106 protein-coding genes, 1 pseudogene and 1 riboswitch (1 of these 108 running past the window's edge) are annotated in these 112385 nt (G+C 62.8%); of the genes and pseudogenes, 57 read left to right on the plus strand and 50 right to left on the minus strand.

Annotated elements, in window-relative coordinates; all coding sequences use genetic code 11:
* The 9 genes and pseudogenes from AC1Z32_RS00005 to AC1Z32_RS00045 form a co-directional block, all read left to right on the plus strand.
* Window positions 1–4392: RHS repeat-associated core domain-containing protein (locus AC1Z32_RS00005; protein WP_483476669.1), on the plus strand; the 4392-nt coding region annotated here is incomplete at its 5' end.
* Window positions 4392–4697, plus strand: coding sequence for a hypothetical protein (locus tag AC1Z32_RS00010; protein ID WP_483476670.1), 306 nt, complete (start codon window positions 4392–4394; stop codon window positions 4695–4697). The genes AC1Z32_RS00005 and AC1Z32_RS00010, both read left to right, overlap by 1 nt.
* 66 nt (window positions 4698–4763) lie before the next feature.
* Window positions 4764–4927: pseudogene (locus AC1Z32_RS00015) on the plus strand (RHS repeat-associated core domain-containing protein); the annotation flags it as partial.
* Between the two features lie 9 nt (window positions 4928–4936).
* Window positions 4937–5377, plus strand: coding sequence for a hypothetical protein (locus AC1Z32_RS00020; RefSeq protein WP_483476671.1), 441 nt, complete (start codon window positions 4937–4939; stop codon window positions 5375–5377).
* A complete protein-coding gene (locus AC1Z32_RS00025) occupies window positions 5374–5985 on the plus strand; it encodes a DUF8184 family protein (RefSeq protein WP_483476672.1) in 612 nt (203 codons plus the stop codon). Before AC1Z32_RS00020 ends, AC1Z32_RS00025 begins: the two co-directional genes overlap by 4 nt.
* 44 nt (window positions 5986–6029) lie before the next feature.
* Window positions 6030–6383 (plus strand): polymorphic toxin type 8 domain-containing protein, encoded by a 354-nt coding sequence (locus tag AC1Z32_RS00030; RefSeq protein ID WP_483478163.1) that lies wholly within the window; start codon window positions 6030–6032, stop codon window positions 6381–6383.
* A 102-nt stretch (window positions 6384–6485) separates the two neighbouring features.
* Window positions 6486–6728 (plus strand): DUF2750 domain-containing protein, encoded by a 243-nt coding sequence (locus AC1Z32_RS00035; protein ID WP_483476673.1) that lies wholly within the window; start codon window positions 6486–6488, stop codon window positions 6726–6728.
* A gap of 352 nt (window positions 6729–7080) precedes the next feature.
* Window positions 7081–7338 (plus strand): hypothetical protein, encoded by a 258-nt coding sequence (locus AC1Z32_RS00040; RefSeq protein ID WP_483476674.1) that lies wholly within the window; start codon window positions 7081–7083, stop codon window positions 7336–7338.
* 261 nt (window positions 7339–7599) lie between these two features.
* Complete coding sequence (locus AC1Z32_RS00045; protein ID WP_483476675.1) at window positions 7600–7923, plus strand: hypothetical protein; 324 nt, start codon at window positions 7600–7602, stop codon at window positions 7921–7923.
* Between the two features lie 65 nt (window positions 7924–7988).
* Here AC1Z32_RS00045 and AC1Z32_RS00050 read toward each other — a convergent pair whose 3' ends face one another.
* The 3 genes from AC1Z32_RS00050 to AC1Z32_RS00060 are packed head-to-tail and all read right to left on the minus strand — an operon-like array spanning window position 7989 to window position 10689.
* Window positions 7989–8849, minus strand: coding sequence for an ABC transporter permease (locus AC1Z32_RS00050; protein WP_483476676.1), 861 nt, complete (start codon window positions 8847–8849; stop codon window positions 7989–7991).
* Between the two features lie 24 nt (window positions 8850–8873).
* A complete protein-coding gene (locus tag AC1Z32_RS00055; protein ID WP_062608324.1) occupies window positions 8874–9662 on the minus strand; it encodes an ABC transporter ATP-binding protein in 789 nt (262 codons plus the stop codon).
* Between the two features lie 10 nt (window positions 9663–9672).
* Window positions 9673–10689, minus strand: a complete 1017-nt coding sequence (locus AC1Z32_RS00060) for an ABC transporter substrate-binding protein (RefSeq protein WP_483476677.1) — start codon at window positions 10687–10689, stop codon at window positions 9673–9675.
* 170 nt (window positions 10690–10859) lie between these two features.
* On the opposite strand from AC1Z32_RS00060, the gene AC1Z32_RS00065 reads away from it, so the two are divergent.
* The 9 genes from AC1Z32_RS00065 to AC1Z32_RS00105 all read left to right on the plus strand — a co-directional run bounded on the left by AC1Z32_RS00065 (window position 10860) and on the right by AC1Z32_RS00105 (window position 21466).
* Entirely contained in the window at window positions 10860–11537 is a 678-nt protein-coding gene (locus tag AC1Z32_RS00065) for a response regulator (RefSeq protein WP_483476678.1), read from the plus strand.
* Window positions 11527–12909: a sensor histidine kinase gene (locus tag AC1Z32_RS00070; protein ID WP_483476679.1), complete on the plus strand. Its 1383-nt coding sequence runs from the start codon at window positions 11527–11529 to the stop codon at window positions 12907–12909. Before AC1Z32_RS00065 ends, AC1Z32_RS00070 begins: the two co-directional genes overlap by 11 nt.
* Before the next feature lie 205 nt (window positions 12910–13114).
* On the plus strand, window positions 13115–14803 hold the full coding sequence (locus AC1Z32_RS00075; protein ID WP_483476680.1) for an ATPase: 1689 nt from the start codon (window positions 13115–13117) through the stop codon (window positions 14801–14803).
* A gap of 185 nt (window positions 14804–14988) precedes the next feature.
* Window positions 14989–16299, plus strand: a complete 1311-nt coding sequence (locus tag AC1Z32_RS00080) for an MFS transporter (protein ID WP_483476681.1) — start codon at window positions 14989–14991, stop codon at window positions 16297–16299.
* Window positions 16296–17540 (plus strand): NAD(P)/FAD-dependent oxidoreductase, encoded by a 1245-nt coding sequence (locus tag AC1Z32_RS00085; protein ID WP_483476682.1) that lies wholly within the window; start codon window positions 16296–16298, stop codon window positions 17538–17540. Before AC1Z32_RS00080 ends, AC1Z32_RS00085 begins: the two co-directional genes overlap by 4 nt.
* 21 nt (window positions 17541–17561) lie before the next feature.
* Entirely contained in the window at window positions 17562–18464 is a 903-nt protein-coding gene (locus AC1Z32_RS00090; RefSeq protein WP_483476683.1) for a dihydrodipicolinate synthase family protein, read from the plus strand.
* On the plus strand, window positions 18461–19459 hold the full coding sequence (locus AC1Z32_RS00095; RefSeq protein ID WP_483476684.1) for a 4-hydroxyproline epimerase: 999 nt from the start codon (window positions 18461–18463) through the stop codon (window positions 19457–19459). The genes AC1Z32_RS00090 and AC1Z32_RS00095 overlap by 4 nt, the downstream gene beginning before the upstream one ends.
* A gap of 16 nt (window positions 19460–19475) precedes the next feature.
* A complete protein-coding gene (locus tag AC1Z32_RS00100; RefSeq protein WP_483476685.1) occupies window positions 19476–20711 on the plus strand; it encodes a metal-dependent hydrolase family protein in 1236 nt (411 codons plus the stop codon).
* Window positions 20712–20761: 50 nt separating this feature from the next.
* A complete protein-coding gene (locus AC1Z32_RS00105) occupies window positions 20762–21466 on the plus strand; it encodes a GntR family transcriptional regulator (RefSeq protein WP_483476686.1) in 705 nt (234 codons plus the stop codon).
* Here AC1Z32_RS00105 and AC1Z32_RS00110 read toward each other — a convergent pair.
* Entirely contained in the window at window positions 21453–21893 is a 441-nt protein-coding gene (locus AC1Z32_RS00110; RefSeq protein WP_483476687.1) for an aconitase X swivel domain-containing protein, read from the minus strand. The two genes, AC1Z32_RS00105 and AC1Z32_RS00110, sit on opposite strands and share 14 nt — an antisense overlap.
* Entirely contained in the window at window positions 21880–23133 is a 1254-nt protein-coding gene (locus AC1Z32_RS00115; protein ID WP_483476688.1) for an aconitase X, read from the minus strand. The genes AC1Z32_RS00110 and AC1Z32_RS00115 overlap by 14 nt, the downstream gene beginning before the upstream one ends.
* A gap of 145 nt (window positions 23134–23278) precedes the next feature.
* Here AC1Z32_RS00115 and AC1Z32_RS00120 point away from each other — a divergent pair, with 145 nt between their 5' ends.
* Window positions 23279–24433, plus strand: a complete 1155-nt coding sequence (locus AC1Z32_RS00120; protein ID WP_483476689.1) for a CaiB/BaiF CoA transferase family protein — start codon at window positions 23279–23281, stop codon at window positions 24431–24433.
* A gap of 555 nt (window positions 24434–24988) precedes the next feature.
* Here AC1Z32_RS00120 and AC1Z32_RS00125 read toward each other — a convergent pair.
* From AC1Z32_RS00125 to AC1Z32_RS00160, 8 genes are all read right to left on the minus strand, one after another.
* Complete coding sequence (locus AC1Z32_RS00125; RefSeq protein ID WP_483476690.1) at window positions 24989–25864, minus strand: LysR substrate-binding domain-containing protein; 876 nt, start codon at window positions 25862–25864, stop codon at window positions 24989–24991.
* 128 nt (window positions 25865–25992) lie between these two features.
* A complete protein-coding gene (locus AC1Z32_RS00130; RefSeq protein ID WP_483476691.1) occupies window positions 25993–26886 on the minus strand; it encodes a glycine betaine ABC transporter substrate-binding protein in 894 nt (297 codons plus the stop codon).
* Between the two features lie 133 nt (window positions 26887–27019).
* A complete protein-coding gene (locus tag AC1Z32_RS00135; RefSeq protein ID WP_483476692.1) occupies window positions 27020–27949 on the minus strand; it encodes an NAD(P)-dependent oxidoreductase in 930 nt (309 codons plus the stop codon).
* A 438-nt stretch (window positions 27950–28387) separates the two neighbouring features.
* Window positions 28388–28756, minus strand: a complete 369-nt coding sequence (locus AC1Z32_RS00140; RefSeq protein ID WP_483476693.1) for an Ldh family oxidoreductase — start codon at window positions 28754–28756, stop codon at window positions 28388–28390.
* A 94-nt stretch (window positions 28757–28850) separates the two neighbouring features.
* Window positions 28851–29939, minus strand: a complete 1089-nt coding sequence (locus AC1Z32_RS00145) for a branched-chain amino acid ABC transporter substrate-binding protein (protein ID WP_483478164.1) — start codon at window positions 29937–29939, stop codon at window positions 28851–28853.
* A gap of 323 nt (window positions 29940–30262) precedes the next feature.
* The gene (locus tag AC1Z32_RS00150; protein WP_483476694.1) at window positions 30263–31195 is read right to left on the minus strand and encodes an ornithine cyclodeaminase family protein; all 933 of its coding nucleotides are present in this window, start codon (window positions 31193–31195) and stop codon (window positions 30263–30265) included.
* 2 nt (window positions 31196–31197) lie between these two features.
* Window positions 31198–32265 (minus strand): proline racemase family protein, encoded by a 1068-nt coding sequence (locus AC1Z32_RS00155; RefSeq protein ID WP_483476695.1) that lies wholly within the window; start codon window positions 32263–32265, stop codon window positions 31198–31200.
* 170 nt (window positions 32266–32435) lie between these two features.
* The gene (locus AC1Z32_RS00160; RefSeq protein WP_483476696.1) at window positions 32436–33401 is read right to left on the minus strand and encodes a LysR substrate-binding domain-containing protein; all 966 of its coding nucleotides are present in this window, start codon (window positions 33399–33401) and stop codon (window positions 32436–32438) included.
* A 970-nt stretch (window positions 33402–34371) separates the two neighbouring features.
* Between AC1Z32_RS00160 and AC1Z32_RS00165 the strand changes: the two genes are divergently transcribed.
* The gene (locus AC1Z32_RS00165) at window positions 34372–35175 is read left to right on the plus strand and encodes a MipA/OmpV family protein (protein WP_483476697.1); all 804 of its coding nucleotides are present in this window, start codon (window positions 34372–34374) and stop codon (window positions 35173–35175) included.
* 205 nt (window positions 35176–35380) lie between these two features.
* Here the strand turns inward: AC1Z32_RS00165 and AC1Z32_RS00170 are convergent, their stop codons facing one another.
* Window positions 35381–35764, minus strand: a complete 384-nt coding sequence (locus AC1Z32_RS00170) for a hypothetical protein (RefSeq protein WP_483476698.1) — start codon at window positions 35762–35764, stop codon at window positions 35381–35383.
* On the opposite strand from AC1Z32_RS00170, the gene AC1Z32_RS00175 reads away from it, so the two are divergent.
* Window positions 35742–36839 carry a DUF3300 domain-containing protein gene (locus AC1Z32_RS00175; RefSeq protein WP_483476699.1) on the plus strand — a complete coding sequence of 366 codons (1098 nt, stop codon included), beginning with the start codon at window positions 35742–35744 and terminating at the stop codon, window positions 36837–36839. The genes AC1Z32_RS00170 and AC1Z32_RS00175 overlap by 23 nt on opposite strands.
* A gap of 10 nt (window positions 36840–36849) precedes the next feature.
* Window positions 36850–37764 carry a DUF2950 domain-containing protein gene (locus AC1Z32_RS00180; RefSeq protein ID WP_483476700.1) on the plus strand — a complete coding sequence of 305 codons (915 nt, stop codon included), beginning with the start codon at window positions 36850–36852 and terminating at the stop codon, window positions 37762–37764.
* A gap of 23 nt (window positions 37765–37787) precedes the next feature.
* On the opposite strand, the gene AC1Z32_RS00185 is transcribed toward AC1Z32_RS00180, so the two are convergent.
* A complete protein-coding gene (locus AC1Z32_RS00185; RefSeq protein ID WP_483476701.1) occupies window positions 37788–39230 on the minus strand; it encodes an anion permease in 1443 nt (480 codons plus the stop codon).
* A 106-nt stretch (window positions 39231–39336) separates the two neighbouring features.
* Between AC1Z32_RS00185 and AC1Z32_RS00190 the strand changes: the two genes are divergently transcribed.
* The 6 genes from AC1Z32_RS00190 (at window position 39337) to AC1Z32_RS00215 (ending at window position 46248) form a co-directional block, all read left to right on the plus strand.
* Window positions 39337–39975 (plus strand): 4Fe-4S dicluster domain-containing protein, encoded by a 639-nt coding sequence (locus AC1Z32_RS00190; RefSeq protein ID WP_483476702.1) that lies wholly within the window; start codon window positions 39337–39339, stop codon window positions 39973–39975.
* A gap of 15 nt (window positions 39976–39990) precedes the next feature.
* On the plus strand, window positions 39991–41640 hold the full coding sequence (locus AC1Z32_RS00195) for an FAD-binding protein (protein ID WP_483476703.1): 1650 nt from the start codon (window positions 39991–39993) through the stop codon (window positions 41638–41640).
* 21 nt (window positions 41641–41661) lie between these two features.
* Window positions 41662–42906: a complex I 51 kDa subunit family protein gene (locus AC1Z32_RS00200; RefSeq protein WP_483476704.1), complete on the plus strand. Its 1245-nt coding sequence runs from the start codon at window positions 41662–41664 to the stop codon at window positions 42904–42906.
* Window positions 42907–42962: 56 nt separating this feature from the next.
* Window positions 42963–43358, plus strand: a complete 396-nt coding sequence (locus AC1Z32_RS00205; RefSeq protein WP_483476705.1) for a tautomerase family protein — start codon at window positions 42963–42965, stop codon at window positions 43356–43358.
* A 215-nt stretch (window positions 43359–43573) separates the two neighbouring features.
* On the plus strand, window positions 43574–45322 hold the full coding sequence (locus AC1Z32_RS00210) for a DUF3300 domain-containing protein (protein WP_483476706.1): 1749 nt from the start codon (window positions 43574–43576) through the stop codon (window positions 45320–45322).
* A gap of 11 nt (window positions 45323–45333) precedes the next feature.
* Window positions 45334–46248 carry a DUF2950 domain-containing protein gene (locus AC1Z32_RS00215; RefSeq protein ID WP_483476707.1) on the plus strand — a complete coding sequence of 305 codons (915 nt, stop codon included), beginning with the start codon at window positions 45334–45336 and terminating at the stop codon, window positions 46246–46248.
* A 654-nt stretch (window positions 46249–46902) separates the two neighbouring features.
* On the opposite strand, the gene AC1Z32_RS00220 is transcribed toward AC1Z32_RS00215, so the two are convergent.
* The 3 genes from AC1Z32_RS00220 to AC1Z32_RS00230 form a co-directional block, all read right to left on the minus strand.
* Window positions 46903–48264 carry an MFS transporter gene (locus AC1Z32_RS00220; protein WP_483476708.1) on the minus strand — a complete coding sequence of 454 codons (1362 nt, stop codon included), beginning with the start codon at window positions 48262–48264 and terminating at the stop codon, window positions 46903–46905.
* Between the two features lie 84 nt (window positions 48265–48348).
* Window positions 48349–50550: an acetate--CoA ligase family protein gene (locus AC1Z32_RS00225; RefSeq protein ID WP_483476709.1), complete on the minus strand. Its 2202-nt coding sequence runs from the start codon at window positions 50548–50550 to the stop codon at window positions 48349–48351.
* A gap of 11 nt (window positions 50551–50561) precedes the next feature.
* Window positions 50562–51758, minus strand: coding sequence for an acyl-CoA dehydrogenase family protein (locus AC1Z32_RS00230; RefSeq protein WP_483476710.1), 1197 nt, complete (start codon window positions 51756–51758; stop codon window positions 50562–50564).
* A 149-nt stretch (window positions 51759–51907) separates the two neighbouring features.
* Between AC1Z32_RS00230 and AC1Z32_RS00235 the strand changes: the two genes are divergently transcribed.
* The 3 genes from AC1Z32_RS00235 to AC1Z32_RS00245 all read left to right on the plus strand — a co-directional run bounded on the left by AC1Z32_RS00235 (window position 51908) and on the right by AC1Z32_RS00245 (window position 55013).
* Window positions 51908–52753 carry an IclR family transcriptional regulator gene (locus AC1Z32_RS00235; protein WP_483476711.1) on the plus strand — a complete coding sequence of 282 codons (846 nt, stop codon included), beginning with the start codon at window positions 51908–51910 and terminating at the stop codon, window positions 52751–52753.
* 316 nt (window positions 52754–53069) lie between these two features.
* The gene (gene gloB, locus AC1Z32_RS00240; RefSeq protein ID WP_483478165.1) at window positions 53070–53918 is read left to right on the plus strand and encodes a hydroxyacylglutathione hydrolase; all 849 of its coding nucleotides are present in this window, start codon (window positions 53070–53072) and stop codon (window positions 53916–53918) included.
* Window positions 53919–54053: 135 nt separating this feature from the next.
* Window positions 54054–55013: a helix-turn-helix domain-containing protein gene (locus AC1Z32_RS00245; RefSeq protein ID WP_483476712.1), complete on the plus strand. Its 960-nt coding sequence runs from the start codon at window positions 54054–54056 to the stop codon at window positions 55011–55013.
* Window positions 55014–55103: 90 nt separating this feature from the next.
* On the opposite strand, the gene AC1Z32_RS00250 is transcribed toward AC1Z32_RS00245, so the two are convergent.
* From AC1Z32_RS00250 to AC1Z32_RS00270, 5 genes are all read right to left on the minus strand, one after another.
* A complete protein-coding gene (locus AC1Z32_RS00250; protein WP_483478166.1) occupies window positions 55104–55499 on the minus strand; it encodes a VOC family protein in 396 nt (131 codons plus the stop codon).
* 62 nt (window positions 55500–55561) lie between these two features.
* Window positions 55562–56359 carry an SDR family NAD(P)-dependent oxidoreductase gene (locus AC1Z32_RS00255; RefSeq protein ID WP_483476713.1) on the minus strand — a complete coding sequence of 266 codons (798 nt, stop codon included), beginning with the start codon at window positions 56357–56359 and terminating at the stop codon, window positions 55562–55564.
* Window positions 56360–56453: 94 nt separating this feature from the next.
* Complete coding sequence (locus AC1Z32_RS00260; protein WP_483476714.1) at window positions 56454–57269, minus strand: SDR family NAD(P)-dependent oxidoreductase; 816 nt, start codon at window positions 57267–57269, stop codon at window positions 56454–56456.
* A gap of 70 nt (window positions 57270–57339) precedes the next feature.
* Window positions 57340–57693 (minus strand): nuclear transport factor 2-like protein, encoded by a 354-nt coding sequence (locus AC1Z32_RS00265; RefSeq protein WP_483476715.1) that lies wholly within the window; start codon window positions 57691–57693, stop codon window positions 57340–57342.
* An 83-nt stretch (window positions 57694–57776) separates the two neighbouring features.
* Window positions 57777–58214 carry a cupin domain-containing protein gene (locus tag AC1Z32_RS00270; protein ID WP_483476716.1) on the minus strand — a complete coding sequence of 146 codons (438 nt, stop codon included), beginning with the start codon at window positions 58212–58214 and terminating at the stop codon, window positions 57777–57779.
* A gap of 523 nt (window positions 58215–58737) precedes the next feature.
* Here AC1Z32_RS00270 and AC1Z32_RS00275 point away from each other — a divergent pair.
* Entirely contained in the window at window positions 58738–59070 is a 333-nt protein-coding gene (locus AC1Z32_RS00275) for a hypothetical protein (RefSeq protein ID WP_483476717.1), read from the plus strand.
* A 210-nt stretch (window positions 59071–59280) separates the two neighbouring features.
* On the opposite strand, the gene AC1Z32_RS00280 is transcribed toward AC1Z32_RS00275, so the two are convergent.
* The 6 genes from AC1Z32_RS00280 to AC1Z32_RS00305 are packed head-to-tail and all read right to left on the minus strand — an operon-like array spanning window position 59281 to window position 65284.
* Complete coding sequence (locus tag AC1Z32_RS00280; protein ID WP_483476718.1) at window positions 59281–60102, minus strand: SDR family NAD(P)-dependent oxidoreductase; 822 nt, start codon at window positions 60100–60102, stop codon at window positions 59281–59283.
* A gap of 21 nt (window positions 60103–60123) precedes the next feature.
* The gene (locus AC1Z32_RS00285; RefSeq protein WP_483476719.1) at window positions 60124–60540 is read right to left on the minus strand and encodes a MaoC family dehydratase; all 417 of its coding nucleotides are present in this window, start codon (window positions 60538–60540) and stop codon (window positions 60124–60126) included.
* Window positions 60541–60555: 15 nt separating this feature from the next.
* On the minus strand, window positions 60556–60993 hold the full coding sequence (locus tag AC1Z32_RS00290; RefSeq protein ID WP_062608306.1) for a MaoC family dehydratase N-terminal domain-containing protein: 438 nt from the start codon (window positions 60991–60993) through the stop codon (window positions 60556–60558).
* Window positions 60993–62180, minus strand: coding sequence for a lipid-transfer protein (locus AC1Z32_RS00295; protein ID WP_483476720.1), 1188 nt, complete (start codon window positions 62178–62180; stop codon window positions 60993–60995). The genes AC1Z32_RS00290 and AC1Z32_RS00295 overlap by 1 nt, the downstream gene beginning before the upstream one ends.
* A 35-nt stretch (window positions 62181–62215) precedes the next feature.
* On the minus strand, window positions 62216–63355 hold the full coding sequence (locus tag AC1Z32_RS00300; RefSeq protein WP_062608304.1) for an acyl-CoA dehydrogenase family protein: 1140 nt from the start codon (window positions 63353–63355) through the stop codon (window positions 62216–62218).
* Window positions 63356–63379: 24 nt separating this feature from the next.
* Window positions 63380–65284, minus strand: a complete 1905-nt coding sequence (locus AC1Z32_RS00305) for a feruloyl-CoA synthase (RefSeq protein ID WP_483476721.1) — start codon at window positions 65282–65284, stop codon at window positions 63380–63382.
* 252 nt (window positions 65285–65536) lie between these two features.
* Between AC1Z32_RS00305 and AC1Z32_RS00310 the strand changes: the two genes are divergently transcribed.
* Together AC1Z32_RS00310 and AC1Z32_RS00315 are read left to right on the plus strand one after the other, a co-directional pair.
* Window positions 65537–66730 (plus strand): acyl-CoA dehydrogenase family protein, encoded by a 1194-nt coding sequence (locus AC1Z32_RS00310; protein ID WP_483476722.1) that lies wholly within the window; start codon window positions 65537–65539, stop codon window positions 66728–66730.
* A 17-nt stretch (window positions 66731–66747) separates the two neighbouring features.
* Window positions 66748–67899, plus strand: coding sequence for an acyl-CoA dehydrogenase family protein (locus AC1Z32_RS00315; RefSeq protein WP_483476723.1), 1152 nt, complete (start codon window positions 66748–66750; stop codon window positions 67897–67899).
* A gap of 21 nt (window positions 67900–67920) precedes the next feature.
* Here AC1Z32_RS00315 and AC1Z32_RS00320 read toward each other — a convergent pair whose 3' ends face one another.
* Entirely contained in the window at window positions 67921–70740 is a 2820-nt protein-coding gene (locus AC1Z32_RS00320; protein ID WP_483476724.1) for a winged helix-turn-helix domain-containing protein, read from the minus strand.
* A gap of 320 nt (window positions 70741–71060) precedes the next feature.
* Here AC1Z32_RS00320 and AC1Z32_RS00325 point away from each other — a divergent pair, with 320 nt between their 5' ends.
* Window positions 71061–72176: a porin gene (locus AC1Z32_RS00325; RefSeq protein WP_483476725.1), complete on the plus strand. Its 1116-nt coding sequence runs from the start codon at window positions 71061–71063 to the stop codon at window positions 72174–72176.
* Between the two features lie 106 nt (window positions 72177–72282).
* Window positions 72283–72672 (plus strand): BON domain-containing protein, encoded by a 390-nt coding sequence (locus tag AC1Z32_RS00330; RefSeq protein ID WP_483476726.1) that lies wholly within the window; start codon window positions 72283–72285, stop codon window positions 72670–72672.
* 67 nt (window positions 72673–72739) lie between these two features.
* Here the strand turns inward: AC1Z32_RS00330 and AC1Z32_RS00335 are convergent, their stop codons facing one another.
* Entirely contained in the window at window positions 72740–74167 is a 1428-nt protein-coding gene (locus AC1Z32_RS00335; protein ID WP_483476727.1) for an aldehyde dehydrogenase family protein, read from the minus strand.
* A 26-nt stretch (window positions 74168–74193) separates the two neighbouring features.
* Window positions 74194–75102 carry a TauD/TfdA dioxygenase family protein gene (locus tag AC1Z32_RS00340; RefSeq protein WP_483476728.1) on the minus strand — a complete coding sequence of 303 codons (909 nt, stop codon included), beginning with the start codon at window positions 75100–75102 and terminating at the stop codon, window positions 74194–74196.
* 170 nt (window positions 75103–75272) lie between these two features.
* Here AC1Z32_RS00340 and AC1Z32_RS00345 point away from each other — a divergent pair, with 170 nt between their 5' ends.
* A complete protein-coding gene (locus AC1Z32_RS00345) occupies window positions 75273–75983 on the plus strand; it encodes a GntR family transcriptional regulator (RefSeq protein WP_483476729.1) in 711 nt (236 codons plus the stop codon).
* 15 nt (window positions 75984–75998) lie between these two features.
* On the opposite strand, the gene AC1Z32_RS00350 is transcribed toward AC1Z32_RS00345, so the two are convergent.
* Entirely contained in the window at window positions 75999–77297 is a 1299-nt protein-coding gene (locus AC1Z32_RS00350) for an MFS transporter (protein ID WP_483476730.1), read from the minus strand.
* A 317-nt stretch (window positions 77298–77614) separates the two neighbouring features.
* Between AC1Z32_RS00350 and fae the strand changes: the two genes are divergently transcribed.
* Window positions 77615–78148, plus strand: coding sequence for a formaldehyde-activating enzyme (gene fae / locus AC1Z32_RS00355; protein ID WP_483476731.1), 534 nt, complete (start codon window positions 77615–77617; stop codon window positions 78146–78148).
* A 49-nt stretch (window positions 78149–78197) separates the two neighbouring features.
* Here the strand turns inward: fae and AC1Z32_RS00360 are convergent, their stop codons facing one another.
* Together AC1Z32_RS00360 and AC1Z32_RS00365 are read right to left on the minus strand one after the other, a co-directional pair.
* A complete protein-coding gene (locus AC1Z32_RS00360) occupies window positions 78198–78680 on the minus strand; it encodes an HVO_A0114 family putative DNA-binding protein (protein ID WP_483476732.1) in 483 nt (160 codons plus the stop codon).
* Window positions 78677–78979, minus strand: coding sequence for a toxin-antitoxin system TumE family protein (locus tag AC1Z32_RS00365; RefSeq protein ID WP_483476733.1), 303 nt, complete (start codon window positions 78977–78979; stop codon window positions 78677–78679). Before AC1Z32_RS00365 ends, AC1Z32_RS00360 begins: the two co-directional genes overlap by 4 nt.
* A 560-nt stretch (window positions 78980–79539) precedes the next feature.
* Here AC1Z32_RS00365 and katG point away from each other — a divergent pair.
* Window positions 79540–81804: a catalase/peroxidase HPI gene (gene katG / locus AC1Z32_RS00370; RefSeq protein ID WP_483476734.1), complete on the plus strand. Its 2265-nt coding sequence runs from the start codon at window positions 79540–79542 to the stop codon at window positions 81802–81804.
* A gap of 87 nt (window positions 81805–81891) precedes the next feature.
* Here katG and AC1Z32_RS00375 read toward each other — a convergent pair whose 3' ends face one another.
* Window positions 81892–82647, minus strand: a complete 756-nt coding sequence (locus AC1Z32_RS00375) for a COG4705 family protein (protein WP_483476735.1) — start codon at window positions 82645–82647, stop codon at window positions 81892–81894.
* A gap of 138 nt (window positions 82648–82785) precedes the next feature.
* Between AC1Z32_RS00375 and AC1Z32_RS00380 the strand changes: the two genes are divergently transcribed.
* Window positions 82786–83610, plus strand: coding sequence for an isocitrate lyase/PEP mutase family protein (locus tag AC1Z32_RS00380; protein ID WP_483476736.1), 825 nt, complete (start codon window positions 82786–82788; stop codon window positions 83608–83610).
* Between the two features lie 9 nt (window positions 83611–83619).
* On the opposite strand, the gene AC1Z32_RS00385 is transcribed toward AC1Z32_RS00380, so the two are convergent.
* Genes AC1Z32_RS00385 through AC1Z32_RS00405 form a run of 5 tightly spaced genes read right to left on the minus strand, consistent with a single transcriptional unit; the run spans window position 83620 to window position 89122 of the window.
* The gene (locus AC1Z32_RS00385; RefSeq protein ID WP_483476737.1) at window positions 83620–84435 is read right to left on the minus strand and encodes a c-type cytochrome; all 816 of its coding nucleotides are present in this window, start codon (window positions 84433–84435) and stop codon (window positions 83620–83622) included.
* A gap of 4 nt (window positions 84436–84439) precedes the next feature.
* Entirely contained in the window at window positions 84440–86047 is a 1608-nt protein-coding gene (locus AC1Z32_RS00390) for an acyl-CoA synthetase (RefSeq protein ID WP_483476738.1), read from the minus strand.
* A gap of 51 nt (window positions 86048–86098) precedes the next feature.
* On the minus strand, window positions 86099–87040 hold the full coding sequence (locus AC1Z32_RS00395) for a LysR family transcriptional regulator (RefSeq protein ID WP_483476739.1): 942 nt from the start codon (window positions 87038–87040) through the stop codon (window positions 86099–86101).
* A gap of 22 nt (window positions 87041–87062) precedes the next feature.
* A complete protein-coding gene (locus AC1Z32_RS00400; RefSeq protein WP_483476740.1) occupies window positions 87063–88619 on the minus strand; it encodes an MFS transporter in 1557 nt (518 codons plus the stop codon).
* Window positions 88616–89122, minus strand: a complete 507-nt coding sequence (locus tag AC1Z32_RS00405; RefSeq protein ID WP_483476741.1) for a MerR family transcriptional regulator — start codon at window positions 89120–89122, stop codon at window positions 88616–88618. Before AC1Z32_RS00405 ends, AC1Z32_RS00400 begins: the two co-directional genes overlap by 4 nt.
* 174 nt (window positions 89123–89296) lie before the next feature.
* On the opposite strand from AC1Z32_RS00405, the gene pssA reads away from it, so the two are divergent.
* Window positions 89297–89905: a CDP-diacylglycerol--serine O-phosphatidyltransferase gene (pssA, locus tag AC1Z32_RS00410; RefSeq protein WP_483476742.1), complete on the plus strand. Its 609-nt coding sequence runs from the start codon at window positions 89297–89299 to the stop codon at window positions 89903–89905.
* Here the strand turns inward: pssA and AC1Z32_RS00415 are convergent.
* A complete protein-coding gene (locus AC1Z32_RS00415; protein ID WP_483476743.1) occupies window positions 89877–90851 on the minus strand; it encodes a LysR family transcriptional regulator in 975 nt (324 codons plus the stop codon). The two genes, pssA and AC1Z32_RS00415, sit on opposite strands and share 29 nt — an antisense overlap.
* Before the next feature lie 323 nt (window positions 90852–91174).
* On the opposite strand from AC1Z32_RS00415, the gene AC1Z32_RS00420 reads away from it, so the two are divergent.
* The 3 genes from AC1Z32_RS00420 to AC1Z32_RS00430 all read left to right on the plus strand — a co-directional run bounded on the left by AC1Z32_RS00420 (window position 91175) and on the right by AC1Z32_RS00430 (window position 94177).
* On the plus strand, window positions 91175–91531 hold the full coding sequence (locus tag AC1Z32_RS00420) for a response regulator transcription factor (protein WP_483476744.1): 357 nt from the start codon (window positions 91175–91177) through the stop codon (window positions 91529–91531).
* Window positions 91532–91665: 134 nt separating this feature from the next.
* Window positions 91666–93516, plus strand: a complete 1851-nt coding sequence (locus tag AC1Z32_RS00425) for a PAS domain-containing sensor histidine kinase (RefSeq protein ID WP_483476745.1) — start codon at window positions 91666–91668, stop codon at window positions 93514–93516.
* Window positions 93506–94177, plus strand: a complete 672-nt coding sequence (locus tag AC1Z32_RS00430; RefSeq protein WP_483476746.1) for a response regulator transcription factor — start codon at window positions 93506–93508, stop codon at window positions 94175–94177. Before AC1Z32_RS00425 ends, AC1Z32_RS00430 begins: the two co-directional genes overlap by 11 nt.
* A gap of 10 nt (window positions 94178–94187) precedes the next feature.
* On the opposite strand, the gene AC1Z32_RS00435 is transcribed toward AC1Z32_RS00430, so the two are convergent.
* A complete protein-coding gene (locus tag AC1Z32_RS00435) occupies window positions 94188–94376 on the minus strand; it encodes a hypothetical protein (protein WP_483476747.1) in 189 nt (62 codons plus the stop codon).
* Window positions 94377–94502: 126 nt separating this feature from the next.
* Between AC1Z32_RS00435 and AC1Z32_RS00440 the strand changes: the two genes are divergently transcribed.
* Complete coding sequence (locus tag AC1Z32_RS00440; RefSeq protein ID WP_483476748.1) at window positions 94503–94820, plus strand: hypothetical protein; 318 nt, start codon at window positions 94503–94505, stop codon at window positions 94818–94820.
* Window positions 94821–94881: 61 nt separating this feature from the next.
* Here the strand turns inward: AC1Z32_RS00440 and AC1Z32_RS00445 are convergent, their stop codons facing one another.
* A complete protein-coding gene (locus AC1Z32_RS00445) occupies window positions 94882–96444 on the minus strand; it encodes a diguanylate cyclase domain-containing protein (protein WP_483476749.1) in 1563 nt (520 codons plus the stop codon).
* A 413-nt stretch (window positions 96445–96857) separates the two neighbouring features.
* Here AC1Z32_RS00445 and AC1Z32_RS00450 point away from each other — a divergent pair, with 413 nt between their 5' ends.
* The 3 genes from AC1Z32_RS00450 to aroQ all read left to right on the plus strand — a co-directional run bounded on the left by AC1Z32_RS00450 (window position 96858) and on the right by aroQ (window position 99905).
* Entirely contained in the window at window positions 96858–98273 is a 1416-nt protein-coding gene (locus AC1Z32_RS00450) for an MFS transporter (protein ID WP_483476750.1), read from the plus strand.
* Window positions 98274–98367: 94 nt separating this feature from the next.
* Window positions 98368–99426, plus strand: a complete 1059-nt coding sequence (locus AC1Z32_RS00455) for a Gfo/Idh/MocA family protein (RefSeq protein ID WP_483476751.1) — start codon at window positions 98368–98370, stop codon at window positions 99424–99426.
* A 23-nt stretch (window positions 99427–99449) separates the two neighbouring features.
* Window positions 99450–99905: a type II 3-dehydroquinate dehydratase gene (aroQ, locus tag AC1Z32_RS00460; protein WP_483476752.1), complete on the plus strand. Its 456-nt coding sequence runs from the start codon at window positions 99450–99452 to the stop codon at window positions 99903–99905.
* Between the two features lie 73 nt (window positions 99906–99978).
* Here the strand turns inward: aroQ and AC1Z32_RS00465 are convergent, their stop codons facing one another.
* Both AC1Z32_RS00465 and AC1Z32_RS00470 read right to left on the minus strand, forming a co-directional pair.
* The gene (locus AC1Z32_RS00465) at window positions 99979–100140 is read right to left on the minus strand and encodes a hypothetical protein (protein ID WP_483476753.1); all 162 of its coding nucleotides are present in this window, start codon (window positions 100138–100140) and stop codon (window positions 99979–99981) included.
* A gap of 66 nt (window positions 100141–100206) precedes the next feature.
* Entirely contained in the window at window positions 100207–100470 is a 264-nt protein-coding gene (locus AC1Z32_RS00470; RefSeq protein ID WP_483476754.1) for a hypothetical protein, read from the minus strand.
* A 343-nt stretch (window positions 100471–100813) separates the two neighbouring features.
* Here AC1Z32_RS00470 and AC1Z32_RS00475 point away from each other — a divergent pair, with 343 nt between their 5' ends.
* Both AC1Z32_RS00475 and AC1Z32_RS00480 read left to right on the plus strand, forming a co-directional pair.
* Window positions 100814–102214: an amino acid permease gene (locus tag AC1Z32_RS00475; RefSeq protein ID WP_483476755.1), complete on the plus strand. Its 1401-nt coding sequence runs from the start codon at window positions 100814–100816 to the stop codon at window positions 102212–102214.
* A gap of 23 nt (window positions 102215–102237) precedes the next feature.
* Entirely contained in the window at window positions 102238–103437 is a 1200-nt protein-coding gene (locus AC1Z32_RS00480) for an amino acid aminotransferase (RefSeq protein ID WP_483476756.1), read from the plus strand.
* A gap of 3 nt (window positions 103438–103440) precedes the next feature.
* Here AC1Z32_RS00480 and AC1Z32_RS00485 read toward each other — a convergent pair whose 3' ends face one another.
* The gene (locus AC1Z32_RS00485; protein ID WP_483476757.1) at window positions 103441–103812 is read right to left on the minus strand and encodes a hypothetical protein; all 372 of its coding nucleotides are present in this window, start codon (window positions 103810–103812) and stop codon (window positions 103441–103443) included.
* A 148-nt stretch (window positions 103813–103960) separates the two neighbouring features.
* Between AC1Z32_RS00485 and AC1Z32_RS00490 the strand changes: the two genes are divergently transcribed.
* The 3 genes from AC1Z32_RS00490 (at window position 103961) to AC1Z32_RS00500 (ending at window position 107274) form a co-directional block, all read left to right on the plus strand.
* Window positions 103961–104221 carry a hypothetical protein gene (locus AC1Z32_RS00490; protein ID WP_062608266.1) on the plus strand — a complete coding sequence of 87 codons (261 nt, stop codon included), beginning with the start codon at window positions 103961–103963 and terminating at the stop codon, window positions 104219–104221.
* 55 nt (window positions 104222–104276) lie between these two features.
* Window positions 104277–104600 carry a hypothetical protein gene (locus AC1Z32_RS00495; protein WP_483476758.1) on the plus strand — a complete coding sequence of 108 codons (324 nt, stop codon included), beginning with the start codon at window positions 104277–104279 and terminating at the stop codon, window positions 104598–104600.
* A gap of 172 nt (window positions 104601–104772) precedes the next feature.
* Window positions 104773–107274 (plus strand): glucose/quinate/shikimate family membrane-bound PQQ-dependent dehydrogenase, encoded by a 2502-nt coding sequence (locus tag AC1Z32_RS00500; protein WP_483476759.1) that lies wholly within the window; start codon window positions 104773–104775, stop codon window positions 107272–107274.
* Between the two features lie 46 nt (window positions 107275–107320).
* Here AC1Z32_RS00500 and AC1Z32_RS00505 read toward each other — a convergent pair whose 3' ends face one another.
* Window positions 107321–107455, minus strand: coding sequence for a hypothetical protein (locus tag AC1Z32_RS00505; RefSeq protein ID WP_269768948.1), 135 nt, complete (start codon window positions 107453–107455; stop codon window positions 107321–107323).
* Between the two features lie 142 nt (window positions 107456–107597).
* On the opposite strand from AC1Z32_RS00505, the gene AC1Z32_RS00510 reads away from it, so the two are divergent.
* Together AC1Z32_RS00510 and AC1Z32_RS00515 are read left to right on the plus strand one after the other, a co-directional pair.
* Complete coding sequence (locus AC1Z32_RS00510; protein WP_483476760.1) at window positions 107598–109271, plus strand: outer membrane protein assembly factor BamB family protein; 1674 nt, start codon at window positions 107598–107600, stop codon at window positions 109269–109271.
* A 72-nt stretch (window positions 109272–109343) separates the two neighbouring features.
* Complete coding sequence (locus AC1Z32_RS00515) at window positions 109344–109847, plus strand: hypothetical protein (RefSeq protein WP_483476761.1); 504 nt, start codon at window positions 109344–109346, stop codon at window positions 109845–109847.
* Here the strand turns inward: AC1Z32_RS00515 and AC1Z32_RS00520 are convergent.
* Complete coding sequence (locus AC1Z32_RS00520; protein ID WP_483476762.1) at window positions 109844–110290, minus strand: ester cyclase; 447 nt, start codon at window positions 110288–110290, stop codon at window positions 109844–109846. The genes AC1Z32_RS00515 and AC1Z32_RS00520 overlap by 4 nt on opposite strands.
* A gap of 95 nt (window positions 110291–110385) precedes the next feature.
* Window positions 110386–110557: riboswitch (yybP-ykoY riboswitch) on the plus strand.
* Between the two features lie 8 nt (window positions 110558–110565).
* Here AC1Z32_RS00520 and mntP point away from each other — a divergent pair.
* Window positions 110566–111135, plus strand: coding sequence for a manganese efflux pump MntP (gene mntP / locus AC1Z32_RS00525; protein ID WP_483476763.1), 570 nt, complete (start codon window positions 110566–110568; stop codon window positions 111133–111135).
* Here mntP and AC1Z32_RS00530 read toward each other — a convergent pair.
* Window positions 111101–111535, minus strand: a complete 435-nt coding sequence (locus tag AC1Z32_RS00530) for a DUF6632 domain-containing protein (protein WP_483476764.1) — start codon at window positions 111533–111535, stop codon at window positions 111101–111103. The two genes, mntP and AC1Z32_RS00530, sit on opposite strands and share 35 nt — an antisense overlap.
* Before the next feature lie 177 nt (window positions 111536–111712).
* Between AC1Z32_RS00530 and alr the strand changes: the two genes are divergently transcribed.
* Window positions 111713–112385: the 5' portion of an alanine racemase gene (alr, locus tag AC1Z32_RS00535; protein WP_483476765.1), read on the plus strand. It continues 431 nt past the right edge of the window; the window shows 673 of its 1104 coding nt (coding positions 1–673); its start codon is at window positions 111713–111715; its stop codon lies beyond the right edge, outside the window.

Raw genomic sequence — 112385 nt, forward strand, 5'->3', positions numbered from 1 at the left:
TTCATGTCGATGCTGGCAGTCAACCACCTGACGCCGGTGGTCGGAATCGACGTCCACATGGTGATCGTGCCGCCGGCGCCCAGCCCCATTCCGCTGCCGCATCCGCACGTGGGCGTGGTGCTCGATCTGCGCGAATACGTCAATGCGGCGATGGCGGTCATCGGCAGCATCGTGTTCAGCTTCGTCGAGGAACAGGCCGAGGCCTTCGTGCAGGCCCACGAGCAGCAGATCGAGCAGCTCATGCGCAGCGATCTCGTGCAATCGGGCATGGGCGCGGTGAACGCCGTCATGAGCAACGACGCCGTGCAGGCCGGCATGGGCGCGATGAACAAGCTCAACGCGCTGCAGAACAAGCTCAACGACGCGCTGGGCGGCAACGTCGGCCAGGGCGGGGGCGGCGCGCCGATCTTCATCAACGGGATGTTGCGCGCGACCGCCGGCACCCACACGTTTCACGTGCCGGGTCTGCATTTCCCACTGGGCGCGAGCTTCGCGGCATCCGATGCGAAGGGCCCGTCGCAGGATTCCGAATCCTTCATGGGCAGCCGCACGGTGCTGGCCAATGGCGATCCGATGTCGTTTCTCGCGCTGCCCGCGCTCAGTTGCTGGTGCGCGGGCATGCTGCCGATGTCGCACAACAGCGCGCACACCGACCGCAAGTACATGTCGCTGCCCACCTCGGTGATGCTGCCGATCCCGGCCGAGCGTCCGGTGCTCGTGGGCGGGCCGCCCGTGATGAACATGATGGCGGTGGCCGCTGCGCTCTTCAAGGCGTTTCGCGGCTCGAAGCTCGCGAAGAAGCTGTTCGCGAAGTTTCCGTCGGGCTTCATCAAGTGCGTGATCTTCGACGCGGAGCCGGTCAACTCGATCACCGGCGAAGTCGTGGTGCAGCAGAACGACTTCACGGTCGAGGGCCGATTGCCGCTGGTGTGGGACCGCTATTACGCCAGCCACGACGATTTCGCGGGCGCGCTCGGTCACGGCTGGCGCAGTCCGGCCGACATTCGTCTCGAGCTGGTGCGAGAAGGCGCGCAGTTTGGCGCGGCGGTGTATTTCGCGGATCACGCCACGGCGTTCGACGAACTGCCTGCGCAGTCGGGCTGGACGGAGCGTGTCTACGATCGCCAGCATGGGCATGCCCTCTTTATTGAGGATGACGAAATTCGTATCCGCACCCGCGCCGGAATCGAGTACGCGTTCGCCTTGCCTCGGCAGTGGCGCGAACGCGTGCCGAGCGTCGCGGAGGGCCGCACCTTCGGCCTGCCGCTCGCGCGCCTGTCGGATCTGAACGGCAACGCGTGGCACATCGAGCGGCGTGTCGAGCCGCGCGACGGCAGCCTGTCGATCCGCTTCATCGAGCATGGCGGCGAGCAGCCGACGGGTCGCGAAGTGCTCGCCGGCCCCGGCAGCGTGAGGGGCTGCATCGGCGCGGTGGTCTTGCGCGATGCGCAGGGCGGCACGCACCCACTGGCGACGTATCGTCAGGACGAGCAGGGCAACCTGGGCGCGGTGCGCGACGCGCACGACGTGCCCTACAGCTTCGAGTACGCAGGCCCGCACCAGATGGTGCGTCACACGGACCGCAACGGCCTGTCGTTCTACTACAACCACACGCGCCATGTGGACGGCATCTGGCGCGTCGATCACGCGTGGGGCGATGGCGGCCTGTACGACTATCGCTTCGAGTATGACCTGGCGCATCTGGAGACGCGCTTCACCGACTCGCTCGGGCATGTGACGGTGCTGCAGTACAACGACCAGCAGTGGCCGGTGGCGCGCATCGACGGATTGGGCGGCGTGCGCAGCTACCAGTACGACAGCCAGGGGCGAACCATCGCGGAAGTCGATCCCGGCGGCCACACCACGCAGTGGGAATACGACGCGTACGGCAATCTGCTGACGCATCGGCTGGCGGACCGCACGGTGGTGCGCACGGAGTACGACGCGGATCATCGTCCGGTGTCGATCACCGATCCCGAAGGCGGCGAGTGGCAGCAGTCATGGGATGCGCAGGGAAACCTGATCGCGCAGACGACGCCCTCGGGTATCGCAACGGCCTTCGCCTACGATGCGCGCGGCCAGCTCCGGCAGGTCACCGATGCCGCGCGGCGCACCACGACGCTCGACTACGACGGCTGCGGCCACCTGTCGAGCCTGAGCGATGCGTTGGGCCGCATCACGCGCTTCACGCACGATGCGCGTGGCAATCTGCTGCGCCGCGAATCGCCCGGCGAGGAGTCCACGCGTTATGTGTGGGACGCGAAGGACCGCCTGGTGGCGTGCGAACTTCCGGGCGGGCGGCAGGTGCGCTGCGAGTACGACCGTGAGGACAATCTGATCCGCTACACGGATGAAGCGGGGCAGATCACGCGCTTTGGCTACTACGGGCAAGGGCAGTTGCAGACGCGCACGGACCCGGACGGCAGCCTCACGCGGTATCACTACGATACGGAAGAGCAGCTCATCGGCGTGAGCAATCCGCTGGGCCAGACCTGGCAGCTCAGGCGCGACGCGGCGGGGCGGCTGATCGAGGAGATCGACTACTACGGGCAGTCGCGGCGCTATGCATATGATGCGTCGGGCCACCTGAGCCGCACGGTCGATCCGCTGGGCACGGTGCTGGCGATCGCGTGCGATCCGCTCGGGCGCATCACGCGTCGAAGCGCGGACAGCGGCGCGGTGGAGGAATATGCGTACAACCGTCGCGGGCAGTTGATCGAAGCGCGCAATGCGCATGGCGTGGTGGCACGCGCGTATGACGTCGATGGCCGGATCACCTGCGAGACGCAGCAGCAAGACGGGACGCTTGGCACGGTGGAATACGTGTACGACGCGGCCGGGGAACTGGTCACGCAGCGGCGTGAATTGCGTTCATCGGCGAGCGAGGCGGCGTATCGTCAAACGCTGACGTACGGTTACGACGCGTTGGGGCAGGTACAAACGCTGAAGATCGGCGCGCACGAGCCGATTCGCTTCACGCATGACATGGCGGGTCGGCTGAGCGGGCTGCGGCTGAGCGCGCAACTCGATCAGCTGTACGAGTACGACGGCGCGGGACGGCTTGCACGGCAGACGGCAAGGGCGGCGGGGCAGCGCGATGCGCAGGTGGCGTACGAGTACGACCCGAGCGGCAATCTGGTGACGCGCAGCGATAGCCGGCTCGGGGTGGATCGGTATCGCTACGATCCCTTGGGGCGGATTGTCGCGCATACGGATCCGGCCGAGCGCGTGCGTCACTTCGTGTACGACGCGCAGGGCGATCGTTTCCGCACGGTGCGCGAGGATCGGGACGGGCGCGAACTGCGTCAGGCCGATGGCGCGCATTGGTGGATGGATGCGGCGGGGCAACTGACCGAGCGTCACGATCGCGAGCTGGGCGTGCAGCGTTTCGAGTGGGATGAGTTTGGACGCTTGGCGCGGTTCGAGAACACGTCCAACGAGCGCTGGACGTATCGCTACGATGCGCTGGGGCGACGGATCGGCAAGCAGGCGGCGGAGGGGCGCATCGCGGGGAGGACGCATCGCGAGCAGGGTTCGCGCACGCACTTCCTGTGGGACGGCGATGTGATGGTGGGCGAGGTGCGCGAGGCGCCGGCCTGTGCTGGACAGGCTCGGTTCTATGCGTATCATGAAGGCGGCTTCGAGCCGCTGGCGATGCAGGGGTTGGAGCGGCAGGCGGATGGCGCGGGTAGTGGGCAGGTGGTTGAGACGGGGTTATTCTTTTACGAGAATGAACCCAATGGTGCGCCGAGCCGACTCCGAAACGAAGCAGGCGAGATCGTTTGGGAGGCGCATTATGGCGTTGCCGGTGGCGTTGACTACTTAGAGACCCAGCAGGTTGAGCAGTCGATTCGACTCATGGGTCAGTACTTCGATCAAGAGTCGGGGCTGCACTATAACCGGCACAGATATTTCGATCCGGATACCGGGATATTTATATCTCAGGATCCGATTGGACTGCTGGGTGGCCTGAATGTTTTCGAGTTCGCGCCAAACTTCTTCGGATGGATTGACCCTCTTGGTTTAAAGAAAAAGAAAAAATGCGCGTCGCCAAGATGGAAGAAAAGACGGAGATTCATTGCTGGTGATTCAGGGCTCAAGGATCACGCGCTCCGACATTCCAACTTGTCGCCGGAAGAATATCTGGAGCGCGGCAAAAAGAATATTTCTGATGGAATAAAGCTCAAGGGTGGAAAATATCCTGACGCAGGGTATCATGTTCGGAAGATTGGTGAGGATAGTTACAGCCTTACCATCACAGATAAGAGGGGTCAAATTCTTTCGATAGATACTTGGTCGAAAGAAAGTTCACCGATTACTCAAGAGAAACTTGGCGCAGGCTTTAGAAACAGCGGCATTACACCCCCGAAGAATTTCTGGGAGAGTTTGTGATGACCATGGCGAGGATGATCGAACTTAAGGATGCCCTGGAAAGATCAGGCTGGATCGTTTCCAGCAAAAGTGACGATTTGTTTTATGTTGATGACGAGAGAGTTTTTTGGAATATCCAAAAAGCTTGGTCGGAAAACGCGATTGAACTAATTTTTTATTTATTTGATGATTTTGGCGGAAGGACTCGAAAATTGGCGGATATTCTGTATGTGGAAGACAGAGATCAGCTAAAGAGACTTTATTTTAGTAAAATTTCGTCGAATAAATGGAGGGAAGATTTGAAGATCTTTGTTTGTAGTTTGTAGTTTTTTGTTATTGAGAGGGCCACGAAAGCGGCCCTTTGTCTTATTCGGCGGTAATCACAAGCCTACCAGGGGCAGTACTTCGATCGGGAGTCGAGCCTCTGCTACAACCGCTATCGGTACTTTGATCCGCAGACCGGCATATTCATTAGTCAAGATCCGATTGGACTGCTCGGTGAGAAAATTCTTATCAATTCGCTCCCAATGTCTTGAATTGGTTCGATCCTTTGGGATTGGGCAAAATGAACGGAGCACGTGCTAGCGAATATGCAAAAGGATCACGCAAGTCAAATAGAAAGATTTATTCCAGTGATTCAAAGACTGGCAGGTATGCCGAAATCGTAGGGTTGGACGATTTAGCTGGAAGGCGAGGAGGGATTGGGGGCGAGCACATCGTTATTGATGGCGTAGAAGGAAATTGTCGCCCTGGTGGTTGGTTTCCGGCGCCTATTTGTGGGCAATGCAGAAGCGACATTTTTGATCAATTGGAAGCGCATGGTGCCGCTAGTGTAACGCTTGAGTGTAATAGTGCAAAAGCGAAAAAGCGACGAATTACAATAGCTGCTTCTAACTTTGGTGAGGCGTCAAAGCGGATGAAAGAAATAATTGGGTCGGCTCCTACTTCGCCAGCTCGTAGAAATAAAATGTGGAAAGCTTTGAAAGATCTTGGAGCTTTCAGATGATGTCGCGAACCGAGATAGATAGTACGAGTGCTGCTTTTGAATATATCCCACAAGCGAAGATTTTAAAGATCTTTGTTGGGGTGAATCTCCGATTCAATTTTCAGTCGATGGAATTTGAGATAAACAGGAATCCATATGGAGATCATGTTTTGTACGGGATACGTAATCTCGCTATTTCGGATGATTTGACAAATATGTCTTTCGACTCTGAGGTCCGAGGGAAGATTGAAAGCTTTGATGTTCGAGGAAGTTATGATTTTACCAGATTACTGTTTTCTTTTTTGACTGAGAAAAAACTAAAAAAACAAGATTATTTGGTTGATATGGATCGAGTGACGATAGAGTTTAGAGATGATCATTTGAGTAAGGTTTTTATACTGAAGCGGGATATGAGTGGGAAGCTTATGGATTCTTTAAGTATTATCTCCGAGTCAGGGCAAGCATATTTCTTAAGAAAGAATCCGTGGGGAAAGCTGAAAATCAAGATGGTTGATATTTTTAGGAATGATCTTTTGATAAAAACAAAAGGGGCGGAATTTAGGTGTGGATTTGATCTGCAACCGTTGCTGCTAAAGATGGTAGGGGATTTATTGAGGTGTTCTAGCTGATTTATAACCGGCACCGATATTTCGATCCGCAGACCGGCATCTTCATCAGTCAGGATCCGATCGGACTAAACGGCGGTATCAATCAATATGGTTATGCGCCGAACGCGTTCGGATGGATAGATCCCCTCGGTCTAGCTAGATCGACTGCGGGAAGACAGGCGCGGCTACGAGACATCGCTAACGATCCCAAGCAACCTAGCTACGTTAGGGGCTGGATTCGTCAAGAGATTAATGCAATTGAAGGAAAGAGCAAAAATAAGCGAGGAAACGTAAAAAGCAGGATTCGCGTTCCTCCAGGATTTGATATGGCTCATTGGCGTGGTTATGAGTCTGCAAAGGGTTTCGACTATAGCTTCACTGACCTGAACTTGACAAAGCTGCATCAAACCCCAACATAGGTACGATGACCACGGCAAGAAAAATAAGAAGCGGTCTAGTAAAAAGGGATGTTTGATCGCGGCCGCACTCGAAGAAACGCTTGAAGGATAACGGTGAGAGATATGCTGAAACTGAATAAAGTGCAAATTGAGAAGCTACTTTCATCGAGCCGGAAGAGTCGGTACGAATTTTCCGTGAAGAAAATTGTTGATTGGGAAGAAGCTTGGGGCTTATACGAGGATGGTTGGACAATGTTAGCGGACGACGAGGGAAATCTGATTTTCCCTATCTGGCCTGCGAAGGACTTTGCGTTTCAAAAGAAAATTCGAGTCCTGTTCCGAAGGAAATATTTCTCGATGAGTTGATGGATGATCTTCTTCCGAGACTGGCCCATGATAATATTTGAATTGTCTTCAACGTCAATGGAAGATCGGATACACCAGTGGTCAAGGCTAATGATTTTTTGAGGGACCTTACTATCGAGTGCAGTAAATACTGATTTGTATTGAATCACTGATGATGTTTGGAAGGGCTGCTTAGCGGCCCTTTGTTCGTCTAGTTCGAAATCTGATATGGTGGCAGATTCCTTTTTGGTAGATATGAAGCACCCTGTTGGCTATGATCGCGATACGGGCTCGGTACTTACTAAAGTGAGAATATTTGTTCGTAGAGATACAAATAAATTAATCACGGGTTATCCAGAGGAATAAGGAATCGATGGTTGCTAAGTATTACTGGTGCGAGGTGTGTCCAAAATGCGGCGGCCAAGGGCGGCTTGTTATTAGAAAACGTCAGGATAGCCAGGGTCTATTTCTGCAATGTGATGAATGTGAGTCGGCATGGGTCAACAAGGACGAGGTTGGTGATAAAAGCAAGGTTTTTTTGGGCTTTGATTTGAAATCTTCTCGTGCGACTGATGTCGATATTGTTGAGTATGGATGGTCTGATTATATGAAGCATGAATATTTTGAGTAGGGGCTTTGCCAAATCTGTTTTCCGACACGAAGATGGATTTCGATTCCGCTCTTGAACGAAGGGCCGCTAAAAGCGGCCCTTTGCTTGTCTACTCAGCGGTAATCACAAGCCGCAGTGTTCAACAAGCGGTGTGAGCACGATGACGATTGCCGCCCCGTGCGATGTCCCTGTGCCGCGACCCCGCCTATCAAATTAAGACCAGGTTGATTGCACCACCCCTCCGTTGCCGATAGCTTCAAACCTTTTGCCCAGTCTGAAGCGATGCCCAAATTGAAAGTGTCTAGCGCGGTAACCCTGATCTGCGTGGTGATCGGCCTGAGCGGCTGTTCGAGCTTCGTCAAGGATCCCGATCCGCAGGAATACATGAGCCGCGTGAAGATCGGCATGACGCGGGCGGATGTCGAAGACAGTCTCGGTCCGCCCGACGGAAACTGGGGACCGTGGCACTCCCAGTGCACCGAATACGGCTTCGGCAAGCACGGCGCCGATCGTTACGCCATCTACTACAACAACAAGAGCCGCGTCGTGTACACGGAACACGCGGGATGCAGCGTCGCCAAGGCCAAGGAAGTCGGCCTGCGTTGAGCGCCAGAAACGACAAACCCCACGCCAGCGCGTGGGGTTTGTCTTCGAGCGCGCCGTTCAGCGCATCAGTTCACCGTGGGCCGCCACTTCAAAAGACGCTGCTCCACAGCCGTGAGCAGATAATCCGCCGCGAGCGCGACGACCGCAAGCACGATCATCGCGGCGAACACGCCGCTTGCATTGAACGCGCCCTGCGCTGTCGAGATCAGCAAGCCGATGCCTTGCTTCGAACCCAGAAACTCGCCGACCACCGCGCCGACCAGCGCGAAGCCGAAGCTCACGTGCAGGCTCGCGAGAATCCACGACAGCGCAGAAGGAATCACGACCGAAGTCGTCACCTGACGCCGCGACGCGCCGAGAATCTGCGCATTCGCGATCATATAGCGGTCCGCTTCGCGCACGCCCTGGAATGCATTCGCGAACACGACGAAGAACACCATGACGACCGCAAGCGCGACCTTCGACGCCATGCCGAGACCGAGCGCGATCACGAACACCGAGCCGAGCACCACGCGCGGAATCGAATTGGCGATCTTGATGTAGATGCTGAACACATCCGACAGCAGCTTGTTGCGCCCGAGCACGATGCCGCAGAACACGCCCGCCACCGAACCGATGATGAAGCCGAGCCCCGTCTCTTCGAGCGTGACCCAGACTTGCGTGAGGAGCGGCCCTTGCGAAGTGCCGTCGACGAACCATTCGACGATCTGATCGAAGATCGCGGACGGCATCGAGAAGAAGAACGGATCGATCCAGTGAAGACGAGCCGACAGTTCCCAGCCGCCGAGCACGAACACGAGCACCGCGATGCGCAGGCCGATCACGAGCGCATTGCGCTGCTTGATGCGCCTTTGCGCTTCGCGTTCGACTTGCGCGAGCGCGGTGGGGTCGATGCCCGAGGGCATCGCTTGTTGAGGCGTGGACATGTTTGATGTTCCTTTGGTGCAGGTTCAACCGATCTGCACTTCTTCGCGCAGGTCGTGCCAGATATCGCGCGATATCTCGATGAAGTGCGGGTGATAGCGAATCTCCGACGTGATGCGCGGACGCGGCAAGTCGATCTCGTAGACCTTCTTGAGCGTCGCGGGGCGCGCCGTCAGCACGAACACGCGATCCGCGAGCGCGATCGCTTCTTCCAGATCGTGCGTGACGAACACCACCGAACCCGCATTCGCCGACCACAGTTGCAGCAATTCGTCCTGCATCAGCGTGCGCGTCTGCATGTCGAGCGCGCTGAACGGCTCGTCCATCAGCAGGATTTCGGGCTTGTTGATGAACGTCTGCGCGAGCGCGACGCGCTTCCTCATGCCGCCCGACAACTGATGCGGATAGTGCTTGCCGAACTTGTCGAGCCCGACGCGACGCAGCCAGGACTGCGCTTCGTCATAGGCGGCGGATTTCGAGCGGCCGCGATAAAGCGGGCCGGCGGCGACGTTGTCGAGTACCGAGCGCCACGGGAATACCGCATCGGCCTGGAACACGAAGCCGATGCGCGGATCGATGCCATCGACCGGCTGGCCCATCACGCGCACTTCGCCGGTCGTCGGCTTGAGCAGGCCGGTGATCATGCTGAGCGTCGTGGACTTGCCGCAGCCTGTCGGGCCGACGATCGCAACGAACTCGCCCTTCGCCACCGACATGCTGAAGTCGCGCAGCGCGACGGTCGCCTTGCCGTCCGGCGAAATGAAGCGGCACGAAACGTTGCGCAGCTCGATCGCGGGTTGAGTGGATTGATTCATCGTGGAAGCCTCACTTCGACGCCGTCGCCGTGCCCGACAGATACTCGTTCGAATACGTGCGCGCCAGATCGATATGCTTGCCCTTCACCGAAGGATTGAACGCGGCGAGCACCTTCAGCACCGTCTCGGGTCCATCGGCGGGCATCTTGCCGTCCTTCGTGAACATCGGCTGCGAGGCCTTCAGCGCGGCCACGTAGAGGTCCTTGTTCTTCGCGTAATAGTCCTTCGGCATCTTCTCGGTGATCTCTTCGGCGCTATGCGTCGCGATGAAGTTGAGGGTTTTCGCGAACGCGTGCGAGAGCTTCGCCGCATCCGTCTTGTGCGATTCGGCCCACGCGCGCTGCACGTAGAAGCTCGATGCCGGATACGTGCCGCCGAGCGCGGCGCGCGTGCCGTCGAGCGTGCGCATGTCGACGAGCACCTTGGCTTCGCCGGTCTTCAGCAGTTGCGAAATGGTCGGCTCGGTTGTCATGCCCGCGTCGATGCGCTCCTGCTTGACCGCGGCGATGAAGCTCGCGTCCGCGCCCACCGGCAGCAGCGTGTATTCTTTCGAGGTCACGCCCGCGCGCTGGGCGAGGTATTGCGTGAGAAAGCTCGTCGATGAACCGAGGCCCGTCACGCCGAGCGTCTTGCCTTTGACATCGGCCATGCTCTTGATCTTGTCCGCCTGCTTCGTCGACACCATTTCGACTTCGCCCGGCACCTGGCCGAAGATCACGAGTGCCTGCACTTCCTTGCCCTTGCTCTGAAGGTCGATGGTGTGATCGTAGAAACCGACGACGCCCTGCACCGCACCGGCCAGCAGTTCATTCTCTGCATCGACGCCGGCGGGCTGCGAGAGGATTTCGACGTCGAGGCCTTCGTCCTTGAAGTAGCCGAGCTGTTCAGTGAGCTTAGCGGGCAGATAGATGATCTTGGTCGCCCCGCCGACCATGATGGAAATTTTTTCGGCATGAGCGGATACGGAAGCGGCCGCGAGTGCGAAAGCAATACCGGACACAGCAGCGATCTGGCGCAGAGTACGCATCAGGAGTCTCCTTGAGGTGGGCCGTGACGTGAGAAATGGCCCGCTTTTTTGAATGTGTGCGGCGATTATAGGAAGACGAAACCTTCTGCCAGCTTTCTGCGCCGATGGCAAAACATGGGTGTTAACCCGATGCTTCATACGCCGGGCCGACGCCCTACAATCGCGCCACCATGAAGCTGCTTCTCATCGAAGACAATCCGACGCTTTCTCTCTGGCTCGCCAAGACGCTGGAACAGGAGTCGTTCACGCTCGAAGCCGTGCAGGATGGCGAGTCCGCCGATCAACTGCTGCGCACGAATCAATACGACGTCGTGCTGCTCGACCTGAACCTGCCGCGCCTCTCGGGCAAGAACGTGTTGCGACGCATGCGCCAGCGTGGCGACGCGACGCCGGTGATGATCCTGACCGCGAGCGGTTCCATCGACGAGAAAGTGGAGTTGCTCGGCGCGGGCGCGGACGATTACCTCGTCAAACCTTTCGAAGTGCGCGAACTCGTTGCGCGCGTGAAGGTGATGATCCGGCGGCGCACGTCATCGACGGCGAATGAGCTCGCGTGCGGCGATCTCGTCTTCGATATCGACACGCATCAGTTCACGCTCAAGGGCGCGCCGCTCAACGTGACGCCGCGCGAGCGCAGCGTGCTCGAAGCGCTGATATTGCGGCTCGGCAAGACGGTGTCGAAGGCATCGCTGCTGGATACGATCTTCACGCACGAAGACCAGCCGAGCGAGGATGCGCTCGAGATATACATATCGCGGCTGCGCAAGAAGCTCGACGGCAGTTCGGCCGCGATCGTCACGCTGCGCGGGCTCGGCTATCTGCTGCGCAAGAAGGACGATGACCAATAGCCTGCGCGTCCGTCTTCTGTGGTGGCTGCTCGTGCCGCTCGCGATCTACGTGTTCGTGACCGGCAAGGCCGCGTACGACAATGCGCGCCATACGGCGGATCTCGTGCAGGAGAACACGCTGCTGGCATCGGCGCGGATGATCGCGGGCGAGGTCGAATGGTCCGATGGCCGCTTGCTCGTCGATATTCCGCCTGCCGCGCTCGAAGTGTTCGCGTCCCCTTACGGGGATCAGGTTTTCTACAACGTGAGCGTCGACGATGGCCGTCTGCTCGCGGGCGTGCCCGGCTTCCCCACGCGTGCGACGACGGCTCACGATTCGCCGAACTACTACGACGCCGATCTGGACGGCAAGCCGGTGCGCGCCGTGGGTTTCGTGCGGCAGATGTACGACAACGGCGCGATACGTCGCGTGCTGGTGTCAGTCGGCAAGACGCAGGCCTCGCGCGATGCGATGATCCGCGAACTGTGGCGTCCGCAGCTCGTGCGGCAGATCGAGATGGTGCTGCTCGCGGTGGCGCTCGCGTGCATCGGCCTCACGTTCGAATTGCGGCCGCTTCTGAAGGTGAAGGAAGACGTGATGGATCGCGATCCAATGCAGCTCGAGCCCTTGCGCGTCGAGCGCCTGCATACGGAGTTGCGGCCCATCGTCGAGGCGATCAACCAGTGCATCGCGCGGCTCGGGCTTCAGGTCGCGGCGCAACGGCGCTTCATCGCGGATGCCGCGCATCAGTTGCGCACGCCGCTCACGCTGCTGGAGACGCAGTTGCAGTTCGCGCGGCAGCATCGCGAGATGGAGCCAACGCTTTCCGAAGCGCTCGCGGCGATGCAGCGAAGCAACCGGTCGATGGTCGGTCTCACCAACAAGCTGTTGCTGCTCGCGCAGGCCGAAGCGGCCGACTATACGCAGCTTGCGAAGCAGAAGGTCGATCTGGCCGCGATCGCGCAGGATGTGATCGAAGATCTCGCGATGTTCGCGCAGAAGCGTGAGATCGATCTCGGCGCGGAGCTGGTCGAGTCGGCTTGGCTCATCGGGCATGAAGGATTGCTGTCGGCGCTGGTCTACAACATTGTCGAGAATGCGATCCGCTACACGCAGCCGGGCGGACACGTGACCGTCGCGGTCGCGCGCGATGCGCAGCGCGTGACGCTGGCCGTCACCGACGACGGCCCCGGCATTCCCGCCGAAGCGCGCAGCCGCGTGTTCGAGCCGTTCTATCGCGCTTCGGCCGATACCGAGGGAACCGGGCTCGGGCTCGCGATCGCGAAGGAGATCGTGCAGGCGCACCGGGGGGAGATCGGGCTTCGGGCGCGGGAGCAGTCGGGGCGCGGGCTGACCGTATCGGCCACGTTCTTGTCCTGTAGCGCTCTCTGATCCGACAATACGGAAAATTAATGATTGACGTCCCCATGCCGAAAGGCTGAAGCTTGCGGGGAAATACTCTGTAATGGACCTTCCAGTTTGATTACACGCTGAAACTTTACTTCCTTCCGCCATGCGCAGGATTGCATGGTCTCGATAAACGGAGAAGAAAATGCGAAGGATAAGCGCGCTGGTTCTGGCATTATCATCAGGAGTATTGATCAGTGGGTGCGGCGGCGATGCAGGCTCCGACACCCCTTCGAACGCAAAGGGCGCGACGGGCCAATCGGCGGCGCAGCAGGTAGCCACCACCAAGGGCTATGCGTTGTCGACGGTCATCTGGGACCGTGTTCCCATTGGCGTTTGCTGGGACATGAGCAACGCCGATTTCGCGCAATACGCCACGGAACGCAACTGGAGCCGCCTCGCGGTTCAGGAAACCTGGGAGCAGAATTCGGGTGCCCAGTTCACCGGCTGGCAGCAATGCACGAACGATCCGAACTACTACGGCATACGGATATCGGTCGAGGACATTGCGACGAACGGACCGCATACCTATGGCCTCGGCGCGATGCTGAACAACGCGAAGGGCGGCATGGCGCTCGATTTCACCTTCAAGAACTGGAGCCCGAGTTGCCAGGGGCGCGAGGAGTACTGCATTCGCCGGGTTGCCGCGCACGAATTCGGTCACGCGCTCGGCTTCGCGCACGAGCAGAACCGGCCCGACACGCCTTCGACATGCACCGAGCCAGCGCAAGGCACCTCGGGCGACACGATGATCGGTCCGTGGGATCTCGCATCGATCATGAACTACTGCAATCCGGAGTGGAACGGTGACGGCAAGCTGAGCGCCACCGACATCGAGATGGCGCAGAAGTACTACGGGCCTCCGCGAGTGAATCAGACCATCTATACGTTGACGCGCGCGCAGGCCCCGGCCCAGGTGACGGCGTACGATTTTGCCTCGCGCGCCGCGAAGGCTACGATCGATCTTTCGCTGACGGGCGACTACAAGCAAGTCGATCGGATGTTCGCCAGCGTGGATGGAAAGCGCCTGTACGTGCTTCTGGAAAGAAGCCCGACATCGACCGATCTCGCCACCATCGATACGGCCACGAACAAGGTTCTGCACGTCACGCCCATTGGTCCGTTACTGAGCACCGTCACCACCGGATATGACCTTCAACCCGCGCTGGACGGAAATCAGGTCTATCTGGCGAACCGGAACGTCGTCAGCGTTATCGACGGAGACTCCGGGAAGCTCCTCAGGCAGATCGTGCTGCCGGAAGCCTATAGCCTCGTCAGGATCGCAACGGCCAGCAACGATGGCGGAAACCTCTACGCGCTGTCGATCGAGCCGGGGGCGAAGCTCGAAGTGCTTCGCATCGACCTGGCGGCCTCGTTCATCGTCGGCGGCTACCCGGGAGGATCTGTTCCGGCCGCGGGCGGTGATCAATTCGCCGTGACCCCCGATGCAAAAAAGGCCTACTTTGTCAGTGCAGCGTCGGTCAATGGCGAAGGCCGGCTGACGGAAATGGATCTGGCGAGCGGCATCACGCGCGTGCTGAACGATCTGCCGGAAAAGAAGCCGAAATTCCTCGCGGCCATCGGCAACCAGCAAATCCTTTTTGCCGACGACAACGGCACGAGCCCCAGTCCGATCATCCTCTATGACGTGACGAGCAGAGCCAAGAAGACCTTGCAGGCTTCGTCGGCCTTGCTGGAGCATGTCCAGTACGACCCGAGGTCCCAGTCCATTCTTCTCGAGCGAAGCGGCAACTGGTCCGTCAATCAGTTGAAGCAAGGGACGAACGGCAGGTACCGGAATACGGATCTGGGGCTGCGGTCATTCACCAGCGGCTCGACGTACAGCGGGCCCGCACCGTTCGTGATCGTGGCGCGCTGAACGTCGATCGTCGCGCGGCAAGTAGCATCCAGACAGGCCCCGAAGCTTCGGGGCCTGCGTGCTTTTTAGCGCTGCCTGGCGTGATCGTTCGTACTTTTATTTTGGATCCAAAATCCTTGATTCAATTTTGAGAAGAGCGCACAATCGGTCCGACGCTGCATCCCACCGCCACCGAGGGAGCCACCATGACCGACCGCGCCAACGCCGTTGCGAACCCTTACGCCGCCGCCGACAGCCCACGAGTTTCGTCCGCCTCCAGCCGCGCCGTCACGGCGGCGGTCGTCGGCAATATTCTCGAATGGTTCGATTTCGGCACTTACGCGTTCCTCGCGACAGTCATCGCGAAAGTGATGTTCCCCGCCGGCGACGACTTCGCCGCCATGCTCGGCACCTTCGGCGCGTTCGGCCTCGGTTTCGCCGCGCGTCCGCTCGGCGCGATCATCTTCGGCTGGCTCGGCGACGTAAAGGGGCGCAAGTGGACGCTCACCTTCGTCATGCCATTGATGGCCGCCGCGACGCTCTTCATGGCGCTCTTGCCGTCGTATGCGTCGATCGGGATCATGGCGCCGATCCTGCTCGTCGCGGCGCGCATGCTGCAGGGCATTTCCGTTGGCGGCGAACTCGGCAACGCGGTTGCGTTTCTCGTCGAATGGGCGCCGCCGAACAAGCGCGGCTTCTACGGCAGCTTCCAGCAATGCAGCACGCTCGGCGGCATGCTGCTCGGCTCGGGCGCGGCCGCGCTCATGACGACGCTGCTCAGCCAGGAGGCGCTGCTCGACTGGGGCTGGCGTGTGCCGTTCATCGTCGGCGCGATCGTGATCGGGCCGATCGGCTGGATCATCCGCAAGCGCAGCGAGGAGACGCCCGTCTATCAGAGCGCGAGCGACGAAGCCCCCAAGGCGAAGGGCCGCGCGCCCGCGCTGCTCGGCCTTCAGGCATGCGGGCTCGTGATCGTGTGGACGGTCTCGCTCTATGTGCTGCTCAACTATCTGCCGTCGTTCACGACGAAGTACGTCGGCATTCATTCGTCGACGGCGCTCTGGCTCAACACGGCGGGCCTGATCGTGATGACCGCATCGATTCCGTTCTGGGGCGCGGCCTCCGACCGCTTCGGCCGCAAGCCGATCTACGCCATCGGCTGCATCGCGTTTCTCGTGCTGCCGTATCCGATCTTCCATCTGATGCTGGAATACAAATCGGCGGCGGTCGTCGGCGCGGTGCAGGTGCTGGGCGGCGTGATCATCGGCATCTTTTCGGGCGTCGGGCCCGCCGTGCTCTCCGAGTTGTTCCCGACGAAGATCCGCACGACATGGATGTCGATCGGCTACGGCATCGCCAACGCGGTGTTCGGCGGTTTCGCGCCGATGATCTCCATTGCGCTCATCAAGGCGACGGGCTCGCCGCTTTCGCCCGCGTACTTCGTGATGCTCGCCGCGCTCCTTTCCACCATCACCGTCATGACGATCCGCGAAACCGCGCACGATCCACTGCAATGAACGAAGAAATGAATGATGTCGTCATCATCGGCGCGGGCATCGTGGGGCTGGCATGCGCCTGGGCGGCGCTGCGCGAAGGCGCGCGCGTGACCGTGATCGATCGCGATTTCGAAGGCGACCGCGCATCGCATGGCAACGCGGGCGGCATCGCGGTGACGGAAAGCACGCCCATCGCCGTGCATGGCATGTTCACGAAGGCCGCGAAATGGCTGATGGATCCCCTCGGGCCTCTCGCGCTCGACTGGAAGCATGTGCCGAAGGCGCTGCCTTGGTTCATGGCGTTTCGCCGCGCGAGCGAACCGGAACGCTATCTGGCGATCACGCATGCGCTCGCGCTTTTGAACAATCGCGTCTACGACGACATTCTCCCGATGTTCGACGATATCGGCGCGAGCGCGATGCACTATCGCCGTGGCGCGCTCACGGTCTATGAAACCGACGAAGCCTTCGCCGCCGATCAGGCCGAATGGGCCGTCAAGCGCGAGCTCGGCGTGCGCTGGCGTGCGCTGGACGCGCAGCAGGTGCGCGAATGCGAGCCGTCGCTTGCGCCCGTGTTCCGGCATGGCGTGTTTCTCGATGACTGGTCGCATATCGGCGATCCGCGCCGCATCGTCACTTTGCTGCGTGAGCGCGTGCGAGCGCTCGGCGCGCGCTTCGTGACGGGCGTGGCGCGCGCGATCGAATCGCCCGATTCCGTGTTGCTCGAAGACGATACGAGCGTGAAGGCACGACGCATCGTGATCGCGGCGGGCGCGTGGTCGGCGGCGCTGGCGAAGTCGATTGGCGACAGCGTGTTGCTCGAAAGCGAGCGCGGCTATAACGCGACGCTGCCGAAGCACGGCGTCGAACTCACGCGCGAAGTGATCTTCGCGGAGCGCAAGTTTGTCGCGACGCCGCTCGATGTCGGCTTGCGTATCGGCGGCGCGGCGGAGTTCGCGGGCATCGATGCGCCGCCGAACTATCGGCGCAGCGATGCGTTGCTCGCGCTCGGCAAGCGCTTCATTCCCGGCATCGACGATACGGACGCGAAGAAGTGGATGGGCCATCGGCCCGCGACACCCGATTCGTTGCCGGTGATCGGGGCGTCGCCGCGCATGCCGTCCGTCGTCTATGCATTCGGCCACGGCCATCTCGGCCTGACGCAATCGGCGACGACCGCCGCGCTCGTCGCCGATGTGCTCGCGAGCCGCACGCCGCGCGTGCCGCTCACGCCCTATTCGATCGCACGCTTCAATCACTGAGATCCATCCGGAGGAAACAACATGCAAGTGAACTGGAAAGGCGTATTTCCCGCCGTCACGACGAAGCTGAAACAGGACGGCTCGCTCGATCACGACGCGATCGTCAACGGTCTGAACCGTCTGATCGACAACGGCGTGGGCGGCGTCGTGATGATGGGCATGGTCGGCGAGAACGCGCAGTTGACGCCCGAAGAAAAGCGCACGGTGCTGAAGATCGCCGTAGAAACGGTGAACGGGCGCGTGCCCGTCATCTCCGGTCTCGCGGAGCTGAACACGGCCAACGCGACGCAATTCGCGAAGGACGCGGAAGCCATCGGCGTGCAGGGCTTGATGGTGTTTCCGGGCCTTACGTATCGCTCGGACGATCGCGAGACGGTCGAATACTATCGGTCGATCGCGCGCTCGACGAAGCTCGGCCTCATGATCTACAACAACCCGCGCGGCTACGGCGTCGACATGCGGCCCGATCTGCTCGCGCAACTCGCCGATGAACCGAACGTCGTCGCGATCAAGGAAGAGACCTACGACACAACGCGCGTCACCGATCTTTATGCACGCTTCGGCGATCGCTTCGTCGTGTTCTGCGGCGTCGACGATCTGATCGTCGAATCGGTCGCGCTCGGCGTGAAGGGCTGGGTCTCGGGCATGGCGAACGCGATGCCGAAGGAATCCGTCGATCTGCTCAACTTCGCGGTGAATGGCGAATACGACAAGGCGCGTGCGCTGTATCGTGCGCTGATAGACCTGTTCCATCTCGACACGCACGTGAAGCTCGTGCAGTACATAAAACTTGCGGAGAACATCACGGCGGGTTATCCGGAATATGTGAAGGCGCCGCGCCTGATGCTCGAAGGTGAGGAACGGCGCCGGACCATCGAGATCGTCGAGAAGGCGATCGCCAACGTGAAGGCGCTTTCGCGATGAAGTCCACGTTCTTCTGCATCGACGGACACACATGCGGCAATCCGGTGCGCGTCGTCGCGGGCGGCGCGCCGCCGCTCGAAGGCGCGAGCATGATCGAGCGCCGCGCGCACTTCCTGCGCGCGTTCGACTGGATACGCACCGCGCTGATGTTCGAGCCGCGCGGCCATGAAGTCATGTCCGGCAGCATTCTCTATCCGCCGACGCGTCCCGATTGCGACCTGGCGATTCTCTTCATCGAAGTGAGCGGTTGTCTGCCGATGTGCGGGCACGGCACCATCGGCACCGTGACGACCGCCATCGAACATGGACTCGTGCGGCCGCGCGAGCCCGGCGTGTTGCGGCTCGATACACCAGCAGGTGTCGTCGTCGCGCGGTATCGGATGAATGGCGAGCATGTGGATTCGGTGCAGCTCGTGAACGTGCCTTCGTTTCTGCATTCGCGGGACTTGTCCGTTGACGTCGATGGCATCGGCGAGATTCATTTCGATGTCGCGTACGGCGGCAATTTCTATGCAATCGTCGAGCCGCAGCGCAATTACGAAGGCCTGCACGCGCTGAAGCCTTCCGACATTCAACGCCTGAGCCCCGTGCTGCGTGAGAAGGCCAACGAGAAGTACACGTTCGTGCATCCGGAAAACGATGCGATACACGGCCTGAGTCACGTGATGTGGACCGGCGAGCCGACAGTCGAAGGCGCGAGCGCGCGCAACGCGGTGTTCTACGGCGACAAGGCCATCGACCGATCGCCGTGCGGCACGGGCACGTCGGCGCGCATGGCGCAGCGCGTCGCGAAGGGACAGTTGATGATCGGCGAGCGCTTCGTGCATGAAAGCATTATCGGCACCTTGTTCGAAGGCGTTCCGATGGAAGCGGCGCGCGTCGGCGAATACGATGCGATCGTGCCGAGCATCGAAGGATGGGCGCGCGTGACGGGCCACAACACGATTTTCGTCGATGACCGCGATCCGCTCGCGCACGGATTCCTGCTGAAATAAACGGAGCAATCACGCCATGTTGATACTGAAGAACGCACGCGTGCTCGACGTCGCTCACGAGCGCGATGATGGCCGCTATTCGATCGTGATCGAAGGCGACACGATCCGCGAAGTCACGCGCGAGCCGGTGCAGACGAGCGGCGCGCAGGTGATCGATGTCGGCGGCAAGACGGTGATGCCCGGCATGATCGATTGCCATGTGCATGTGATCGCTTCGGTTGCGCATCTCGGCAACAACAGCCGCCTGCCGAATACGTTCGCCGTGTTGCGCGCGGTGCCGATTCTCTCGGGCATGCTGAACCGCGGCTTCACGACGGTGCGCGATGCGGGTGGCGCGGACTATGCGCTGTCGCGCGCTATCGAAGATGGCGTCATCGCGGGGCCGCGCCTGTTCGTCGCGGGCAAGGCGCTGTCGCAGACAGGCGGACATGGCGACTTCCGCGAGCGCTTCGACAACTCGGACCCTGACCCGTGCGGCTGCAATCGCAACATGGGCGCGATTGGCCGCGTGGTCGATGGCGTCGATGAAATGCGCAAGGCCGTGCGTGAGGAGATGCGTGCGGGCGCGCATCACATCAAGATCATGGCGTCGGGCGGCGTGGCTTCGCCGACCGATCCTATCGGCAACCTGCAATTCTCCGTCGATGAAGTGAAGGCCGCCGTCGAGGAAGCGGAGTCGCATCAGACGTATGTGATGGCGCATGCATACACTGCGAAGGCGATTGCGCGCGTGGTGAAGCTTGGCGTGCGCACGATCGAACACGGCAATTTGATCGATGATGAAACCGCGGGCGTGATGGCCGAGCACGGCGCATATGCGGTGCCGACGCTCGTCACGTATGACGCGATGTCGAAGGTCGGCGCGCAGATGGGGCTCGCGCAAGACACGCTCGACAAGAACGAATCCGTGCGCAAACGCGGACTCGAAGCGCTCGCGATGCTGCATAAGCGCGGCGTGAAGATGGGCCTCGGCACGGACTTGCTCGGCGACATGCATCAGTATCAGAACGATGAGCTATCGATACGCGCGGATATCGTCGGCGCATTCGAGGCGATTCGTCAGGCTACGGCTTATGGCGCGGAGATCGTCAACATGAAGGGCAAGCTCGGTGTCGTCGCGGCGGGCGCGTATGCGGATTTGCTCGTCGTCGATGGCGATCCGCTGAAGGACATTCGCGTGCTGACAGGGCAGGGCGAGCGCATCGCGGGCGTGATGAAGAACGGTGTGTGGGTGCGCGAGAAGTTGCTATGAACGTGCATGTTACGATGCCGCAATCCAACGAATAAGCGCTAAAGAAGCACATGCCTCCGGTCGCCACAAAGCCTCGCGCGGAAACGCCGAACGCGAGCGAATCCACGCACAAGATCGTGCGCACGACGACGGTCGAGCTCGTCACCACCGCGATCCGGCAACGCATTCTTTCCGGCGATCTCGCGCCCGGCGAAGTGCTGCGTCAGGAAGCGCTCGCCGATGAACTCGGCGTGAGCCGCGTGCCGATCCGCGAGGCGATCACGCGGCTGACCGGCGAAGGCCTGCTGACGAAGGAGCCGCACAAGGGCGCGTATGTCGCGGAGCTATCGATAGAGGAAGTGCAGGAGACATTCGAGATCCGCTTGCGGCTCGAGCCGTGGCTCTTTTCGCAGGCGATCCCGCATATCACCGCTGCCGAAATCGCGAAGGCCGAAAAGCTCGTCATGGAAATGGATCAGGCTGAATCGGGCCTCTGGGGGCAGCTGAACTGGCGTCTGCACGAGACGCTTTATCTGCCCGCGCGGCGCGATATCACTTTGCAGATGCTGCGCGTGCTGCACGACCGCAGCGACCGCTATTTCCGCTTTCAGGTCGTGCAGGTGCCGATCCGCGAGCAGTCGCACGAAGAACACATGAGTCTCATCGAGGCATGCAAGAAGCGCGATGCGAAGCTCGGCGCGAAGCTGCTCGAACAGCACGTGAAGACGGCAGCGCAGCAGATCATTTCGGTCGTCGAGACGATCATGGCGCGATGAGGCGCACGCTCGCGGCGCTCGATGCATCGCGCGCATCGATCTCGATGCGAGCAGCCGCATCGGCGGACGCGATCTGCGCGAACGTGGTTTCATCGACCATCACGACGGGCACGTTGGACGCATAGAGTTCGTTTGCGACGATTGCGCCTATCGACAGAATCAGATCGCGCTCCGTGAGCACGATGCCAAGAGGACCGGTGCCGTTGCGCAAAGCTTCGGCGAGCACGCTGCTGCTCGAACTCGATCCGCGCGCACGCGGCATCACGAGAATGCGCGACGCGAGACTTTGGCCGTGCCCCGCATGCGTCGCATCGACGATCACGCCGCGTTCGGCGTCGTAGCCGCCCCAGAAGCTGAGCGGCGGCAACGCGATGCCTGAAGCACGCGCATGGCCGGGAACGAGTGTGACGGCCTCAAACGTTTTCATCGATGCACACCTTTCCTTCGAACGCCGATCTCACGCATTCGCTCATGCTGCCGAACGCCACGGTCACGCCGATATTCGCCGGCGCGTAATGCGCCCATTTGCCCGAGTTGGTCATCACGAGGCCGCTCACCTGCTTCATCACCGGCGTGATGTACGTGCATGTGTCCACGACGATCTGCACGCCGCGCGCCGCAAGCTTCTGCGCAATGCCTTCCTCTTCGAGTTGCCAGAGCACGAAGCGGCTCGTGTTCACATAGACATCGCAGCGCGGCGCGCCTTCGTGGTTATCGAAGAGCGCGGCGAGCGTGTGGAATTCATCGACGGAAAAATGCGGCGTGCCGAGACTCACGGCGGCGAGCGCATCGCCGGGCTTCGCGTGACTCCAGCGCTTGCGCACGGCAAGCAGATCCGATGCGTTCACTGAGGTCGTGCGTTCGGGGGCGCCGCCTTGTAGAGCAACATCGAGCGTGGCGGCTTCCGGCGTGATGCCGACCGCGTGAAACAGCGCGACCGAACCGCTCGATGCCGCCGCCGCGCCGAGCGCCTTCAACTCGTCTTCGGTGGTGTCGTCGGGCAGGCCGGTGATGGCCGCGACCGTCGCGCCGACTTCGCTGCCGAGCAGAAAGCCGAGCGCGGCGAAATCCGCATCGCGATGCGGCGATGCGCGCAAGTCCGGCGCGGCGATCACAATGCGCGCCGCGCGATTCGCCGCGACGTGCAGGCCCGCGTTCGGCACGCGGCCGGTGATCGCGGCGGCGAGATCGAGGAAATCGCCGTAGCGGCTCGTGCGCGCGCCGAGCACGGAATTGGCGAAGACGATTGCATTCGATTCGGCCCACGCGATCTGATCGCCCAGCTGCGGACGATGCTTCAACTGATACGGCGCGCACGTGAAGCTCGCTTCGCAGCCGAGCTCGATATGCGCCTGCATGAGCCGTGTGCCTGCACTCGCGATGCCCGCGTCGCCATGAAAGAGTTCCGGATGAATGAGATCGAGCGAACCGACGTTGAGCGTGGTCGGCACGGAAACCTTCGCGCCGCTCGCGACGAAGCGCTCGACGAAATCGAGACTTGCCGCACCGTGATAGAGACAGCCGTCGATATGAGCGGACGAGATGTCGATGAGCGTGTCGGCGTCCATGACGCGAGCCGTCGCCGCGACGATACGCATGGCGAGCGCGAGGCCATCGCCGAGATCGCCGTTGAGCATCGCGGTGTCGCGTGGGGAGAGTGTGAGCATCGGATTCGATGACCGGGCGCTGGTGGATGTCGGCCCAGCATAACGGATCGGCTCGAAACGATCTACCCGATGCGGGTGGCGCGGCCCGTCTGCGTGTCTGGCTTACTGCGAGAACGCATATCTTTCGAAACGGAGACAGACAGTCATGGGCGTATTGAGCGGAGTTCGGGTTCTGGAGTTCGAGGCGATCGGTCCTGCGCCGTTCGGCGGCATGTTGCTCGCGGATATGGGCGCGGACGTGTTGCGTGTGGACCGGCCTGTCGCGGCCGGCGACCTCGGGCCGAAGATCAGCGGCAAGCACAAAAATCTGACGGGGCGTGGACGGCGTTCGATCACGCTCGATCTGAAGCAGCCCGGATCGGCCGAGGCGGCGCTCGAGCTGATGTCGAGGGCGGATATCGTCATCGAAGGATTTCGTCCGGGAACGATGGAGCGGCTCGGCATTGGTCCCGAGGCCGCGTTCGCGCGCAATCCGAGACTCGTGTATGGGCGCATGACGGGGTGGGGCCAGACGGGGCCGCTTGCCGATCGTGCGGGGCATGATCTGAACTACATCGCTTTGTCGGGCGTGTTGTCGGGGATAGGCCGCGCGGGCGAGGCGCCGGTGCCGCCGTTGAATCTCGTCGGCGATTATGGCGGCGGTGGGATGTTGCTTGCGCTCGGCGTGGTCGCGGCGTTGTTCAATGTGCAGCGCGGTGGCAAGGGGCAGGTTGTCGATGCCGCGATGATCGAAGGCGCCGCGCAGCTCGGCACGACGATGTGGGGGTTGATTGCTTCAGGGAACTGGCGGGAGGAGCGCGAGAGCAATCTGCTCGATGGCGGCACGCCCTGGTATGACAGTTATCGCACGCGCGACGGGCATTACATGGCTGTCGGCGCGGTGGAGGCGCGGTTCTATGCGGAGTTGCTGGAGAAGCTCGGCTTGGCCGATGCGGGATTGCCCAGGCAGCATGATCGCGAGGGGTGGCCGGTTTTGAGGGAGCGGTTTGCGGCGGTGTTTGCGGAGCGCACACGTGAGGAATGGTGTCGCGTGTTTGAAGGTAGCGATGCTTGTGTGGCGCCGGTGCTTGGGTTCTCGGAGGCGCCAGGGCATCCGCAGCATCGGGCGCGGGAGAGTTTCGTCGAGTTCGACGGGGTCGTGCAGCCGGCGCCGGCGCCGAGGTTTTCTCAGACGCCTTCGGTGATTGTGCGGCCTGCGCCGCAGCGGGGGGAAGGGGGATACGCTGCGCTTAGGGAGTGGGGGTTTGGGGAGGCGGGCGTGGAGGGGTTGCGGGGGAAGGGGGTGGGGTTTGGGGAGTGAGGGGGGAGTTGTTGGGAGCCGTCGGCGGGGCGTCGTGGTGAGGGCCGCCGCGCTGTGAGCGATTCAGCACCGAAATCCAGCATTCATCTGCTTGTCAAGCATCGGTAGCGTCGCGGTCGTCTGCCCGCTTATGGCCTACGACGGCAGATTAGAGTGCCGCTCGTATGGCTGTAATCGGCCTTAGTCGACATTCGGGCAGTGTCGCTTGTGCGTCAGCAGTCTGGCGGATGGCCGACGATGAAGGCATCGAAACTGAAACTCCAATATCACGTTCGGTCAGCTCACATCTTCGACCCGCTTCGGCGGCTCGCGCCCGTGTGATATCAACGACTGCTTTCGGAGTGCTTCGGATGTCCAGGTGGATCCGAAATCATAAATCGGTCCCCGCCTATGCTCGCAATCTGCTGTTCTATATGAAGACACGCGGACTAACCCGTCGGAGAAAAGTCAGTCACGGATTGGAACTCCGCGGCTTCGAGGCGAACACAGCGCAATATAGTCAGGCCGATACCTGCACGGGGTCACACGATCTCAACGATGAGACCGATACTTCTCTCAGTTGTTCGACTCTCCGCTTGAGTCGCAAACGGAAGCCTTCAGGTAGTTATGGAGGGCTTCCACTGCGGCTGGGAACTCGGTACGGCCCCTCAGAAGGACGAGGTCTGCCTTCGGCAATCTTGGAAGTCCCTCTTCTTCCGCTAGTATTCTCCAACCAGGAGGAACCATATTCTCGGCGACGACCGTGACCGCGAGCCCGGACGAGACTGCGATTTCCCCACCTGCGAAACTCGGCCCGCAATAGGCCACGCGCCACTGCTTGCCGATGTCCGAGAGCGCGCGGAGGGCGAGTTCGCGAAAGACACAACCAACCGGGAAGAGAGCAAGCGGTAACGGATCTTGCAGGTAGGCGAATCGATCCCGTGCGCAGACCCAGACCAATGGGATCGAGGCCACTATGTCTCCGGAATCCTGTTGTGGCTGCCTGGTCATCAGCGCAAGGTCCAGCTCGCCGCGCTCTGTCATTTCCAGCAGCGCGCCACTCAGTTCACCCACAATCTCGAGCGTGATGCCCGGATACAAGGATGCAAACTGACTCAGCACTCCCGGCAAGTAAACTTGTGCATAGTCGTCGGGCATGCCGACTCGAACGGTGCCTTCGACGGGGAGTGCTGCAAGCGAAGCGAGAGCTGCTCGATTCAGCCTCAACATTTCTCGTGCGTAGGAGAGTAAAACCTCGCCTTCTTCCGTGAGCCGAATGTCGCGTCCGGTTCGGTCGAGAAGACGCTTCCCAACAAGCGTCTCCAGGCGCTTGATCTGCATGCTTACGGCGGATTGGGTGCGGAAAAGGAAATGACCGGCGCTTGTAAAACTACGATTGTCCGCGACGGTCACGAAGGCATGAAGCAACGCGATTTCCAAGTGCTCAGACATGCTTTGACTGCTCCGGTGGGATCTGAATGACGACTTCTTTAGCAGCTTACCGCCGAAACTCCGGCGAGGTCATTCTCCAGCAGCGATGTCGCTTCGGAAACAGTCGGAGAGATTCGAAAGGTCTTTGGCTACTGGGCTTGCAGGGGCTTACCCTGAGCATCTTTGACCCAATCACTGATCTCCGCAGAATGATTCGTGACGTAATCCGCGACAGCGCCATCATAGTCCTTTGACGCTTCGGCCTTCGCCATCACTTTCTCCAGGTCTTCGTTCGAAATCTTGTATTGCCGGAAAAATGCAGCGGCGCGGGGAAACTCCTGACTAAAGCCCTTTCTGGTCAGAACGTGGACGCCTTCTGAACCGCCCATCACGCCTTTCGGGTCTTCCAGATACCGCAGCTTCCATTTTGCAAACATGGTGTGCGGGCTCCAGCCTGTCACGACGATCCAGTTCTTCTGGTTCTCGGCCCTCGACAACGCTGCAATCATTGCGACAGCGCTGGCCGGGCGAAGGTTGTATCCATTCAGGGAGTAGTCCTGGATGGCCTTTGTCGATGCGCGCATCAGCCCTGCACCTGGGTCGATCCCTTGTATGGTCCCGTTGAGCTTGTCCTTGACGCCGGGCTTGCTAAGGTCGCTGATGCTCCGGACCTCGCTCTCCGGAACGTAATCAGGAACGACCCATCCGATTTTTCCACTATAAATAGTGCCTAGATCGTCCAGTTTGGTGCTGTACTTTTGCCAGTAAGCCGCCTGAGTGCCGGGCAACCAAGCCATCATCATCGCGTCGCTCTTACCTTCCGCGAGGGCTTCATACTGTAGGCCAAGCGACGCCGAAGTCAGGGTGACTTTGTACCCGAGTCGCTGCTCAAGAACAGCACGTGCAATTTTGATTACGACTTCCGAATCAGGCTCTGCGAAATACGTCAGTTGTACGGGCCGCTCAGGAGCGGCTGCGTGTGCGAGCGCGCTAGATGCAGCCATCGTGCACGCGACGAGCCATCGAGACATGATCTTTGACATTCAGAGTCCCCTCAATCAAGGTTGACCGGCGCGAAGATGGACCGTTGCGCTCGTTGATCGCGCATCAGCGAGCGCTCGTTACGTTGCAGTGGAAAGCGCTATACAGCAGACGCTCGCCTTCCGATCTGGCCCACTACGCGTCCGCGGTGTGCTTGACTTGCCAAGGAGGGGTCCAGTCTCCCTTCACGCGCAGTTCGACACCCGCGTCATCTTCGATAACACGACAGACTGTCATCTCGCCGGCGCTTGCTCCGTACCTGCGCTCCGCCTCACGGAATCTGTCGTAGGTTGCCTGTGCGAGTTCGTTACGCACGCCGGTTTCCCGAAGCAATTGGTCGATAAGCCCAAGGTCCTTGAGACAGAGCGCCAGCGGGAACGAAGGGTCGTAGTGTCCTGCGAAGATCGAGGGAACGTCGTGAGTGAGCACGAAACTGTCGGCTGCACCTCCTTTCATGGCTTCCCACCAGACATCGGGTTCGAGTCCCGCTTTTTTCGCGGCGACCATCGCTTCACCGATTGCCGCGGCGTGGATCTTCCACAGAAGATTGTTGACGAGCTTCGCGACATACCCGTTGCCGTGCCGTCCAACCCGCCGGATCTCTCCCATCGCCTCTATTACGGGCCGAACCGCCTGGATGTCTTGGTCCTCTCCACCGACGAACATAATCATGTCGCCTCGAATTGCAGCATCGACAGAACCGGTCACCGGCGCATCGACAACGTGGCCGCCCCGGCTTGCGAATGCCTGTCCCAGTTCGCGCATCAGGGTCGGGTTGCTGGTAGTCAGGTCGATCCAGTATTTGCCCGAGCAGTTAGCAGCGAACAGCCCCTGTTCGCCCTGCGTCACTGCTTCGATTTGTACCGGCCCGAACACCATCGTCACGACCACGTCGACCTTCTCCATCAGCTCGCGCGGAGTGTTCGCCCATTCGGCGCCATTCTCGACAAACGGCTTTCCTGCCTCGCTCCGGATGTCGTGAACCACCAAAGGAAACCCGCGCCGTTGGATATTGCGTGCGGCCGGACCGCCCATCGTGCCCAAACCAATAAAACCAACCTTCATTTCGTCATCCTCCGGTGTTGTGTGACTGGGATGATTCAATGTACGTGGGCCGATTTGCCGACTCAAACGAATTCGGGTGATGGGGTATATCAAGACTGTTGATAGTAGACGCCGAAGATGCAATCGTCGGCCTGCAGTGCGTTCGTCCCGCCCACGATTTTCGGTGACGACTTAATTCTTACGGATCGAGAATGAGGAGGATCGGTAGGTCGATGTTGAAACGAAGGCGAACTCACACTCACGACCATTGCTGACGGTCATCCCAACCATCGTTTAACGGCCGCTTCCGACGCCATAGGAGACGACTGGCGCGGAACGCACTGGCGACTTTTGTCGGTCTCAGGGTCAGGGAGCTTTGCGACATTCAAGGGTAGTCATTTGCGCATTCGCGTTGGTCACGGCGAGCGCGACCAATCCTGCTTCCGCAAGGCGTCTCGTTTAGTACCCAAGCTCTCCGACAGTGAAGCTGTTCGTCTGCGAAAAGATTGCAACACCGAGCGTGCCAGCGCGATTGACTAGCTCGTTGCATGCACGGTCGAACCCAAGTTGAGCTATCCCGCCGTTAGCGTTCACGCAAAGGACGGCGGATGCGGGAGACTCAATCATCGGTTCCGCATCTCGGGCAATCCGCCCGAGCATGAAGCCATCGAGATAATCGGTCAAATGCGCAAAGCCGACTATCCGGCTGCCCGCCCACTCCGCCGAAACCACCGCGCTGGCAAGTGACGATGCGATGGCTTCGCTCGCGCCGGTGTCGCGCACCGCTCGATAGGCGATCTCGTATGCTTCGTGCGTTTCGAGTCTCATGAGGCTTCCTTTGGGTTGGAGTCGTCGCTTCGCCTCTTCCTGTAATGTCGGGTACCTTCGCTTGTCGCACGCGAGCCCCTGGTTTTCGCTTCGCTCACTTCGCGCCTATCGTCGTTACCGGGACCCACTTTCCGCCCTTGACTTGATACAGCGTTGAGGTCGGATTGGTCAAATCTCCGTTCTTGTCGAATGAAATATGACCCGTGATTCCGTCGTATTGACTTGAGCGCAGCGCGGGCATGAAGACTTCAGACTTCGTCGAATTTGCCCTTTTCATCGCTTCGATGGCTATCCATGCACAGTCGTAAGAGAACGGCGAGTAAGTGAGAAGATCCGTGCCAAACCGCTTTTTGTATTTCTCGGCGAATGCTCGACCCTCCGGAAGAGAGTCAATCGGGCGCCCGTACTCCCACGCCATTGATCCATCTGCGGCAACGCCGGCCGATTGGATGAACACGCTATCCGCAATGCCTCCACTGCCGACGAACTGGGTGTGCATACCAAGCTGCTTCATGCGCTTCACGATCAGACCAGCTTGAGCATTGCTGCCAGAGAAGAACAGTAGATCTGCATTTGCGGCTTTTATGTTCGTCAACAGCGCGTTGAATTCAACTGCCTTATCGTTCGTGTATTCCGATGTGACAATCGATCCGCCTGCGGCCTGAACCGCCTTCTTGAACTCTTCGACAGCGCCCGAACCAAAAGCAGTCCGATCGTCCATGGTCGCAATTCGCTTCGCCTTCGTTACGGTGACCGCGTAATGACCAGCATTGCCCGAATTCTGAACGTCAGTGGCAATGATCCGAAACACATTGGTCAGTCCAAGACGTGTGATCTGCGGATTGGTCGCGGCAGGATCAAGCATTGGAATACCGGCCTTCGCAAAGATTGGGGCCGCGGGCAGGGCAACGCCGGAATTATAGTAACCGATGGTCGCTACCACTCCGTCGTCGATCAGCTTTTGTGCTACCTGAACCCCGATTCTCGGATCACCCTGATCATCGACGGCATCGAGTTCGAACTTCACCTCTTGGCCCCCAATGTTCAAATGCCGCGCGTTCGCTTCTTCGATTGCAAGGCGGGCTCCGTTCTCCATGTCCTTGCCGTTGGAGGCACCGATGCCGGTTAGCGGAGCAGAGATGCCAATCTTGACAACTTGTTGTGCGAGAGCTTCGCCAGTCATCCCGGAAAGGATCGTCGTAGCAAGAATTGATAGAAGGGCTTTTCGCATGGTAGGTACCATTTTGATAAGTGTTCGCTTTGCCGTCTTTCAGACCGGGAAAGGCGACTCGACGAATTGCAAGGACGAACCGAAAGTATGAGCACGAGATCAGCAGACGCGGTCCGCTTTCGCAGCCGATTTCGTTACATCGTTTCCATCAGGCATTACAGATATGTAGTACTAACACTGTTTTACGGAATCAAAATGGCGGTTTGCTGATACGTGTTCAAAGGACGAAGCCTTCGAACGAACTGAGTGCATGGGCCGACACCGGCCCCCGAGATTTAGACGCCTTTCAGTCTTTCAACAACGTATCGGCTGATGATGAGATCCAGGTACGCGCTTCCGGCGTTTTTGTAGACCGTCCGGTCCTCAGCCGAACGATGGAACGCTGACATCCGACACAAATCGAACAGATCTCCTTCGATCTGATCGGGCCGGATCACCCCCGCCTGCATCGGGATCTGGATGTCACCTGAACGTGCCGCGTTCTCGCGATCGTCCACGAAAATCCGAGCACCCTTGAGCGCATTGCAATCGGCCTCCTGCATGTCTGGTCGGTAGCCTCCTACCAGATCGACGTGCGTTCCGGGACGAACAAACTCGCCCCGGATTCTGGGCGTCGCCGCGCTGGTGGCCGCGGTCACGATGTCTGCACGCGCTACCGCGGCATCCAGGTCTTCAACGATGCGTACCTGTATGTTTCTTGCCTCGAGCTCAGAACGCGCCGCATCCAGCCTTGACGGTGTGCGATTCCACAACAACACTTCACGGATGGAAGGCCGGATATGCAGATAAGCATCTGTCAATGACCGTGCGACGGGACCCGCTCCAAGCACGAGAAGGACCTCGCTGTTCTCGCGGCTCAGGCGTCTTGCGGCAAGTGCGGAATCGGCCGCTGTCTTCCAGCGTGTGATTTCCGGGCCGTCCAGCATGGCGACAAAGCCTTTGGTGCGCTCGTCCAAAACGAGAAACGCGGCCTGCTCGGTTGGCAGAGGTGGGCTGGCGAAGCCATTGGCTGGATGGATGGACGCGATTTTGAATCCAGCGCCTTGTCCGGGCAGAATCACCCCCCGGCTGAACAAGCCAAAGCTTGCATCCCCGATGAAATAGCCGTCGCCCACAGGCCGGGAGCCCGAATGCCCTGTTTTCAAGGCGTCGAGAACACCCTTCCAATCCAGAACCGACCTGATCTGCCGAGCTGAAATGATCTGCATGTTCAATCGTCCGACTGTTGCGGCCAGATGTCGCCCAGGGTGTAACCCTCGGGGAAGGGGTCGTCGTGGTCCAGCAGGATGGTATTGATGCCCTGGATCCAACTCGTGCCGGCCAGCGTAGGCACGACAGCTGCCTTGTCGCCGATGCGGGTTTCCTCTTCCAGTCGGCCTGTGAAAACGGTACCCAGAATCCCCTGGTGCCTAAAATCCTGGTGCAACGGCAATTCGCCCTTGGCGTGCAGCACGGCCATCTTGGCGCAGGTGCCGGTACCGCAAGGACAGCGGTCTATCGCGCCGGTCCACGTGGAGGGGTCATCCCAGGAGAGCGGTCCGGTGGGCATGGTGACCGCGTTCTTCCAGTCTGCCCGAGGGTCGTCCGTCGGGCCGGAGAGTTGTGAAATGGTGATGCCCACGCCTGGATAATCCGGGTGTGCGACGGGCAACTGCTCGATTGCCGCCTGCCGGATCAGGGCGGAGACCCGTGCGATCTCCTTCCCATGTTCGGGCTTGAGCTCGAGCCCTGGGAACTGGCGCACATCCGCGATAGCGTAGAACATGCCGCCCCAGCCCACATCCACCCGGACCTTTCCGAGGTGCGGCACGTCGATGACGGCATCCAGGTGCGCGGCAAAGGCCGGCACGTTCCTGAACTTCACCTTTTTTACCTTGCCGTCCTTGCACTCGGCGGTGATGCGGATCAGACCGGCCGGTGCTTCCAGAGTCAGTTCCGTCACTGGCTCCTGCATGGGCAGCATGCCCATTTCCAACAATACCGTTGCTACGGAGATGGTGTTGCCGCCCGACATCATCGGATATTCCACCTGCTCCAAGATGATGTAGCCCGCATCCGCCTCTGGGTGACAGGGCGGCACGATGATGTTGCAGCAGTGCGCCGGGTAACCGCGCGGCTCACGCAGCAGCAGCTTGCGCAAGCCGTCGTCGTTGGCCTCCAGCCACTTCATCTTGGCATGGACGGTGTCGCCGGGAATGTGGGGAATGCCGCCGGTGACCACGCGCATCGGAATACCCGAATGCGTTTCAACGGCGTGGATGGTTCTCTTAAATCCCATGGCTGATTTCCTTCTTGCGTCCCGCCGACCGCGTGCGGCGTGTGAGAGGAAATCTATGTCAGATTCGCGAATAAATTAAACGACATTTCCTCCGGCGGTCCTTCAACTTTTAGTTGAAGGTCGACGCAGCAGGCACTCGGCGTCCCGACTTCTTGAGGACCGCATCCGCTTCATCGCTGCGGCATCGCGAGTTGTTGCCTGATCCACTGGCAGAACTTCTTGCACACGCCGGCGTCCGCCCTGTCCTTACGGACGGAAAGATAGTGGCCACGATTCTTCATCACCGTCTTGTGCGGCAGCGGCCGGACGAGATCGCCGCTGTCGACCAGGTCCCCTACCAAATGGTGCCAGCCCAGGACGAGCCCCTGGTGCGCCAAGGCCATCTGCACGATGGCCGGGTAGTCATTGCTGGTGAATAGATGACGCGGAATGTCGGCGCCCCAACTTGTGTCCACATCATGCAAAGACAGCCAGACTTTCCAGTCGATATGCTCGGAAATCTGCGAACGGCCGTAGGCGCTGATATCCAGCAGAGACATGTTCAAAAGTCCCTCTGGTGTCTCGATCGGGCCATGGCTCTGCAAATATTGCGGCGTGCAGACAGGATAGACCTCGTCGTCGAACAGGTGTTCGCTGTCGTATCCGTCACGCAGGCTGGCGAGCTTCGCGATGAACACGTCCGGCCGCACACCCGCTTCCATTGAGATGAAATTCTGTGTCGCCAGCACGGTGAGTTCGATATCCGGATTCTCTTGAATAAATCCGGGCAGCCGTTTGTGTAGCCAAAGCGCCGAAAAAGCGGGTGAGCAGCAAACGATGAGCGTTTGCCGCGCAGGCATTTTCTTGCGTAGCCGCTCGGCCGCCTGATGGAGATTGATCAATGAAAGCTGCGCCGCATCCTTGAACATCTCGCCATCGGCAGTGAGTGTGACCGACCGGCCTGAACGGACGAAAAGCTCCGTACGCAGGTAGTCCTCCAATTCCCGCACTTGCTTGCTGACCGCCGCCGGAGTAATACACAATGCATTGGCGGCCCCTGTAAAACTTTTGAACTTCGCTGCAGCAAGAAATGATTTGATCGCTCGCAGGGATAGCGCGCCGATCAACGTTTCACTCATTTCGAATTGAGGCGCCATAGCGTTTTCTACCGACTCGAGGGGATTGGCGTAGGGTCTAAAGGGTAAGCCTTGCCTGATATTACTCGAGATAAGTCGCTACCTTCTAACGAGTGGCGGTTTGCCGAGAGGGAACGGCCGTCCCGGGGTCAGGGCGACGCGTCGAATGAAGGTCTCCTTTCTTATCGGAATGGCACATGTCGCGACCCAAACCAGAACTCGGAGAGGGCGCCTACAGGAGGGCTGCTGTTGCCTTGCGTGGGCCCGGTGATAGGCCTTGCTGATATGAGAACCGGTCGCGTTCGACGTCAGCAACTGGCGAGGCGGCAGCGTTCTTAGTGAGGCAGGGCTCGGCCAGTTTCCGCGGCTCGCCATCGCCTCCACCTGGTCACTCGAGCGGCTGCTCTACATAGCACAGCGAACCTTCATGCGCGGAGCAGTTGGCTACGCCTGGAACCCTCGGCGTTCCGATTCTTTGATCTTGAGAGGTATAGATCAGTAGGCGAGGGACATCGCTCGCTTTCCTTCCGTGCGCGGCGCCGACGCCTATCATCGTCGCGGCGCTCGCCGTTGGTGTGCCATGTCCCGGCCAGCTTGTGGTATCTACTACTGACGCGCGGCGCACCAAGCAGGACTGTCGCGCCGGCAAGCGGACATAAGCGGCGGACGAAGCTAGCGCTGCCGACGGTCGTCGCGGGCGCCACGGCGTTGTTCTGCCTGCTTCGTTGCCGAAGGCACATCGAGGCGGGAGCAAACGAGGAAAGCAGTGGCGGAAACGATGAACTCGAGTCTGCAAATGAGCATGAGGCGGACTCCGGTGGAAAGATCGCGTCATTCTGGATGTTTTGCTTCAAGATACCGGCCTCTCCGGCTGTTGTGGGCCAATTCTCGCAACGACCCGTTTAGGGGGGGCGAGGCGCGTCGATTCGATCAGTTGGAAAATCGAAATGCTGCTAAGAACATGTAGTTGCATGTACCGGAGGGAGAACCCGTGAAAGTCTTCAAAGTGATCACCGGAGCGTGCACCTCGTTTGTCTTGAGCAGTGCGTGCGCGAGCCCAGTCGATTTGTCAAATGCATTGCCCAATTTCTTTGGCGTGGGGATCGGCTCGACGACCGAGTATGCGGGTGGGAAGGACCGCATCGTAGGCGTGCTTCCGGGCATGCGCTACGTGACGAGCGGCGGCCATTTGTTCGAGTGGTACGGAACGTATGCGCAATACAACTTCGGGAGCCTGACCGGGTTCCAGTGGGGGCCGGCGTTGGCGCTGCGTCTGGGACGACGGAATGTCGACGACCCCGTAGTGTCGCAGGTCCACGACGTCTCCACCACGCTGGAAGGAGGCGGGTTCGCCGGCTACGAGTACAGCCACGCCGGCGACGTGCCGTACCGCCTGCGAGGCGAGATTACTGTGGTCACAAATGCTGGAGCCGTCTACACGGGCGCACGCGTGTCCGTCAATACGAGCGCGTGGTTTCCGCTGCATACGCGCGTGTTCATCGGAGGTGGAGCCGGGGCGACGTGGGTGAGCGGCGGCTTCAACGAGACCTACTATGGCGTGACGTCCGAGGACTCTCAGAAAAGCGGACTGCCGGTCTTCAATCCCGGAGGCGGCCTCAATCAGCTTACCGGCTGGATCGCCGGGATTTATCAACTAAGCCCGAAGTGGTACGCGGGCGCGATGATCTACTATCAGCGCCTGATGGGTGACTCGGCAGCAAGTCCTATCGTGACGCAGCGCGGCACGCGCAATCAACTGACATACGGCGTCGGCATTGCCTATGCCTTTCAATGATATGCGCGGAGACCGGTCCTTGATCGGAGCGAGTGATCCACAATCCCTCGGAGACTCGATTCGTCAATCTTTCGCGGCTCATGGCGTGGTTCGCCAACCGCGGGTCGGCGGGCCGAATCGCGTATCCGGTCGAAAGCGAGTGACCGGTTCGGGCAATGAGCGATATCTTGCGACGCGAACGCGTGGCCCGGCTCCCTTGAATTCACTAGAGCGTTCGCATACTGTGAGCGGAGCGGCGCGTGGTTTTAGTGCGCAATGACCGCTCAAGGTCGCAAGAGAGTTGCAGTCTGATGCTGTTCAGAACCGAGACGGCCTGGTAATGGCGCTTGACGTCGAGCGAGCCGCCGGGCTCCAGAATATGCGCGGTATGGCCAGTGTTGGTGGTGCTAGACATGCGTGAGTGCTTAAGCGGGCTTTTCATCGCAGTGGCGCTGTGTGCAGGCGGGTGCGCGGCTCCTCCGACGCTGCCGGAGAGCGGTGCGCCCACCGTCGCTCCGACGCCGGCGCCGATGCCGACGCCGACGCCGGCGCCGACACCGGCGGCAAGCGCTCCGCAAACCTTCGCGATGGATCCGGCGTCGCTGGACAAGCTCGTCGGTCCGATCGCACTCTATCCTGACGATCTCGTGTCGATCATTCTTCCGGCGTCCACGTATCCCGTCGAAGTCGTTCAGGCCGACCGGTTTCTCGATCGCAGAAAAACCGAGAAGGACTTGCCGATCAACGAAGCATGGCAGGACCCTGTCAAGGCGCTGCTGAACTATCCCGAAGTATTGAAGAGAATGAGCGCCGACCTCGACTGGACAGTAGCGCTCGGAGAAGCAGTGGTAGCGGACCAAAGCGCTGTATTGCAGGCTGTCCAGCGTTTCCGGCGCCAGACGCAATCGGCAGGGAATCTCAAGACCGATGACAAGCAGACGGTGGTCGTCGAGAAGGAAGTCATCAAGATCGTGCCGTCGAACCCCGAAGTCATTTACGTGCCGCAGTACAACCCGTCGACGGTCGTCATCGCCAGCCCGACGCCGGTATATACCTATTGGCCTGCGCCTTATCCCGTCTACTACTATCCATACGCGCCGGGCGCGGCTTTCGCGACGGGCCTGATCTGGGGTGCGGCGATCACGGCGGCGTGGAATGGCGGACACTATGTGTCGCACTACGAGGGCGGCAACAACACGATCAACATCAACCGCGAAGGCAATGTCAACCGTACCGAGGTCAGGAACGAACTGAGCAATCGCGCGGCGAACCGTTCGGCGAACGGGACGTCTGGCTCGCAGCGTTCGACGCAGTGGCGCTCAGAGAAGAAGCCCGGGCAGGTGTCGGGCACTAGCACGCGCGCAGCATCGCAGCGCGTCGGCGATGCGCCGTCGCGCGCCAATGCCGGCAACTTCGGCGCGTCCGGCGGCGGTGAGCGGGCTGGCGCGCGCGCGCCGTCCGCCGCGCAGACGCCACGCGGGCAGGGCGGCGGCCCCCAGGGACGCGGTGGCGACGCCTTCAGCGGTTACGGGTCCGCTCAGGGCGCACGGGCGGACAGCGCGCGCGGCGCAGCGAGCCGGCAGTCGATGTCGGGCGGGCAGGGCGGCCGCAATTTCCAGGGAGGCGGCTTTTCGGGCGGAGGCCGCGGTGGCTTCGGCGGAGGCGGCCGCGTGGGCCGTCGATAGGAGACGCTCCATGAGCATATCGTCTCGTCGGCTCGTCGCATGCTCAGTGATTGCGATGCTCGTCGTTTCGCTGCGCGTTCTCGCCGCCGATCAGCAGCAGACCTTCGCCACGCCGGACGAAGCCGTCAGCGCGCTGGAACAGGCGCTCAAGTCGAACAGCGACACCGCGCTCATCGCGATCTTCGGCAATGCGCACAAGGAACTCGTCGTGACGCCGGACGAAGCCGAGAACCGCGAACTGCGCGCCAATGCGCTGGCCGAGTTCAATGCGTATCACATGCTGGAGGAAACATCGCCGGACCGACGCGTCTTGCGTATCGGCGACGAAGCGTGGCCCATGCCGATTCCGCTCGTGCGCGAGCAAGGCACCTGGCGTTTCGCGACCGAAGAAGGTGAGCAGGAAGTGCTGGACAGGCGCATCGGCGCGAACGAACGCGAGGCGATCAAGGTGATGCGCGCGTATATCGATGCACAACGCGAATACGCGACGCGCGATCGTGTGGGAGACGGCGTGCTGCAGTACGCGAGCAGGCTCGGCAGCACGACGGGCAAGCGCGACGGGCTCTACTGGCCGGCGGACGAATCGAAGGGTGAAGAGCCGAGCCCGTTCGGTCCGCTGATCGCGGCGAGCGCGAATTATTTCAAGGATCGAAACCCGGGCGACCCTTATCACGGATATTGCTTTCGCATTCTCACGCGACAGGGGAAGCACGCGCCGGGTGGCGCTTTCAACTACATCATCAATGGGCGCATGCTGGCGGGTTTCGCGATGGCCGCCTACCCCGCGCAATATGGCGCCAGCGGAGTGATGACTTTCATTGTCAACAACAACGGCGTCGTGTATCAGAAGAATCGGGGCGCGTCGGCAAAGCCGCTGAACGAGTTCGATCCCGACGCATCCTGGACTCGCGTGCAGGGGCCTTGATCGTCGAGCTTCGTGGCGATGCATCAAAGAAGAATGGGTACGCTGATCAAAAGGAACACGGCAATGAACAGGACGCCGAAGATCGCACCCAGCCTCCAGTAATCCCCGGCGGGCAGATAGCCGCTGCCGAAATAGACGGGGCTCGGCCCGGTGCCATAAGGCGTGAGAATGCCCATGAGGCCGAGCGTCAGGGCGAGCATTAGCGCGAACGCCTCCATCGGCATGCCGGGAATGGTCGAACCCACCGTCAGCATGACCGGGAGCATCGCCGTCGTATGGGCGGTGACGCTCGCGAACATGTAGTGCGTGAAAAAGAAGATCAGTATGAGAACCACCACCGCCATGGTCGGCGCGACGCCGCTCATGTGTGCCGCCATCATGGAGGCGAACCACTTCACGAAGCCCGTTCTGCTGAGCCCGTCCGCTAGAGCGACCAGCGTGGCGAACCACGTGAACGTGTTCCACGCCTGTTTGTTCGCGAGCATGTCGTCCCACGTCACGACTTTGGTGACCAGCATGAACGCAATCACCATGAGTGCGGCGGTAGTGGGATTGACGAATTTCTCGCCGAAGATCCAGAGCCCGAGCGCAACCAGCACCAGTACGCCAAGCGTCAGTTCGCGACGCGAAAGCGGCCCCATCTCTTTCAACTGCTGTGCGGCCCACGCGGGCACTTCGGTGCCCTGCTTGACTTCGGGCGGATAGAGCACGTAGGTGAGCAGCGGCACCGCCAGCAGCAGGATGATGCCCGCCGGAGCGATCGCCAGGAACCATCGCGTCCAGCCCAGATCGACGTGGACCGTCTTCCGGATAAGCTCGGCGGCCAGCAGGTTGGGGGCCAGCGCGGTCAGAAACATCGAGCTCGTCACACAGGTCGTGGCGATGGCCGTCCACATGATGTACGAGCCGACCCGCCGCGCCGAGGGATCATTCGGCTTCGAATCGTAGAGAGGCGGCAGATTGCGGATCACCGGGAAGATGGTCCCGCCGCTGCGTGCCGTGTTGGAGGGCGTGAATGGCGCGAGCAGCGTGTCCGCAACCATCACCGCATAGCCCAGGGTGAGTGTCTTGCGGCCCATCGCCCTCACGAGCACGAGCGCGATACGCCGGCCGAGGCCTGTCTTCTCGTAGCCGAGCGCGAACATGAAGGCGCCGAAGATCAGCCACACCGTGCCATTCGAGAAACCGGAGAGCGCCCAGCCGAGGCTCGCGGTCGCCACATTGAAACCCGGTTTCGCGAGCTGCTCCGGACTGAAGAACACCCACTCGCAGAACACCGACACGAGCGTCACGGCAATAAGACCGATGGCCGCGCCTGGGATCGGCTCCAGCATCAGCCCGACGATTACACCCGCGAAGATCGCGAAGTAATACCACGCGTGCTGGGCCAGCCCCTCGGGGGCGGGAATGAGCGCAATCAGAACCACCACGATGAGAGGCGCGAGGGCCTTCCAGAACGTCTTCATGCGTCCTCCGCTTGGAAATAATCACCCGTGTGCTAAGGTTTATATGTCGATTTTTCCGAATTCGCCAGTGCGGGGGCAGCGCCGCACAAGAACCGAGTGCGCGAAGATGGTTTGCCTGAGCATTGAAGGGCGCGAGGTCGAAGCCCCCGCGAACTGCTCGATCCTGCAGGCCATCGTGCATGCGGGGCAGACGCTCGTCGAGGGCGTCGGCTGCATGGGACAGGGCGTATGCGGCTCGTGCCGCGTGATGGTCCGGCGAAGCGGCCAGCAAGAGGTGACCACTGCGCTCGCCTGCGAAACCCTGATCGAAGAAGACATGCAAGTGGCTTTCCTCGACTATTTCGCCATTGCGTCACGCCATGTGTATCGCATGGAAGATATCGGCGACAGCTGGCAGACGCTGCGCGCGATCTCTGAAGTCTTCCCGGAGGCATCACATTGCCGTCACTGCAGTGGCTGCGATCGCGCCTGTCCAAAAAATCTCGATGTCCAGCGCGGCGTGAACCTCGCCGTGGAGGGCAGGCTGTCCGAATCCGGCCAGGTCTTCGACGAATGCGTCATGTGCAATCTCTGCACGCTCGCGTGTCCCGAACACATCCAACCCAACCATCTCGGCCTGTTCGTGCGGCGCATGATCTCGGCGCTCTCGTTGCGTCCGGCCAATTTGATGCTGCGGCTGCAGCAGATCGAGAGCGGCGAGATGAAGATCGATTTCGATGCGCCGGGCGCGCAGCCGCCGCGCTGACTGGATCGAACGACCATGGTCGACGGCATACCCTACGAAGACGCGCGCCAGCACTATCGCCCCGGTGCGACACCAGCGGTACGCAAGGACGGCACGTCGATCGACGAGCTTCTCAAGGCCTATCACCCCGACCATGGTGCCCATGCACGGGTGGCGCTGAGCGTCGGGGTGAATCGCGGAGCGCCCTGTCAGCCTGATCTCGCCGGCTATCTTCAAGCCAATGCGCTGATCGACGATGTCGATCTGGCCGGCGCGCAGCTCACGAACACCGACGTGCTGGTGGTCGGCGGCGGTGGCGGCGGATGCGCCGCCGCGCTCACTGCTGCGAAACAGGGCGCCCGAGTGATTCTCGCGACCAAGCTGCGTCTGGGCGACAGCAACACCGTCATGGCCGAAGGCGGAATTCAGGCTGCCGTCGGCGATGACGACAGTCCTCAAATGCACTTCGAGGACACCTTGCGCGCCGGACACTTTTGCGGCGCCCCCGAGCTGGTCGCGCAGATGGTGATGGATGGCCCCGATGTCATTCGCTGGCTGATTCGTCTGGGCATGACGTTCGATCAGGAGGAGGACCGGCCTATCGGCGGGAACCTGCTGCGCAAGAAACCCGGCGGCGCGTCGGCGGCGCGCATCCTTTCCTATCGTGACTACACCGGGCTGGAGATGATGCGCGTGCTGCGCGAGGCGGTGGAGCTCGACTCCGGCATCGAGGTATGGAACCGCTGTCCCGTGGTGGAGCTGCTGTCCGATGAGCGCGGGCGTTGCGCCGGGGCGGTGATCTACAACCTCGAGTGGCGCACCTTCTCGCTGGTGCGCGCGCATGCGGTGATTCTTGCCACCGGTGGCGCGGGGCGGCTGCATCTCAACGCCTTTCCGACGTCCAATCACTACGGCGCCACCGCGGACGGGCTCGTGCTGGCCTATCGCCTGGGCGCGCATTTGCGCGAGCTCGACTCGTTCCAGTATCACCCCACCGGCATCGCGCATCCGCGACATCTCGCGGGCGGGCTCATCTCGGAAGCGGCGCGCTCCGCGGGCGCGAAGCTCATCAACGGCGAAGGCGAGCGTTTCGTGGATGAGCTCCAGCCGCGCGATGTCGTGGCTTCGGCGATCCTTCGCGAATGTCAGGAAGGGCGCGGAATCGTACGCGATGGTCAGGTCGGCGTGTTCCTCGATACGCCGACGCTCGAACGGGAGAACCCCGGCATTCTGGAGAAGCGCCTCGTGACGCTGCGCCATCTCGCGCACAAGTGCGGTCACGACGCGGCCGAGGAGCCGTTCCTCGTCTATCCGACGCTGCACTACCAGAACGGCGGCGTCGCCATCGACAAGGAGGGCGCGACCAGCGTGCCCGGCCTCTATTGCGTCGGCGAGGTCACGGGCGGCATACACGGACGCAACCGGCTGATGGGCAACGCGCTGCTCGACATTCTGAGCATGGGGCGCCGCGCCGGGGCCAGGTCGGCGCAGTTGCCGGGACGCTTCGAAGCGAGCCGCGCCGGAATCGGTCACGTCCACGCATGGCAGCGCGAACTCACCCTGGCGGGGCTACCGCTGGATGTGAAAGCGCCGCAGCTCTTCCCCGGCTACGCCCATTTCGATCTACGTGCCGACGCCGGCTTGCGCACGAACGCGCGCGGGAGCGTGCTCGGCGGCACCCGCTGACGCGATCCACGGAGCGCGACGATGGACAAGCTGAACCAGGTTCTTCTGAGGGACGATTTCCGCGTCGGCGCGGACCTCGATGCATGGCTCGCGCGCGGTGGCGGAACGGGCCTCGACAGGGCGTTGGAGAATCCGGAGGCGATCACGGCGGAGATCGCCGCAGCGGACTTGCGCGGGATGGGGGGCGCTGGTTTTGAGACCCATCGCAAATGGACGCCGGTCGCCGCCGCGCCCTTCGGCGACAAATACATCATCTGCAACGGCAACGAAGACGAGCCCGGCACCTTCAAGGATCGCTTCCTTCTGGAACACACGCCGCATCAGGTGATCGAGGGCGCGCTGATCGCCGCGCTGGCGACGCGCGCGAACCATGTCGTTCTGTACGTCAATCCTCATCAGCAACTGGCGCTCGCGGCGACTCGACAGGCGGTGCAGCAATGGCAGGCGCACGCGCTCTTTGCAGCGATCGAGCAAACAGTCGGCGGCACTGTTTCGCTTGGCGTTGTGCCGAGCTCGGGTCTTTACATCGGCGGAGAGGAAACCGCCGTGATTGCGAGCGTGCAGGGCGGCTTTCCGTTTCCGCGCCGCAAGCCGCCATTCCCCGCTGAAGAGGGCGTGCATGGCGCGCCGACCGTCGTGAACAACGCAGAAACGCTCGCTCATGTGCCGGGGATTCTTCGCCACGGTGCGCAGTGGTATCGGAGTCTCGGCGTTGGAGGCGCGGCCGGAACCAAGCTCTATTCGCTCTCGGGCGACGTGCTGCATCCGGGTCTCTACGAGCTGCCGATGGGCACGAGTCTCGAATCGCTGGTCTTCGAGCATGGCGGCGGCATGTTGCAGGGCAAGCAATTCAAGGCCGTCTTCACGGGCGGCCCCTCGAATACCTTGCTGACGAAGCGCGATCTCGACGTCCCGCTGGACTTCGACTCGGTGCGGCAGCGCCGTTCACGTCTCGGGACAGGTGCGATGATCGTCGTGTCGGAAGGAACCAGCATCGTGCGCAAGGTCGCCGAGTACGTGAGTTTCTTCGCTCAGGGTTCATGCGGCCAGTGTCCGCCGTGCAAGGGCGGCACCTTCCAGTTGATGCAGCTGCTCAACCGGATCGACACGGGCCGCGGCGTGCGCGCCGACATGGACGCTTTGGAGAACCTGTGTCGCATTCTTCCCGGTAGCGGACGCTGCGGCCTTATCGACGGTGCGGTGACGGTGGTGGAGAGCTCCGTCAACCAGTTCCGGGACGAGTACGAAGCGCTGCTGATGGCATAGGGGCGCATGTGCCATCGCGCATCGCACGGACAGCTCTTTCCCAGGAGCCGCACGCCATGCCTTACTTGCAACTCGATGTGAACGGCCACTTCTCGGCGGAGCAGAAAAAGCGGCTCGCCGCGAAGATGAGCGAGACCTACGCCAGCATGATGTCCGTCGATATCAGGAGAATCAGCGTGGCCATACGGGAACTCGGCGCGGGCGGCGTCTGGCGCATCGCGGAGCCCGACGGGGAGCCGCTGCCCGTGTCCGTGATGATGCTGGACATCAGGAAAGGACGGCCGCCTGAGCTGCGCATGGAGCTGGCGAAAGCGCTTTGTGCGCATTGCGCCGAGATCCTGGGTCTGCGCGAAGACCGGCTCAACGTCGAGTTCACCCAGCACTCGGGAGACGAGATGTATCACCCGTCGCTCGGAGGTTTCAGCCCCGAATGGAAGCCAGGCGAGCAGTGAGAGACCGGGAGCGGGCAGTCGACGCGATGTCCTCGCGTGATCCGGATTGCAGATGGATTCGCGTGCAGCCTTCGCGCGCATTCGGGCGTTGAACATCGAGCGATGCCGCCAGCAAGCTTTTCAGCGGCGAATCGAAGAACCGTTGCCTATCATTAGGATGAACAGGTCAATGCGTGCATCGTTACTCTGATTGCCCACCATGCATTCACAGGCGCATGGCTGAAGCCGACTGCTTGACGGTCAACGATTATTTCGCCGCCGGGCGGAACGAATGGGGAGTGGCCATGGCGATATGGATTGCACGACTGTTGAGCGCCGCCCTTGTCTTTGCGTTTTCGGCGGGCTGTCAAAAGCAACAGAGTCAGGAGGTTCCTACCCAGGCAGCCTCGGCGGCAAATCCGGCCTCCATTGCTTCCCCGGCGGTAGCCGCCGCGGCGATACCTCCGCTCCCCGCATCAGCCGAGGCTCCTGCGCCAGCGTCGGTCGCCCAGCCGCAGGTTCCGCCTCAGGTCCCGCAATATCCGCCCGAGGAGCTCGAAGCTCTGGTGGCACCTATCGCGCTGTATCCCGATTCGCTGCTGTCGCAGGTTCTGATGGCGTCGACCTATCCTCTGGAAGTGGTGCACGCCGCGCGCTGGGTGAAGGAGCACCGCGATCTGAAAGGCGACGCCGCGGTAAAGGCGGTACAGGACCAGCCGTGGGATGTCAGCGTCAAGTCTCTGGTTGCATTTCCCCAAGTGCTCCAGCCGATGAACGACAAGCTCGACTGGACTCAACGGCTCGGAGACGCGTTCCTCGCCCAGCCGAAGGACGTGCTCGCGGCTGTTCAGCGGCTAAGGGTGCGCGCGCAACAGGCGGGAAATCTGACGTCGAATCCGCAGCAGAAGGTGATCGTCGAAGCGCCTCCCGCTGGCGGCCAGGGCGGGCAGCCAGCGCCGGGCGGACAAGCGGTTCAGGCGCCTCAGACCATCGTGCGCATCGAACCGTCTGACCCGCAGGTCATCTACGTTCCGTCCTACAACCCGACTGTCGTCTATGGCGGCTGGAGCGCGCCGGCTTACCCGCCGACATACTGGCCACCCTATCCGGCGTACTACCCCGGAGCTGCCCTCGCGAGCGGATTCGCATGGGGCCTGGGAATCGCGGCGGCTGGCGCGATCTTCGGCGGTTGCAACTGGAATAGCGGCGACGTGAACATCAACGTCAACAAGGCCACCAACATCGACCGCAACTTCAATCGCGCCAACGTGCAGAGCGGGCGCTGGCAGCATGACGCGCAGCACCGTCAGGGCGTGGCCTATCGCGATAACGCGACTCGCGACAAGTACTCGCGAGGCGTGCAGGGCGCCGATGCGCGGCGCGACTATCGCGGCCGCACCGGCGGCGCGGCCGAGCGTGCCGGCGCGACCAATCGGGCGGCGGCAGGCAGTCCATCGGCTGCCAACCGTGCAGCGCGCGCGAACAACGCCAATGCCGGCAACCGGGCCGGGGCTGCGAACACAGCCGGCGCAGGCAATCGCGCCGCCACGGCCGATCGGCGGACAGCGGCGGGCGATCGCGCCCAGACGCCTAATCGACAGACTGAAGCCGGCAATCGCGCCCAGGCGTCCAATCGGAATGCTGAAGCCGGCAATCGCGCCCAGGCGTCCAATCGGAATGCTGAAGCCGGCAATCGCGCCCAGGCGTCCAATCGGAATGCTGAAGCCAGCAATCGCGCACAGACATCGAATCGCGCACAGACGGCCAATCGTGGCGGTGCACCGAGTGCTCAACCAGGCTACGGGGGAGGCGGCTACTCGGGCGGCGGTCGTGATACCGCGTTCCAGGGCGTGGGCGGAGGCGGCGCGGCGCAGCGCGACTACAACCGTGGGCGATCGAGCGTTCAGTCGTCGAGCTTCGGCCATGCGGGCGGTGGTGGCGGCGCCCGCGGTGGCGGGGGTGCCCGTGGTGGCGGCCGGCGATAAGGAGAACGACCATGAATGGACTTCCGCGTGTGAATTCCGCGCTAACCCGATTCCGGGCTGCGATGATCGTCGCGCTGGCGCTTGGCCTCGCACCGCTTCCGGCCATGAGCGCGCAGTCGTTCTTCCAGTCGCCCGAAGCAGCAATGGACGCCCTCGGATCGGCCGTCGCCAGCAATGACGAGACCGAGCTGAAGGCGTTGCTGGGCGATGACTTCCGCGAGCTGATCCCTCCGGTGGGTGCGGAGTTGCGCGACAAGTTCCTGAGCGAGTGGCAGACGTCGCATACGGTCCGCGCGACCGGCGGCGACCATGCCGAGATCGCCGTGGGCAAGGATGGATGGACGCTCCCCATTCCTCTCATGAAGACGGCGCAGGGCTGGCACTTCGACATGCGCGCCGGATCCGACGAAATGCGTCTGCGCCGTATCGGACGCAACGAGCTCGCCGTGATCCAGACGATGCTCGCGATCTACGATGCCCAGCGCGACTATGCATCGGCCTATCACGATGGCGGCAAGACTTACGTCTACGCGGACAGGTTCGCGAGCAGGCCGGGCAAGCATGACGGGCTCTACTGGCCGAGCGGACCCGAAGAGGATCCGAGTCCGCTTGGCGCCGCGTTCGAGACTGCGGGGGCAAGCAATGCGACGAAGGCCGGCTATTATGGCTATCACTACAAGCTGCTTCGCGCTCAAGGCCCCCATGCGCCTGGTGGCGCATACGGTTATATGGTCAACGGGCGCCTCTTCGGCGGCTTCGCCGTGGTCGCGTGGCCCGCTCAATACGGCGATACGGGCATCAAGACCTTCATGGTGAGCCACGAAGGCCAGGTCTACGAGCGTGACCTCGGCCCGGAGAGCGCGAAGAAGGCACAGGCGATGACCACCTTCGATCCGGGACCGGGATGGGAAAAGATCTCCCCTTGAGTCACGGCGACGAAAATCAGACGGAGGCAAACAAGCAGGCGTCTGCCGCCGCGCAGGCGCTCGCGCATCAAGCCGGCTCGATGCGGTTCTTTCGATCTGGTTCGCTTCGAATGTACTCGAGGGTTGAAGGTTTGCCGCTTGCCCGTGCTACGCCCCGGCCCGTTAAAAGCCAGGGCATACCCGGCGCAGATACGGTACGAAAGGATCCTTGAGAAAAGGTTTGCTCGTCACGATCTCGCCCGTGACGGCCGCGCTGTCACTCGCGCTGATTGCTGATATCCATCTCCAGCCTCGGAACCTCCCAAGGCTCCAGCAATCTTTATAAAAATGAACTACGGGGGTAAGGACGATCAGAACGGGCTGAGGGCTCGGCTGCGCCAAGAACAGCCGCTCACCGGCAGAACGGCGATCGTCCTTGGTAGTGAATCCGATCGTCGCGGTTGGGAGTCACCTTTAGATGGGCGCAGTGACATCTCCTCTACGATATCGGGCAAGCTCCAACCCTTGTCGAACCAAGGTTGCGACGGACCGTACGGTCGGAAGATCAGGAACCAGGCGCTGCCGGGAATCGCATGCAGGCCATTGCACTGGGTGCGATTTTCCTGCCACGCGCGATTCCGAAGATCTATTGACGGCATCCTTGGTTAATCTCCCTCATGCCGGTACTCGTCTGGACTGCTCAGACGCGTCCAGGGCTTTCCCGCGAGCAGGGAAGGCCACCAGCAGGAGGGCCGCGCCAGCCAGCAGAACGACCCCCAGCCCGATGAGCCCGTACTCGGCATCGCCCGTCTGGGTCTTCACCCAGCCGACGAAAGCCGGACTGGCAAACCCACCTGTTCCACCGAGGCTCGTGATCATCGCAATACCTCCGGCCGCTGAGGAACGCGGCAGGAAGGTCTGCGGGATGGTCCAGAACACGACGAAGCTGCCATACGATGCGGCGGCCGCCAGCGCGAGCAGGCCGATGCCCAGCGGCACGTTGTGAGCCGCGAGCGGCAACAGAGCAAAAGCGAGCGCGGTGACCGCCGCGCTCGCTGCGACATGCCAGCGCCGTTCCATGGTCCGGTCCGAGTGCGAACCAACGACGTATGTCCCGAGCGCAGCCGCCACGAACACGACGGACGAAAGCAGACCGACATCCACCAAGTTCGTCACGCCCAGATCGCGGATGACCGTGGGCGCCCAGAAGCCGATGGCGTTGAACGGCATCATCACCGCGAAGTACACGAGCGCTGCGAGATAGACGCGCGGGTTGGCAAGCGCGCCGCGCAGACCGTCGAGATGGCCGGTGTGCTTCGTCTTTTCTTCGGCGAGCAATTCGCCCCTGACGAGGGCCTTCTCGTCATCGGTGAGCCAGTGAACGTCGGAAGGCGCATCGCCGAGCGCAAAGTACACGATGAAGCCGAGCATCACCGCCGGAAGCCCTTCAATCAGGAAAAGCCATTGCCAGCCGGGAAGGCCAGCCAGGCCCGCGAGGCGCGTCATGATGAAGCCGGATATCGGGCCACCGATGATGCCCGCCACGGCAGTCGCCATCATGAAGAACGCGGTGACCCGCGCACGCCGCTCGCTGGGAAACCAGCATGCAAGATAGAAGATGATGCCCGGAAAGAAGCCCGCTTCCGTCACGCCGAGCACAAAGCGCATGACGTAGAACTGCGTCGGCGTGCGCACGAACATCATGAGACTGGACATCACGCCCCACGCGAACATGATGCGCAAGAGCGTGCGGCGCGCGCCGATGCGCTGCATCCAGAGATTGCTCGGCACCTCGAAGAGCACGTAGCCGATGAAAAAGAGCCCCGCACCCAAGCCATAAGTCGCCTCGGAAAAGCCGAGATCGTGCATGAACTGCAGTTTCGCGAAGCTGATGTTGACGCGGTCGATGTAGCTCACGACGTAGCAAAGAAACAGCAGCGGTATGAGCCGGAAGAAGATCTTGCGGTACGTGCGCTCGACTTCGCCGGGAGAAAGCTCACTCTCGGCCCGTGTGTCAGTGGAGGAAAGGTCATGCATGATCGGATCGTCTCGCGGAAATTGGCCGGAATCGAAGAGGCGCGTCATCGTCCGCGCCTGCGGAAACAGCGAGGCGTGGCCTCACTATCCATCCATGGCTGCGCTTGCGCAATGTTCGTCTTCACTCGCGTGTCCGGCGCGCGCATACGCCTGCTGCTTTGGACGTGCGAGCGCATCGCCGGCGCGCACGCCTTGTCCTTTTGGCAGCACGAAGAGCGGGTTGATGTCGAGTTCGCTCAGGCAGTCTTCCAGATCGAGCGCCATGTCCGACAGCGCGACGATCGTATCGGCGAGCGCATCGATGTCGGCGGCGGGCTTGCCGCGCGCACCCTTCAGGATCGCGTAGGCGCGCAGCTCGCGGATCATCGCATGTGCTTCATCGCGCGTGACGGGCGCGAGGCGAAAGGCCACGTCCTTGAGCACTTCGGCATAGATGCCGCCGAGGCCGCACATCACGGCCGGCCCGAACGACGGCTCGTTCTCGATGCCGACGATGATCTCCACCGCATCGCGAATCTCTTCCTGCAGCAACACGCCCTCGATGCGCGCGCCGGCCACGTGATGCCGCGCGTTGGCGAGAATCGCGTCATGGGCTTCGGCGAGCATCGCTTCGTCGCGAATGCCGATGCGCACGGCGCCCGCTTCGGTCTTATGCGGGATATCGGGTGACTGCACTTTGACGACGAGCGGAAAGCCGATCGAGCGGGCAGCAACGCGTGCTTCGTCGCGGTCGCGCGCGAGCGCGCTTTTCGGGGCATGGATGCCATACGCGCGAAGGAGGTCTTGCGCGGCGTGCTCGGTGAGATCGCTGCCGCCTTGCGAAAGAAGGGCGCGTGCCTGCGGCACGAAGCGGGGTGCATGGCGGAGCGCATGTCGCGGCGTGCCGTGCTCGCGTCTGGCCTGCGCATACGCGGACAACGCGGCGAGTGCGCGGGCGCAGCGCACGGGTGTCGGAAAGAGCGGCACGCCGGCGGCTTCGAGCACGCCGTACGCGTCGCTTGCCATGTCACGCCGCGCGTTCCATGAGACGATCAGCGGTTTGGTCGTCGCGCCACTTACGCGCGTGATCGCCTTGGCCATTGCGTGCGCGACGTCACCGCTTGCGGCGGCCGCCATGATCGCGATGGAATCGATGTTCGGATCGTCTGCGATGATCTGCAGCGTATCGGCGAAGATGCGCGGATCGGCGAGAATGCCCGCCGTCAGATCGATGGGGTTGTTGAGCGACGCGAACGCGGGCACGAGTGGACGCAGGCGTTCGAGCGTGTCGCGTGCGAGCGATGGCAGCGACATGCCGTTCTGCACGCACACGTCCGTTGCGAGAATACCCGCGCCGCCCGAGAGCGTCACGACGGCGACACGACCGCCACGCGGCAGACGCCGCATGCCGAACGCCTTCGCGTAGTCGCCGAGATCGGCCACGTCGCTCACTTCGATCACGCCCGCCTGACGAAACGCCGTGCGGTACAGGGCCGACGCGCCGCCGAGATTGGCCGTGTGCGAAGCCGCAGCTTTCGCGCCATCTGTTGTGTTGCCTACTTTCCATGCGAGGATCGGCTTGCCGGCGTCGAGTGCGCGTCGAGCCACGTCGACGAGACGCCGTGCGTCCTTGAGTCCCTCGATGTACGCGGCGATCAGCGAAGTGTGCGGATCGTCGATGCACGCGTCGACGAGATCGAGCAGGCTGACATCGGCTTCGTTGCCGGTCGTAATGAAATGACGCAGGCCAATGCCGAGTTCGTCGGCCATCAGGAGCAGCGCGCAGCCGAACCCGCCGCTCTGCGAGATCAGTGAGAGACCGCCACTGCGGTACGGCACGCCGAAGGGCGCACCAAATCCCGCATAGACAGGGCCGCTCGTGCTGACCAGTCCCTGGCAGTTCGGGCCGATCACGCGCATGCCGAAGCGCTTCGCGATCTCCGCGCATTCATGCTGGAGCGCCGCGCCCGCGTCGCCGGCTTCGGCAAATCCGGAGCTGTAGACGATCGCGTATGGAATTCCGCGCTCGCCGCATTCCCGAAGCATCTGCGGCACGCGTTTGGCCGCGGTGAGAATCAGCGCGAGATCGGGCGTGTCGGTCAGCGCGGCCACACTCGGGCTGCAGGCGACGCCGTCGATTTCCGTGTATTTCGGATTGACGGGATATAGCGCGCCGCTGTACCCGTGCTGCTTGAGAAAGCGCATCGGTTGGCCGCTGATCGAGCGGGCGTCGTTCGATGCACCGATGATCGCGATCGAGCGCGGATTCACGAGACGTTCGATTGAGAGTTTTGGACTGTGTTTCATGGCGGCTCCCTTCACGCGGCGCAGGCGGCGTTGTTTCCGACGCGCTCTTCCCGCGCCGACGCGGCGCGTTTAAGCGTGATTTTCGCGATATTCAACTGGTGTATCTGTGTCGTGCCTTCATAGATGCGAAATGCGCGCACATCCCGATAAAAACGCTCCACCGCATTGCCCGACAGATAACCGCGACCGCCCAGCATCTGCACCGCGCGGTCCGCCACGCGGCCGCACATCTCCGAGGCGAACATCTTGCACATCGAGGCTTCCAACGTGACGTCCTCGCCGGCGTCGCGCTTGCGGGCGGCGGAGAGAATCATCGAGCGGCACGCGAAGATTTCCGTCTGCGATTCGGCGATGAGCGCCTGAATGAGCTGGAACTCGGCGATGGGCCTGCCGAACTGCTCGCGCGTCATCGTGTAGGCAACGGCTTCCTCGAGCATGCGTATGGCTGGCCCCGTGCAGAGTGCCGCAAGATGAATCCGCTGCTTGTTGAGTACCTTCATGGCCGTGCGAAAACCTTGCCCTTCCACACCGCCGATGAGGTTCGTTGCAGGCACGCGGCACTCGCGCAGGTAGACATCACCGACCGGCGAGCCAGCCTGCCCCATTTTCTCGTAGGGCTCGCTCGTCGAAACACCAGGCATCGAACGCTCGACGATGAACGCCGAGATGCCCGCCGCGCCCGGCTTCGACGGGTCCGTGCGTGCCATTACCGTGAACATGTCCGCGATGGGGGCATTGGTGATGAAGCACTTGCTGCCGTTCAGGATGTAATGGTCGCCGTCCCGGCGGGCGCTCGTGGCAAGCGCCGTGGCGTCGGAGCCGGCCTCTGGCTCGGTGAGCGCGAACGCGCCCGTCATTGCGCCAGACGCGAGACGCGGCAGATAGCGGCGTTTCTGATCTGGCGTGCCGTCGGCGACGAGTGCTTCTGAGCCGATGCCCGTGTTCGTGCCGACGCGCGCGCGGAACGCGACCGAAGCCTGCGATAGCACCATCGCACCGCGCACGAGTTGTTCGGTCGTGAGGCCGGCACCGCCGAATTCGCGAGGAATGCTCCAGCCGAAATAGCCGAGCGCGCGCATCCGCTCGACCAGATCGGGCGGCACTTCATTCGTCTTTTCGACTTCGCTTTCGCGGGGCATCGCCTCGTTCCGCACGAAGCGTTCGACGCCTGCGAGCAGTGCGTCGAAAGTTGAATCGTTCTGCGTCATCTCTGTCTCCGCCATGTGGATCGATGTGTGAAGGCACTATCGGACAGAGCGCGCAGCGAAAGCGTGTTTGTTCGACTATGCTGAACAGAGTTTGGATATGCGGAACGGCTTGGGCAAAATGGCTCGAACGATTGAGGAGAAACCCGGTTATGTCCAGCCACGCGTCAGATACGCCCCCGCCGTTCGGCGATCATGCCGACTCGAAAGTGCGCTACGAACCCGACGATTTCGAAGGCGATCGTCAGTTCGCGACGACGCTCGCGCGCGGGCTCGATATCCTGCAGTGCTTCACGCCTCGCGAATCGCAGCTCGGCAATGCGGAGCTGGCCGCGCGCACAGGCATGACCAAGGCCACGATTTCGCGCTTCACCTACACGCTTACGCGGCTCGGCTATCTGCGTGTGAATCGCCTCAACAACAAGTTTCAGCTTGGCTCCGCCGTGCTCTCGCTCGGCTATCCGTTGCTCGCGAGTCTCACGGTCCGGCAGATCGCGCGGCCATCGATGCGGGAACTCGCCGATCAGGTGCGCGGCTCCGTGTCGCTCGGCATGCGGGATCGGCTGAACGTCGTGTATCTGGAAAGCAGCCGCAGCGCGACGCCGCTCGGCTTGCCCGCGGACATCGGTCTGAGCTATCCGATCGTGCGCACGGCGATGGGGCGGGCGCTGCTTGCGGCCATGCCCCGCGAGCGGCGCGACGCGGTGTGCAACGAGATTTCCGTAAAGACGCCCGGCGACTGGACGACGTTCCGCGAACGTGTCATGGCGAGCATCGAATCATTTCATCAGCGCGGGTTTTGTGCGTCATACGGTGACCTGCGGCGCGAAGTGCACGCGGTCGCGGTGCCGATGAAGCCTGCCGCCGATGGGGAGATACTCGTCTTCAATTGCGGCGTGCCGTCGTATCTGCTGAAAGAAGGGCAGTTGGAGGGCGATATCGGGCCACGTCTCGTGTCGATGGTTCGCGCGCTCGAGGGCGCGATGGGAATTTTCTAGGATGGGCGCTCCGTTGTGGGGAGCCTTGGTGCTTCACCCTCGAGCAATGATTCAATTGATGGAGTTCCCCTGACCCGTACGCAGTTTGCGGTGTTTGCAAGGACGGGACGGGCTCGCGGCAATCAGAAACCACCACGCAACGAAGTTTCCGTTGAGGCGTGTCTATTTTTTGACCCGAGGCGGCGTCTTGCACGGTAGTTCAATCGGGCGTGCGCGCAAAGGCAATCGGCACGAGTCGAGCACGGGTAAGGTGAACTGTCCCCACCATTACTACGGCATCGCCGGCTATTCAGCCGAGATGCCGCGCCCAATCAAAGTGAAAGCACTCGAGTACGTTCCGGTCCCATTTTACGAAGACAATTACGCGTGGGTGGTGACTGATGGCGAGCACGCGATTGTGGTCGATCCCGGGCACGCGGAGTCGGTCGAGCGATACTGTGGAAGCAGACAACTCGTCGTCACGGCCGTTCTACTCACGCATCACCATGCGGATCACGTCGGCGGCGTCCAATCTCTGCTCCGCGTTTGCGGTCGCGGCGATACAGCCGTTTTCGGCCCGACGCGAGAGCACATTGAAGGGATAACGTGCCGGGTCGGAGAGGGGTTCGAGATCCATCTTCCCGAACCAGCGTTCCACGCCCGAGTCCTTTCCACGCCCGGACACACCGTTGGTCACGTTTCCTACTTCCAGCCTGAGGCGAACGGTCAGCCTGGCCACCTCTTTTCGGGCGATACGCTCTTCGCAAGCGGCTGCGGTCGGCTTTTAGAAGGATCGGCGGCCGAAATGCTCGAATCACTCGATGAGTTGGCCGACCTGCCGCCATCGACCTTCGTGCATTGCGCTCACGAGTACACGCTTTCGAATCTGAAGTTCGCGAGCGTTTGCGAACCAAGTAATGTCGACATCAAACGCTGGGCGGAGCAGGCTGCAAACCTGCGACTGGCAGGCTTGCCGACTTTACCAACGACCATCGAGCATGAGTTGAAGGTCAATCCGTTTCTGCGCGTTCACGAAGATGAAATCCATGACATCCTGGTGCGACGCTTCGGCGTTCCGGTGCCTCACCGCCTTGCCGCCTTCATTCTGTTACGGGCCTGGAAGGACCTCTTTCAGGAGGAATTTCGCGAAATTACCGAGCGATGGGCACCGAGCTTGCTCAATTAAACAGACATATGAAATATGCGGTCCAGTCCTCGTGAGGGATGCGCCTATTGATTCGGTCAACTTGCGCGGAGTAGATTGAACGATCCATGAGTACGCCCGTCGACATGAATCACGGGCGACAGAAGGAGACACGAAGTGTTAAAGCAATCAACAAGCTGGTCCTCCACAGATTTTCCCATCGAAGACAGGACGGACGCATGGCAAGACGTTCTGAGTGGCAGCTATCGCGAATGGCAAGTTCCTCAACGTGTGCCGGCGACGTTCTACGCGACGCTCAACCGTCATGATTTCGCTGGCACGGAGATCGTGGAAACTATTTGTGATCCGTGCGTTGGCGAGCGGACACGTAAGCAAGTACGCCGGGATGACGAACTCTATGTCGGGGTGCAACTCACGACCAGCGGCCGCGAGCGTTTCAAGATTGGAGACAGTGGCGTTGAGGTGACGTCTGGTGATTTGGTTGTCTGGACCACCGATCAAGTTGTGCAATTCGAGGTCATGGAACGTCTGCACAAGGTCACGTTGATGATCCCTTGGACCCTCATGCGTGAACGACTTCCGGAGCGCAAGCAGCCTCCATCCGGAGGACGAATTGAAAGTCGGACAGGTGTCGGCTCTCTCCTCGCGGTGCATCTCCTGGCACTGTCCAATGAGATTGAGACGCTCGATTCAAGCGTCCAAGGTTCGGTCAGTCGCTCAACCCTCGAACTCCTTGGCATCGCCTTGTCGGGCCAGCAGCAAGGGGCAACCTTTGACGCCAGCGCCGCGATGCTGCGAAAGGTGCAGGACTATATCCTGCAGCACCTGAACGAGGACGACCTTTCGCCCGCCCGCATCGCGGAAGCAAACAGCATCTCGCTACGCTACCTGCACATGCTCTTCCAGCGTAGTGACATGACTGTCTCCGGGTATGTCATGCACAGCAGGCTCACCGCCTGTCGGCGTGCCCTTATGGACCCCTCTTACAACCGGTTTCAGGTTAGTGAGATTGCGTTCCGTTGGGGCTTCAACTCGACCAGCCATTTTTGCCGCGTCTTCAAGGAGAAGTTCGGTCAGTCGCCGACCGATGCGCGCCGCGCACCGACTACACCGTGAGTCGGCGTCACTGGATCGAATACGAAGTCCGGCTACGGCCGGACTTTTTGCATTAGAGAGCGCAAGCGCGGAACACAAACGCTGGGCGCGTCAAATGTAGTGTCCTGCTCGTTCGAGCACCTCGATCTTGTAGCCGTCCGGGTCTTGCAGGAAGAAAAAGCGTGCGAACATCTCGCCATCGCGCTTGAATTCTTTGATCGGCAGCGGGTTCAACCCGAGCATGGACATGCGCTCGTGTTCCTCTTCGAGGTCCGGCACGGCCACGGCAATGTGGCCGTAACCATCGCCATGCGTGTACTCGGCATCTCGACCACGATTCCACGTCAGCTCGATTTCGAAATCGTTCTCGGCGTTCTTCAAGTACACCAACGAGAAGTCCGGAAAGTCGAGTTGGTGACTCGTCTTCAGATCCATTGCGTCCTCGTAGAATTTCAAAGACTTGTCGAGGTCGTAGACACGGATCATGGAATGAATGATCTTCGGCAATTTCACACCTTTACGTCATCATGCAAAGAGCGGCCCGGACATGCCGGGCCGCCTGTTTTTGGCTAGACCGAGAAGCGGCACAGCGTTTCGCCGCCGTCGATACGGATCAGGTCGCCGTGGATGTAGCTCGACTCGTCCGAAGCGAGGAAGATGGCGAGATTGGCAATATCTTCGACTTCGCCCCAACGCTTCAGCGGAATGACGTCGGTGAAGGCTTTGTCAAAGTCCTTGTCGTCGAAGAGCGCGCGGGTCAACGAAGTCTTGGCGTAGGTCGGACAGATGCCGTTGACGCGGATCTTGTCCTTGCCATACTCGATCGCGAGGCATCGAGTGAGATTGGCGGCCGCGCCCTTCGAGATGTTATAGACCGACTGCTTCGGATGACCCTGAAGACCTGCCGTCGAGACGATGTTGACGATGTTGCCGCCGCGCCCTTGCTTGAGGAAGACTTTGATGGCTTCCTGACATCCGAACCACGTGCCGCGCACATTCACATCAAAGCATGCATCGAGGTCTTCGACTCCGAACTCATGCGCGAGTTTGCCCGCTCGATAGATGCCCGCGTTGTTGACGATCACGTCGAGGCCGCCGAATGCACGAACAGCCTCCTGTGCGAGATTGGCGACTTCATTCTGCTTGGTTACGTTGCACGAAACATAGGTCGCTTCGCCACCCGCTTCCTTGATGGCTGCAACCGTTGTCAACTTCGCGTTGCCTTCGAAACCACCCTGATTCGGCTCTTCATGAATGTCGCTGACGACAACCTTCGCGCCTTCCGCCGCATATGACAAAGCAATGCCGCGACCGAACCCGGAACTCGCACCAGTGACAATCGCGACTTTCCCTTTCAATCTCTCCATGTTTTCCTCTCCCGAAACCATTGCTGCGAACGTACGGTGCTCCGTTCACCGCCTTGAAACAGCGAGCAGAGCGTTGGACGGTGGGCGCTGGGGCTCAGCGGGCGGTGAACGCGCCGTCTACCGTCAACATCGAGCCGGTCATCCATTCGGCGTCGTCCGAAGCCAGGAACACTGCGGCTCGTGCAACGTCTTCCGGTGTTCCAACCCGCGGCCACGGCGTCAAGTCGTGCAACAACTTGTTGGTTTCATCCTTTTCCAGAAACGAGCGCACCATCGCCGTGGCGAGAAAGCCCGGGCAAATCGCGTTGACGTTGATGCGCTCAGGCGCGAAGTCGAGAGCCAGCTCTCGCGTCAGATTCACGACCGCTCCCTTCGACGCGCAATAGGCGGGCTCGAGCGCCAAACCCACGAGGCCGCCAATCGAAGCGATATTCACAATACGGCCGCGCAGTTGCGCGCCGGTCGACGTGGTGATCGGCTCCTGCTTCATGAATTGCGTGATCGCGTACTTGCACCCGAGCCATACGCCTTTGGCGTTGACGTTCATCGTGAAGTCATACTGCTCTTCGGTCTCGTCGATGATGTTGTGCAAGCCGGTGAACACGCCCGCGTTGTTCACGATGATGTCCACTCGACCAAAGGTCTCGACTGCATGCTCGATGATGTTTTGCACATCGGCGGCCTTGCTCGCGTCTGCCGATACGAACATGGACTTGCCACCCATCTGCGTGATGACAGCGTCGGTGTCGACCTCTATGTCTTTCTCGTAACCGCCTGCGAGCGCGCTCTTCTTCAGGTCCGAGCAGACCACATAAGCGCCTTCGTTGGCGAGCGCGATGGAAATTGCGCGGCCGTTGCCCGAACTGGAACCCGTTACCACCGCGACGCGACCTTCAAGCTTTCCTGCCATTTCTGTCTCCATTGATGTGTAGGTTTCGACCTAAGGTGCTCCGCACGTGCTCTCTAATGTTTCGTGAAATTCAGGCTGCGAAAGCCGTGAACGTTTGAACGACGATCTTTCCGTTGCGCACGAAAAGCGTGTCGGTTGCCATCGGTACGAACGGCTTGGCTTCCCAAGCGAGGTAGCCGATTTCACCTTCGGTACTTTTGCTGGTGACCTGGAAAGCGTCCCAGAAGGCCGGCTTTGCGCTGTCGAGGAATGACTTGAAGAATCCGCGAATCTCGTCCAGACCACGATACGAGCGAGCAGGCGTAACGATGACGGAGTTGTCGTCGTAGTCCTTCATGAGTTCATCGAGACCCTTCGCGAATGCGCCAAGGTGATGATCGAAAACCTGATCCGTGGCTTCGGCCAAAGTTGCAGTTGCTGACATATACACCCCTCTCAAGAAAGGACGCTGCCGCCGACACCAAAGTTGTGTCGGCTAGCGTTGTGTTCGTAGTCGCTCAGGGGGCCTTAGGCGGCATAGGCGCGTTGCGCCTCGTCCCAGCCCACGATGACGATAGGGGTGCCGTCTTCCTTGATGAACGAAAGCGGCCCGAGGAAGGTCATATAGAACTCGCTGTCCACGGGGAAGTACGTCTTGTCGTGCCGGGCATTTGCTGACTCGTAGCCGTATGCCGGGGCGACAACGGTATCGCCACCTTGCTCGACGCCGCCACGCACATCCATGCGGCCTTTCGTCAGCAGATACTCGCCTGGGCCGATGTGGAAATGCGCATTGAACGAGGAACCGGCGGGGCAATCGAAGATGGCTGCCCATGCGCCCATTTCGGGGGACGCGTGCAGCATCTTCCAGCGGATACCGCCTTGCGACAGCGCGTCGGGAAACGGCTTCCACGGAATGTCGTTGATCTGGACGGCTTCCTCTTGTACATGCGGCTTGATTTCCATTGCTGTCTCCTAAAGAGCCTGGCTCTTTTCCGCCCGGCAGGTGTGTGGGGTGAGTCAAGCATAGGCCTGCATCGCAGCCGACGATTGCCCGCCAGTGCAGGACGAATTGCACAAAAGCGCAGTCGGCGATGGACCAGAGGAGAAAGGTTGGGAAAACTCGGCTTGGCTTGGCAAGCGGCTAAGGGCTGCCTTAGCACCACGCGAACGGGTCCGGCACGTCGTTCTGCAGGTAAATGCGGAATTTGGAGCAGCCCTCGCTTTCCTATGAGCGAATGAGGCTGCGCGTAGAGGCAATGGCTCTTGCACTGTCAGTCAACCGCGCTGATGCAGCGCAGGTCTATCATCCGCCCAACATCCAAGGCGGCAAAACAAGCCCCGCATAAGAAGTCGGAGACGTTCCGGAGACATCTTCCGTTGACGCCGTTGCTCTCGCGCAGCGCGCCATTGCGCGTCCGTCGCGCAAGTTCATTGCATCGATGAACCCTTGGGTCGTGAACTTCAGTTCGACAACGGAGGAGAGGGCATGGCAATCGTCAACGAAACACCCAAAACTTCAGTGCTACCTTACGTCATCCGAGAGATCGTTATCGTCTACGGCCTGACGATTCTGTCCGGCATCGCCGTCACCGCTTACGTTCCGTTCGGCGTGTTGGCGAAACCGAGCGAAGTTGCAATGAGCGCAGTTAATCTCGCCTCGGATGAGAGCCGCTACGTGAACTCTCTGTCCCTTCGATTCACCAACGAGGTTGACGCGACGACGACGTTGCTCGTGCTGCTTCTGGTGGGGTGTGCGAGCGTTCGGCCGACACATTGCCAGGGAGATGCGTCGTTTTTTTGCCTCGCTATGTCTTTCTGAAAACTTCACGGTTATGTCGAAACAACCCGTCCTCACCAGCTCGATCTGGCAAGAAACCGTCTATCGTTTATCCGCCACGCGCACGCAGCAATATCGATCTGCCTACGAACATTGGAATTTCCCGACCCACCCCCCAAACGAAAAAAGCACGTCCGGCCAACCCCCGAACGTGCCAAAGCCATACCACAAGGAATCGAACCAAGAACCCCGTTACTGCAAATTCCCCGCCACAGCGACCGTCTGCCCGGTAATGTAATTCGACTCCGGCGAGCAGAACAGATAAACCCCGCCAGCCGCTTCATCCGGCGTACCCCCACGCCCCAACGGATTCCGCTGAGCATGCGATTTCAACATATCGGCATTCAAGCCAACCCGAATATCCCGCCCATCGATCTTGACCGAAGCCGACGCCTCCGTACTCACCGTCATCCGCGTATGAATCAGCCCGAACGCGACGCAATTCACATTGACATTGAACCGCCCCCACTCACGAGCCAACGCACGCGTCATCCCAATGACACCCGCCTTCGCCGATGAATAGTTCAACTGCCCGGCATTCCCATTCAACGCCGACACCGACGAGATATTCACGATCTTCCGATAATTCTCCCGCCCCGCTTCCTTATCCGCGGCATGCAATGCCTTGATATGCGGATAAGCCGCGCGCAAGATGCGAAACGGCGCCGTCATATGACAATCGATGATCGCGTACCACTGCTCATCCGTCATCTTCTGCACGACATCGTCCCACGTATAACCCGCGTTATTGACGATGATATCGATGCCCTTGAACGTATTCAACGCCGTACCGATGAAACGGTCCGCAAAATCCGGCGCGGATACATTGCCCGGACATGCCACCGCTTCCGTGCCTTGCTTGCGAAGCAGTTCCACGGTCTCCTGCGCGGGCTCCGCATCCAGATCGTTGATGACGAGCCGCGCGCCTTCGCTCGCGAGCTTGAGCGCGATCGCCTGACCGATGCCGCGTCCCGAGCCGGTTACCAATGCAACTTTGCCTTCGAGCTTTCCCATGATGTCTTCCTGATGAATGTTTCAGAGCGCGACCACCGCGTCGCCGAGCACGCGCGGTTCGCCATATTGGTTGACGGTCTGAATCTCGAGCCGTACGCGGCGTTCGCCGTCGACTTCGAACTTCTCGGTGACCTTGCCCGTGCACGTCACCACATGCCCGAGCTGCGTAATGCCGACAAAACGCACGCCGAACGCACGCAACTGGCGCTGCCCGACCCACGACGTGAGCAGACGGCCAAGCCACGCCATCGACAACATGCCGTGCGCGAACACGTCCGGCACGTTGGCGCGGCGCGCATAGTCGGTGTCAATATGAATCGCGTTGTGATCGCCGGATGCGCCCGCGAAGAGCGCGAGCGTCGTGCGGTTGACCGGGGGCAGGGTGAGCGGCGGCAAGGTGTCGCCGACCTGGATCGACTCGAAACTGATCGTGTTCATTCGCATGTCCCCCGCTTATCGCTGAACGATGACGCTGCGCAGATCGGCAACGTGCTCGCCGCGCTGGTTCGTCACACGCGTTTCGCGCACGATGAACCACAGCGCGCCGTTCTTCTTGTCGTAGATATCCGCAATACGGCTCTCGTAGCGCAACTGATCGCCCGCATACGCCATGCGGTGATACACGAACGACTGCTCGCCATGCAGAATGCGCGACGACACGATGCCCAGTTCCTCACGCCACGCCGTGGCCGTCTGCTCGAACTCGAGCGAGAACAGGAACGTGGGCGGCAGCGGCAGCGCGGGATAGCCGGCATCGTGCGCCGTAGCTTCGTCGAAGTAGACCGGATTAGTTTCGCCGATCGCCTTCGCGAAGAAGCGCAGTCGCCATGCATCCGCGCTTGCCGTGAACACCGGCAAGCGCATGCCGATATGCTTCCTATCGATGTTCATTACGCAGTCCGCTTGTAGATGGTGACCACGCCCGCGCCGCCGAGGCCGAGGTTGTGCTGCAACGCGAGCTTCGCGTCCTGCACCTGACGATCGCCCGCCGTGCCGCGCAATTGATGCGTGAGCTCGTAGCACTGCGCGAGACCCGTCGCGCCGAGCGGATGGCCCTTCGAAAGCAGGCCGCCCGACGGGTTCGTCACCCACTTGCCGCCATAGGTGTTGTCGCCATTCATGACGAGCCGCTCGCCTTCGCCTTCCTTGCATAGGCCGAGCCCTTCATAGGTCAGCAGTTCGTTTTGCGCGAAGCAGTCGTGCAGCTCGATCACGTCGATGTCCTCGGGGCCGACGCCCGCCTGCTCATAGGCCTGCTGCGCCGCGGTGCGCGTGATATCGAAGCCGACGACGCGGATCATGTCGTCCGACGCATACGTGCTCGGCAAATCGGTGGCGCACGACTGGCCGGCGATCATCACATCGGTGCGCAAGCCGTGCTTGCGCGCGAACGCTTCCGACACGATGATGGCCGCAGCGCCGCCGCACGTCGGCGGGCACGCCATCAGTCGCGTCAGCACGCCTTCCCACAGCACCGGCGCATTCATCACGTCTTCCGTCGAGACGACATTGCGGAACACCGCGAGCGGATTGCGCGCCGCGTGCTCGCTCGCTTTGGCGCGAATGCGGGCGAACGTCTCGAGCTTGGTGCCGTACTTGCGCATGTGCGTGAGGCCGGCGCCCGCGAACTGGCGGATCGCAGTCGGAATCTCGGTGTGTCCGACAAGCTTGTTAGTCAGATCGAGCGCGCGCTCGAGCGCGGGCGCGCGGTCATTCCATTTCGATGCCAGCGCGCCCGGCTGCATGTATTCGAAGCCGACCGCGAGCGCGCATTCCACCGCGCCCGATTCGACGGCCTGGCGCGCGAGGAAGAGCGCGGAAGAGCCCGTCGCGCAATTGTTATTGACGTTGATCACCGGCACGCCCGTCATGCCGACGCGATAGATCGCCTTTTGTCCGCACGTCGAGTCGCCGTAGACATAACCGGCGTACGCTTGCTGAATGGCCTTGAAGTCGAGACCGGCATCGGCGAGTGCATCGCGGATGGCGGTTTCGCCCATCACGTCATACGTTTCGCTCGCACCCGGCTTCTTGAACGGGATCATGCCAACACCAGCGACAAACACCTTGCGACTCATATGCTTCTCCTTCAGTGATTGAGGATTCGTTGGATTCACAGCTTGCGCGAGATGAGGTCGCGCATGACTTCGCTTGCGCCGCCATAGATGCGCGTCACGCGGGCATCGACAAACGCGCGGGCAACCGGGTACTCGAGCATGTAGCCGTAGCCGCCATGCAACTGCACCATGTCATCGAGCGCCTTGCCGAGCGTTTCGGTGGAGAAGAGTTTCGCGATGGCCGATTCCTCCAGCGTCAGACGGCGGCGCATGTGCACATCGAGGTAGTGATCGACCATCAGGCGCACCGCGATGGCTTGCGCCTTGATGTCGGCGAGCTTGAACTTGGTGTTCTGGAAATCCCACACGGTCTGATTGAACGCGCGGCGGTCCTTCACGTAATTCAGCGTGTGTTCGAGGCACGTTTCCAGCCGCGCCGCCGCGCCCACCGCGATATTGAGGCGTTCCTGCGGCAGTTCGGCCATCAGATAGGCGAAGCCCTTGCCTTCCTCGCCGAGGCGGTTCTCGACCGGCACGCGCACATCGTCGAAGAAGAGTTCCGCCGTGTCCTGCGCGTGCATGCCGATCTTGTCGAGCTTGCGGCCGCGCCGGAAACCTTCACGCGTCGTTTCGACGACGATCAGGCTCACGCCCTTCGCGCCCGCCGTCGGGTCCGTCGTGCAGACGACGATCACGAGGTCCGCGTTCAATCCGTTCGTGATGAACGTCTTGCTGCCGTTGATGACGTAGTGATCGCCGTCGCGGCGCGCGGTCGTGCGCACCGCTTTCAGGTCGCTGCCGGTGCCGGGTTCGGTCATCGCGATGGCGAGGATCTGCTCGCCCGCGCAAATGCCGGGCAGCCAGCGGCGCTTCTGTTCTTCACTGCCGATGCGCGCGATATACGGCGCGACGATGTCAGAATGCACCGCGAAGCCCGGGCCGCTCACGCCCGCGCGCGTCATTTCCTCGTTCACGACGACCACGTGCCCGAAATCACCGCCGCCGCCGCCGTATTCGCTCGGAATCGACACGCACAGCAAGCCCTGCTTGCCCGCCTTCAGCCATGTCTCACGATCCACGCGGCCGGCCTTGTCCCATTCCGCCTGATGCGGGACGCATTCACGCTCGAAAAAGCGCCGGGCAGTAGTACGAAGCATTTCATGATCGTCTCGAAAGACGGTGCGATCGATGTGCATTGCAGATTCCTGGGAGGTTGGGTCTTAGTTGTTCGCGTGGCGCGGCGAGTGCCCGTTACACGCGATATGCGCAGCCGGTTCGGCCTGATACAACGCGTCGATCAGGTGGGCGCGGCGCGCGCGCGTGATGGCCTGATTGACGTAGCCCTTGTCGGCAATTTCGTTGGCGTCGAGCGAGGGCGGCTCGGCCATCAGCATGAGCCGCTCGATCACGAGCGTCGCGCCGCCCGCTTTCTGTCGTTCGAGACGCCGGCTCAATTCGGCGACGACGAGCGGATGCGTGACGAGCGCAGCCGCGTCGAGCGAGGCGAGCTCGGGCGCGATGCGCTGGCACGCCGCGACGTTCGGCCACGCGAGCGCGGCGAGGTAGTCGTGGTCATGACCGCAGATCACGGCGTCGGACAGGAGCGGGGCGCAGCAGTCGAGCAGGCCGAGCCGCAGCGCGCCGGTGCGCACCCACGAGCCGTTCGCGAGCTTGAAATCCTCCACGGTGCGGCCCGCGAAGATCATGCCCTTCGACGGGTCCGCAGGATCGGCGAGACGCACGGCATCGCCGAAGCAGAAAAAACCTTCCTCGTCGAACGCGGCGGCGGTCAGTTCCGGCTGGCCGATATAGCCGCCGAACACATTCGGGCCGCGCAAGCGGATTTCATAGCGGCCATCTCCGCCTTCGAGCGGCAGGAGTTTCACTTCCGAGCCGATCGCGGGCGTGCCGATATTGCCGGGCGTATCCGTCGGCCAGCTGCAATACGTGCCCATGCCGGACGTTTCCGTCGATGCAAGGCCCGTGCAGAACGTGATGCGCTCGCCGATCGTTTTCTCCGCGACGTTCTGAATGCGCTTCCACACTTCCACCGGCATGCTCGCGCCGCCGTAGCCGAAGAAACTCGCTTTGGCAAAGAGGCTCTCGGCGAGTTGCTGATCGCGTTCGAGCTCGGTGGCGAGCACGGTCCATGCGGACGGCACGCTCGTGAAAATGGTCGGCGATACGTCGCGCAGATTGCGCACCGTGCGTTCGATCATGCCGGGCGCGGGCCGGCCGTCGTCGATGTAATGCGTCGCGCCGAACTGGATCGCGCGGCCGAGGTGCAGCACGCCGCCGAGGCCGTGATGCCAGGGCAGCCAGTCGAGAAACACGGGCTGAGCTTCGAGCAGCCACGCGAAACCATCGGAGTAATAGGCGGCGACCGCACCGAGATTGCGGTACGTGAGCCGCACGGCCTTCGGCAAGCCGGTGGAACCGGACGTGAAGAGCAGGCGGGCGGAGTCGTCGTCCCGAATGGATGCATGCGCGCGCTCGATGGCGCGCAGATTCGCTTCATCGAGCGGACGGCGCGTGAGCGCTTCCCACGCATGCTGTCCGTCCTGCGCGCCTTCCACCGCGATGACCGGCGCGTCCTTCAGATCGAGTGCCGCGAGTGCTCGCGCATACGGGGCGACGGACTGCACGAACACCGCGCCGGGCGGAACCATCTCGCGAATCGCCTTCAGGCGTGCGAAGTCCTTGCTCATGAGCGCGTAAGTGGGCGATACCGGCGCCGCCGGAACGCCCGCGTATTCCGCCGCCAGCAGCACCACGGCCTGCTCGATGGAATTGCCGGACAGCAGCATGAGCGGACGTTGCGCGTTCAGCCCCATGTCCAGCAGCGCGGCCGCGACGGTCCGCACCTGACGCCACAACTCGCTCCAGCTGAGCGAGCGCCACGCGCCGTTTTTATCGCGCTCGCAGAACGCCGCAGTGTTGCCGCGTTGCGCGGCCCAGAGCGGAACGAAATCCGCGAACGAGCGCTGTTCGATACGAGGCAGCGCGCGAGCGCTACGGAGAATCAACGTGCCGTCCGCGCGATGCTCGACGAGCGTTTGCCGCTCGGGAAACCGCACAGGACGATAAGACAGTGCCACCTTGCCGCTTGCTTCGAGCGTGCTCATTCCGTCTGTCTCCTGAGCCTGGATGTTTTTTGCCGGATGCGGCCGCGAAGCCGCGCGCCGTACTCCGGCCGCTGATTTGTCGATGACGCCTTGCGGCGAGATCGCTTTGCCCTTGATCGAAGAATAGGGAAGGCGCGCCGGCACGTGACCACCCGAGGTGGGTGGCGGTCCGGCTGGCCGCGCCGCGTATCGTGATTCCGTCTGGATGCGCATCGACGGGCATCGACGGGAACGTATCAACGAGGCCGTTCAATGAAACTCAGCTATTCGAAAGAGCATCTCGCGTTTCGTGAGGAAGTGCGCGCGTTCCTGCGCGACCATATTCCGCAGGATCTGCGCGACAAGGTGCTGAATCATCGTCATCTCGAACGGGACGATACGGTCCGGTGGCAGCGCATCCTGCATGCGCGCGGCTGGGGTGCGCCCGGCTGGCCTGCCGAGTTCGGCGGCACCGGCTGGAGTGCGCTGCAGCGCTTGCTGTTCGACATCGAATGCGGCCTGGCGGGCGCGCCGCGCCAGCTCCCGTTCGGCCTCAACATGATCGGCCCCGTGCTGATGAAGTTCGGCAGCGCCGCGCAGCAGGCGCGCTACCTGCCGCGCATTCTCGCGGCGGAGGACTGGTGGTGTCAGGGCTATTCCGAACCGGGCGCGGGCTCGGATCTCGCCTCGCTCAAGACGCGGGCGGTGCGCGAAGGAGACCATTACATCGTGACCGGGCAAAAGACCTGGACCACATACGCGCAGCACGCCGACTGGATGTTCTGCCTCGCGCGCACGGATCCCGAGGCGAAGCAGCAGAACGGCATTTCGCTGTTGCTCATCGATATGAAGACGCCGGGCATCACCGTGCGCCCGATCGATACGCTCGAAGGCGCCGCCGATGTCAACGAGGTCTGGCTCGACGACGTAAAAGTGCCCGCCGCGAATCTCGTCGGCGAGGAGAACCATGGCTGGACTTACGCGAAGTACCTGCTCGGCCACGAGCGCACGGGCATTGCGGGCATCGGGCATTGCCGGCGGGAATTGCGTTACGCGAAGGCGCTGGCGCAGCGCGAGCGCAGAAACGGCAAGCCGCTCGCGGACGACGTGCGCATCCGCGAAAAGATCGCACGCATCGAGGCCGAAGTCATCGCGCTGGAAATGCTGCTGATGCGCGTGGCGTCGGAGGCGAGCCAGCGCGGCGCGGGCGTCGAGTCGTCGATTCTCAAGATTCGCGGCTCGGAGTTGCAGCAGGCGTTGTCGGCGCTGCACGTCGATATCGCCGGGCCGAACGCGTTGCCGTTCTCGCCCGGCTGGCTCGCGGACGGCTTCGATGGCTGGACGCCCGAGCCCGGCTACGGCGCGAACGTCGGCAGTTTCTATCTCGACATGCGCAAGCCGACCATCTACGGCGGCACGAACGAAGTGCAGAAGGAAATCATCGCGAAAGCGATCCTCGACCTCTAAGACAGGCAGGCGGCAAGATGGACTTTTCATATAGCGAAGAGCAGCGCCAACTCGCGGATAGCCTGAGGCGCTTCACCGAAGAGCGCTATCCGATCGACGCGCGCCGCAAGGCCGTGCGCGAGCCGGAGGGTTTCAGCCGCGACGCGTGGCGCGTGTATGCGGAATTCGGCCTGCTGGGCCTGAACATCTCGTCCGATCACGGCGGCTTCGACGGCAACGCCACCGATACCTTTGCGGTGCAGTTCGAAGCGGGCCGTGCGCTGCTTCCCGAGCCGCTGATTCCTTGCGCGGTGATGGCGGCCGGTCTGATCCAGCGCTTCGGCACCGCGGCGCAGCGGCAAGCGTGCCTGCCCGCGATAGCCGAGGGCCGCGAGATCGTGACGCTCGCGTATCAGGAGGCGGGCGCGCGCTACGACTTCGCGCGCCCGTCGACGGTTGCGTGCCTCGAGAACGGCGGCTTCGTGCTCGATGGCCGCAAGGTGCATGTGTGGCACGGCGAGGCCGCGCAGTCGCTGATCGTATCGGCGTGGAATAGGTCGGCGCAGGCGATGTCGCTGTTCACCGTGCCGGTGTCGGCGCCGGGCGTGGCGATCCGCGCCTATCCGACGCTCGACGGCGAGCGCGCCGCCGAGGTCACGCTGCAGGCGGTGCATGTGCCGCACAGCGCATTGCTCGGCGACAACCCGCGCGGCGAAGCAATGCTCGAAGCGGCGCTCGAACTGGGCATCGCGGCGCTGTGCGCGTCGAACGCGGGCGCGATGGAGCGGCTGATCGACATGACCGCCGACTATCTGCGCACGCGCAAGCAGTTCGGGCAAGTGCTCGGGCGCTTCCAGGCGTTGCGTCACCGCATGGCGGACATGCTCGTGCAGAAGGAACTCGCGCTGTCGATGGCGCATCTGGCGGCATCGGCGATCGACGAAACGGATGCCGCCGAGCGGCGCCGCATGATCTCGTCGGCGAAGCTGATCGTGAGCCGCGCGGCGCGTTTCGTCGGCGAACAGGCCGTGCAGTTGCACGGCGGCATGGGCGTCACGGCGGAGCTGGGTGTCGGCGACTACTTCAAGTATCTGACGGCGTCGTCGCTGCGCCTGGGCGATGCGGACTTTCATGCCGACGTGCTCGCCAGCCTGCCGATCGACGCCAGCATGCGCGCGATCATCGCGTGATGCGCACGCACGCACACGGGATCACGCGCCGTCGCCCAGCGCGAGATCCCGCGAGCGCGCAACGGCTTCATCGCGGCTCGACACGCCGAGCTTGCTGTAGATGTTTTTCAGGTGCCATTTGACGGTCTCAGGCGAAATGCCCATCGTCCGGGCGATCTTCTTGTTCGGCAGCGCCTGCGCAAGCAGGCTCAGCACTTTCGATTCGCGCGCGCTCAGTACGTCGTGAGCCCTGGCGTCCGCCGAACGCGCGCCCGCCTTCCCCGATCCCGGCGGCGTTGCGGTGGCGCGGGCGTGTGCCTCGCGCAGGCGATCCGCGTAGAACTGGAGCACCGCGTCCTGCGGTTCGTCGCGCGCCACGCGGCTGATGAGGTCCGCAACGGCGGGATCGGCGTCGAGCAGCGTGCGCACGAGGCCCAGGCGATGCCCGCTGCGCATGGCCGACAGCATGAGCTTGCGGGCCGACACGGCATCGCCACGGCACCAGGCCACGACGGCCTTCTGTGCTTCGAAGAAGGCGAGACGCCGTTGCCAGCCGCGCTCGCGGCACAGCTCGATCAACGATGACAGCGCATGCGCCGCCGCCTCATAGTCCTCGTGGGCGAGGCGCCAGTCGACGTGCGCCTGCTGCGCCGCGACCTGAAAGTGCGGCGCGGCCTCGGCGAGCGATTCCGCGCGCGCGGCCAATGCATCGAGCCGCGCCATGTGTTCTTGAGCGGCATCGAACTGGCCGCGTTGCAGGTCGCGTCGAACGCGCTGCGCGAGGCAATGCGCGAGCACGTGGCGCAGATCGTGACGTGCCGCGTAGTCTTCGAGACGATCCAGGCACGCGATCGCATCGAGCCGATGACCCGCCAGCCAATGCGATGACGACAGCACGGTCAGCACACTCATCACCGAATCGGGAAACGACACGCGCTCGATCACGTCGAGACGTTCTTCGAGCAGCGTGCGCGCCTGCTCCGCATCGCCGGATTCATAGAGCACTTCGCCGAGCAGCGCGGCAGCGAGCGCCGACGCCTCGGCCGCCGCGCTGCCGCGCTGCTCGGCTTCGTAAAACACGTCGCGGCACACGCGCTCGGTTTGCAGCAGGTCGCCTTGGAGCAGATGGCTGAAGCCCGCGAGCGCGCGCCCGCTCAGCACGCCCGCCGACGTGCCCATGATCGGCGTGCCGTCGGGAAGCGCGGGCGCGCGGCCCGTCTGGATGCGGCGCGCTTCGTCGAAGTCGCTGCGCCGCGCGTGAACCCAGGAGAGCAGATTGTTATGCGCACCGACGATGACGCCTTGCGCGTCAGGAGGCAGCGCAAGCAGGCGGGGCAGCAGTGCGCAGGCGGCGTCGAGATCGTCGCGCTGAACCGCCAGCGCGCCTTCGAGCAGCGTCAGGCGGTAGCGTGAATGCACATCGTCCGGCGCGAGATCGGTCTGCAGGCGTTCTATCGCATCGGCGCATGCGTCGAACTCGCGGGCATACAGATGCAGATGGATCATCCACAGCCGCAGGCCGACGCGCGCCTGAATCTCCGCTTGCGGCAAGAGGCGCATCAGCGCGACGACCTTGCGCAGGTCACCGCGCAATTGCAGGCTTCGGGCGATGCGCGCGATGAGGTCCGCCGCTGCGGCAGGTTCGCCCGCGAGGACGGCATGACGCACGGCTTCATCGGCGTGGTCGTGCTGGCGAAACCACTGCCACGCCGCCTGATGCACCTGCCGCTGCTGCACTTCGCTGCGCGCGGCAAAGCGCCCGAGCAGGGTTTCGCGGAACAGCGGGTTCAGCCGATACCACGCGTGATGCGCATCGTGACCGGCGGGCGCGAGAAAGAGATTGTCGCTTTCGAGGCGCGCGAGCAGCTTGAGCACGCTCTCGAGCTGATCCGTGCCGCCGAGCAGCGCCACGCACAGCGGCGCGCAGAGCCGATCGCACACCGCCATGCGCACCAGCAGCTCGACTTCGCTCGCGGCGAGCCGTGACAGCACTTCGCGCTCGAAGAATTCGGCGAAGGTGTGGACATCGAGAAGCTGCGTGCCCGCAAAGGTCTCGTCCGGCGCGAGCCGGGAAGGCGCCGCTTTCCTGCGCTTCGCGCCGACCACCATCAGTTGCAGGCCGGCGACCCAGCCGTCGGTCATCTCGTGCATCTGGCGCGCGTCGCGCGAACCGATCTCGGGACATTGCGACTTCAGGAACGCCCTGGATTCGGCCATCGAAAAGCGCAGGTCGCGCATATCGAGCTCGAGCAGCAGACCGGCATCGCGAATGCGCCCCACCGACAACGGAATCGCGCCGCGCGACACCAGCACCACGTGCAGATTCGGCGGCGCGTAATCGAGGAGCCATTGCAGCGACCGATGGCAGCGCCGGTCGGTCAGGCAGTGCAGGTCGTCGAGAACGAGAACGAGATCGCCCTGACGGCTCGCGATGCCACGCACGAGCGCGATGATCGTGCGCTCGACCGCTTCGTCGTCCATGCCGCGGCCGCCGAGCAGCGCGGCGTCGCGCGAGATCGACGGATCGACTTGCGCGAGACTCGCGGCGAGGGCGTCGAGAAAGCGGGCGAGGTCGTCGATTTCGTCGGCGAGCGTGAGCCACGCCACCTGAAACGCGAGCGGATACAGCGCCTCGCGCCACGCGATGAGAGCGGTCGTCTTGCCATAGCCCGCCGGACCTTGCATGACAATGCAGCGCTTGCGGCGCGCTTCGATCAGCTGCGCGACGAGCCGTTCACGGCCCACGACGCGCGTCGATACGCGCGGCGACGCGCAGGCGGATTCGACTGGCTGGGACGCGGACAGCGGTGCCGAGTCGTGCCCGATATGATTCGGATTGCGAAGGAGGATGGTTTCAGTCATCAAACACCTGCGTCGTCAATGTGGTTTTTTTGCCGTTGATTCTACGCTCACGATGCGTGCCGCGCGTTAGGGAACACGCGTATGGCCGTCCGTGGATTTATCGGATCACGGCGCTTTTGCCCGCCGTCTGCACGGACGGTAGACGGTAGTTTGGGTAACGAACGAACTCGGGTATTCCCGTGCCCACTCGGTTCGGGTAGTGGTGCGCGCGTGCTCCCCTGCAACACTGCGTCGGAATGGGTCGGCATGGCGTCGGTGCGTGTTACGCGAATCGATTGCGCGCGCCGGACAGAGCAGAAACCCAAGACGAGGAGACACTCATGCGTTTCATCAGGAAGAGCGTTGCCGGTGCGGCGCTCGCGGTTGCGGCCAGCGGTGCGTCCGCGCAGTCCAGCGTCACGCTCTACGGCGTCGCCGATGCTTTCTTTCAATGGTTCAACAACGGCGGCACGCAATCCTGGTCGATGCGTAGCGGCGGCAACAGCAGTTCGATGTTCGGCCTCAAGGGCAGCGAAGATCTCGGCGGTGGTCTCAAGGCCGTCTTCACGCTCGAGAACGGATTCAACATCAATAACGGCACTTTCTTCGCGGATTCCAGCGCGCTGTTCTATCGTCAGGCGTGGGTTGGCCTGGCGCACGAAAAATACGGTTCGCTGACTTTGGGCAGGCAATATCAGCCGACTTTCTGGTCGCTTTATCCGACCGATCCGTTCCGCGCGAACGAGGTGCTCTCGCCGCTCGCGGCGGCGTCCACGTCGTTCGACCGCAACACGATCGCCACGCAAACCGGCGGCGGACGTTCGAGCAACGCGATCGTCTATAAGTCGCCCAATATCAGCGGATTCCAGCTCTGGAGCATGTATGCGCTCGCGGCTTCCGTTACACAGCCGTATCCGCAGACCACCGGCAACATGTTGGACATCGCCGGAACATATTCGGGCTACGGGCTTTACGCGGGCCTGTCCTATCAGTTCCAGCATGCTGGCTCGAAGAGCATTCCGGGGCTGCCGGCCACGGTCAACACGGTTTCGGTCGAGCATTTCACGGGTGCGCTCGCATACCGGGTCGGTATCGTGAATCTGCAGTTGAACTACACGTATCACAAGCCGCAAGACCCGGCCGCGGGCTCCGTCGCCGCGCGGCTGAATGCGGCGCATCCGTTCAGCGTCATGGAAGTTGGCGCGACGATTCAGGCCACGCCCGCCGACGCCATCGAAGTCGCCGGCTTCCAGCGCCTCGTGCGCGGCGTGCATGACAACACCTGGGGCGTGCAGGTCGGCGCGGACCACGCGCTCTCCAAGCGCACGTCCCTCTATGCGCGTGCGGGCTACATGAAGAACAACGGTCTCGCGACGACAACCTGGCCGGGCCTCACGGCCGTCGGACCAGGCGAGAAGCAGACGCTCGTCGGCGTCGGCATGTCGCATCGCTTCTGATTTGCTTCGTGCGCACTTTCGCCGGGCTTGCGGGCGCGGCGGAGTGCGCGTTTCGGATTTCATCGCATCTGACATCGTTACAACGACCATGGCAACAATCCACACCTTGAAATTCATCCGAGCCGCGCAAACGGTGATCTGCATCGCCGCTGTGAGCGCAGCGTTCCACGTACATGCGCAAAACACCGCGTCGGCGCCTTTGGCTGCGTCTGCTGCGGCATCGGCATCGGCATCGGCACCCGCACCGGCACCGGCGGCCAGCGCGAGCAAGTCGTCGAGAGCGGCTGACCGCGCGCTGCGCCGGCGTGTCCTCACCGCGCTCGGCAAGGCAAAAGGCCTGCGCCCGAGCGGCATCACGGTGCGCGCGACGGCTGGCGACGTGCTGCTGGAAGGCTGGGTGCCGGAGGAAGCGCAGATCGATCAGGCCACGCGGGCGGCGCAGAGCGTGCAAGGCGTGAAATCGGTGCGCAACACGCTGACCCTCTCGACCTTCTGACGCGGAACGAATCCAGTCCGATCAGCGCGACGGGGCAGCCCGCCGCGCTTTTTTACGTCATCGCGCGTCAGGCACAGCCCGCGATCGACTTCGTTTCGAGGAACTCGGAAAGACCGTGGTCGCCGAACTCGCGTCCATTGCCCGAGGTCTTGTAGCCGCCGAAAGGCGCGTTCAGATCGATCGAGGCGCTGTTGAGCATCACCGCGCCCGCGCGCAGGCGATCCGCCACGCGCCGCGCGCGCGCCGGGTCCGCCGACGACACATAGGCCGCGAGCCCGTAATCCGTATCGTTGGCGATGTCGATGGCTTCTTCCTCGCTCGCGTACGGGATCATCACCAGCACCGGCCCGAAAATCTCCTCACGCGCGATGCTCATGTCGTTATGCACGTTCGCGAACACCGTCGGACGCGTATAGAAGCCGCGCGTGAGCCCGGCAGGACGCCCGACGCCGCCGGCGGCGAGCGTCGCGCCCTCGTCGATGCCGCGCTGGATCATCTGCTGCACGCGCTCGTATTGGCGGCGGTTCGAGATCGGCCCGACCTTGGTATCGGGAAGGAGCGGGTCGCCGACCGTCAATGCGTTCGCGGTCGCCGCCGCAATGGCCACGGCCTGCTCGTGCAGCGTCTTCGGCACCAGCATGCGCGTCGGTGCGATGCAGGTCTGACCGGAGTTGATCATGCAGGAAATCACGCCATGCGATACCGCGCTCTTCAGATCGGCGTCGTCGAGGATCAGGTTCGGCGACTTGCCGCCGAGCTCCTGCGTGACGCGCTTCACGGTCGGCGCGGCCTTGATCGCGACATCCACACCCGCGCGCGTCGAACCGGTGATCGACACCATGTCGACGCCGCGATGACTCGCAAGTGCGCCGCCGATCTCGGCGCCATCGCCGTAAATCATGTTGAACACGCCCGCGGGGACGCCCGCATCGTGCAGGATCTGCGCGAAGACTTCGGCGTCGAGCGGGGTGATCTCCGATGGCTTCAGCACGATGGTGCAGCCCGCCGCGAGCGCGGGCGCGACCTTCGCGGCAATCTGGTTGAGCGGCCAGTTCCACGGCGTGATCAACGCCGCGACGCCGACCGCCTCGCGCACGATCTGCGTGGCGCCGCGCGCGGTGACGAACGGGAAGCTCTGCAGCGCGCTCAGCGTGCCGTGAAACTGGCCGAGCCCGGCGGGCGCCTGCCGCTCGCGGGCGAGCCATGCGGGCGCGCCCATTTCCGTGGTGATGGCATCGGCGAGCGCGCCGATGCGCTCCTTGTAGAGCGCCATGATCTTTCCGAGCAGCGCCGCGCGCGTTTCGACGCTCGTGCGCGACCACGCGGGAAACGCGGCGCGCGCCGCGGCGACGGCGGCATCGACATCCGCGCTCGTGCCCATCGCCACGCGGCCGACGACTTCTTCCGTCGCCGGATTGACGATGTCGGCGAACTTCGCGCCGGCGGCGGGCTCGACCCACCGTCCGCCGATATAAAACCTGTTCAACTCTTTCACGACTTCTCCATTGCGTGGTGATGCGATCAGACCGGGCGATCGCCGATGATCGTCGCGCGCATCATGCGGCGCACGGCGGGGTAGTAGTCCTGCACGGCGTAGTGCTGCGCCGCGCGGTTGTCCCAGAACGCGATCGTGTTGCGCTCCCATTTGAGGCGCACCTGATATTCCGGCGCGGCCGCCTGACGGAACAGGTACTGAAGCAGGTCCATTTCGGCGAGCTTGAGATCGAAGCCGAAGCGATAGCCGGCGATCTCCGAGTAGTTCGCGAAATGCGTGGTGAAGGCTTCGTTGACGAAAAGAATCTTCTCGCCGGATTCGGGATGCTTGCGAACGACCGGATGCGTCACGGCCGGGTTTTGCGCGCGCAGCGTGATGCGCTGCTCGGGCGGGAGCGCCGCGCCGAACAGCGGCATCATGTCGTGCACCGCGAGCAGGCCGTCGAGACGCGCTTTTACGTCGCCGGGCAGGTTCTCGTAGGCGAGCGCCATGTTCGCCCAGATGGTGTCGCCGCCGGTGGGCGGACATTCGACGCATCGGAGGATCGAGCCCATCGACGGGACTTCGCGCCATGAAACGTCGCTGTGATAGATGTTTTCGCGGCCGCGCTTCTTGTCGGACTTGTCGAAGAGGACGAGCTCCGGATGATCCGGATGATGAGCGAACACCGGATGAATCTCGAGCTTGCCGAAGCGCCGCGCCAGCGCCACGTGCGCAGCGGGCGTGATGTCCTGATCGCGGAAGAACAGCACCTTGTAGCGGATGAGCGCGCGGCGCAGCGCGAGATACGTCGGCTCGTCGAGCGGCTCGCGCAGGTCGATGCCGCCGATAAACGCGCCGATCGCGGGCGTGGCCTGCTCGACGGCGAAAGGCCAGCCTTCGTGCGCCGAAGCGCCCGCCCCGCGTGCTTCGATGGCCGATACGGCTTGCTGCATGGTTCCCCCTTTGTATCCGGCGCCGCCAAAGAGGCGCGCGAGCCTCGATGCTCGCCTCGCATAGTGTCACCACCTGTCATAACAGGTATACCGGTTAAAACCCGTAGCCTGTTATGACAGCTACAATCGTCGTCATCGTTTCCGTCCATCGCACAGGGAAAGAAGGCGCCATGACACAGCCTCGTTTCAAGCAGATCGAAGAAGCGCTGCGCCAGCAGATCGTCGCCAACGATCTCGCGCCGGGCGTCAAACTGCCTTCGGAAGCCGAGCTCGTCGCGCAATACGGCGTGAGCCGCATCACGATCCGGCAGGCGCTCGCGGGGCTGCACGCGGGCGGGCTGATCGAGAAGATCAACGGGAAGGGAAGTTTCGTCACGCGTCCGGCCGAGCGCTCGGATCTCGGGCAACTGACGGGCTTTTACGAAGCGGCGCGCAAGCGCGGCCAGACCGCGCATGGCGAACTATTGTCGGTGCGGCCGATCACGGCGCCGTCGTTCGCGGTGCGGGCGCTCGGCCTGGAAGAAGGGGACACGCTCGTATGCGCCACGACCTTGCGGCTCTGGGATGCCGTGCCGGTGGCGGTGTTCATGGTGATGGGCGACGAGCGGCTCATCGAGGCGCTCGTCGCCGAGGATCTGGAGACGAACGACGTGATGAGCCTCTTCGAGGAACGCCTCGGCTACCGGCTCAAGCATGTCGAGACCGAGAGCGCGGCGATTGCCGCCACGAAGGAGCATGCGCGGCGGCTGAAGGTGGAGCCGGGCACGCCGCTTCTGCGCGTCCGATGCACGCCCTTCGACATTCAGGGCAACGCGCTGTGCTGCGCCGAGTTGCTGTTTCGCGGCGATCGCTTTGCCTATAGGGCGAAGGTGTCGCGCTAGGCGCTCATGTTGTGCTCATGCGGCACTCGTTACGACGGGTTCGCCCGACGCGCGCGGCGAGCGCTCGGGATGCAGCCAGCGCAGCGCGAAGAGCGCGGCGGCGATCAACATGATCGCGCTCGTTGCGAAGCCCAGCTCGTACGCGTGCGCGCTGGCGCCGCCGCCGTTCGCCTGCACGATCCGCCCGACGAGCATCGGCGCGATCGCGGCGCCCGTGCTCGCGAGCGCCGTATGAATGCCGATGATCGCGCCGCGCTGGGAATCCGGCACGACTTCCGACAGCAACGCGGGCGCGAGCGCGAAACAGACGCTCGGCAGCCCGCCGGCCAGCGCGAACACGATGGCTTTCTGCACGGGCGCGAGGCCTGGCAGCATCAACACGAAGAACATGCACGCGCCGCTGACGAACGCCGCGCACAGCAAGCGCACGCGCGCACTGCGCGACGACGCGCCGCGCGCCAGCATGCGCTGCGACAGCCAGCTGAGCCCGAGGCTGAACGGCGCCGCCGTGGCGATCACGAGCGCGAACCAGCGTCCCGACACGATGCCGGAGAAGCCGAGCGCTTTTTCCAGATACGTGGGCAGCCAGGTCATGTTGGCGCCGAGCATCCAGTAGCCGGCGAAGCCGAGGAAGAACGTGCAGAGGATGGTCGGGTTGCTCAGCAGCTTGCGGTAAGGCACTTTCTGAGGCGGCGCGTCGGCGCCGGAGCTCGAAAGCCCCCGACGCTGAACGAGCTTGCCTTCGCGCCCGACGAGCAGCCACAACACGCTCCACACCGCGCCGATAACGCCGAGCACGACGAAGTTCATGCGCCAGCCCCAGTGATGCGTGATGACCGGAATCAGCAGGCCCGCGAGCAGTAGCCCGACGACCGCGCCCTGATTCACGAATGCGACCGGCATGTTGCGCTTTTCGTCGGGGAACCATTTATACAGGGCGTGCACGGAAACCGGATAGAACGGACCTTCCGCCGCTCCGAGCACGATGCGGCATACGAGAAACGCTGCCATGCTGCTGAAGAGCGCCTGGGGAATCTGCAAAACGGCCCACATCACGCCCATCGCGAGCAGCAGCCAGCGTGTCGGAATGCGGTTCGAGAGAAATCCGACCAGCACCGTCGATACGGCGAACAGCCAGAAGAAGCTTCCCGCGACGACGCCGAATTGCGCCGGCGACAGGTTCAGATCGCGCATGAGCGGCACGGCCACCATGCCGAGCACGATCTTGTCGAGAAAGTTGATGAGGGCAAGCGCCGTCAGCATCAGGGTCGTCATCCACGCCGCGCGTGGCCGGTAACCGTCGAGTGAGTTCATGGTTCGGATCGGCTCAAAGATGCGGCGCGCCGAGGCCCGCCGCAAGGTGCAAGGTAGGTTTGGCCGCGCTCGCTTGCGCGGAGTGCATGCCGCACGCTTGTCACGTTAAGTGCCGCTGCCGGGCAGTACCCCCACCCGAAACAGGGAGGACAGGGAAAACGCCGCTCCGCACAGTGTGTCACGCGGCGAGAACAGTGTGTCGCCGCGGGCTTGCCCGATGCGCCGTCCAGCCTGGCGGCCGAGGATGGCATCGTCCTTGCATGTGTGGGTCCCTTCGGTCTATCGAACCATCGTTCAGCCCTAAAAGGAGAGTGCTCATGAGTCTGGATCTGACGTTCCGCGCAGGCGAAGCAACCGTATTGGCCGCGGCGGGACAGGCGACCGACGCCATGCCTGAAATTCTTATCGGCCGGGTCGACGGGCCGGTCGGCCACGCGTTCGCCAACATGATGGCGCAGTCGAAAGGACACACGGCCATGTTCGCGATCCGCGCATGTAATCAGATGGTGCGCCCCGCGACGATGATCGTCCCGAAGGTGACGCTCAAGGACATGGCGAACATCGATTTGTTCGGCGGCGTGGTGCAGTCGGCGACGGCCGACGCGGTGGTCGACTGCCTGATAGAAGGCATCTTGCCGAAGGATCAGGCGAACGATCTGTGCATCATCAGTCTCGTGTGGATCGACCCGCGTTGCGCGACGGACGCGAACCTCGACAAGAAGGACATGTACCGCACGAACTACGAAGCGACGAAGCTCGCCATTCAGCGCGCGATGAACAACGAGCCGAGCGTGGATGAGCTCATCGCGAATCGTCACAGCATCAAGCACGATATGGACGACTGGAGCTGATGTACGCTCGACGCGCCAGGCGGCCGTTGCGCGGGCCGTTTCTGCGTGATCAGCGATTTCCGGCCGGACGCGGCTCGCGCTTTCGCGGAGCCGCTCGTCGACGCGGGCCGCGCGGCGTTTGCGCGGATGCTTCATCGCCGGGCGCTTCGCGTGCCTGACTTCGCGCGGCGGCGTTGGGCGCGAGATCCGCCGCCTTCAGCGTGAAATTGACGTGCACGGTGTCGTAAGGAAAAACGATGGCGCCGTGCTCGTCGTGCTCGAGCAGGCCGGCTTCGAGAAGCGCTTTCACATCGCGATGCACGCCTTTGATGTCGCGCTCGAGCCGCCTCGACAACTCGCGGATGGACATCGGGCCGGCGCCTGTCATCGCGCGGATGATCTGCCAGCGCGGCGTGGTGAAGGTGCGGAAGAGCAGTTCGGGCGTGGCGTAGGAAAAGAAATGACCCTGGAATTTGCCGCTTTTGACGGCCGACATGACCCGTTCGCCGACTTCCTCCAGCGAAGCGATGCCAATCGTCACGGTTTTCATCATCTCAACCTCCATCTGTTCCAAATCTTGATGTCGGTTAGGAAATCTGAATAAAGCTGCCCGACCGATGAAAATTCATAAGCTGTTTCGCCGTCGACAAAGTGACGATGATCGCCTTTTCCTTGCTCGTTGTCGTAGCGCAGGACGCACTCGTTCGATACCACGTACGCCAGCCTGTACTTGTATGAATGAGCGCAACCCCGAACCGGCTGCGGAACGTGCCATATGGTTACTTCAACGAACGCATTGGGCGAATACGCTTCGCGTACCTTCGCAATGAGACGAGCCTTCGTGTTGGACATTCTGACAACACCCTAGTATGTTGTCAAATGCTCCAACACCCGCTCGCGTTCCACCATTTGCCGAACGGACGACTTGACGCGCAGCGCGCTTGCCCATCGGCAAAACCGCGCCGGGACGCCCGTGCACTTCGCCTGCCAAGCCCGCGAGACGCTGCTAGACTGAAAGACTCTGCCGTACGCGCGCCGGAATGCGCTGGTCCGTCGAGTTTCATCCCTACACCTTCAGGGAGGCGCTTTCATGACGAATCGAAGTCAGGAAGGTCGGTCGACTACGCGATGAAAATCTTGTCCGCCATCCTGCACTGCAGCAAGCGCGGGCACGCCGACGCGCCTTCGTCCTATAGCCGCCACCTATCAGCGGCATTGCAAAAATCGCATTCTATTGAGCGTCGCTCTCACGTATTTTTTAAGTTGCAGAAGGCTGCCGGGACGATTCGCACGTCGCCCGATGCAGGCCGCGAACTCCCTTATCGGACCAGGTTCACGCGCGGCGCGGACCTGACGCCATGGTAGTTAGTCGTAGAACAACTAGTGGGTACGTCCTCGCAAGGAGATAACGCATGTCAAACGAATCGAAGTGTCCGTTTACTCATGCCGCCGGTACCGGCACGACGAACCGTGACTGGTGGCCGAAGCAACTACGAGTGGATCTGCTGAATCAGCATTCCAGCAAGTCGAACCCGCTGGACCCGGGCTTCGACTACGCCGCAGCGTTCAAGAGCCTCGACCTCGCCGCGGTCAAGAGCGATCTCGCGGCCCTGATGACCGATTCACAGGAATGGTGGCCTGCCGACTTCGGCCATTACGGACCGCTTTTCATCCGCATGGCGTGGCATAGCGCCGGCACGTATCGCATCGGCGACGGCCGGGGAGGCGGCGGGCGCGGCCAGCAGCGCTTCGCGCCCGTCAACAGCTGGCCGGACAATGTGAGCCTCGACAAGGCTCGCCGTCTGCTCTGGCCTATCAAGCAGAAGTACGGCCAGAACATTTCCTGGGCCGACTTGATGATCCTCGCTGGCAACGTCGCGCTGGAAACGATGGGCTTCAAGACCTTCGGCTTCGGCGGCGGCCGCGAGGACACGTGGGAGCCGGACCAGGACGTCTACTGGGGCAATGAAAAGACCTGGCTCGGCGGCGATGTCCGCTACGGCAAGGGCGCCGCCGGCAACGACGAAGACCAGGGCGTGATCACCGCCGACGAACAGAAGCACGGCGAGGAAGTCAGCCGCACCGAAGACGGCCGCAATCTGGAGAATCCGCTCGGTGCGGTGCAGATGGGTCTGATCTATGTCAATCCGGAAGGCCCCGAAGGCAATCCGGATCCGCTCGCCGCGGCGCACGACATCCGCGAGACCTTCGCGCGCATGGCGATGAACGACGAGGAAACCGTCGCGCTGATCGCGGGCGGCCACACGTTCGGCAAGACGCACGGCGCGGGTCCGGCCGACAACGTCGGTCCCGAACCGGAATCCGCCGATCTGGAAAACATGGGCCTCGGCTGGAAGAGCGGCTACGGCACGGGCAAGGGCGCGGATACGATCACGAGCGGCCTGGAAGTCACGTGGACCGACGCACCGACGAAGTGGGACAACGGCTTCTGGGAGATTCTCTTCGGCTACGAGTGGGAACTGACGAAGAGCCCGGCGGGCGCGAATCAATGGGTCGCGAAGGATTCGAGCGAAACCATCCCGCACGCGTACGATCCGTCGAAGAAGATCAAGCCGACGATGCTGACGACGGACCTGTCGCTACGCTTCGATCCCGACTACGCGAAGATTTCGAAGCGCTTCTGGGAGCACCCCGACGAGTTCGCCGACGCCTTCGCCCGCGCGTGGTTCAAGCTGACGCACCGCGACATGGGGCCGAAGGCACGCTATCTCGGACCGGAAGTGCCGGCGGAAGAACTGCTCTGGCAGGACCCGGTTCCCGAGGTCGACCATCCGCTGGTCGATGATCAGGATGTCGCGGCGCTCAAGCAGAAAGTGCTCGCGTCAGGGCTGTCGATATCGGAGCTGGTGGCGGCGGCGTGGGCAGCGGCATCGACGTTCCGCGGCTCCGACAAGCGCGGCGGCGCGAACGGCGCGCGCATCCGCCTCGCACCGCAGAAGGACTGGGAAGCGAACGACCCCGAGCAGCTCGGAAAGGTGCTGAAGACGCTCGAAGGCATCCAGAGCGAGTTCAACGGAGCGCAATCCGGCGGCAAGAAGATCTCGATAGCCGATCTCATCGTGCTGGCGGGCGGCGCGGCGGTCGAGCAGGCGGCGGAAAAGGCCGGCCAGAAGGTCACCGTGCCGTTCACGCCGGGCCGCACGGACGCCACGCAGGACAAAACCGATGTGCTTTCGGTCTCGGCGCTCGAACCGGTCGCCGACGGCTTCCGCAATTTCATCAAGGCCAACGTGCGGGTGCCGGCCGAGTCGCTTCTGATCGACAAGGCGCAATTGCTGACGCTGACCGCGCCGGAAATGACGGCGCTCATTGGCGGTTTGCGTGCGCTGAATGTGTCGGGCGGAAAGAATGCGCACGGCGTCTTCACAGACAAGCCCGAAACGCTGACGAACGACTTCTTCGTCAACCTGCTCGACATGAACACGGAATGGCAGCCGCTGTCGTCACGCCGCGATGTGTTCGAAGGGCGCGACCGGAAGACGGGGCAGCGGAAATGGACCGGCAGCCGCGTCGATCTGATCTTCGGCTCGCATTCGGTGCTGCGTGCGCTCGCTGAAGTCTACGCGAGCGGCGACGGGAAGGAGAAGTTCGTCAAGGACTTCGTCGCCGCCTGGACGAAGGTGATGAACCTCGACCGGTTCGATCTGAAGAAGTGAACGTCGGCGCGGGTTGCTGAAGTCAGTAAAGCGGTCGTGAGCAAAGCGGCGGTCTTTCGGGACCGCCGCTTCTTTTTGCGACGCACGTCAATGCGCGACGCGCGCGGGCCGTTGCCTGAAGAGAGACGCGCATACGACGATGAACATCAACAGCGCGATCGACGCACCGTAACGGCTCATCGCCAGCCCGCCATTGGCGACGGGCTTGTCGAGAAAATCGCCGACGACGGCGCCGAGCGGGCGCGTCAGAATGAACGCGCTCCAGAACAGCGCGGTGCGCGAGATGTCGGTGAACCGGTACGCGAGCACGATCAGCAACAGCAGGCCCCCGAAGATCAGCGCGGCGCCCGTGTAGCCGAAGCCCGCGCTGTCGGCGGTCCAGTCGCCGAGCGCGGTGCCGAGCGTCTGCGAGAACATGATCGTCATCCAGTAGAACGCCTCCGCTTTCGGCGACGCGATCGTGGATACGGACACCGAGCCCATCACGCGATACCACACGCCCAGCGATGCGAGCAGCAACGCGAGCAAGATGGCGCTGCCGCCCGCATAGCCGATGCCGAGCGAGCGGTCGGCGAAATCGGCGAGCGTGGTGCCGACTGTCGTCGTCGCGATGATCGTGACCCAGTAGAGCGCGGGATGAAACCGGTCCGCCTTGATCTGCGCCATCACCGCCACGATGAACACCACCGCGAAGATGAACGTGCTCATCAGATAGCCGAGGCCCATCGACATCGAGAGCGCGTCGCCGCCAGTTTCGCCGAGCGTCGTCGCCGCGATCTTGATGATCCAGAACGCCAGGGTCACTTCGGGAACCTTGGCGAGCGCTTTTTTTGCGTGCTCCATGCCGTCTCTCGTGCGAAAGGAAAGGCTCCAGATTAGTGGGCGTTCGCTTAAGAGAGACTTAGTGAGCGGCGATTCACGCGTTCACGGCGAATCGCGTATCGTCTGGGTTCCGACCCGTTCACCGACAGGAGACACGCCATGCCCCGCACCGTCGCCGAGAAACGCGCGGCTTTTCGCGCGCTGCACGAATCCGGTTGCTTCATGCTGCCCAATCCGTGGGACATCGGCTCCGCGCGCTATCTCGAGACGCTCGGCTTCAAGGCGATCGCGACGACGAGCTCGGGTTTCGCCTGGTCGCGAGGCCGCGCGGACAACCACGTGGCGCGCGATGCGGTGCTCGCTCATCTGCGCGAGATTGTCGAAGCGACCGATCTGCCGGTGAACGCGGACTTCGAAAGCGGCTTTGGCGCGACGCCGGATGAACTCGCGTACAGCGTGAAGCTGGCCGTGCAGACGGGCGTTGCCGGCTTGTCGATCGAGGATTCGACGGGCGATGCATCGGCGCCGCTCTTTCCGGTCGATGTCGCGGTGGAGCGCATGAAGGCGGCGCGGCGCGCGATCGATGAAAGCGGCGGCGACACCTTGCTCGTCGGCCGCGCGGAGAATTTCTTCGCGGGCAAGCCCGATATCGACGATGCGATCGCGCGTCTCAAGGCGTATTCCGATGCAGGCGCGGATTGCCTCTATGCGCCGGGCATCAAGACACGCGAACACATCGAGGCAGTCGTGAAGGCGGTCGGGCCGAAGCCGGTAAATCTGCTGATCGGCGGTGTGTCGGAGTTCACGTTGAGCGAAGTGGCCGCGTTCGGCGTGCGCCGCGTGAGCGTAGGCGGGGCGCTGGCGCGCGCCGCGTGGGGCGGGTTCATGCGCGCGGCGCAAGGGCTTGTCGATGGGCGTTTCGACGGGTTCAGGGATGCCGCGGCCGGGAACGAGCTCAACGGAGTTTTCGACGGGCGCGCGTAGTTCGTCACCCTATTTCTTCCGCTTCGCCATATAGCCGAGATACGCGATGACCGCATCGAGATCGCGGTCGCTGATCGCGTTCCTGTCGAAGCCGGGCATTTTCATGTCGGTCCACGCGCGGATGGATTTCGGATCGCGGATGAATGACTTCAGCGCCCACGGCTGAAAGTATTCGGTCGGGTTGCGCGGGCGATTGAGATCGGGGCCCATCGATGCATCGCCGGCGCCGTTCATCTTGTGGCAGACCATGCATTGCGTCGCGAACACGGTTTGCCCGCGCCGGATGGGCGAATCGGCGGGCACGCTCTTGTCGACCGCGATTTGCGGAAAGCGCGCGGCGAGCGTCGGCGCGATGCGGATCGCGTCGACCTTGAAAGGCCATTGCTCGCTCGATACGCGCGACGCAGCCGGGTCGATCCACACGAGATAGAACGGCCCGATATCGCCGTTGCCCGGCGCCTGCGGCCACGGCTCGTCCGGCGATTCGATCGCGAGCCACGGTTCGGCGCGCTTCTTGCCGTCGCCGAACAGCAGCTTCGCGGACAAGTGCGTGACGAAGCCATCCGTGGCGGTGATCTGCAGCTCCTCGCCGGCGGGCAATTGCGTGATGCCGAGCAGCGCGCGCAACGGCACCGCGCGATACGACATCGCGCGATGAAACGTGACGTCGTTCGGCACGCTGATGGTCGCGACATCGGGGCGCGCGAGCAACTGCTCGGTCGTGAGCGAACGCTCGCCGCCGACGTTGATCGCGAGCGTCGCGGCCATCGACGAGGCGCATGCCAGCATCAGGCTCGCAAGCGCGAATGCATGTTCCGGTTTCATCGTTTTAGCGCTTGTCCGCCGCGAACTGAGCCCGCAGCGACTTGCGAATCACCTTGCCCGTTGCCGTCATTGGCAATTCGGAGACGAAGCGCACTTCACGCGGATATTCATGCGCGGCGAGCCGCGTGCGCACGTGCTCCTGCAATTCGCGCACGAGAGCATCGCCGGGTTCGAAGCCATCGTTGAGCACGACGACCGCGCAGACTATCTCGGTGCGCTTCGCATCCGGCACGCCGACCGCCGCCGCGAAGCGCACCGCCGGATGCTTGATGAGGCAGTCCTCGATCGGCCCCGGTCCGATGCGATAGCCGGCGCTCGTGATCACATCGTCGTCGCGGCCGATGAAGCGGAAGAAGCCGTCGGCGTCGAGCGTGCCGAGATCGCCCGTCAACAGGAAGTCGCCGCGGAACTTCTGCGCGGTCGCGGCTTCGTCGCGCCAGTAGCCGAGGAACATGACCGGGTCGGGCCTTTGAATCGCGATATGTCCATGCGTGCCGTGGGGCAGCGGCACGCCGGCGTCATCGACGATCGCGACGCGATGCCCCGGCACCGCCTTGCCGATCGAGCCGTTGCGCGGCTCGAACCACGTCTCGCACGACGAGAGCACCATGTTGCATTCGGTTTGTCCGTAGAACTCGTTGATGGTGACGCCGAGCATCGCGCGGCCCCACGACAGCAATTCCTCCCCGAGCGATTCGCCGCCGCTCGCCACCGAGCGCAGCGCAAGACCTTCACGTTGCGCGCCGGGCGTCGCGCGCATCATCTTCAGCGCGGTCGGCGGCAGGAACGTATGACTCACCTTGTTGCGCGCGAGCAGATCGAACGCGGATACGCCGTCGAACTTGTCGAAGCGGCGCGCGAGAACCGGCACGCCGTGATGCCACGATGGCATCAGCACATCGAACAGCCCGCCGATCCATGCCCAGTCCGCGGGCGTCCAGAACAGCGTGGCATCGAGCGGAAAGCATTGCTGCGACATCTCCACGCCCGGCAGATGGCCGGGCAGAATGCGATGCCCGTGCAGCGCGCCCTTCGGCTTGCCCGTCGTGCCCGAGGTGTAGATGATGACGGCGGGATCGTCGGCGGCGGTGTCGACGAGCGTTGCGTCATCGGAGGCGGCTTCGATGGCGGGCCAGAAGTTCGCATCGGTGCAATAGACGTGATGCAGTTCGGGCAATGCGTCGCGGATCTGCGCGATCTTCGCCGCGCCTTCGGCATCGGTGACGACGGCCTTCGCGCCCGAATGCGCGAGCCGGAATTCGATCGCGTCCATGCCGAACAGCGCGAAGAGCGGCACGGCGACGCAGCCCATGCGATACGCGGCGAGATGCGCGATCGCCGCTTCGACCGACTGCCGCACGAAGATCGCGACGCGATCGCCACGCGCGACGCCTTGCGCTTTCATCGCATTGGCGAAGCGGTTGGACAGATGCTTCAGATCGTCGAAGGTATAACGCTTCTGCGATGTATCCGCCGCTTCGACGATGAGCGCGAGGCGGCCCGAGCCGTCCGCCCATTTGTCGCACACGTCCTGCGCAATGTTGTAGCGCGCGGGAATGCGCCACTCGAATCGGGATGCAACGGCTTCGTACGAGTTGCCTGGCGGGAGCATGGGCTGACTATGTGAGCGTTGATGGTGCGCTCATCATACTTCGTCGCGGCGTCAACCTTCATGTGCGTGAACGATATCGGCGGCGTCGCTTTCGAGAATGCGCGGCACGAAATCCTTGATGAACTCGACGAAAGTCTTGACCTTCGCATTGAGATACTGACGCGACGGATACAGCGCGTGAAGCGCGAGCGCCTGAAGCCGATAGTCGGGCAGCACGCGCACGAGCGCGCCGCTCTCGAGCATACGGCTTGCCGTCGACATCGGCAGCGCGCCGATGCCCATGCCTTCGCGCAACGCCACGGCCAGCGCGCCCGCGACATTCACGCCGAAGCTCGTCTTCGCGAGCGGGAACGTCTCCGTTCCGTTCGGGCCTTCGAAGATCCAGACATCGCGCGGAAAGAGGGTGGAAACGAGCTGATGGCACGGATGCCGCGACAACGCTTCGAGCGTGCGCGGCGCGCCATGCTCGCGCAGATAATCCGGCGACGCGCACAGCACGCTATGCACCGTGCCGAGCCGTTGCGCGACGAGGCTCGAATCGGGCAACTCGTCGATGCTCGCCTGCACGGTGAGGTCGTAGCCTTCGTCGATGATATCGGGCGTGCGCTGCGAAAGCGTCAGATCGACCGACACGGCGGGATGGCGCTGCTGATAGCGGGCGATCGCGGGCACGACATACGATTGCCCGACGCTCGTCGACGCATGGATGCGCAAATGCCCGGAAGGGCGCAATTGCGCATCGGCGGCTTCGGCTTCGGCCACGTCGACGCACGCGAGAATCTGCTCGCAGCGCTGCAGGTAGCGCTTGCCCGCTTCGGTGAGAATGACGCGCCGCGTGCTGCGATGTAGCAGCCGCGCATTCAGATGCGCTTCGAGCGCGGAGATGGCGCGCGAAGTCGCGGCCGTCGATATATTCATGCGTTGCGCGGCGGCGGTGAAGCTGCCTTCTTCGGCTACGCGCGCAAACATCCGCATGCTGCTGAGTGTGTCCACTTTCGTATCGCTCCGGGACTGATCAATCGATTCGCGTCTGCCACACCGCGATCACGCTCGCGCACAGGGCGACGCCGATCAGGTAGTAGAAGCCATCGAGCGACCCGAGGAAATTCGCCTGTTGCGTGACCATGCGGCTCACCTCGGCGAGCGCGAGACCGCCCGCTTCGGACGCGCTGTGCCCCATGCGCTGGAATGCCCCGAGCAGGCTCTGATAGACGTTCTGGAAGGCCGGATTGAATGGGTTGACCGATTCGGCGAGGCGCGTCTGATGCAATGCGACGCGGTGCTGTTCGAGAATGATGATGGTCGCCGTCGAGAACGAATAGGTCAGTTGCTTGACGATGTTCTTGAAGCGATAACCGTGACTGTATTCCTCGATCGGGAATACGCGGAACGTGAGGTTCGCGACCGGCAGCGCGATGAAGAGCAGCAGAATGCCGCGCAGCATCATCGGCGGGATGAGCCAGGGCATGCTGACATCGGGCGGCATGTCGATCATCCATGCGCCGATGAACGCGGCCAGCAGGAAGCCAGCCGTGATCATCCACTTCTTGTGCTTGATGCGCGACGCGTAGCGGAAATAGGCGAGGGCCATCGGCAGCGAGACCATCGACGTGAAGCCGACGAGACGTCCCGCGTTTTCCACCGGATAGCCGAGCCCGCCTTCTAGCAGGCGCGAGACGAGAAAGCTCATCGCATTGCTGATGTAGTAATACGCGATGTACAGCACGATGCCCACCTGAAACGTCTTCTCGCGCAGCGCATGAAACCGCAGCAACGGCCTCGGATGATGCCACTGATGCCAGCCGAACCAGCAGAGCGACACCAGGCCGACGGCGGTGAGCACGATGAGCTCCGGCGACGTGCTGAAGAGCTCGAAGCGCACCTGCTGCATGACGATCTGCAATGCGCCTTGCGCGAACGCGAAGATGATGTACGGCCAGAAGTGCGCGTCGCCGCGTGCATCGGGGTGGACGCGGCCCGAGGACGGCACGGCGACGAGGGCCAGCACGCCGAGCGCGGCGCCGCCGAACGCCGTGCATGAAAACAGCGCGCGCCAGCCCAGCCATGCGACGAGATAGCCGCCGCACAGGGGCGCGAGCGCGGAGCCGAGCAGGATCATGTTGAGGAAGCGGCGCGTCGCGGCGGGGCGCTCTTGCGGCGTGAAGCGCGTCTGGATCAGGATGCGCGCGGCGCTCATCATCGGACCGATGAAATAGCCCTGAAAGCCGCGTGCCAATGCCAGTTCGATGGCCGATTCGGAGAAGGTGGCCGCCACCGCGCCCGCCGCGAACAGAAACAGGCATCCGGCGATGTACCGCCGATTGCCGAGCCGCTCGATCCACCATTGCTGCTGCAGAATGCCGAGCACGGAAGCCACCGCATACGCGCTCGACGCCCAGACTAGCTCGTCGGAGGACGCATTGATGCCGCCCGCGATATAGCTCGTGAAGAACGAAAAGACGGAGTTGTCGAAATAGTCGAGACCCGTGGCGAGCGCGATGGCCCACGGAAACAGATCGCCGCGCAATCGTTCTGCCAGTTGCCGCGAAGAGCGAAACGACGCCGCGGTCATTCGGCATCGTCCCCGGCGCTTTTTGCCTTGCGCTGCCTGCGCGCGGCCAGGCGCTCCTGCAACAAGGCCTCCTTGCTCTCGCCCGCGATTCTGCGCCGCAAATAATCGAGGTCGCTCGCGAGTTCGCTGCGCACCGCCTGGGCTTCCTTCAATTCGCGGCGCACGGCGGCGATACGCGCATCCACCGCTTCGATCTGCTGCGAAAGCGCGGCTTCGATTTCGCGCAGCGACGCAGCGGAGTAACCCGTGCGGCCTTCGCCGAGCGTTTCCATCGGCCGCTTGAGCATCTCGACGATGCCCTGCAGCGAGAAGCCGAGCGAGCGCAGGCGCAGGATGCGCGCGAACAGTTCCAGATCCTGCTCGCTGTAAAGCCGGTAGCGGCCCTCGCTGCGCGTGGGCGTGACGAGGCCGCGCTCCTCGTAATACTTGAGCGTGCGAGGCGTGACTTGCAAACGCTCGGCGGCGTCGCGGATGGTGAGGAGCGCGGGCTTGGTCGTGGACATGACGGGCATCGAAACCGCAATCGTCGATGACGGGCATTGTAACGCAAACCTGTACGTTCGCGTACAGGTTTGCCGGGCATGCGGAGTGCTTGGGAAAGAGGGCGCGATGATAGACTTGACAGATTCGCGGCGCCGGCATGCGGCGCCCCCCGAACGTCTCGAAAACAGAAACGAATGAAACGATTCTCGATGATCCGCGATTTCCACCTGGCCGACTGGTTCACGCTGGGCAATGCGGTGTGCGGCACGGGCGCGCTTTTCTCGTCGATGTCCTACCTCGACGATTCCGACGTGCTGCATATTTATCTCGCCTGCGCGCTGGTGTTCGCGGCGCTCGTCTTCGATGTCCTCGACGGCCGCATCGCGCGCTGGCGCCAGAAGGCGTCGCTGCTGGGCAAGGAGCTGGATTCGCTCGCCGACGTGATCTCGTTCGGCGTCGCGCCGGCGATCATCGGCTATGGATTCGGCATGCGCGGGCTCTATGACCGCGTGATCCTCGCGTACTTCGTCGCGTGCGGCGTGTCGCGTCTCGCGCGCTACAACGTCACGACCGAAGAAATGTCCGGCAGCAGCGGCAAGGTCACGCACTTCGAAGGCACGCCCATTCCCACGTCGTTTCTGATCGTGCTGCTGCTGACGATCGGCGCGTGGTCCGGCGCGATCGGCGAGAGCATGTGGCTCGGCACGTGGCGCATCGGCGGCTTCACGCTGCATCCGCTCGTGCTGATCTACGCCATCTCCGGCTCGCTGATGATCAGCCGCATCCGCATTCCCAAGCCGTGACGAGTTGCGGCGCGCGTTCCGCGGGGCGCGCCGCACTGCCCGGCGTCACATCGAACCTGCTCTGAAACGACGCCGATAGAAACTCGACGAAGGTCCTGATCTTCGCGTCCACATGCTGGCGCGACGGATAGACCGCGAACACGCTCGCACCCTGCAGCGGATAGTCGGGAAAGAGGCGCACGAGCCGGCCGGCCGCGATGTCGTCGGCGACGAAGTAATGCGGCATCGCGCAGACGCCCGCGCCCGCCAGCAGCGCGACGCGAATCGCTTCGGCGTCGTTCACCACGATCTGATCGGCGGCTTCGGCCCCTCCCGGCGCACCGGACGCGAGCTCCGCATGCCAGTCGCACGGATGCGCGAACGGCGCGTCGATGCGCGTGAGCGCGTGCATCGGCAGATCGCCGACGGATTCCACCGCGTTGCGCTTGAGGTACCCCGGCGCCGCGACCAGCACGCGCTGAAACCGGCCGACGATCCTGTACGTGTTGCACGAATCGGGCAGGGAAGCCGCCGATAGCACCGACACGTCGAACTGCTCCTGCACCAGATCCGGCATGCCCGGCAGCAGTTTCAGATCGACCGTCACCTGGGGATGCGCGCGCCGGTATTCGACGATTGTCGACATCAGTTGCGCGAGACCCAGATCCGGCACCGCGTGCACGCGCAGGCGGCCGCGCGGGAACGTGGCGGCGTCGCTGGCCTCGGCATCCGCGGCGTCGATTTCGGCGAGGATCTTCTTGCACTTTCGGTAGTAGCGCTCGCCGCTGTCGGTGAGCGACACACGGCGCGTCGTGCGTTGCAAAAGCCGCGTGCGCAACTCGTCTTCGAGCGACGCCACCGCGCGCGACACGATGCCCGTGCTGCAATTGATATCCTTCGCCACGCCACTGAAGCTGCCGGTTTCGGCGACGCGCGAGAACACGCGCATGCTGAAGAGCCTGTCCATGTCTGCTTCACCTCCCGATCCGTTCGTGTCCGGCGCGTTCCTGCCGCGCGATGGACTCACGATACGTTCACGAAGCGCCTCACGCCATCAGCCGTGGATACAGGCGAGTCATCCTTGCGTATAGGCGAAAAGCCGGCTGGACTTTCATCGTACGAATACAGGTGACATGCAAGCGGACGCTTCACACCTATACGTACATATGATTTTCCGCGCGATGCCGCGTGCGTAAGATGACTTCCGTTCAAGCGGTGGACCAGTCCCATGCCCGCCGAAATTCATGCACGGTTAGGACAACGCCCTTGCAATCGCCTTCGAGAGTTTCCGTGATCGACGATGACGAATCCGTCCGCGTCGCCTCCTCCAGCCTGTTGCGCTCGCTCGGCTGGGAGGTCAGCCTGTATCCATCGGCCGAGTCGTTTCTCGACGCCGATCCGCTCGATGGTCTCGCGTGCATCATCACCGATCTCAACATGCCCGGCATGTCCGGCCTGCAATTGCAGCAGCGCCTGCGCGAACTGAAGCCGGGCGTGCCGGTCATGTTCATCACCGCATTCGCTTCCGATGCCGCGCGCCGTCAGGCGCTCGACGGCGGCGCGGTGTGCTTCCTCAGCAAGCCCGTCGATGGCGCCGCCGTCGCGGATTGCCTGGAGCGCATCAGGCAGGGCTTTTTGAAGGATTAGAATTCATCGCGCATGCTGCGCGCACGTAACGTGTTTCAGCGCGCCCGCCGCCATCTTCCCAACGAACGCTCCATGACCATGCCGCTCGTCTCGTTCGTCGTTCGTTTCCATTCGCCGGCGTCAGACCGGCCGTGATGGAGACATTTCAAAGCGCGCCGCGCGCGGTGCGTCACGATACCCGCATCGTGTGGATGCTCGCGGCGGCCATCGCGCTCGTGGTGTTTCTCATCGACGCGCTCACGCCGCTCGATATCGCCATCGCGGTGCTCTATGTCGTCGTCGTGCTGCTCGTCGCATCGACGGGCAATCGCGCCGCCACCGTCGCGACGGCGTGGGGCTGCGTCATCCTCACGCTCGTCGGCTTCGTGCTCTCGCACGACGAGAACGTGTCGGGCGGCGCGCTGGCGCGCTGCGCGGTGAGCCTGCTCGCGATCGGCACGACCGCCATCCTCTCGCTGCGCAATCAGGCCACCACGACGAAGATGCAGGAGCAGCTCGAACTGCTCAATCTCGCGCACGACGCGATCGTCGCGCACGACATGAACGACCGCATCACGTTCTGGAATCGCGGCGCCGAAGCGCTCTACGGCTATTCGGCGCGGGAGGCGATCGGCCAGCCGATTCATCGCATGACGCAATCGAACTCGCCCGTGCCGCATGCCCAGATCCGCACGGAACTGCTGCGCTCGGGCCGCTGGGACGGCGAGATCACGCGCGTGCGTCACGACGGCGGCGAGATCGTGATCGCGAGCCGCGCGGCCTTGCTGCGCGACGCGAAAGGCATGCCGCGCGCGGTGCTCGCGACGAGCAACGACATCACGCAGCGCAAGCGCATGGAAGCCGAGTTGCAGCGCCAGCGCGATGCATTGAAGCGCAGCGAGGCGTTTCTGCTCGACGCGCAACAGCTCTCGCGCACCGGCAGTATCGCGACGCGCCTGCCAGCCGGCACGATGTGGTGGTCCGACGAGGCGTATCGCATCTTCGATTACCCGCGCGATGTGACGCCTTCTATCGATGCGATTCTCGCGCGCGCGCATCCCGATGACATCGGGATCGTGCGCGGCGCGCATGAATCGGCGCTGAACGGCGCGGGCGAAATCGACGTGGAGCATCGGCTCCTGTTTCCCGATGGCTCGATCAAGCATGTGCATTTCGTCGCGCATCGTGCATCGACGGAAGCGGACGGCGATGAATATGTCGGCGCGCTGATGGACGTCACCGAGACCAAGCTCGCGCAGGAAGCGCTCGCGCGCTCGACCGCCGAGCTCGCGCACGTGACGCGCGTCACGATGCTGGGCGAGCTGGCCGCGTCGATCGCGCACGAAGTCACGCAGCCGATGGCCGCGATCGTCACGAGCGGCGACGCCGGCTTGCGCTGGCTCAACCGCGCGCAGCCGGAGATCGCGGAAGCGCAGCAGTCGATCACGCAGATGATTCGCGACGCCAAGCGCGCAAGCGAAGTCATCGCACGCATTCGCGCGATGGCGAGAAAGCGCGACAGCCAGCCCGCGACGCTCGACGTGAACGAGATCGTGGGCGAGACGATCGAGCTCGTGCGGCGCGAGCTCGGGCGGCATCGCGTGGACGTGCGCAGCGAGCTCGCGACGCCGTCGCCGACCGTGCGCTGCGATCGCGTGCAGTTGCAGCAGGTGCTCATCAACCTGATCATGAACGCCGCGCAGGCGATGTCCGGCGTGGACGGGCCGCGCGTGCTGCGCATCGCGACGGGCGAGAGCGGCAGCGACAAAGGCTATGCGCAGATCACCGTGCAGGATTCGGGCACGGGCATCAGTGAAGACAGCGCGCGCCGCCTCTTCGACGCGTTCTTCACGACGAAGGCCGAAGGCATGGGCATGGGCTTGTCGATCTGCCGTTCGATCATCGAGGCGCACGGCGGCAGGATATGGGCGGAGTCGCCCGATGAAGGCGGCGCGCGCTTGCGCTTCGTGCTGCCCGAAAACGAAGGGGGAGACGATGAGCATTGACAAGGACGCGGACACGAAGACGAACGGCGCGATGGTCTACGTGGTCGACGACGACGAATCGATGCGCGATGCGCTGCGTATGCTGCTCCGCTCTGTCGGCCTGAACGTGATGACGTTCGCGTCCGCGCACGAGTTTCTTGCTCATGACATGCCCGAGGTGCCGAGTTGCCTGATCCTCGACGTTCGGCTGAAAGGGCAGAGCGGCCTCGCGGTGCAGGAACAGATGGCGGCGAGCCAGCTCGGCTTGCCGATCGTCTTCATGACGGCGCACGGCGATATCGCGATGACCGTGAAGGCGATGAAAGCGGGCGCGAAGGATTTTCTGGCGAAGCCGTTCCGCGATCAGGACATGCTCGATGCGGTGGCGCAGGCGCTCGAGGCCGACGAGGAACGGCGCGCGGCGAGCCGCTCGGTGGCGGATTTGCGGCGCTCGTATGAATCGCTGACGCCGCGCGAACGCGAGGTGATGGCGTTCGTCGTGTCGGGGCTGATGAACAAGCAGATCGCGGCGGAGATGAATCTCAGCGAGATCACCGTGAAGATTCATCGCGGGCAGGCGATGAAGAAGATGGCGGCGCGCTCGCTCGCGGATCTTGTTTTGAAGGCCGAAGCGCTGGGGGTGAAGATGCCGCAGGGGGCATCGACGCCGCCGCGTGCCTAGCGGCTTCGAATCATGGCTGAGGCGGCTTGATGGTGGACGCCGCCTCGCTCACCGCGATCCGCTCCAACGGCAATTCCGTGTCATGACCCGCGCGATCGAGCGCGTTCCAGTCATGCGGCGCGCTCAACGAATACCACGTCCCGAACGCCAGCACCGCGGCGCAACCCGATAACAGCCTGCGTGTCGATGTATCGCTCATGATGCGTTCCCAGTGCGTGACCATGAGATCAGCATAAGGAAGCGCAAGCGCGCCGGCCATTCTACGAACGACTCGGCGCGCTCATACCAACGTGTGATGCTTCGAACGGCTTCAAGGCTGCGCGCGATGCTTGTAGTCTGCGGTCTGAACGGATTGCGCGATGCGATCGGGGTGCCCGGCGCCGGTCAGCGCGAGGCTTCCGAGAGCAGCATGGGTAATCGCGCGACCGCCGTGTCCGGACGCGCGGCGCGGACAGCCGCCGCGCATATGCGCGCGACGCCCGATGCGCTCAGGCTCCGCCGCTGGGCGCACGAGGCAGCCGGCCGTCTCGCGGTGCTGGGGCCGTCCATGCTGCCGGAGCAGAGCGAAGAACGGCGCGCGGTGCTGCGGGCAACGGGAAGCCGGGCCGAGGACGTCGAAACCTTCGTCGCTGATTCGCGATGAACTCGACGCATTGCGCGAGATGCATCAGTCCGCGCCGCATGCGCCGCAGCGATGACGACGGTCATTGTCTTTGCGCGAGGGCCTCGAGGTCTTCGTCGTCCTGCGTGGCGCGCGCCCCGTCCTTCGCGAATCGATATTCGCCGCGCCCCTCGATCTTGACCTCGTAGAGCGCCGTATCCGCGCGCTTCAATGCGCTTTCGAACGACTCGCCCGGCCGCGCGAGCGCAATGCCGACGCTCACGCCCACGCGCACCGTCTGCCCGCCCGCGAGCGCGTAGGGCACCGACAGCTCGCGAATGATCTTGCGGGCGAAGGTCGCGCTCGACGCATCCGCGATGTAGGTCGCGACGATCGCGAATTCGTCGCCGCCAAGACGCGCGGCCAGTTCGCCGCGGCGCATCGCGTTGCGCAGGCGGTCGGCGGCGAGCTTCAGCAATTCATCGCCCGCGTTGTGGCCGTGCGTGTCGTTCACGCGCTTGAAGCCGTCGAGATCGACATACATCACCATCACTTTTTCGCGGCCCGCGCCGCCCGCCATCAGACGCTCGGCGTGATCGCCGAGATAGCGCCGGTTCGGCAGGCCCGTGAGCGAATCGTGATGCGCCCAGTGCAGGATCTGCGCTTCGGCTTTGCGGCGCTCCGTCACGTCCTCGATGATGATCACCGCGCTGCCGTCCGGCACCGGGTTGCGGCTCAGTTCGAGCTGGCGGCCGTCGCGCAGCGGCAGATCGAGCGGCGGGCCGCCTTCCTCGAGCCACCGCGCGCAACGCTCGGAGAACTGCGCACGCATCGCCTCGCCGAACTTCGCGAACCCGACATAGCCGATGAATTCCGGCAAAGAAACGTTCAGCCGCAGCATGTCGACGGTCGCGCCGAACAGTTCCGCCGCCTTGCGATTCGCGATCACGACCTTGCCCGACGCATCCACGGTGCAGAGACCATGCGGCACGTGCGCGAGCGCGGCGTCGAAACGCGCGGCGATTTCGGCGTGGCCGGCTTCGGCGATCATCAGCGCGACGAGGCCGCGATAGTGGCGCTGCACGACCGCATACATCGCGCCGATGTAGAGAAAGAGCGGCGGCACGAGAATCCAGTAACCGGGCGGCCCGAAAAGTCCGCCGACGCCGATCGGCAGCGCGCCGAGACACACCTGCGCGATCGCCAGATGCGGCGTGCCCGCGTTGCGCGACGCGACGCCGCCGAGCAGGCCCGCCGTGACCATGATCGCGAGCGAGGCGAGCACGGCGTCGCCGGAGATCACGCAGGCCATCGCGCCGAGGCCCGTCACGAGACACGCCGCGAGCCCGAACGGCGCATAGCGCGCGGCCCACGGGCCGGGATGCGGCGCGCCCGTGCGTCTCAGCGCGCGATAGCGGCCCACGATCGAAAGACGCGCGGCGAGCAGGAGCGCGTCGGCGGCGACCCAGAGGATCGACCAGAGCGCCTGCTGGCGTCCGAGCGCAGTCAGCGCGACAAAGGCGCCGGAGAGCCCGGACAAGAGCAGCGGACGGACGTCCTCGACGAGCGTGGACAGAAGCGATGCACGAATGAGGGCCGTGATGCGTCCGTCCTCTGTCGCCGGCGTGGCCAGAATCGAATCGATCAAGGACGGGTTGCCTGACATACGGAAGACGGGGCCAGCGAGAGGACGAGGACGAGAGGTCGGTGGCGATGCGGTCACCGCCGGTACTCGTGTATACGGCCGCGTCTGCACAAGCTTTAGGCAAAACTTAGCCGCAGCTTAGCTTTGACGTCAATTATTCGCTCCGAGCACACTCTGAGTTTCCTTCGGGCTAGATTATGTTTTTCGACGGACATAGTAAGTTATCGCTCAATCTCTTCCATCTCGCAGCGGGCGCGCGGGTTTTGCCTCATCGAAAGCTTTCGTTTGAGAGACGATCATGAATGGATGTCCGCTGCGCGCGCACCGGATGCCGTCCGCCGAGAAGGAAGAAGGGCAACTGTGATATCGATGGTCGAACATCGTCGCGACGATGGCCGCAGAAGCCGTTGCGCGATCCCATAAAAGGAGACGTCATGGACACGAACCTCTCACCCGGTGCACAAGGCGGGTTGCACGCCGAGCACCACAAGCAGACGAAGAAGGCCACCGCGAGCGGCTGGATAGGCTCGGCGCTCGAGTACTACGACTTCTTCATCTATGCGCAGGCGGCCGCGCTGATCTTCCCGCAGCTCTTCTTTCCGTCGGGCAATCCGAAAGTGGCGATCGTCGCATCGCTCGCCACGTATGGCGTCGGCTATGTCGCGCGGCCGATCGGCGCGTTCGTGCTCGGCCACTGGGGCGACACGCACGGCCGCAAGACCGTGCTCGTGCTGTGCATGTTCCTGATGGGCTTTTCGACGATGGCAGTCGGCCTGCTGCCGACGTATCACAGCGTCGGCATGCTCGCACCGACACTGCTCGTGATCCTGCGCCTGGTCCAGGGTTTCGCCGTCGCGGGCGAAATTTCCGGTGCGAGCTCGATGATTCTGGAGCACGCGCCATTTGGCCGGCGTGGCTTCTTCGCCAGCTTCACGCTCCAGGGGGTGCAGGCCGGGCAGATTCTCGCCGCCGCCGTGTTCTTGCCGCTCGCGTACTACATGCCCGAGGATGCGTTCAACTCATGGGGCTGGCGCATTCCGTTCCTGCTCTCGGCGTTCGTGCTGGTCGCGGGCTACATCATCCGCCGCGAAGTGCACGAGACGCCCGCCTTCGAGAAGGAAGGCGAGAAGGGCGCGGTGCCGCGCTCGCCGATCGTCGATGCCTTCAAGTACAACCTCTCCGACATGATCCGCGTGGTCTGCATGGCGCTGATGAACGTGATTCCGGTGGTCGCGACCATCTTCGGCGCGGCGTATGCGGTGCAGGCCGCCTACGGCATCGGTTTCCACAAGAGCGTGTATCTGTGGATTCCGGTCGTCGGCAATATTCTCGCCGTGGTCGTGATTCCGCTGGTCGGCAATCTCTCCGACAAGATCGGGCGCAAGCCGCCGATCATCGTCGGCGCGATCGCATCGGGGCTCCTTTCGTATCTGTATCTCTATGCGATCAGCATTCAGAGCGTCGGGCTCGCGATCATCGCGTCGCTGCTGATGTGGGGCATCGTCTATCAGGGCTATAACGCGATCTTCCCGAGCTTCTATCCCGAGCTCTTCCCGACGCGCACGCGCGTCTCCGCCATGGCGATCTCGCAGAACGTCGGCACGACGATCACGGCGCTGCTGCCCGCGCTCTTCGCGACCGTTGCGCCGCCGGGAGCCACCAACATTCCGTTCACGATCGGCTCGATCACGCTCGCCGTGACGATCATCGCCGCGATCGCCGCCTGGAGCGCGCGGGAGACGTATCGCATTCCGCTCAGCCAGCTCGGCGAGCCGAACGCGCAGCCGGTCGAGAAGTCGGAGTACGACCGCCTGCGCGCGGAATCGGTCGCGAACGCGCGCACTTCTTAAATCCCCTCGATCGACAGATTTTTCTCACGGCGGCGCGACCCCGCGCCGTCCGCGTGCCCTCGTGCGCGCTTTTTCTCGACAATGGTGAATTCAGGTGAACACAGACTCAGGCAAGACCCGGATTGCAGTGGCAGGCGCGGGTTACATCGGACAGGCGCACATGGGCGTCGCGCAGGCGAGCGCGACGTGCACGCTTTCCGCGATCGTCGATCCTGCGCCCGCCGCCGCCGATATCGCGGCGAAAGCGGGCGTGCCGCTCTACAGGACGCTCGATGAGCTGCTCGCGAAAGATCGCCCCGATGGCATCGTGCTCGCGACGCCGAATCAGCTGCATGTCGAGCATGCGCGCATCTGTCTCGCGGCGGGCGTGCCGACGCTGCTCGAAAAGCCGATCGCGCCGACCGTCGAGGAGGCCCGGGCGCTCGTCGATGAAACCGAACGCTCGGGCGTGAAAGTGCTGATCGGCCATCATCGCGCGCACAGCCCGATCATGGCGCGCGCGAAGCAGGTGATCGACGAAGGGCGGCTCGGCAAGCTCGTCGCGGTGATGGGCAGCGCCGTGTTCTTCAAGCCCGACGAGTATTACGCCAGCGCGCCGTGGCGGCGCGAGCCGGGCGGCGGCCCGATCCTGCTCAACATGATTCATGAGGTGCACAACCTGCGCATGCTGTGCGGCGATATCGTCGCGGTGCAGGCGTTCGCTTCGCAGGCCACGCGCGGCTTTCCCGTGGAAGATACCGTCGCGATCAATCTGCGCTTCGCGAGCGGCGCGCTCGGCACCTTCATGCTGTCCGACACCGCCGCGTGCCCGCGCAGCTGGGAGCAGACCTCGCAGGAGAACAAGGCGTACTCGACCTATCCCGACGAAGACTGCTATGTGATCGCGGGCACCTTCGGCTCGCTCTCCGTGCCGACGATGCGCCTCAAATCCTACGCAAAGGCCGAAGACCGGTCATGGTGGAAGCCGTTCGAGGAAAGCATCGTGCCGATGCAGCGCGACGATCCGCTCGCGCATCAGATGGAACATTTCGGGCGGGTGGCGCGCGGGGAAGCCGAGCCTATTGTCAGCGCGCGCGACGGACTGCAGAATCTGCGGATTACCGAGGCCATCGTGCTTGCCGCCAGCACGGGCAACATCGTCGAAACAGCTTAACCCTCTTCACGCAAGGAAAATTCATGGCAAAGATCCTGACGCTGCACGGCGTCAACCTCAACATGTTCGGCAAGCGCGACCCGAAGCAGTACGGCACGGCGACGCTCGCCCAAATCGACGAGCAAATGGCCGCGCTGGGCAAGGAGCTGGGCGTGGACGTGGAGTGCTACCAGACGAATATCGAAGGCGAGATGTGCTCGCGCATTCATCGGGCGTTCGAGGAGAAGGTCGATGCGATCGTGATCAACGCCGGCGCGTGGACGCATTACAGCTACGCGATCCGCGATGCGCTCGCCATTCTGACGGCGCCGGTCATCGAAGTGCACATGTCGCATGTGCACGCGCGGGAGGAGTTCCGCCACAAATCGGTGTTCGCGGAAATCGCGAAGGGGCAGATTTCCGGCTTTGGCGTGGATAGCTACCTGCTCGGCTTGCGCGCCGCGGTGGCCGCGATCAACGCGGGCAACGCAGGTAAGTAACCGCAGCGGCGGCGGCAACACCAGCAGGAATGCTTCCGTGGCGAGGCGCTCATGCCTCGCCGGTTACATCGGTTCAGACCGGGCGGCCGTAGTCCTTCGGGCCGTTCGCGTTCTGTTCGCGCGCGCTCTGCACGCGCAACGGTTCCTGATTGCGCTGCGCCGCGCCGCGGATGAACAACACCGCGCAAATCGCGCAAACTCCCCAGACAGCCGCGATGATGGTCAAGTAGCTCATTTCCCTTCCCCGATGTACACGGCGCGGCCCGTGGCCGCTTCCGCGCTTGGTCCTATCTTTCCGCTCTCACGTCTGCGACGCGGGCATTGCCAGCAACCGGCCGATCAACTGCTGCGCAAGCGCGTGCTGCTCGGTGATCGCGACGGCATCGTCGGCGGTGGCGTCGCGATCGGCGTGCAGCTTGCCCGCGAGTCGCATGATGTTGTCCGACGCCGACTGCAGCGCGCGCAGCAATTCGGCTTGCGTGGCCGGCGTGCTGTCCTGCGATCCTTCAGAGAAACACGGCGCCGTGCGATGCGGCCTGGCGTTTCCTTCCATCGTCTGATACATGGCGACCCCGTCGTGAGTGGATGATGCGATTCTCTCGCTGCCGGGTCCCGGGCAATCCTCCGAACAACACCTGATTCCGGCCTCAAATCGTTTGTTGTGCGGGTCTGAAGAAACGTGCACGTCTTCTGCAGGTCCGCCCATCAAGGCTCTTCGGCTCGCCGGGCGGTAAAATCGCAGATCCGTCGGTAGATAATCGGCCTTTTTTTCACCGGCCTGTGGGGCCATCCGCACCAAAAAACAACAGTTTTTATCTGGAAAGTAGCGCGGAAAAGTGGGCGATATGACACAGGCTTCGTACGGTAGTACAAGAAGCGGTAATTTTTGCGGTTAACAGGCAGCGAACATGATGTCCGGTAAGACGAACGAAGCACCCCAGAACGAAACGCTCAAGCGCGGCCTCAAGAGCCGCCACATTCAACTGATTGCGCTCGGCGGCGCGATCGGCACCGGTCTTTTTCTCGGCGTCGCGCAGACGATCAAGCTCGCCGGGCCGTCCGTGCTGCTGGGCTACGCGATTGCCGGTGTGATGGCGTTTTTCATCATGCGGCAGCTGGGCGAGATGATCGTCGATGAGCCGGTGGCCGGCTCGTTCAGCCATTTCGCCGACAAATACTGGGGCCACGCCGCCGGGTTCATCTCCGGCTGGAATTACTGGGCCATTTACATCCTGGTGAGCATGGCCGAGCTTTCGGCGATCGGCATTTACATGCAGTACTGGTGGCCGGGTTTGCCGACATGGATATCGGCGCTCGCGTGCTTCGTGATCGTCAACGCGATCAACCTGACGAGCGTGAAATCCTACGGCGAGACGGAGTTCTGGTTCGCGATCGTCAAAGTGGCGGCGATCGTCGGGATGATCCTGTTCGGCGGCTATCTGCTCGCGTCCGGCAAAGCGGGGCCGGAGGCGAGCGTCGCGAACCTGTGGCGGCTCGGCGGCTTCTTTCCGAACGGCGTGAGCGGCCTCGTGATGTCGATGGCTGTCATCATGTTCTCGTTCGGCGGGCTGGAACTCGTCGGCATCACGGCGGCGGAAGCGGAAGATCCGTCGCACAGCATTCCGCGCGCGACCAATCAGGTCATCTATCGCATTCTCATTTTTTATGTCGGCGCGCTCGCCGTGCTGCTTTCGCTTTATCCGTGGGACAAGGTCGCGACCGGCGGCAGCCCGTTCGTGCTGATCTTCCGCGAGATGAACAGCACGCTCATCGCGAACGTGCTGAATGTGATCGTGCTGACTGCGGCGCTGTCCGTGTACAACAGCGGCGTCTATGCGAACAGCCGCATGCTGTACGGCCTCGCGCAGCAAGGCAACGCGCCGCGCGCGCTGCTCAACGTGAGCGGGCGCGGCATTCCGCTCGCGGCGCTCGCGGTGTCCGCGATCGTGACGGCGGCGTGCGTGGTGATCAACTACATCATTCCCGGGCGCGCATTCGGCCTGCTGATGGGCCTCGCGGTATCGGCGCTCGTCATCAACTGGGCGATGATCAGCATCATCCACCTCATGTTCCGTCGCCATAAGCGCGCGAACGGTAACCCCACGGTGTTTCCGAGCTTCGGCCATCCGCTTTCGAACTACCTCGTGCTGGCGTTTCTCGCGGGCATCGTATGGGTGATGTTCGAAACGCCCGACCTGCGCCTGTCCGTGTACCTGATTCCCGTTTGGCTGGCCGTTCTCGGAATCGGCTACTATCTCAAAAAAAGGGGCGGTGACGCGAGTCGCGCCGATCGCCTTCAATCTCGCTGATCCCTCGTCCTGATTAAATCACCATGTTCGAACACATCGATGCCTACCCCGGCGACCCGATCCTCTCTCTGAACGAAAACTTTCAGAAGGACCCGCGCACCAACAAGGTCAATCTGAGCATCGGCATCTACTTCGACGATGAAGGCCGCCTGCCCGTGATGCAGGCGGTGCGCGAAGCGGAACTGTCGATCCTGAAGGATCTCGGCCCGAAGCCGTATCTGCCGATGGCCGGTTTCGCGCATTATCGCGATGCCGTGCAGGCGCTCGTGTTCGGCAACGACAGCCCCGCGCGCGCCGATGGCCGCATCGCGACCGTGCAGACGCTCGGCGGCTCGGGCGCGCTGAAAGTGGGCGCCGATTTCATCAAGCGCTATTTTCCGCAATCGAAAGTATGGGTGAGCGATCCGACGTGGGAGAACCATCGCTTCATTTTCGAACGCGCGGGCTTCGAGGTGAACACGTACCCGTACTACGACGAAGCCACGGGCGGCCTGCGGTTCGACGCGATGCTCGCGGCCATCGACAAGCTGCCCGCGAAGAGCGTCGTTCTGCTGCACGCGTGCTGCCATAACCCGACGGGCGTCGATCTCGATGAGTCGCAGTGGGTGAAGATCATCGACGTGCTGCAAAAGCGCGATCTGCTGCCCTTCGTCGACATGGCGTATCAGGGCTTCGGCTCGGGTCTGGACGACGACGCGTTCGCGGTGCGTGAGCTCGCGCGGCGCGGCGTGCCGGCGTTCATCGCCAATTCGTTCTCGAAAAATTTCTCGCTGTATGGCGAGCGCTGCGGCGGCCTGCACGTGATCTGCGACGACGCCGCCGAAGCCGACCGCGTGCTCGGCCAGCTGACGAGCGCGGTGCGCGCGAACTACAGCAACCCGCCGACGCACGGCGCGAAGATCGTCACGCAGGTGCTGAACACGCCCGCGCTCAGGCAATCGTGGCAGGAAGAACTGGCCTCGATGTGCGAGCGTATCGCGCGCATGCGCCAGGCGATCCACGACGGCCTGAAGGATCACGTGAGCGGCGAAATGCTCACGCGTTACATCAAACAGCGCGGCATGTTCACGTATACGGGGCTCGTCGCGGAACAGGCGGATCGCCTGAAAGAGGAATTCGGCGTGTATATCCTGCGCTCGGGCCGCATGTGCGTCGCGGGCCTGAACGACAGCAACGTGCAGGTCGTCGCCGATGCCATCGGCAAGGTGCTCGCCGCGAAGTAAGCATTACAGATCGGGACAGGACAGCACGTTCTGCTTCGGCAGGCTGCCCGGTCCCGTCTCGACTTTCGTTCCGCGTGTCGGCGTCAGGATGAGCCGCACGCTCGTCGTGCCTTCATTCGCGAGCACGTACACGTTGCCGCTTCCTTCCGGCTGCCAGTACACGCGATACACCTCGCCGTCCTTGTAGACGTGCAGCGCGCCGTGCCTGACGGTGCCGCCCCGCCAGAAGTTCACGCTTTCCCCTTCGCGCAGCACGATCATGCCGTCTTGCCCGTTGGTCGCGCTTTCGAGCGTGCCGCACACGGGATCGTCGGCATGCGCGCGCGCGCAGCAGATGAGCGCCGCGCTGAAAAGGATGATTGTTCCGCGTTTCATCGGTATTCGACTCCTCAGGAAGAAGAACCGGCACGCGCTTCGGCAGCGGGCGCGTGCGCCTTGCCGCGCCCGCCGCAAGATATGCGCCGACGTTCCTCCGCGCGTGTGCTACTTTGAATGAGAGCAGCGTTCGATCGTGGAGGCCATCATGACAGTGATCGCACCGGACGAGAGAGCGGATTTTCTTGCGATTCTCGTGCGCCATCGGCTCGATGAAAGCGACTTTCTCGTGCAGGAAGGCGGGCAGGAAGGCGGCGTGTCCGATGTCGTGGACGATGTCTATCCATTGCAGGGCCTGGTAACCATTACGCGTCGCTCCACATTGAAGGAGCGCGAATATCGCATTGGACACGGCACGGATTGGACCGCCGCGTTCGAAAAGGATTTGAACAAGGGCGTCTTCGGCTGAAGAAGCACGCCGCCTGCAGGTTTTTTTCACGCACTTTTTTGAAGCGGAGCACGCGATGAGACCGACCGAATTCAAATCGTTCAAGGCGCATGTCGCGATGATGCTGCGCGATCTGCCGCGCGGCGTCACCGCCGATCTGACCGATGTCGCCGTCGCGTACTGGAACGGCACGCAATTGGTCGGCGCGTATCTGCGCGATAACGGCCGCATCGACGAGGATTTCGATTTCGATGAAAACGCGTGGGGCAACTGGCGCGATGAATTCCTGATGTGGTTCGATGCGCCGCGTTTCACCGAACGCGCCGATCTGAAGGCGGCGTTCGTTTCCGGTGTCATTCCCGCGAACCTGCACGGCGGGCTCTGGCCGCGTCCGCTCTGATCCGAAGGCGCGCAACGCGCCTTGTCCGGAAAGTCGTCTGTAAGCGCGTTCTCGCCCGCGCCCTCTCTCGCCGAAACGGCACAACGATTGCTCCCTCCCACGACGCAAAAGCGCCCGAACCACGACCGCGCGCCGGCCGTGTTCCGCCAATCATCGTCACGGAGGGTTCAGCATGGCTGGCAACGGAAGACTTCATCCGCTCACGTTCCTGACGGCCATCGTGTTCATCGTTCTCGGCGCGCTGCTTGCGGCGGGCGGCGCGTATCTCGTGACCCTGAAAGGATCGTGGTACTACGTGATCGCGGGTGCGGCTATCGTCCTGACCGGGCTTTTGCTGCTGATACGGCGGCGCTCCGCGCTGCTGCTCTTCGCGCTCGTGCTGTTCGGCTCGACGATCTGGGCCGTGATCGAAGTGCACTTCGATTTCTGGCAACTGATGCCGCGTTTGTGGATCTGGGTGCTGCTCGCGATCTGGCTGCTGATTCCGTTCGTGCATCGCGGCGCGCTGTTCGGCCCGCCCGCGACCGCGCGCGCGGCGCGCACGCCGCTCGCCGCAGCGATCATCCTCGCGCTGCTGCTCGGCATCGGCACGTTTTTCAATGATCCGCATGACCGGCCCGGCCGCATCGACGTGGATGTCGCCGCCGACGCGAATCAGCCCGATGCCAACGCCGCCACCGGCCGCGCGCCGGGCGACTGGATCGACTACGGCGGCTCGCCGCTCGCGCAGCGTTACGTGCCGCTCGCGCAGATCACGCCGCAAAACGCGCATCAACTGAAAGTGGCATGGACCTATCGCACCGGCGACATGCCCGGCGCCGACGATCCCACCGAGACCACAGACGAGAACACGCCGCTGAAGGTCGGCGACACGATTTTCCTGTGCACGCCGCACAGCAGGGTGATCGCGCTCGATGCCGCGAGCGGCAAGGAGAAATGGCGCTTCGACCCGCAGCTTCAGAGCCCGATCGGATTCAAGCACTGGGAGCATATGACTTGCCGGGGCGTCGCTTACTACGATGCGTCGATGCATCCGATGCCCGCGCCCGCCGCCGCCTCCGATGTCGCCGCGGCTTCCGCGCCTGAAGAAGCGAGCGCGCCCGCTGCATCGGCGCCGGTCGAAGCATCGGCGCCCGCGCAGACGCCCGCGCAAACCACCGCGACGGCCGAATGTCCGCATCGCCTGTTCCTTCCGACCGCCGACGCCCGCCTGATCGCGCTCGACGCGGAAACCGGCAAGCCGTGCGCGAGCTTCGGCAAAAATGGCGCGGTCGATCTGCGCGCGAACATCGGGCCGTTCACGCCGGGCGGCTATTACTCGACATCGCCGCCGGCGGTGTTTCGCAATCTCGTGATCGTCGGCGGCCACGTGACCGACAACGAATCGAACAACGAGCCCTCGGGCGTGATCCGCGCGTTCGACGTGAACGACGGCCATCTCGTCTGGAACTGGGACTCGGGCAACCCGGACGCCACCGAGCCGATCGCGCCGGGCGGCACCTACGTGCGCAACTCGCCGAACATGTGGTCGATGTTCAGCGTCGACGAAAAGCGCGGCATGCTGTATCTGCCGATGGGCAATCAGACGCCCGATCAATGGGGCGGCGAGCGCACGCCGCAGGCCGAGAAGTTCGCGGCGGGCCTCGTCGCGCTCGACGCCGCGACGGGCAAGCTGCGCTGGAACTATCAGTTCACGCATCACGATCTGTGGGACATGGATGTCGGCGGGCAGCCGACGCTCATCGACTTGCAGACCGCGCAGGGCACGCAGCCGGCGGTGATCGCATCGACCAAACAGGGCAGCGTCTACGTGCTGAACCGCGAAACCGGCAAGCCGATCGTGCCGATCAACGAAGTGCCGGTGCCGCAAGGCGCGTCGAAGGGTGACCACACGGCGCCGACGCAGGCCGTTTCCGCGCTCAACTTCAATCCGCCGCGCGTGAAGGAAGCGGACATGTGGGGCACGACGCCGTTCGATCAGCTCTGGTGCCGCATCAAGTTCAAGAGCTTGCGCTACGACGGGCCGTTCACGCCGCCATCGGAGCAGGGCACGCTGGTGTTTCCGGGCAATTTCGGCGTGTTCGACTGGGGCGGGATTTCGGTCGATCCGGTGCGGCAGATTCTGATCGCGAATCCGGATTACATGGCGTTCACGTCGAAGCTGATTCCGCGCGACCAGATTCCGGAAAGCCATGGCGAGAAGAAAGGCAGCGAGACGAGCGGTATCAAGCTCGCGCGCGGCACGCCTTTCGGCTACGAAATCAATGCGTTTCTTTCACCGCTCGGGATTCCGTGCCAGGCGCCGCCGTGGGGCTACATGGCGGGCGTCGATCTGCGCACGAGCAAGATCGCGTGGATGCACAAGAACGGGACGATCGTCGACAGCGCGCCCTTGCCCATTCCGATGCCGCTCGGCGTGCCGAGTCTGGGCGGAACGATCGTGACGGCGGGCGGCGTCGCGTTCCTGACGGGCACGCTCGACCAGTACGTGCGCGCGTACGACGTGCGCGACGGCAAGAAGCTGTGGGAAGCGCGGCTGCCTGCGGGCGGGCAGGCCACGCCGATGAGCTACGCCGATGCGAGCGGCAAGCAATATCTGCTCGTGACGGCGGGCGGGCACGGGTCGCTCGGCACGAAGGCCGGCGATTACGTGATCGCCTATACGTTGCAGTAAGTGGTGAGACGAGGCGCGCGGGGAATGATGTCCCCGCGCCCGGGCGTTACGCCCGGCGATAGGCTTCGGCCATCAGCGCGCTGACTTTCGCGCGTGCCTTGAGGGCGTCGCGCGTGGCGGTGCGCAGCTTGGCGGCGATGAGCGAAACGAGGGCGATCGGCGTGGCGGCGATGATTCCCATGGTGGACTCCGTACTAGGGGTAACTAACTAGGTAATAACCCTAGGTTAGCATATTGTGACGCGTTGCAACAAATTTCTTTCGGGAAATTGACAGTTGCGAATCGCCAAGGCATTCCGGCCCCGTTGGGAAAGGAGGGTGCAAATGAAGCCGCATTTTCTGGGTTGGAGCGCCGCAGCCGGCGCTGTATGTGTGGCGGCGGTGATCGCCGCGTGCAGTGGCGGCGGCGATTCCGGCGGCAACGCCACGTCGTCGGCAGCATCCGCCGCCAGCGCGCCTTCGGCGGCTTCGGGCACCACGCGCGCCGCAACACCAATGGACGTCGTCACCTGGCACAACGACATCGCACGGACCGGACAGCAACTCGCGGAAACCATCCTCACGCCCGCGAACGTCAACAAGAGCACCTTCGGCAAGCTGGCGGTGTTTCCCGTCGATGGCGCCGTCGACGCGCAGCCGCTCTTTCTCGCGGGCGTATCGATCGCGGGCGGCACGCACAACGTGCTGTACGTCGCGACCGAAAATGCGAGCGTCTATGCATTCGACGCCGACAGCGGCGCCGTGCTCTGGCAAGTCTCGACGCTCGGCACCGGCGAAATGCCGAGCGACGACCACGGCTGCCATCAGATCTCACCGAAGATCGGCATCACGGCGACGCCGGTGATCGACCGGTCGCGCGGTCCGAATGGCGCGATGTATGTCGTCGGGATGTCGAAGGACGGCTCGGGCGCCTATCACCAGCGCATCCACGCGCTCGACATCACGACGGGCGCCGAACTCTTCAACGGCCCCACGGAAATCCGCGCCACGTATCCGGGCACCGGCGCGGGCAGCCAGAACGGCACGCTCACCTTCGATCCCGGCCAGTATGCGGAGCGCGCCTCGCTGCTTCTTCTCAACGGCGCGGTCTACACGGCGTGGACTTCGCATTGCGATTTCATGCCGTACACCGGATGGGTGATGGGCTACGACGCGAACACGCTACAGCAGGCGAGCGTGCTGAATGTGACGCCGAACGGCGAGATGGGCGCGATCTGGATGAGCGGCGCGGGCCTCGCGTCGGACGGCGAGGCTATCTATTTCCTCGACGGAAACGGCACCTTCGATCCGACGCAAAACGAGCACGAAATGCCCATCCACGGTAATTACGGCAATGGCTTTCTGAGGCTCAATCTTTCGCCGCTCAGAGTGCAGGACTATTTCCAGCCGTCGAATACCGTGCAGGAATCGAATCAGGACGAGGATCTCGGTTCGGGCGGCGCGATGGTGTTGCCCGATTTCGCCGATGCCAGCGGCGCGATCCGCCGTCTGGCGCTCGGCGCAGGCAAGAATTCGACGATCTATGTCGTGAACCGCTATTCGATGGGCAAGTTCGACTCGAACACGGATCACATCTATCAGGAGCTCGTCGGCCAGATCCGCGGACCGATGTTCGGCGCGCCCGCCTATTTCAACAACACGGTGTATTTCGGCTCGGTCGGCGACAGCATCAAGGCGTTCACCATCTCGAACGCGGCGCTATCGGCGACGCCGACGAGCCAGTCGCCCAATTCGTTCGGCTTTCCGGGCGCGACGCCGAGCATTTCCGCGAACGGCACGGCCAACGCGATTCTGTGGGCGGCGGAGAACGGCACTGTAGGCGCACTGCGCGCGTACGACGCGACCGATCTTAGCCATCAGCTCTACAGCAGCAACGATGCCGGTGGGCGCGACCAGTTCGGCGCAGGCAACAAGTTCATCACGCCGATGATCGCGAACGGCAAAGTGTATGTCGGGACGAAGAGCGGGGTGGCGGTGTTTGGATTGTTCGCGAAGTAGCCCGGCCCGCACGCGGAAAGCAGGATGCGATATATTTGTGAAAATATATCGCATCCTCGAATCCCACTCGCCATGCTGACGCGAACTCGTTGCACGCCTTCTATCGATTCATCCCTCCTGGAGCCAGCCGGCAGCGGCTACGGCGCGACTATCGTCACGTTGAAGGCGGCGCGCGATCACGAGCGCGCGGAATCGATACGCGATGTCGTCGATGCGCACCGGCGCCTGCAGGGCAGCGTGCTGCGCTTTCTTTCGCTCTTCGACGACGGACGGCCGAGCGCCGCGCGCGATGTGCCGCAGCCGCTCGAAGCGCTCGTCGGCTTGCTGGAGAAGAAGGCGCGCGCGGCGGGTTTCGCGCGCATGCGCGAGTTGGGCGCGGCCGTGCAGGAGGCGCGGTCCGCGGCGCGGCAGCGTGAAATGCTGTTCTTCGATTCCTTCAGCACCAATGTGCCCGCGTTGCGCGAGGCGGCGCGCGCGCTGGAGCGGCTCGACACGACGCTCGTCGGACTGTGCGTCGAGCATGTCCTGCGAAGGAACGCGCCGGCGGGCGTGAAGTTGCGGACCCGAGGCGGCTAGACCGGCGGATTCATCGTCGGCGGCACTGCGTCGAGTTGCCGGAACACGCTCAGCCAGTCCTCGAGATGCCAGGTTTTCGACACGCGGCCGTCGCGCAGTTCGTGGAACGAGTGGATGGCGAAGCGGATCGGCTTCTTCGTCGCGGCGATGCCCATCAGCGGGCCGGACTGCGTGCCGCTCACTTCCGCGCGTATGCCGACGCGATTGTCCTGCATCAGCATGTCGAGAATCTCGATGTGCATGTCGGGCAGCGCGGTCGCGAGATCGTCGAAGATGGGGATCATCTGATCGGGACCGGGCTTTTGTCCGGGCGGCTCGGGAATGTACTGCCAGTCGGGCGTCACGGCCTGCCGCAAGAGCGCGACGTCTTTCGTGGAAAACGCGCGATAGAGCAGTTCGACCGCCTCGCGCGCGGCCGGTTGAGTCAGGTGGGCTGCCTGCATGGTGCCTCCTCGGAGTGCGGTGAGGGCGCTGCGCGATCACTCTACCTTAACCGATACGTGAATTCAGGAACGGTCGCGAAGCCGTGTTAAGCTCACGACTCTTCGCTGGGGAGTAGCCGGCTTTTCCGCACCGGAAAAGCGCTCATGTCAACACGCTCGGTCAGTCAGGCCGTGGCATGGGCAGCCATCACAGGTTGGCAAGACCATCGACAGAATTCGCGACCGGTCGGGCGCGCGTTCTGTCGTTCCATCTTGCCCGACCAGAGCGCTACTCGATGAATCTCGCCTCCACAATATTCCTGGCCTTCGCCATGTCCACCGACGCCTTCGCCGCCGCTGTCGGCAAGGGCGCGACCCTGCACAAGCCGCGCATCGCCGAAGCGCTGAAGACCGGTGTGATCTTCGGCGTGATCGAGGCGATCACGCCGCTCGTCGGCTGGGCGCTCGGCCGGGCCGCCGCGCAGTACGTGACCGCCTGGGACCACTGGATCGCGTTCGGCCTGCTGTTCCTGCTCGGCGCGCGCATGATCCGCGAAGGCCTCAGCAGCGCGGCCCACGAAGAGGAAAAGCCCAATTCGCATTCGTTCTGGGTGCTCGCGCTCACCGGCTTCGCCACCAGCATCGACGCGATGGCGGTCGGCGCGGGTCTCGCGTTCATCGATGTCGATATCTTCTCGACGGCCGCGACCATCGGCTTCGCGACCATGCTGATGGTGACGATCGGCGTGATGGTCGGGCGGCTCGTCGGCGCGACCATCGGCAAGCGGGCGGAGATCGTCGGCGGGCTGATCCTGATCGGCGTCGGCAGCGTCATTCTGGCCGAGCATCTCGGCTATCTGAGCTGAGCACGCGCGCCCGCCTAAGCGTGTCGCCGCGCGGCGTGAAAATCGCGAGCGCGGCAGCGACGATAAAAAGCGCGGGGACATCGCCCGCGAGATGACCGAGATGTCCGCCGCCGAACGATTGCACCGTCATGATCGCGCCGTGCACGACGCTCGACCACACCGTGAACCAGATGAGGCTCAGATGTTTCAGCGGCTCGCGCGATGCGATCAGCAGGAACACGCCGAGCGTCGCATAGATGCCGACGATCATCAGCGCGTACTCGGAGCGGCCTTCGTGGCCCGATTCCCACGCCCATCCCGAAGGCCATAGCCGCATCAGCGGATAGAGGCCGAAGAGCGCGATCAGTCCGACGATCACGAGCACGATGCGCAGACAGGCGAGACGGCGGGCGTCGTTCATGGCGGGCTCCTTGGCGCGTGCGCGGCATGAGTCGCACGATACCGCGAAGCGCACAGAAGGCACGCCGAATGCGAAAGGCGTTTCGACCAAAAATCGGCAAAAATATATTAACAACAACTGCTATTTGGCCGATACGATCCATCAATCCACTGCCTTCAACCCAAAACTCAGCACGCCATGCCACGCCCGATCTCCGCGCGCATTCATCTCGACGCCGTTCGTCACAATCTCCAACTCGTCAAACGCACGGCGCCGTCGTCGCGCGTCTGGGCCGTCATCAAGGCGAACGCTTACGGTCACGGCATCGAGCGCATTTATCCGGCGCTCGCGGAAGCCGACGGCATCGCGCTGCTCGATCTCGACGAAGCCGTGCGCGTGCGCGAACTCGGCTGGACAAAGCCGGTTCTGCTGCTCGAAGGCATCTTCGAGCCGGAGGATGTCGAGACGGCCGAGCGCCATGGCCTGACCGTCACGGTCCATTGCGACGATCAGCTCGCGTTGCTGAAAGCCGCGAAGCCGCGCGGACGCATCGACATCCAGCTGAAGATGAACTCCGGCATGAACCGGCTCGGCTATCGGCCGGGCGAGTTCGAGGCCGCGTGGGAGCGCGCGTCGGGCATCGAGGCGGTCGGCTCGATCGGCCTGATGAGCCACTTCGCGAACGCCGACGATGGCGCGATCGACTGGCAGATCGACGAATTCGACGCCGCCACGCGCAATCTTCCCGGCACGCGCTCGCTGTCGAATTCTGCTGCGGTGCTGTGGCATCCGCGCGCGCACCGCGACTGGGTGCGGCCAGGCACGATCCTCTACGGCGCGTCGCCGACGGGCTGCGCGCGGCACATCGAAG

This window comes from Caballeronia sp. 11_S32 (genome assembly GCF_056930355.1).

Excerpts from the sequence above, each read along its gene's own strand:
- AC1Z32_RS00130 (WP_483476691.1), bottom strand. The coding sequence starts at position 26,886 with ATGTCAAAGATCATGTCTCGATGGCTCGTCGCGTGCACGATGGCTGCA.
- AC1Z32_RS00435 (WP_483476747.1), bottom strand. The coding sequence starts at position 94,376 with ATGAGCGATACATCGACACGCAGGCTGTTATCGGGTTGCGCCGCGGTG.
- AC1Z32_RS00480 (WP_483476756.1), top strand. The coding sequence starts at position 102,238 with ATGTTCGAACACATCGATGCCTACCCCGGCGACCCGATCCTCTCTCTG.
- AC1Z32_RS00080 (WP_483476681.1), top strand. The coding sequence starts at position 14,989 with ATGACCGACCGCGCCAACGCCGTTGCGAACCCTTACGCCGCCGCCGAC.
- AC1Z32_RS00120 (WP_483476689.1), top strand. The coding sequence starts at position 23,279 with ATGGGCGTATTGAGCGGAGTTCGGGTTCTGGAGTTCGAGGCGATCGGT.
- AC1Z32_RS00320 (WP_483476724.1), bottom strand. The coding sequence starts at position 70,740 with ATGACTGAAACCATCCTCCTTCGCAATCCGAATCATATCGGGCACGAC.
- AC1Z32_RS00160 (WP_483476696.1), bottom strand. The coding sequence starts at position 33,401 with ATGGCGCCTCAATTCGAAATGAGTGAAACGTTGATCGGCGCGCTATCC.
- AC1Z32_RS00155 (WP_483476695.1), bottom strand. The coding sequence starts at position 32,265 with ATGGGATTTAAGAGAACCATCCACGCCGTTGAAACGCATTCGGGTATT.
- AC1Z32_RS00470 (WP_483476754.1), bottom strand. The coding sequence starts at position 100,470 with ATGTATCAGACGATGGAAGGAAACGCCAGGCCGCATCGCACGGCGCCG.
- AC1Z32_RS00375 (WP_483476735.1), bottom strand. The coding sequence starts at position 82,647 with ATGGAGCACGCAAAAAAAGCGCTCGCCAAGGTTCCCGAAGTGACCCTG.
- AC1Z32_RS00440 (WP_483476748.1), top strand. The coding sequence starts at position 94,503 with ATGCTTGTAGTCTGCGGTCTGAACGGATTGCGCGATGCGATCGGGGTG.
- AC1Z32_RS00070 (WP_483476679.1), top strand. The coding sequence starts at position 11,527 with ATGACCAATAGCCTGCGCGTCCGTCTTCTGTGGTGGCTGCTCGTGCCG.
- AC1Z32_RS00500 (WP_483476759.1), top strand. The coding sequence starts at position 104,773 with ATGGCTGGCAACGGAAGACTTCATCCGCTCACGTTCCTGACGGCCATC.
- AC1Z32_RS00060 (WP_483476677.1), bottom strand. The coding sequence starts at position 10,689 with ATGCGTACTCTGCGCCAGATCGCTGCTGTGTCCGGTATTGCTTTCGCA.
- AC1Z32_RS00115 (WP_483476688.1), bottom strand. The coding sequence starts at position 23,133 with ATGCTCACACTCTCCCCACGCGACACCGCGATGCTCAACGGCGATCTC.
- aroQ (WP_483476752.1), top strand. The coding sequence starts at position 99,450 with ATGGCAAAGATCCTGACGCTGCACGGCGTCAACCTCAACATGTTCGGC.
- AC1Z32_RS00020 (WP_483476671.1), top strand. The coding sequence starts at position 4,937 with ATGAACGGAGCACGTGCTAGCGAATATGCAAAAGGATCACGCAAGTCA.
- AC1Z32_RS00485 (WP_483476757.1), bottom strand. The coding sequence starts at position 103,812 with ATGAAACGCGGAACAATCATCCTTTTCAGCGCGGCGCTCATCTGCTGC.
- AC1Z32_RS00105 (WP_483476686.1), top strand. The coding sequence starts at position 20,762 with ATGCCTCCGGTCGCCACAAAGCCTCGCGCGGAAACGCCGAACGCGAGC.
- AC1Z32_RS00230 (WP_483476710.1), bottom strand. The coding sequence starts at position 51,758 with ATGACGCAGAACGATTCAACTTTCGACGCACTGCTCGCAGGCGTCGAA.
- AC1Z32_RS00035 (WP_483476673.1), top strand. The coding sequence starts at position 6,486 with ATGCTGAAACTGAATAAAGTGCAAATTGAGAAGCTACTTTCATCGAGC.
- fae (WP_483476731.1), top strand. The coding sequence starts at position 77,615 with ATGAGTCTGGATCTGACGTTCCGCGCAGGCGAAGCAACCGTATTGGCC.
- AC1Z32_RS00305 (WP_483476721.1), bottom strand. The coding sequence starts at position 65,284 with ATGAGCACGCTCGAAGCAAGCGGCAAGGTGGCACTGTCTTATCGTCCT.
- AC1Z32_RS00345 (WP_483476729.1), top strand. The coding sequence starts at position 75,273 with ATGACACAGCCTCGTTTCAAGCAGATCGAAGAAGCGCTGCGCCAGCAG.
- mntP (WP_483476763.1), top strand. The coding sequence starts at position 110,566 with ATGAATCTCGCCTCCACAATATTCCTGGCCTTCGCCATGTCCACCGAC.
- AC1Z32_RS00085 (WP_483476682.1), top strand. The coding sequence starts at position 16,296 with ATGAACGAAGAAATGAATGATGTCGTCATCATCGGCGCGGGCATCGTG.
- AC1Z32_RS00095 (WP_483476684.1), top strand. The coding sequence starts at position 18,461 with ATGAAGTCCACGTTCTTCTGCATCGACGGACACACATGCGGCAATCCG.
- AC1Z32_RS00025 (WP_483476672.1), top strand. The coding sequence starts at position 5,374 with ATGATGTCGCGAACCGAGATAGATAGTACGAGTGCTGCTTTTGAATAT.
- AC1Z32_RS00135 (WP_483476692.1), bottom strand. The coding sequence starts at position 27,949 with ATGAAGGTTGGTTTTATTGGTTTGGGCACGATGGGCGGTCCGGCCGCA.
- AC1Z32_RS00265 (WP_483476715.1), bottom strand. The coding sequence starts at position 57,693 with ATGTCAGCAACTGCAACTTTGGCCGAAGCCACGGATCAGGTTTTCGAT.
- AC1Z32_RS00360 (WP_483476732.1), bottom strand. The coding sequence starts at position 78,680 with ATGATGAAAACCGTGACGATTGGCATCGCTTCGCTGGAGGAAGTCGGC.
- AC1Z32_RS00055 (WP_062608324.1), bottom strand. The coding sequence starts at position 9,662 with ATGAATCAATCCACTCAACCCGCGATCGAGCTGCGCAACGTTTCGTGC.
- AC1Z32_RS00150 (WP_483476694.1), bottom strand. The coding sequence starts at position 31,195 with ATGCAGATCATTTCAGCTCGGCAGATCAGGTCGGTTCTGGATTGGAAG.
- AC1Z32_RS00210 (WP_483476706.1), top strand. The coding sequence starts at position 43,574 with ATGGCTGAAGCCGACTGCTTGACGGTCAACGATTATTTCGCCGCCGGG.
- AC1Z32_RS00390 (WP_483476738.1), bottom strand. The coding sequence starts at position 86,047 with ATGCTCCCGCCAGGCAACTCGTACGAAGCCGTTGCATCCCGATTCGAG.
- AC1Z32_RS00415 (WP_483476743.1), bottom strand. The coding sequence starts at position 90,851 with ATGGACAGGCTCTTCAGCATGCGCGTGTTCTCGCGCGTCGCCGAAACC.
- AC1Z32_RS00200 (WP_483476704.1), top strand. The coding sequence starts at position 41,662 with ATGGACAAGCTGAACCAGGTTCTTCTGAGGGACGATTTCCGCGTCGGC.
- pssA (WP_483476742.1), top strand. The coding sequence starts at position 89,297 with ATGAAACGATTCTCGATGATCCGCGATTTCCACCTGGCCGACTGGTTC.
- AC1Z32_RS00235 (WP_483476711.1), top strand. The coding sequence starts at position 51,908 with ATGTCCAGCCACGCGTCAGATACGCCCCCGCCGTTCGGCGATCATGCC.
- AC1Z32_RS00190 (WP_483476702.1), top strand. The coding sequence starts at position 39,337 with ATGGTTTGCCTGAGCATTGAAGGGCGCGAGGTCGAAGCCCCCGCGAAC.
- AC1Z32_RS00510 (WP_483476760.1), top strand. The coding sequence starts at position 107,598 with ATGAAGCCGCATTTTCTGGGTTGGAGCGCCGCAGCCGGCGCTGTATGT.
- AC1Z32_RS00385 (WP_483476737.1), bottom strand. The coding sequence starts at position 84,435 with ATGAAACCGGAACATGCATTCGCGCTTGCGAGCCTGATGCTGGCATGC.
- AC1Z32_RS00430 (WP_483476746.1), top strand. The coding sequence starts at position 93,506 with ATGAGCATTGACAAGGACGCGGACACGAAGACGAACGGCGCGATGGTC.
- AC1Z32_RS00310 (WP_483476722.1), top strand. The coding sequence starts at position 65,537 with ATGAAACTCAGCTATTCGAAAGAGCATCTCGCGTTTCGTGAGGAAGTG.
- AC1Z32_RS00280 (WP_483476718.1), bottom strand. The coding sequence starts at position 60,102 with ATGGGAAAGCTCGAAGGCAAAGTTGCATTGGTAACCGGCTCGGGACGC.
- AC1Z32_RS00350 (WP_483476730.1), bottom strand. The coding sequence starts at position 77,297 with ATGAACTCACTCGACGGTTACCGGCCACGCGCGGCGTGGATGACGACC.
- AC1Z32_RS00110 (WP_483476687.1), bottom strand. The coding sequence starts at position 21,893 with ATGAAAACGTTTGAGGCCGTCACACTCGTTCCCGGCCATGCGCGTGCT.
- AC1Z32_RS00530 (WP_483476764.1), bottom strand. The coding sequence starts at position 111,535 with ATGAACGACGCCCGCCGTCTCGCCTGTCTGCGCATCGTGCTCGTGATC.
- AC1Z32_RS00270 (WP_483476716.1), bottom strand. The coding sequence starts at position 58,214 with ATGGAAATCAAGCCGCATGTACAAGAGGAAGCCGTCCAGATCAACGAC.
- AC1Z32_RS00520 (WP_483476762.1), bottom strand. The coding sequence starts at position 110,290 with ATGCAGGCAGCCCACCTGACTCAACCGGCCGCGCGCGAGGCGGTCGAA.
- AC1Z32_RS00205 (WP_483476705.1), top strand. The coding sequence starts at position 42,963 with ATGCCTTACTTGCAACTCGATGTGAACGGCCACTTCTCGGCGGAGCAG.
- AC1Z32_RS00300 (WP_062608304.1), bottom strand. The coding sequence starts at position 63,355 with ATGCACATCGATCGCACCGTCTTTCGAGACGATCATGAAATGCTTCGT.
- AC1Z32_RS00475 (WP_483476755.1), top strand. The coding sequence starts at position 100,814 with ATGATGTCCGGTAAGACGAACGAAGCACCCCAGAACGAAACGCTCAAG.
- katG (WP_483476734.1), top strand. The coding sequence starts at position 79,540 with ATGTCAAACGAATCGAAGTGTCCGTTTACTCATGCCGCCGGTACCGGC.
- AC1Z32_RS00400 (WP_483476740.1), bottom strand. The coding sequence starts at position 88,619 with ATGACCGCGGCGTCGTTTCGCTCTTCGCGGCAACTGGCAGAACGATTG.
- AC1Z32_RS00290 (WP_062608306.1), bottom strand. The coding sequence starts at position 60,993 with ATGAACATCGATAGGAAGCATATCGGCATGCGCTTGCCGGTGTTCACG.
- AC1Z32_RS00185 (WP_483476701.1), bottom strand. The coding sequence starts at position 39,230 with ATGAAGACGTTCTGGAAGGCCCTCGCGCCTCTCATCGTGGTGGTTCTG.
- AC1Z32_RS00490 (WP_062608266.1), top strand. The coding sequence starts at position 103,961 with ATGACAGTGATCGCACCGGACGAGAGAGCGGATTTTCTTGCGATTCTC.
- AC1Z32_RS00495 (WP_483476758.1), top strand. The coding sequence starts at position 104,277 with ATGAGACCGACCGAATTCAAATCGTTCAAGGCGCATGTCGCGATGATG.
- AC1Z32_RS00340 (WP_483476728.1), bottom strand. The coding sequence starts at position 75,102 with ATGCAGCAAGCCGTATCGGCCATCGAAGCACGCGGGGCGGGCGCTTCG.
- AC1Z32_RS00050 (WP_483476676.1), bottom strand. The coding sequence starts at position 8,849 with ATGTCCACGCCTCAACAAGCGATGCCCTCGGGCATCGACCCCACCGCG.
- AC1Z32_RS00045 (WP_483476675.1), top strand. The coding sequence starts at position 7,600 with ATGCCCAAATTGAAAGTGTCTAGCGCGGTAACCCTGATCTGCGTGGTG.
- AC1Z32_RS00425 (WP_483476745.1), top strand. The coding sequence starts at position 91,666 with ATGGAGACATTTCAAAGCGCGCCGCGCGCGGTGCGTCACGATACCCGC.
- AC1Z32_RS00125 (WP_483476690.1), bottom strand. The coding sequence starts at position 25,864 with ATGTCTGAGCACTTGGAAATCGCGTTGCTTCATGCCTTCGTGACCGTC.
- AC1Z32_RS00260 (WP_483476714.1), bottom strand. The coding sequence starts at position 57,269 with ATGGCAGGAAAGCTTGAAGGTCGCGTCGCGGTGGTAACGGGTTCCAGT.
- AC1Z32_RS00505 (WP_269768948.1), bottom strand. The coding sequence starts at position 107,455 with ATGGGAATCATCGCCGCCACGCCGATCGCCCTCGTTTCGCTCATCGCC.
- AC1Z32_RS00140 (WP_483476693.1), bottom strand. The coding sequence starts at position 28,756 with ATGAGACTCGAAACGCACGAAGCATACGAGATCGCCTATCGAGCGGTG.
- AC1Z32_RS00445 (WP_483476749.1), bottom strand. The coding sequence starts at position 96,444 with ATGTCAGGCAACCCGTCCTTGATCGATTCGATTCTGGCCACGCCGGCG.
- AC1Z32_RS00275 (WP_483476717.1), top strand. The coding sequence starts at position 58,738 with ATGGCAATCGTCAACGAAACACCCAAAACTTCAGTGCTACCTTACGTC.
- AC1Z32_RS00175 (WP_483476699.1), top strand. The coding sequence starts at position 35,742 with ATGGATCCGGCGTCGCTGGACAAGCTCGTCGGTCCGATCGCACTCTAT.
- AC1Z32_RS00325 (WP_483476725.1), top strand. The coding sequence starts at position 71,061 with ATGCGTTTCATCAGGAAGAGCGTTGCCGGTGCGGCGCTCGCGGTTGCG.
- AC1Z32_RS00215 (WP_483476707.1), top strand. The coding sequence starts at position 45,334 with ATGAATGGACTTCCGCGTGTGAATTCCGCGCTAACCCGATTCCGGGCT.
- AC1Z32_RS00315 (WP_483476723.1), top strand. The coding sequence starts at position 66,748 with ATGGACTTTTCATATAGCGAAGAGCAGCGCCAACTCGCGGATAGCCTG.
- AC1Z32_RS00180 (WP_483476700.1), top strand. The coding sequence starts at position 36,850 with ATGAGCATATCGTCTCGTCGGCTCGTCGCATGCTCAGTGATTGCGATG.
- AC1Z32_RS00010 (WP_483476670.1), top strand. The coding sequence starts at position 4,392 with ATGACCATGGCGAGGATGATCGAACTTAAGGATGCCCTGGAAAGATCA.
- AC1Z32_RS00100 (WP_483476685.1), top strand. The coding sequence starts at position 19,476 with ATGTTGATACTGAAGAACGCACGCGTGCTCGACGTCGCTCACGAGCGC.
- AC1Z32_RS00225 (WP_483476709.1), bottom strand. The coding sequence starts at position 50,550 with ATGAAACACAGTCCAAAACTCTCAATCGAACGTCTCGTGAATCCGCGC.
- AC1Z32_RS00040 (WP_483476674.1), top strand. The coding sequence starts at position 7,081 with ATGGTTGCTAAGTATTACTGGTGCGAGGTGTGTCCAAAATGCGGCGGC.
- AC1Z32_RS00465 (WP_483476753.1), bottom strand. The coding sequence starts at position 100,140 with ATGAGCTACTTGACCATCATCGCGGCTGTCTGGGGAGTTTGCGCGATT.
- AC1Z32_RS00220 (WP_483476708.1), bottom strand. The coding sequence starts at position 48,264 with ATGCATGACCTTTCCTCCACTGACACACGGGCCGAGAGTGAGCTTTCT.
- AC1Z32_RS00365 (WP_483476733.1), bottom strand. The coding sequence starts at position 78,979 with ATGTCCAACACGAAGGCTCGTCTCATTGCGAAGGTACGCGAAGCGTAT.
- AC1Z32_RS00515 (WP_483476761.1), top strand. The coding sequence starts at position 109,344 with ATGCTGACGCGAACTCGTTGCACGCCTTCTATCGATTCATCCCTCCTG.
- AC1Z32_RS00285 (WP_483476719.1), bottom strand. The coding sequence starts at position 60,540 with ATGAACACGATCAGTTTCGAGTCGATCCAGGTCGGCGACACCTTGCCG.
- AC1Z32_RS00255 (WP_483476713.1), bottom strand. The coding sequence starts at position 56,359 with ATGGAGAGATTGAAAGGGAAAGTCGCGATTGTCACTGGTGCGAGTTCC.
- AC1Z32_RS00195 (WP_483476703.1), top strand. The coding sequence starts at position 39,991 with ATGGTCGACGGCATACCCTACGAAGACGCGCGCCAGCACTATCGCCCC.
- AC1Z32_RS00090 (WP_483476683.1), top strand. The coding sequence starts at position 17,562 with ATGCAAGTGAACTGGAAAGGCGTATTTCCCGCCGTCACGACGAAGCTG.
- AC1Z32_RS00065 (WP_483476678.1), top strand. The coding sequence starts at position 10,860 with ATGAAGCTGCTTCTCATCGAAGACAATCCGACGCTTTCTCTCTGGCTC.
- AC1Z32_RS00450 (WP_483476750.1), top strand. The coding sequence starts at position 96,858 with ATGGACACGAACCTCTCACCCGGTGCACAAGGCGGGTTGCACGCCGAG.
- AC1Z32_RS00145 (WP_483478164.1), bottom strand. The coding sequence starts at position 29,939 with ATGACTGGCGAAGCTCTCGCACAACAAGTTGTCAAGATTGGCATCTCT.
- AC1Z32_RS00405 (WP_483476741.1), bottom strand. The coding sequence starts at position 89,122 with ATGTCCACGACCAAGCCCGCGCTCCTCACCATCCGCGACGCCGCCGAG.
- AC1Z32_RS00380 (WP_483476736.1), top strand. The coding sequence starts at position 82,786 with ATGCCCCGCACCGTCGCCGAGAAACGCGCGGCTTTTCGCGCGCTGCAC.
- AC1Z32_RS00295 (WP_483476720.1), bottom strand. The coding sequence starts at position 62,180 with ATGAGTCGCAAGGTGTTTGTCGCTGGTGTTGGCATGATCCCGTTCAAG.